The organism is Streptomyces sp. NPDC056883, assembly GCF_042788835.1.
GTDB lineage: Bacteria > Actinomycetota > Actinomycetes > Streptomycetales > Streptomycetaceae > Streptomyces > Streptomyces stoeckheimensis.
Genome location: NZ_JBHUBS010000015.1, coordinates 25,752 through 115,704, shown reverse-complemented (window position 1 = coordinate 115,704; position 89,953 = coordinate 25,752). Strand labels below are relative to the sequence as shown.

At 71.0% G+C, this 89,953-nt stretch carries 80 protein-coding genes; 40 read left to right on the top strand and 40 right to left on the bottom strand.

All coding sequences use genetic code 11. From position 1 onward, the window contains the following. Nucleotides 1-12 precede the first annotated feature (12 nt). The 7 genes from ACFRU2_RS30520 to ACFRU2_RS30490 all read left to right on the top strand — a co-directional run bounded on the left by ACFRU2_RS30520 (nucleotide 13) and on the right by ACFRU2_RS30490 (nucleotide 6,531). Complete coding sequence (locus ACFRU2_RS30520; protein ID WP_308313499.1) at nucleotides 13-114, top strand: daptide-type RiPP; 102 nt, start codon at nucleotides 13-15, stop codon at nucleotides 112-114. Nucleotides 115-169: 55 nt separating this feature from the next. Next, a complete protein-coding gene (locus tag ACFRU2_RS30515; protein ID WP_250744242.1) occupies nucleotides 170-319 on the top strand; it encodes a daptide-type RiPP in 150 nt (49 codons plus the stop codon). A gap of 159 nt (nucleotides 320-478) precedes the next feature. Then, nucleotides 479-1,264 carry an ABC transporter ATP-binding protein gene (locus ACFRU2_RS30510; protein WP_382978087.1) on the top strand — a complete coding sequence of 262 codons (786 nt, stop codon included), beginning with the start codon at nucleotides 479-481 and terminating at the stop codon, nucleotides 1,262-1,264. After that, the gene (locus tag ACFRU2_RS30505) at nucleotides 1,257-1,997 is read left to right on the top strand and encodes an ABC transporter permease (RefSeq protein ID WP_382978085.1); all 741 of its coding nucleotides are present in this window, start codon (nucleotides 1,257-1,259) and stop codon (nucleotides 1,995-1,997) included. The genes ACFRU2_RS30510 and ACFRU2_RS30505 overlap by 8 nt, the downstream gene beginning before the upstream one ends. Before the next feature lie 101 nt (nucleotides 1,998-2,098). Beyond that, nucleotides 2,099-3,742, top strand: a complete 1,644-nt coding sequence (gene mpaP, locus ACFRU2_RS30500) for a daptide biosynthesis intramembrane metalloprotease (protein ID WP_382978082.1) — start codon at nucleotides 2,099-2,101, stop codon at nucleotides 3,740-3,742. A 32-nt stretch (nucleotides 3,743-3,774) separates the two neighbouring features. Further along, on the top strand, nucleotides 3,775-6,252 hold the full coding sequence (gene lanKC, locus ACFRU2_RS30495) for a class III lanthionine synthetase LanKC (RefSeq protein WP_382978079.1): 2,478 nt from the start codon (nucleotides 3,775-3,777) through the stop codon (nucleotides 6,250-6,252). A gap of 30 nt (nucleotides 6,253-6,282) precedes the next feature. Further along, nucleotides 6,283-6,531, top strand: a complete 249-nt coding sequence (locus ACFRU2_RS30490; protein WP_382978076.1) for a hypothetical protein — start codon at nucleotides 6,283-6,285, stop codon at nucleotides 6,529-6,531. Between the two features lie 79 nt (nucleotides 6,532-6,610). Here ACFRU2_RS30490 and ACFRU2_RS30485 read toward each other — a convergent pair whose 3' ends face one another. Further along, complete coding sequence (locus ACFRU2_RS30485; RefSeq protein WP_382978073.1) at nucleotides 6,611-8,467, bottom strand: trypsin-like serine peptidase; 1,857 nt, start codon at nucleotides 8,465-8,467, stop codon at nucleotides 6,611-6,613. A 51-nt stretch (nucleotides 8,468-8,518) separates the two neighbouring features. On the opposite strand from ACFRU2_RS30485, the gene ACFRU2_RS30480 reads away from it, so the two are divergent. Together ACFRU2_RS30480 and ACFRU2_RS30475 are read left to right on the top strand one after the other, a co-directional pair. Beyond that, nucleotides 8,519-9,421 carry a hypothetical protein gene (locus tag ACFRU2_RS30480; RefSeq protein ID WP_382978070.1) on the top strand — a complete coding sequence of 301 codons (903 nt, stop codon included), beginning with the start codon at nucleotides 8,519-8,521 and terminating at the stop codon, nucleotides 9,419-9,421. 73 nt (nucleotides 9,422-9,494) lie between these two features. After that, on the top strand, nucleotides 9,495-10,283 hold the full coding sequence (locus ACFRU2_RS30475; protein WP_382978067.1) for an aminoglycoside N(3)-acetyltransferase: 789 nt from the start codon (nucleotides 9,495-9,497) through the stop codon (nucleotides 10,281-10,283). Nucleotides 10,284-10,291: 8 nt separating this feature from the next. Here ACFRU2_RS30475 and ACFRU2_RS30470 read toward each other — a convergent pair whose 3' ends face one another. Then, on the bottom strand, nucleotides 10,292-11,533 hold the full coding sequence (locus tag ACFRU2_RS30470; RefSeq protein WP_382978065.1) for a serine hydrolase domain-containing protein: 1,242 nt from the start codon (nucleotides 11,531-11,533) through the stop codon (nucleotides 10,292-10,294). 152 nt (nucleotides 11,534-11,685) lie between these two features. Between ACFRU2_RS30470 and ACFRU2_RS30465 the strand changes: the two genes are divergently transcribed. Continuing rightward, nucleotides 11,686-12,462: a MerR family transcriptional regulator gene (locus ACFRU2_RS30465; protein ID WP_382978063.1), complete on the top strand. Its 777-nt coding sequence runs from the start codon at nucleotides 11,686-11,688 to the stop codon at nucleotides 12,460-12,462. Here the strand turns inward: ACFRU2_RS30465 and ACFRU2_RS30460 are convergent. Then, nucleotides 12,456-13,100 (bottom strand): GNAT family N-acetyltransferase, encoded by a 645-nt coding sequence (locus ACFRU2_RS30460; RefSeq protein WP_382978061.1) that lies wholly within the window; start codon nucleotides 13,098-13,100, stop codon nucleotides 12,456-12,458. The two genes, ACFRU2_RS30465 and ACFRU2_RS30460, sit on opposite strands and share 7 nt — an antisense overlap. Nucleotides 13,101-13,250: 150 nt before the next feature. Here ACFRU2_RS30460 and ACFRU2_RS30455 point away from each other — a divergent pair, with 150 nt between their 5' ends. The 5 genes from ACFRU2_RS30455 to fabI all read left to right on the top strand — a co-directional run bounded on the left by ACFRU2_RS30455 (nucleotide 13,251) and on the right by fabI (nucleotide 18,710). Beyond that, the gene (locus ACFRU2_RS30455; RefSeq protein WP_382978060.1) at nucleotides 13,251-14,051 is read left to right on the top strand and encodes an alpha/beta fold hydrolase; all 801 of its coding nucleotides are present in this window, start codon (nucleotides 13,251-13,253) and stop codon (nucleotides 14,049-14,051) included. 152 nt (nucleotides 14,052-14,203) lie between these two features. Further along, nucleotides 14,204-16,459, top strand: a complete 2,256-nt coding sequence (locus tag ACFRU2_RS30450) for a molybdopterin-dependent oxidoreductase (RefSeq protein ID WP_382978302.1) — start codon at nucleotides 14,204-14,206, stop codon at nucleotides 16,457-16,459. 123 nt (nucleotides 16,460-16,582) lie between these two features. Beyond that, complete coding sequence (locus ACFRU2_RS30445) at nucleotides 16,583-17,107, top strand: SgcJ/EcaC family oxidoreductase (protein ID WP_382978058.1); 525 nt, start codon at nucleotides 16,583-16,585, stop codon at nucleotides 17,105-17,107. A 63-nt stretch (nucleotides 17,108-17,170) separates the two neighbouring features. Further along, nucleotides 17,171-17,875, top strand: coding sequence for a 3-oxoacyl-ACP reductase FabG (gene fabG, locus ACFRU2_RS30440; protein ID WP_382978300.1), 705 nt, complete (start codon nucleotides 17,171-17,173; stop codon nucleotides 17,873-17,875). 4 nt (nucleotides 17,876-17,879) lie between these two features. Continuing rightward, nucleotides 17,880-18,710 (top strand): enoyl-ACP reductase FabI, encoded by an 831-nt coding sequence (gene fabI, locus ACFRU2_RS30435; protein ID WP_382978056.1) that lies wholly within the window; start codon nucleotides 17,880-17,882, stop codon nucleotides 18,708-18,710. Between the two features lie 88 nt (nucleotides 18,711-18,798). Here fabI and ACFRU2_RS30430 read toward each other — a convergent pair whose 3' ends face one another. The 13 genes from ACFRU2_RS30430 to ACFRU2_RS30370 all read right to left on the bottom strand — a co-directional run bounded on the left by ACFRU2_RS30430 (nucleotide 18,799) and on the right by ACFRU2_RS30370 (nucleotide 29,304). Next, a complete protein-coding gene (locus ACFRU2_RS30430; RefSeq protein WP_382978054.1) occupies nucleotides 18,799-19,587 on the bottom strand; it encodes an MBL fold metallo-hydrolase in 789 nt (262 codons plus the stop codon). Between the two features lie 65 nt (nucleotides 19,588-19,652). Further along, on the bottom strand, nucleotides 19,653-20,357 hold the full coding sequence (locus ACFRU2_RS30425; protein WP_382978053.1) for a 4'-phosphopantetheinyl transferase family protein: 705 nt from the start codon (nucleotides 20,355-20,357) through the stop codon (nucleotides 19,653-19,655). Further along, a complete protein-coding gene (locus ACFRU2_RS30420) occupies nucleotides 20,354-21,214 on the bottom strand; it encodes an aminoacyl--tRNA ligase-related protein (RefSeq protein WP_382978051.1) in 861 nt (286 codons plus the stop codon). The genes ACFRU2_RS30425 and ACFRU2_RS30420 overlap by 4 nt, the downstream gene beginning before the upstream one ends. Then, the gene (locus tag ACFRU2_RS30415) at nucleotides 21,207-21,446 is read right to left on the bottom strand and encodes an acyl carrier protein (RefSeq protein WP_274553427.1); all 240 of its coding nucleotides are present in this window, start codon (nucleotides 21,444-21,446) and stop codon (nucleotides 21,207-21,209) included. Before ACFRU2_RS30415 ends, ACFRU2_RS30420 begins: the two co-directional genes overlap by 8 nt. Next, a complete protein-coding gene (locus ACFRU2_RS30410) occupies nucleotides 21,443-22,333 on the bottom strand; it encodes a diiron oxygenase (protein ID WP_382978049.1) in 891 nt (296 codons plus the stop codon). The genes ACFRU2_RS30415 and ACFRU2_RS30410 overlap by 4 nt, the downstream gene beginning before the upstream one ends. A gap of 17 nt (nucleotides 22,334-22,350) precedes the next feature. Further along, the gene (locus ACFRU2_RS30405) at nucleotides 22,351-23,442 is read right to left on the bottom strand and encodes a hypothetical protein (RefSeq protein WP_382978047.1); all 1,092 of its coding nucleotides are present in this window, start codon (nucleotides 23,440-23,442) and stop codon (nucleotides 22,351-22,353) included. Further along, nucleotides 23,439-25,067, bottom strand: a complete 1,629-nt coding sequence (locus ACFRU2_RS30400) for an AMP-binding protein (protein ID WP_382978044.1) — start codon at nucleotides 25,065-25,067, stop codon at nucleotides 23,439-23,441. The genes ACFRU2_RS30405 and ACFRU2_RS30400 overlap by 4 nt, the downstream gene beginning before the upstream one ends. After that, on the bottom strand, nucleotides 25,064-25,660 hold the full coding sequence (locus ACFRU2_RS30395) for an L-2-amino-thiazoline-4-carboxylic acid hydrolase (RefSeq protein WP_382978042.1): 597 nt from the start codon (nucleotides 25,658-25,660) through the stop codon (nucleotides 25,064-25,066). The genes ACFRU2_RS30400 and ACFRU2_RS30395 overlap by 4 nt, the downstream gene beginning before the upstream one ends. 81 nt (nucleotides 25,661-25,741) lie before the next feature. Beyond that, nucleotides 25,742-27,007: a beta-ketoacyl-[acyl-carrier-protein] synthase family protein gene (locus ACFRU2_RS30390; RefSeq protein ID WP_382978040.1), complete on the bottom strand. Its 1,266-nt coding sequence runs from the start codon at nucleotides 27,005-27,007 to the stop codon at nucleotides 25,742-25,744. Continuing rightward, a complete protein-coding gene (locus tag ACFRU2_RS30385) occupies nucleotides 27,004-27,621 on the bottom strand; it encodes a hypothetical protein (protein ID WP_382978039.1) in 618 nt (205 codons plus the stop codon). Before ACFRU2_RS30385 ends, ACFRU2_RS30390 begins: the two co-directional genes overlap by 4 nt. Continuing rightward, nucleotides 27,618-28,781 carry a beta-ketoacyl-[acyl-carrier-protein] synthase family protein gene (locus tag ACFRU2_RS30380; RefSeq protein ID WP_382978037.1) on the bottom strand — a complete coding sequence of 388 codons (1,164 nt, stop codon included), beginning with the start codon at nucleotides 28,779-28,781 and terminating at the stop codon, nucleotides 27,618-27,620. The genes ACFRU2_RS30385 and ACFRU2_RS30380 overlap by 4 nt, the downstream gene beginning before the upstream one ends. Continuing rightward, nucleotides 28,778-29,035: an acyl carrier protein gene (locus tag ACFRU2_RS30375; protein ID WP_250745326.1), complete on the bottom strand. Its 258-nt coding sequence runs from the start codon at nucleotides 29,033-29,035 to the stop codon at nucleotides 28,778-28,780. The genes ACFRU2_RS30380 and ACFRU2_RS30375 overlap by 4 nt, the downstream gene beginning before the upstream one ends. Further along, nucleotides 29,032-29,304, bottom strand: coding sequence for an acyl carrier protein (locus ACFRU2_RS30370; protein ID WP_382978035.1), 273 nt, complete (start codon nucleotides 29,302-29,304; stop codon nucleotides 29,032-29,034). The genes ACFRU2_RS30375 and ACFRU2_RS30370 overlap by 4 nt, the downstream gene beginning before the upstream one ends. Before the next feature lie 75 nt (nucleotides 29,305-29,379). Here ACFRU2_RS30370 and ACFRU2_RS30365 point away from each other — a divergent pair, with 75 nt between their 5' ends. After that, complete coding sequence (locus ACFRU2_RS30365) at nucleotides 29,380-30,039, top strand: 4'-phosphopantetheinyl transferase family protein (RefSeq protein WP_382978033.1); 660 nt, start codon at nucleotides 29,380-29,382, stop codon at nucleotides 30,037-30,039. Between the two features lie 44 nt (nucleotides 30,040-30,083). Here the strand turns inward: ACFRU2_RS30365 and ACFRU2_RS30360 are convergent, their stop codons facing one another. Beyond that, nucleotides 30,084-31,535, bottom strand: a complete 1,452-nt coding sequence (locus ACFRU2_RS30360) for a class I adenylate-forming enzyme family protein (protein ID WP_382978031.1) — start codon at nucleotides 31,533-31,535, stop codon at nucleotides 30,084-30,086. 458 nt (nucleotides 31,536-31,993) lie between these two features. On the opposite strand from ACFRU2_RS30360, the gene pabB reads away from it, so the two are divergent. Together pabB and ACFRU2_RS30350 are read left to right on the top strand one after the other, a co-directional pair. Continuing rightward, nucleotides 31,994-34,159 carry an aminodeoxychorismate synthase component I gene (pabB, locus tag ACFRU2_RS30355; protein ID WP_382978029.1) on the top strand — a complete coding sequence of 722 codons (2,166 nt, stop codon included), beginning with the start codon at nucleotides 31,994-31,996 and terminating at the stop codon, nucleotides 34,157-34,159. Beyond that, nucleotides 34,156-35,010 carry an aminotransferase class IV gene (locus ACFRU2_RS30350; RefSeq protein ID WP_382978026.1) on the top strand — a complete coding sequence of 285 codons (855 nt, stop codon included), beginning with the start codon at nucleotides 34,156-34,158 and terminating at the stop codon, nucleotides 35,008-35,010. Before pabB ends, ACFRU2_RS30350 begins: the two co-directional genes overlap by 4 nt. Nucleotides 35,011-35,031: 21 nt before the next feature. Here ACFRU2_RS30350 and ACFRU2_RS30345 read toward each other — a convergent pair whose 3' ends face one another. After that, complete coding sequence (locus ACFRU2_RS30345; protein WP_382978024.1) at nucleotides 35,032-35,793, bottom strand: helix-turn-helix domain-containing protein; 762 nt, start codon at nucleotides 35,791-35,793, stop codon at nucleotides 35,032-35,034. A 222-nt stretch (nucleotides 35,794-36,015) separates the two neighbouring features. On the opposite strand from ACFRU2_RS30345, the gene ACFRU2_RS30340 reads away from it, so the two are divergent. After that, nucleotides 36,016-36,687: a DUF4097 family beta strand repeat-containing protein gene (locus tag ACFRU2_RS30340; RefSeq protein ID WP_382978022.1), complete on the top strand. Its 672-nt coding sequence runs from the start codon at nucleotides 36,016-36,018 to the stop codon at nucleotides 36,685-36,687. Between the two features lie 101 nt (nucleotides 36,688-36,788). Here the strand turns inward: ACFRU2_RS30340 and ACFRU2_RS30335 are convergent, their stop codons facing one another. Beyond that, complete coding sequence (locus ACFRU2_RS30335; RefSeq protein WP_382978021.1) at nucleotides 36,789-37,532, bottom strand: class I SAM-dependent methyltransferase; 744 nt, start codon at nucleotides 37,530-37,532, stop codon at nucleotides 36,789-36,791. A gap of 663 nt (nucleotides 37,533-38,195) precedes the next feature. On the opposite strand from ACFRU2_RS30335, the gene ACFRU2_RS30330 reads away from it, so the two are divergent. The 4 genes from ACFRU2_RS30330 (at nucleotide 38,196) to ACFRU2_RS30315 (ending at nucleotide 42,963) form a co-directional block, all read left to right on the top strand. Then, nucleotides 38,196-39,308 carry a bifunctional DNA primase/polymerase gene (locus tag ACFRU2_RS30330; protein ID WP_382978019.1) on the top strand — a complete coding sequence of 371 codons (1,113 nt, stop codon included), beginning with the start codon at nucleotides 38,196-38,198 and terminating at the stop codon, nucleotides 39,306-39,308. Beyond that, nucleotides 39,305-40,900 carry a phage/plasmid primase, P4 family gene (locus ACFRU2_RS30325; protein ID WP_382978016.1) on the top strand — a complete coding sequence of 532 codons (1,596 nt, stop codon included), beginning with the start codon at nucleotides 39,305-39,307 and terminating at the stop codon, nucleotides 40,898-40,900. Before ACFRU2_RS30330 ends, ACFRU2_RS30325 begins: the two co-directional genes overlap by 4 nt. After that, nucleotides 40,897-41,286 carry a DUF6009 family protein gene (locus ACFRU2_RS30320; protein WP_382978013.1) on the top strand — a complete coding sequence of 130 codons (390 nt, stop codon included), beginning with the start codon at nucleotides 40,897-40,899 and terminating at the stop codon, nucleotides 41,284-41,286. The genes ACFRU2_RS30325 and ACFRU2_RS30320 overlap by 4 nt, the downstream gene beginning before the upstream one ends. 159 nt (nucleotides 41,287-41,445) lie before the next feature. After that, nucleotides 41,446-42,963 carry an FAD-dependent monooxygenase gene (locus ACFRU2_RS30315; protein ID WP_382978011.1) on the top strand — a complete coding sequence of 506 codons (1,518 nt, stop codon included), beginning with the start codon at nucleotides 41,446-41,448 and terminating at the stop codon, nucleotides 42,961-42,963. 8 nt (nucleotides 42,964-42,971) lie between these two features. Here the strand turns inward: ACFRU2_RS30315 and ACFRU2_RS30310 are convergent, their stop codons facing one another. Next, complete coding sequence (locus ACFRU2_RS30310) at nucleotides 42,972-43,643, bottom strand: ScbR family autoregulator-binding transcription factor (protein ID WP_382978008.1); 672 nt, start codon at nucleotides 43,641-43,643, stop codon at nucleotides 42,972-42,974. A gap of 136 nt (nucleotides 43,644-43,779) precedes the next feature. On the opposite strand from ACFRU2_RS30310, the gene ACFRU2_RS30305 reads away from it, so the two are divergent. After that, the gene (locus ACFRU2_RS30305; RefSeq protein ID WP_382978005.1) at nucleotides 43,780-44,625 is read left to right on the top strand and encodes an NAD(P)H-binding protein; all 846 of its coding nucleotides are present in this window, start codon (nucleotides 43,780-43,782) and stop codon (nucleotides 44,623-44,625) included. A 32-nt stretch (nucleotides 44,626-44,657) separates the two neighbouring features. On the opposite strand, the gene ACFRU2_RS30300 is transcribed toward ACFRU2_RS30305, so the two are convergent. Continuing rightward, nucleotides 44,658-45,542: a ScbA/BarX family gamma-butyrolactone biosynthesis protein gene (locus tag ACFRU2_RS30300; protein WP_382978002.1), complete on the bottom strand. Its 885-nt coding sequence runs from the start codon at nucleotides 45,540-45,542 to the stop codon at nucleotides 44,658-44,660. A 409-nt stretch (nucleotides 45,543-45,951) separates the two neighbouring features. Between ACFRU2_RS30300 and ACFRU2_RS30295 the strand changes: the two genes are divergently transcribed. The 4 genes from ACFRU2_RS30295 (at nucleotide 45,952) to ACFRU2_RS30280 (ending at nucleotide 49,735) form a co-directional block, all read left to right on the top strand. Further along, nucleotides 45,952-46,158, top strand: a complete 207-nt coding sequence (locus tag ACFRU2_RS30295) for an acyl-CoA carboxylase subunit epsilon (protein WP_382978000.1) — start codon at nucleotides 45,952-45,954, stop codon at nucleotides 46,156-46,158. Between the two features lie 77 nt (nucleotides 46,159-46,235). Continuing rightward, nucleotides 46,236-47,873, top strand: coding sequence for an acyl-CoA carboxylase subunit beta (locus ACFRU2_RS30290; protein ID WP_382977997.1), 1,638 nt, complete (start codon nucleotides 46,236-46,238; stop codon nucleotides 47,871-47,873). A gap of 32 nt (nucleotides 47,874-47,905) precedes the next feature. Then, nucleotides 47,906-48,499, top strand: coding sequence for a ScbR family autoregulator-binding transcription factor (locus ACFRU2_RS30285; RefSeq protein WP_382977994.1), 594 nt, complete (start codon nucleotides 47,906-47,908; stop codon nucleotides 48,497-48,499). A gap of 399 nt (nucleotides 48,500-48,898) precedes the next feature. Next, nucleotides 48,899-49,735 carry a BTAD domain-containing putative transcriptional regulator gene (locus tag ACFRU2_RS30280; protein ID WP_382977991.1) on the top strand — a complete coding sequence of 279 codons (837 nt, stop codon included), beginning with the start codon at nucleotides 48,899-48,901 and terminating at the stop codon, nucleotides 49,733-49,735. Nucleotides 49,736-49,813: 78 nt separating this feature from the next. Here the strand turns inward: ACFRU2_RS30280 and ACFRU2_RS30275 are convergent, their stop codons facing one another. Continuing rightward, nucleotides 49,814-50,002 carry a hypothetical protein gene (locus tag ACFRU2_RS30275; RefSeq protein WP_382977989.1) on the bottom strand — a complete coding sequence of 63 codons (189 nt, stop codon included), beginning with the start codon at nucleotides 50,000-50,002 and terminating at the stop codon, nucleotides 49,814-49,816. A 277-nt stretch (nucleotides 50,003-50,279) separates the two neighbouring features. Here ACFRU2_RS30275 and ACFRU2_RS30270 point away from each other — a divergent pair, with 277 nt between their 5' ends. Together ACFRU2_RS30270 and ACFRU2_RS30265 are read left to right on the top strand one after the other, a co-directional pair. Beyond that, on the top strand, nucleotides 50,280-51,101 hold the full coding sequence (locus ACFRU2_RS30270; protein WP_382977986.1) for a BTAD domain-containing putative transcriptional regulator: 822 nt from the start codon (nucleotides 50,280-50,282) through the stop codon (nucleotides 51,099-51,101). A gap of 348 nt (nucleotides 51,102-51,449) precedes the next feature. Further along, entirely contained in the window at nucleotides 51,450-53,720 is a 2,271-nt protein-coding gene (locus tag ACFRU2_RS30265) for a (Fe-S)-binding protein (RefSeq protein WP_382977984.1), read from the top strand. 126 nt (nucleotides 53,721-53,846) lie between these two features. On the opposite strand, the gene ACFRU2_RS30260 is transcribed toward ACFRU2_RS30265, so the two are convergent. The 13 genes from ACFRU2_RS30260 to ACFRU2_RS30200 all read right to left on the bottom strand — a co-directional run bounded on the left by ACFRU2_RS30260 (nucleotide 53,847) and on the right by ACFRU2_RS30200 (nucleotide 70,255). After that, a complete protein-coding gene (locus tag ACFRU2_RS30260) occupies nucleotides 53,847-54,791 on the bottom strand; it encodes an RNA polymerase sigma-70 factor (RefSeq protein WP_382977982.1) in 945 nt (314 codons plus the stop codon). An 86-nt stretch (nucleotides 54,792-54,877) separates the two neighbouring features. Next, on the bottom strand, nucleotides 54,878-56,308 hold the full coding sequence (locus ACFRU2_RS30255) for an MFS transporter (RefSeq protein WP_382977979.1): 1,431 nt from the start codon (nucleotides 56,306-56,308) through the stop codon (nucleotides 54,878-54,880). Nucleotides 56,309-56,487: 179 nt separating this feature from the next. Beyond that, complete coding sequence (locus ACFRU2_RS30250; RefSeq protein WP_382978299.1) at nucleotides 56,488-57,795, bottom strand: cation:proton antiporter; 1,308 nt, start codon at nucleotides 57,793-57,795, stop codon at nucleotides 56,488-56,490. Between the two features lie 121 nt (nucleotides 57,796-57,916). Then, the gene (locus tag ACFRU2_RS30245) at nucleotides 57,917-59,197 is read right to left on the bottom strand and encodes an NAD(P)/FAD-dependent oxidoreductase (RefSeq protein ID WP_382977976.1); all 1,281 of its coding nucleotides are present in this window, start codon (nucleotides 59,195-59,197) and stop codon (nucleotides 57,917-57,919) included. Between the two features lie 261 nt (nucleotides 59,198-59,458). Then, nucleotides 59,459-60,892, bottom strand: coding sequence for a DUF6851 domain-containing protein (locus tag ACFRU2_RS30240; protein WP_382977973.1), 1,434 nt, complete (start codon nucleotides 60,890-60,892; stop codon nucleotides 59,459-59,461). A 147-nt stretch (nucleotides 60,893-61,039) separates the two neighbouring features. Further along, nucleotides 61,040-62,569: an MFS transporter gene (locus tag ACFRU2_RS30235; protein ID WP_382977971.1), complete on the bottom strand. Its 1,530-nt coding sequence runs from the start codon at nucleotides 62,567-62,569 to the stop codon at nucleotides 61,040-61,042. Nucleotides 62,570-62,735: 166 nt separating this feature from the next. After that, the gene (locus ACFRU2_RS30230) at nucleotides 62,736-63,653 is read right to left on the bottom strand and encodes an aromatic prenyltransferase (protein WP_382977968.1); all 918 of its coding nucleotides are present in this window, start codon (nucleotides 63,651-63,653) and stop codon (nucleotides 62,736-62,738) included. Between the two features lie 330 nt (nucleotides 63,654-63,983). Continuing rightward, complete coding sequence (locus ACFRU2_RS30225; RefSeq protein WP_382977965.1) at nucleotides 63,984-64,637, bottom strand: undecaprenyl diphosphate synthase family protein; 654 nt, start codon at nucleotides 64,635-64,637, stop codon at nucleotides 63,984-63,986. Between the two features lie 37 nt (nucleotides 64,638-64,674). Further along, complete coding sequence (locus ACFRU2_RS30220; RefSeq protein WP_382977963.1) at nucleotides 64,675-66,261, bottom strand: AMP-binding protein; 1,587 nt, start codon at nucleotides 66,259-66,261, stop codon at nucleotides 64,675-64,677. Nucleotides 66,262-66,365: 104 nt separating this feature from the next. After that, nucleotides 66,366-67,508 (bottom strand): DegT/DnrJ/EryC1/StrS family aminotransferase, encoded by a 1,143-nt coding sequence (locus ACFRU2_RS30215; RefSeq protein ID WP_382977960.1) that lies wholly within the window; start codon nucleotides 67,506-67,508, stop codon nucleotides 66,366-66,368. 13 nt (nucleotides 67,509-67,521) lie between these two features. Next, on the bottom strand, nucleotides 67,522-68,070 hold the full coding sequence (locus tag ACFRU2_RS30210; RefSeq protein ID WP_382977957.1) for a cupin domain-containing protein: 549 nt from the start codon (nucleotides 68,068-68,070) through the stop codon (nucleotides 67,522-67,524). Between the two features lie 63 nt (nucleotides 68,071-68,133). Further along, nucleotides 68,134-69,198: a type III polyketide synthase gene (locus ACFRU2_RS30205; RefSeq protein ID WP_382977954.1), complete on the bottom strand. Its 1,065-nt coding sequence runs from the start codon at nucleotides 69,196-69,198 to the stop codon at nucleotides 68,134-68,136. Nucleotides 69,199-69,490: 292 nt separating this feature from the next. Beyond that, nucleotides 69,491-70,255 carry a helix-turn-helix domain-containing protein gene (locus ACFRU2_RS30200; protein WP_382977951.1) on the bottom strand — a complete coding sequence of 255 codons (765 nt, stop codon included), beginning with the start codon at nucleotides 70,253-70,255 and terminating at the stop codon, nucleotides 69,491-69,493. 555 nt (nucleotides 70,256-70,810) lie between these two features. Here ACFRU2_RS30200 and ACFRU2_RS30195 point away from each other — a divergent pair. Beyond that, a complete protein-coding gene (locus tag ACFRU2_RS30195; RefSeq protein WP_382977949.1) occupies nucleotides 70,811-72,121 on the top strand; it encodes a multidrug effflux MFS transporter in 1,311 nt (436 codons plus the stop codon). A 173-nt stretch (nucleotides 72,122-72,294) separates the two neighbouring features. Here the strand turns inward: ACFRU2_RS30195 and ACFRU2_RS30190 are convergent, their stop codons facing one another. From ACFRU2_RS30190 to ACFRU2_RS30170, 5 genes are all read right to left on the bottom strand, one after another. Then, nucleotides 72,295-72,642: a DUF3099 domain-containing protein gene (locus ACFRU2_RS30190; protein ID WP_382977946.1), complete on the bottom strand. Its 348-nt coding sequence runs from the start codon at nucleotides 72,640-72,642 to the stop codon at nucleotides 72,295-72,297. 250 nt (nucleotides 72,643-72,892) lie between these two features. Further along, on the bottom strand, nucleotides 72,893-74,596 hold the full coding sequence (locus ACFRU2_RS30185; RefSeq protein WP_382977945.1) for a cytochrome bc complex cytochrome b subunit: 1,704 nt from the start codon (nucleotides 74,594-74,596) through the stop codon (nucleotides 72,893-72,895). A gap of 411 nt (nucleotides 74,597-75,007) precedes the next feature. Further along, nucleotides 75,008-76,552, bottom strand: coding sequence for an FAD-dependent oxidoreductase (locus ACFRU2_RS30180; protein ID WP_382977943.1), 1,545 nt, complete (start codon nucleotides 76,550-76,552; stop codon nucleotides 75,008-75,010). Nucleotides 76,553-76,729: 177 nt separating this feature from the next. Next, nucleotides 76,730-78,169, bottom strand: a complete 1,440-nt coding sequence (pcaB, locus tag ACFRU2_RS30175) for a 3-carboxy-cis,cis-muconate cycloisomerase (RefSeq protein ID WP_382977940.1) — start codon at nucleotides 78,167-78,169, stop codon at nucleotides 76,730-76,732. Continuing rightward, nucleotides 78,166-80,136 carry an FAD/NAD(P)-binding protein gene (locus tag ACFRU2_RS30170; RefSeq protein WP_382978296.1) on the bottom strand — a complete coding sequence of 657 codons (1,971 nt, stop codon included), beginning with the start codon at nucleotides 80,134-80,136 and terminating at the stop codon, nucleotides 78,166-78,168. The genes pcaB and ACFRU2_RS30170 overlap by 4 nt, the downstream gene beginning before the upstream one ends. Nucleotides 80,137-80,819: 683 nt before the next feature. Here ACFRU2_RS30170 and ACFRU2_RS30165 point away from each other — a divergent pair. The 9 genes from ACFRU2_RS30165 (at nucleotide 80,820) to ACFRU2_RS30125 (ending at nucleotide 89,810) form a co-directional block, all read left to right on the top strand. Further along, nucleotides 80,820-81,356 (top strand): hypothetical protein, encoded by a 537-nt coding sequence (locus ACFRU2_RS30165; RefSeq protein WP_382977937.1) that lies wholly within the window; start codon nucleotides 80,820-80,822, stop codon nucleotides 81,354-81,356. After that, nucleotides 81,353-81,535: a hypothetical protein gene (locus ACFRU2_RS30160; RefSeq protein WP_382977935.1), complete on the top strand. Its 183-nt coding sequence runs from the start codon at nucleotides 81,353-81,355 to the stop codon at nucleotides 81,533-81,535. The genes ACFRU2_RS30165 and ACFRU2_RS30160 overlap by 4 nt, the downstream gene beginning before the upstream one ends. 646 nt (nucleotides 81,536-82,181) lie before the next feature. Beyond that, on the top strand, nucleotides 82,182-83,216 hold the full coding sequence (gene mvk / locus ACFRU2_RS30155) for a mevalonate kinase (protein ID WP_382977932.1): 1,035 nt from the start codon (nucleotides 82,182-82,184) through the stop codon (nucleotides 83,214-83,216). After that, a complete protein-coding gene (mvaD, locus tag ACFRU2_RS30150; protein ID WP_382977929.1) occupies nucleotides 83,209-84,261 on the top strand; it encodes a diphosphomevalonate decarboxylase in 1,053 nt (350 codons plus the stop codon). Before mvk ends, mvaD begins: the two co-directional genes overlap by 8 nt. Beyond that, entirely contained in the window at nucleotides 84,258-85,373 is a 1,116-nt protein-coding gene (locus ACFRU2_RS30145) for a phosphomevalonate kinase (protein WP_382977926.1), read from the top strand. The genes mvaD and ACFRU2_RS30145 overlap by 4 nt, the downstream gene beginning before the upstream one ends. Continuing rightward, the gene (gene fni / locus ACFRU2_RS30140) at nucleotides 85,370-86,461 is read left to right on the top strand and encodes a type 2 isopentenyl-diphosphate Delta-isomerase (RefSeq protein ID WP_382977924.1); all 1,092 of its coding nucleotides are present in this window, start codon (nucleotides 85,370-85,372) and stop codon (nucleotides 86,459-86,461) included. Before ACFRU2_RS30145 ends, fni begins: the two co-directional genes overlap by 4 nt. After that, nucleotides 86,458-87,519: a hydroxymethylglutaryl-CoA reductase gene (locus ACFRU2_RS30135; RefSeq protein ID WP_382977921.1), complete on the top strand. Its 1,062-nt coding sequence runs from the start codon at nucleotides 86,458-86,460 to the stop codon at nucleotides 87,517-87,519. The genes fni and ACFRU2_RS30135 overlap by 4 nt, the downstream gene beginning before the upstream one ends. Before the next feature lie 2 nt (nucleotides 87,520-87,521). Continuing rightward, nucleotides 87,522-88,700 carry a hydroxymethylglutaryl-CoA synthase gene (locus ACFRU2_RS30130; protein ID WP_382977919.1) on the top strand — a complete coding sequence of 393 codons (1,179 nt, stop codon included), beginning with the start codon at nucleotides 87,522-87,524 and terminating at the stop codon, nucleotides 88,698-88,700. 132 nt (nucleotides 88,701-88,832) lie between these two features. After that, nucleotides 88,833-89,810 carry a 3-oxoacyl-ACP synthase III family protein gene (locus tag ACFRU2_RS30125; RefSeq protein WP_382977916.1) on the top strand — a complete coding sequence of 326 codons (978 nt, stop codon included), beginning with the start codon at nucleotides 88,833-88,835 and terminating at the stop codon, nucleotides 89,808-89,810. Nucleotides 89,811-89,953 lie beyond the last annotated feature (143 nt).

Below are 89,953 nucleotides of genomic sequence, written 5' to 3'. Positions count from 1 at the left end.
GCGCAGGACGGCCTGGAGCTGGGCCTGCAGGAGCTCGAGGTCCTCGAGGCCCCCGGTTTCTGGGAGGGCGTGTCCATCGGCATCGCCATCTCCACGGTCACCATCGCCACCTGATCCACCCTCAGCAGTCACGTACCACCCACTACTCGACACACGAAGGAGAACAGCCATGAGCGAGCAGATTCTCGACAACGCGGCGGTCGTCGCGCAGGACGGCCTGGAGCTGGGCCTGCAGGAGCTCGAGGTCCTCGAGGCCCCCGGTTTCTGGGAGGGCGTGTCCATCGGCATCGCCATCTCCACGGTGACCATCGCCACCTGATCCCGCCCCGGCAAGCCGCACGCAACTGAGCGGCGTCCGAAACGGATCGATGCGGACCGGGCCCGGCCGGGAAACCCCCGGCCGGGGCCCGGCCCTCGGCACCACCGCTCGACCGAACCACCCACACACCCGGCACACCCCGGAAAGGACGCGGCAGCGATGAGCAGCAGCAGCGACCCGGCCGTCTCGCTGAACGGCCTCACCAAGACCTACAAGGGCCTGCGCGCCGTCGACGCACTGACCGTGGACATCCGCGCCGGCCGTGTCACCGGCCTCCTGGGCCGCAACGGCGCCGGCAAGACCACCACCCTGCGGATGCTGCTCGGGCTCGCCACCCCGACCGCCGGCACCGCCACCATCCTCGGCAAGCCCTACGCCGAACTCCCCGACGCGGCCCACCGCATCGGAGTCAGCATGGACGGCATGGGCGGCGTCACCGGCGCCACCGTCCGCGGCGAACTGCGCATCTGGTGCACCGTGTTGGGCCTGCCCGCCGGCCGCGCCGACCAGGTCATGGAGTACACCGGCCTCGACTACGCCGCCGATCGCCCGGTCAAGGGCTGCTCCACCGGCATGCGCCAGCGCCTCGCCCTGGCCACCGCCCTGCTCGCCGACCCGGAGATCCTCATCCTCGACGAGCCGGCCAACGGCCTCGACCCGGACGGCATCCGCTGGCTGCGCGCCACCCTGCGCACCCTGGCCCTCGGCGGGCGCACCGTCATCGTCTCCAGCCACCAGCTCGCCGAGCTGGAGCAGACCGTCGACGACGTCGTGATCATGCAGCACTCCCTGCGCTACGCGGGCACCCTCGACGACCTCACCGGTCACGGCGCCAGCCGCCTGGAGGACCGCTTCTTTGAGCTCGTCGACCCGGCCGCCACCGCCGTCCCGGCCGCCACCGCCGCAGGAACCCGTACCCCGGAAAGGAACTACTCCCGTGCGTAACCTCATCGCCGGCGAAACCCGGAAGGCCCTGACCGGCCGCGCCTGGTGGGCCCTGCCGCTCGCGGGAGCCTGGCTGTGCCTGATCACCACCTTCGGATACGTCTCCGGAGGCGAGAAGGCCATCGCCGACGGGTCCACGTCCCTGGCCGTCGGCCAGGACGTGGCCCGTTCCTGGATGATGATGTTCCTGCTGGCGGCCGTGTTCGGCGCCGTCCACGTCACCCGGGACTACGCCTCCGGCACCATGGTCCGCTCCGCGCTCCTGGCCGGCTCCCGCTCCCGCCTCTTCGGCGCGAAGCTCGCCGTCGCCACCGCCGCCGGGGCCGCCTTCGGCCTGATCGCCGCCGCCCTCGGCGCCGTCAGCGTCTACCTCGGCCCGCTGCCCTTCGGCCTGGAAGCCGCCGCCGACGGCGAGACCGCCCTCATCCTGGTCGGCGTGTTCGCCTGCTGCACCCTGGCCGCCCCCTGGGGCGCCCTCATCGGCTGGATCGTCCGGAACCAGACCGGCGCCGTGGCCACCCTGATCGGCCTCACGCTCCTGGTGGACCCCGGGCTGCAGCGGCTGGTACCCGAAGTCTCCAAGTACCTCCTGACCATCGCGATGAGCTCCGTGTACCGGGACGTGAAGCCCGACCTGCTCTCGCTGCCCTGGGCGTACGCGGTCATCGCCGCCTGGCTCGCCGCCGCCTTCGTCGCCGGCCGCCACCTCGTCCGCACCCGCGACATCGCCTAGAGCGTGCCCAGCACGCCGGGCACCCCAGGCAGAACCGGTCCGTCCGGCCCCGACCCACCGGACACGTCCTCATCGCCCCCTTGATCCGAGGTGCTTCCACCATGTCCGCCAAAACCGCCTTCGCACCCGATCTGGAGCGGCCCCGCACCGCCGACGACGTGGCCGTGCGCGAACCGCTCACCGAAGACGCCCCCTGGGTGATCCAGCGCGGGGAGCACAAGCACTTCCGCACCGGCGAGGACCTCGCCCGCCTGGTCCGCCTCCTCGACGGAAGCCGCGACCACGACCAGCTCGCCGCCGAACTCGGCTCCCCCTGGACCCCCGGCCACATCGACCGCGCGGTCCGCAGCCTCGCCGACTCCGACCTCCTGGAGGACGGACGGCCCGTCAAGAAGCCGGCCAGGGTCCGCTTCGCGGGCCCGCTGACCATCCAGTTCACCCTGGTCAAGCCCGAGCGGATGCTGCGCCGCCTCGCCCCGCTGGTCCGCCCGCTCGGCCACCGCCTCGTCCTCGGCGCGGCCGCAGCCGTCGTCCTGCTGGGCGTCCTGGCCCTCGCCGCCAGCGGCGCCACCCTCGACAGGGCGCTCTCCAGCCCGATGCCCCTGTGGGCGTACGCCTGCGTGATGCTCGGCGTGGTCGCCACCACCGCCGTCCACGAGATGGCCCACGGAGCGGTCCTCACCCATCACGGCGGCACACCCAGCCGGATGGGCTTCATGCTCTTCTACATGTCGCCGGCGTTCTTCTGCGACGTCTCCGACGGCTGGCGGCTGCCCGGCAAGCACCAGCGCGTCCAGGTCGCCCTCGCCGGCATCGCCATCCAGGCCGTCGCCGCCGGGACCGCCGCCCTCGCGGCCCTCGCCGTCCCCGCCGGACCGGCCCGCGAGACCCTGCTGCTGGTGGGCCTCGTCAACTACATGGTCTGCGTGGTGAACCTGCTCCCGCTGGTCAAGCTCGACGGCTACCTCGCCCTCATGAGCCACCTGGACATCTCCCACCTGCGGGAGAAGGCCATGACCGACGCCCGCCGCGCCCTCGCCCGGATCGTCTTCGGAGGCCGCGGCTACCAGCGCGAACTGCCCGGCCGCGGCTGGTCCGTTCCGTACGGCCTCGCCTGCCTGGTCTTCCCCCTGTACCTGATCTCCAGCGCCCTGACCCTCTGGTCCGGCATCCTGCAGCGCCTGGGCATCGCCGGCTCCTGCATGATGGTCTGCGCCCTCGGCTACCTGCTGTGGAGCCTCGGCAAGGGCGCCGCCACCCTGGTCCGCGAAGCCGTGCAGGCCGGAGCCCGCCCCGCCCGCATCGCCGCCGCGGGAGTGCTCGCCACCGCCGGACTGGCCCTGGCCGCCACCCTCGTACAGATCCCCGCCACCGTCTCGGCCGGCTACACCACCGAGCGCGACGGCAGCCTCAGCCTCCTCGTCCCCCGGGGCGGCGGCGGCTTCGACCTCACCGAGGGCACCACCGTCACCCTGCGCCGCTCCGGGCTCTTCTCCCGGCCGCAGACCGGCACCGCCACCCTCGGCGAACCCACCGGCCACGACGTCCTCGCCCCGGTCACCGCCATGCTCCCCGTCGCCAGTGACCGCCCCTGGCTGGAGATGAAGGCGTACCCGCTGCACCGCGTCACCGCCACCCCCGCGCCGAACGGAACGGACCGCACCGGCGTCGCCGAGGTCCAGGCGGGCCACCACCCGCTCTGGAAGTGGTTCGCCGTCTCCTACCTCGGCCCGCTGCTCCCCTGACTTCTCCCGTACGCCGCCCACGGAGGCCCGCCATGTCCCTGCGACACGTTGCCCACTGCCCGCCCGGCACCCCCTTCTACGACCGTCCGGCCGCGATCACCGGCGCCGACGCCTTCCCGGCGGCCACCGCCGAGGCCCCCGCCGGGTGGACCCGTGAGCCGATGGGGGAGTGGACCGTCCTGACCCCTCCGGGACTCGAACTCCCCGGCCAGGGCTGGAAGATCCACGTATCGGCGACCGAGCGCACGGCCCCCGAGGTCCTCGACATCGTGAGCGCGTACTGCACCTCCCGCTCCCTGCTCTTCAAGTTCCTCACCAGCCCCTCGATGCTGATGCTGCGCAACAGCAAGTACGGGGACCGGGGCAGCAGCGGCAAGTTCATCACCCTCTACCCCCGCGACGAGGCGGAGCTGGAGACCGTACTCACCGAGCTCGACGCCCTCCTCGAAGGCCGCCCGGGACCGGCCGTCCTCAGCGACCTGCGCTGGGGCGCGGGCCCCCTGTACCTGCGCTACGGAGGCTTCAAGCTGAAGCTGGGCCCCGGCCCGAACGGCGCCCCCGTGCCCTGCATCGAGGACCCCGACGGCAACCTCGTCCCCGACGTGCGCGGCCCCTCCTTCCGCCCGCCGGCCTGGCTGCAGCTGCCGCCGTGCGTGGTGCAGGCGCTGGCCGAACGCAACCGCGGGGGCTCCCTCGGGGACTTCCCCTTCAAGATCACCCAGGCCCTGCACTTCTCCAACGGCGGCGGCGTCTACCGCGCCACCGACACCCGCGACGGACACGAGGTCCTGGTCAAGGAGGGCCGCCCGCACGCCGGCCTCGACGACGCCGGAGCCGACGCCGTGGAGCGGCTGCGCCGCGAGCACGACGCGATGGCGGCCCTCGACGGACTGCCCTGGTTCCCGAAGGTCCTGGACTGGCGCCGCGGCGCCGAACACTGGTTCCTGACCCGGGAGTTCGTCGACGGCAACGCCCTGACCAAGGAGACCGCCGAGCGCAACCCGATGCTCCACCCGGTCACCGCCCGCGACACCGCCATGCCCGTGGCCGAGTACACCGCCTGGGCCCTGGACGTCCTCGACCGCATCGAGGCCGCCGTCACCGCCATGCATGAACGCGGCCTGGTCTTCGGCGACCTGCACCCCAACAACGTCCTGATCCGCCCCGACGGCACCGTCGCCTTCATCGACCTGGAGACCACCCTCCCCATCGAGGGCCACACCGGCCAGGCCATCGGAGCCCCCGGATTCTGCGCCCCCGCCGGCACCACCGGCACCGCCGTCGACCGCTACGCCCTGGGCTGCCTGCGCCTCAGCCTGTTCCTGCCGCTGACCCCGGTGATGTCCTTCACCCGCCACCGCTCCGAGGACCTCCTCGCGCAGATCGCCGCCTTCTTCCCGGTGCCCGAGGGGTACGCCGACCAGGTCCGCGCCGACCTCGGACACGCCCCGGCGCCCGCCGGCGGCCCGCTGGCCACCCCCGAGCGCATCGCCACCGGCATCCTGACCTGCGCCACCCCCGAGCGCACGGACCGCCTCTTCCCCGGCGACGCCGACCAGTTCCTGCACGCCGACGGCGGCCTCAACATCGCCAACGGAGCCGCCGGGGTCCTGTGGGCCCTGCGCGGAGCCGGGATCACCGTCCCCGAGGCCCACCTCGACTGGCTGGCGGACGCCGCCCGCGCCGTCACCGGTCCGCGGCCGGGCCTCTACGACGGACTGGCCGGCATCGCCTGCGTCCTGCACGACTTCGGGCGCACCGACGAGGCCGCCGCCCTCCTCGACCGGGCCCACGGCCTGCTGTCCACCGCCACCCTGCGCGACGGCAGCCCCGACCGCAGCCTCTTTGGCGGCATCGCGGGCCTCGGCCTGGCCCTGCTGCACCTCGGCGAGGACACGGCCGCCCGCGAACTCGCCGCCGCCCTCGTCAACAGCCCCACCCTGGAGGAACGCCCCGGCCTGCTCCGCGGAGCCAGCGGGGAGGCCCTCTTCCTGCTCGCCGCCGGCCGTGACGACGCCGCGCGCGTGGCCCTCGTACACGACCTCGAACTGTCCCGGCAGCCGCTGCCCACTCCGTGGCACCGGGTCCAGCTCGCCCACGGCGGAGCCGGGCAGGCCATCGCCGTCCACCACTACCTCGCCGCGCACCGGGACCCGTACCTGACGGCCGTCCACGACGCGCTGCTGACCGACCTCACGTCCCAGTTCCACCCGGCCTGCGGCCTGTTCACCGGCCGCGCCGGCGCCCTCGCCGCCCTGAGCTGCACGGACGACGGCTCGGCGGCCACTGCCCGGGCTCTGGCAGAACTCAGGTCCGGCCTGGAATCGTTCGCGGTGGCCCACGAGAACGACCCGTACGCCACCGGCTTCCTCGGCGACCACCTGCTGCGCCTGTCCACGGACCTGGCCACCGGCTCCGCCGGCGTCCTGGCGGCGCTGACCGCGCCCCGCACGGCCGTCCTGCCCTACCTGCCCGCCCCGGCCCAGGCGCCGGTCCCGGCCGCCCGCTGAACCCGACCCCACCCACGTACGGAGCCCCGCATGCCCACCCACCTGACGGTCAGCATCAGCATGACGGAGGACGCCCCGTCCTCGGCGGCCCCCGAGACCACGGCCGTACGCCTCGTGTCCTGCCTCCCCGCGTCGTGGACGGTGGTTCCCCTCGCGATGACCACCCGCTCCGCGACCCTGTCCCTGACCGCCCCGGACGACACCCGCGCCCCGGCGGTCCTGGAAACCCTGGACACCGCGCTGTCGGCCCCCGCCTTCACCGGCTGGATCCGCGGCTGACCCGCCACCCGACCACCCGCGGGCCGCTCGCTCTTCCCCCACAAGCGGCCTGCGGGTGCACGTCCGCTTCCGGGCCCGGTCAGGCCCGCGGTGGGACGAGCATGCGCTCGGGGCCGAGACGGTTGGCGCGGGTGTTCTCGTACATCGAGGTCTCGCCGTCGGTCCAGCGGATGATCAGGTCGTTGGCGAGGCCGTCACCGGTGTAGCGACCGGTGGTCATGAGCACGCTGTGGGTCCAGGTGCGGTCGGGGCCGTGGACGGTCTGCTTGCCGCCCAGGCCCGCGGTGGTGGTGCCGACGTAGCTGTCGAGCGCGCCGGTGGACCAGCGGACCATCAGGTCCCACTTCCGGTGGCCGGAGAACTCCCCGGAGGTGAGCAGGGCGGCGCCCTTCCAGGTGGCGTCGGGCTTCCTGAGCCGGTACTCCCGGCCGAGGGTGCCGGCGCCGACGCCGGTGTGGAGGCCGAGTTCGCCGTCGGACCAGCGGACCATGAGGTCGGTGACGTAGGTGCTCGCGTGGAAACGTCCGGCGGCGATCTGGGTGGCGTACTTCCAGACGGATCCGGAGGGGGCCATCTCGGTGACGGATCCCAGGCCGTTGGAGCCGACGTCTCCGTGCAGGGTCATCCGGCCGTCCTTCCAGCGGACCATCAGGTCGAACTGGTTCGAGCCGGTGAAGTCGCCGGCGGTGAGGGTGGCGACCGCCTTCCAGCCCGCGTTCGGCGCCGCGAGCCGGCGCTCGGGCAGGAAGCCGCCGTTGCCGTCACCCGGGAAGAGGGTCACCTCCCCGTCGGTCCAGACGACGAGCAGGCTGCTGCGGCCGCTGCCGGTGAAGTCGCCGGAGGCGATCTGCCGGGCATGGGTCCACAGGTCACCGGGACCGGGCAGCAGGGAGCCGTCCGCGGAACCCCGGTACGGCGGCCGGGTGAGGGCGCCCGGATCGCGACCGGCGTCGGCGTCGGCGTACAGGTCCTGCGCGTCCTTGCCGTACACCGGCGCGTACGTCACCCAGGAGTCGTTGCCGCCGCCGTGGTGGCCGCCGGTGTTCCCGACGACCTTGCCGGTGCGCTTGGCCGCGTCGTAGTCCTTGATCCAGGGGCCGCCGGACACACCGCCGTAGAAGCCCTTGCACAGCATCCGCATCTGGCGGAAGCCGCCCAGCCGGGTGGTGGGCACGTCACAGCGGATGGCCTTGTGCTTCGGGTTGACGCCGGAGGCGGACGGGTAGCCGACGACGGTGACGCGATGCTCGTAGGTGCTCCCCGGCGTGAAGGTCAGCGCCCCCGTGACCTTCTCGACGCTCCCCTTGGCGTTCGGCTCGACCAGGACGAAGGCCACGTCCAGGTCGGAGACGGCGGCCTTGCCGTTCGACGCGTAGCGGGGGTCCGTGTACACGCCGTTGGTCTTGACCGGGAAGATCCCGAACGGCTGGGCGCGGGCCGCTCTGCCGTGGCGGTACTGCGGCACGAAGACGGCGTGGTTCGCCGGCCCGGCCATGCCGTCCGCGCAGTGCGCCGCCGTGAGCACCATGTTCTTGCGGGCGCTGCGGACCACGCTGCCGGTGCAGGAGGTGTCGGCGTTGCCGACCTTGGATTCCCGGTAGAAGAAGGTCCCCACCATCGGCATGCCGTCGAAGTAGGTGCCGGACGGGGTCCCGGACGGAGCGGCGGACAGGGTCCTGTCCTGCGGGCCGGCCGGCCCGCCGGCCGTCACCCGGCCCCGCGCGTCGTCGACGGGCACGGCGGCGGCCATGCGCTCGGCCGTCCAGTACGCCTCTTCGGCGACGACCCTGGCGGAGGACGGCGGCGGGGGCGGGGTGCTGCCGGGCCTCGCGGTGGCGCTCGGAGGGACGGTCGCGGCCGACGCGGGACCGGTACCCGGTGCGGCCGCCATCACGGCGACGGCGACGGCGACGGCGGTGAACCAGCTGGATCTCAAGGAACCCACTCTCCGTACGACAAGATCGTCGGTAGACAGAAAAGAGATCACATGGGCAGGACGAAGACCGCTGCCGCCGGGGTCGCCGCGCTGACGATGCTCCTGATGCCGTCCGCGGGAACCGCGTTCGCCGCCCGGACGGCGGATCGGCCCACCCCGCGGTCCACCCCGCAGTCCACCCCGCAGTCCACCCCGCCGGACGCCGGGGCCCGGCTGTCCGCGAGCCCCGGGGAGCGGCTCACGTTCACGCTCCCCGCCTGGCTGCCGGGGAAGAACGGCAACCGGGTGGTCTCCGAGATCTTCCTCGAACCCGGGACGCTGAGGATGGACGATCCGGTCATCACCGCCGTGGCCACCGTGGCCTGCGACACCCCTCCGGGGGTCTACCCGGTCCGGCAGACCGGCCCCGGCGGGCCCACCGAAGGGGCCGGGGGCGAGCCCTGGGTGAGCGTCGAGGTCGCCGGCATCGGCGCGGCCGAGCGCGCGGCCTGCCCCGGGAAGGTCGCGGCCCTTCCCCCCGAACAGCCGGAGGAGCACTGGCCCGCCGGCCTCTCCTGGCCGCAGTCGCCCTGGGACGTACGGACGTTCCGGCCCGGCGAGGAGGTGACGCCGACGGCCTCGGACGCGTCGGCGGGGTACGGCGACACCCTCACCTCGCCCGGGTTCACCGGCAAGGCCGTCATGCGCGGGGCCAAGGCGGTCGTCACGGCCGCCGCGACGATCCGCTGCGATGCCGGGCCGGGGCTGTACGAGGTCCGCTGGGCGGGCGGCGACGAGGTCTGGGCCCGCTACCGGGTGGCGGGTTCCGCCGACCCGAATCGCCCCGCATGCCGGGACCGGGCCGCCGGACCGGCCCCGGGGCACACGCCCTGGCTGGTCGGTACGGCCGCCGCCCTGGCCGCCGCGGGCGTGGCGGCCCATGCCGTGGCCCGGCGCCGCCGGCGCCGCCGGTGACGGGATCCGGCCCGGCGTCAGGCAATGCGGTGGCGCGGGGGAGCGGGGCCCCCGACACTGACCCCTTGTGTCCATGAACCTTCAGGCCGGCCCCCTGTGTACGCGCGCTTCGCTCGCCGCCGAGCTGCGCGGGCTCGGTCTGCGCCCCGGTGAAACCCTCCTCGTGCACTCCTCCCTCAGCTCGCTCGGCTGGGTCTGCGGCGGCGCCGCCACGGTGGTCACGGCGCTGCTCGATGCCCTCGGGGACGCGGGGACCCTGGTGGTGCCGACGCATTCGGGCGACAACTCCGATCCGGCGCAGTGGTCGAACCCGCCGGTGCCCGAGGCCTGGTGGGTGGAGATCCGTGCCGCGATGCCGCCCTTCGACGCGCGCACCACGCCCACCCGCGGCATGGGCGCCGTCCCGGAAGCCGTCCGCACCTGGCCGGGCGCCGTCCGCAGCGGCCATCCGCAGACGTCCTTCGCCGCGCTGGGCCCGCGCGCCGCCACGCTCACGGACGGCCACGTGCCGGACTGCCGGCTCGGCGAGCGCAGCCCGCTCGCCCGGCTGGAGGAGGCCGGGGCGCGGATCCTGCTGCTGGGCGCGGGCTTCGACTCCTGCACGGCCTTCCACCTGGCCGAGTACCGGGTTGCGGGGCCGCTGGAGGACAACTCCTTCGCCCTCCTGACCCTGCAGGGCCGCCGCTGGACCACGGTCCGCGACACGGCGGTCTCCTCGGACGACTTCGAGGACCTGGGCGCGGCCTTCGAGAAGGACCGCCCGGTGGCGCGGGGCACGGTGGGCGGCGCGGAGGCCCGCCTGTTCGACCTGCCCGAGGCCGTCGCCTACGCCGAGGGCTGGCTGGCCGTGCACCGGCCGTGAGCTCGTCGTCAGTCGACGGCCTGGTAGAGGGTGGTCCAGAAGTCGCTCATGGCGCGCGCCGAATCCGGGGTGGACAGTCCGACCTGGGTGAGCAGGACTCCGGTGAGCTGATGCGTCCTGTCCGCGTAGGCGGAGGTGCCCGTACCGCCGAACCAGCCGAACTGGCCGGTCGGGGCGTAGTCGCCGCGATGGGTGCGCACCGCCATTCCGAAGCCCCAGCCGCCGTGCGAGCCCTGGCCGGACGACAGGTGGGCGACGTTGCCGAACATGGCTTCCCGGGCGGCCAGTTGCCCCGGCGTCAGACGGTTGGTGGTCATCAGCTCGACGGCGGCGCGGGACAGGATCCGTTCGCTCCCGTGCATCCCGTGGTTCAGCAGCATCCGGAAGTAGGCGTGGTAGTCGTCGGCGGTGGAGACCAGCCCGCCGCCGGCGCCCTGGAACGCGGGAGGCGCGCTCGCCCTTCCGCCCGCCGCCTCGTCCCACACGAGGAACTCGCCGCTCTGCGGGTCGGGTCCGTACAGGGGCGGCAGCCGGTCGATCTTGTGCGCGGGCGTGTGGAAGGCGGTGTCCTTCATGCCCAGCGGATCGAGGACGCGTTCGCGCAGGAACGACTCCAACGACCGGCCCGCGACCCTGGAGACGAGCACACCGACCACCTCGTTGCTGAGGTCGTACTGCCACCTCACCCCGGGCTGGTACTGCAGCGGCAGCTCGCCGAGGCGCCGCATCCACTCGTCCGGCTCGGGCGCCGGCCCGGATGCCACGCTGTAGTCGAGGCGCTCGAAGGTCGCGGCCCGGATCGGGGAAGCCATCGACTCGAAGTCCACTCCGAGCCCGAAGGTGGAGGTCAGCAGGTCCCGTACGGTGATCGGCCGGTGTGCCGGCACGGTGTCGTCCAGCGGTCCGTCGGGCCGCTTCAGCACCTGCCGGTCGGCGAGTTCGGGCAGCCACGGGTCCACCGGGTCGTCCAGCCGCAGCCGGCACTCGTCGAGCAGGACCATCGCCGCCGCCATCGTGACCGGCTTGGACGCGGACGCCATCCGGAAGATCGTGTCCCGGCGCATCGGCGAGCCACCGTCGTGGCGCATCGTCCCGATCGCTTCGACGTGCGTGTGGCCGCCGCGGCCGACCAGGGCGACGAGGCCGGGAATCTTCCGGGACTCGACGTGCCGTGCCAGCACCTCGCGCAGTCGGCGCAGCCCTGCGTCGGAGAAGCCGCCGGTGCTCGTCCCCGTGCTGTTGCTCGTCATGACGGATCCCCTGTTCACAGTGCCGGTTCCCACGGCGGCCCCGATGGCCGCCCGGCCCCTCGGAGGGGCCGTGATGAAAGCCTGCAACCTTGACCCAGGGTCAAGGTCAAGTCGCTGCCGGGCTATCCTCGCTCGGGAGGTGCGCCGAGCTGATGGCAGAGGGACTCACGATCGGCCAGGCGGCGGCGTTCGCCGGCGTCACGATCAAGACCGTGCGGCACTATCACCGGCTCGGTCTGCTCGCCGAGCCGGAACGCGACGGCTCCGGCTACCGCCGCTACCGATCGGGCGAACTGTTCCGGCTGGTCCAGGTCCGGACCCTGGCCGCGGCCGGTGTGCCGCTGGCCGAGATCGGCGACCTGCTCGACACCGATCCCGAGACGTTCGCCGCCACCCTGGACGACGTCCGCCACCAGCTCACCGAACGGATCGACGACCTGACCGCGCGCCGCGACAGGCTGCACCGGCTCACCCACGGCGACCGGGCCCTGCTGCCCGACCGGGCCTGCGCGGTCCTGGAACGACTCGACGCACTCGGCTTCGGCCCCGACTACGTGGCCGGTCAACGGGAAGCCCTGGTACTTGCCAAGGCACTGGTCCCGGAGATCTTCGACAGCTTCCTGACCCGGCTCGAACACGCGCTCCGCGACCCCGAGTCCGTCGAGCTGACCAAGCGCGGTTGGGAGGCGAGGTCCTGGGATCCCGGCGACCCGCGGATCGAGGAGCTGGCCTCCGCCCTGGCCGGCAAACTGCTGGCCGACCGCGCGCTGCTGGCCATGCCGACCGGGTTCGGCGACCGGTCCGACGACGCCTCCCGGTACGCCGTGGTCAATCACCACCGGGAGGACCAGTCACCGTCCATCGCCCGGCTGAACGCACTGGTCGAGGCGAACCTGCGCGCGGCGGGCATAGCCGTCCCGCGTCAGTGACAGGGCGAGGCCCGCCGCACCGACCCCGCGATCCGCGCCTCCAGCTCCGACCGGCAGTCGGGCCACTCCGCCGCGGTGATCGAGTACATCGCCGAGTCGCGGAGCAGGCCGTCCTCGCCCGGGGCCCATGAGCGGGACCAGTTGCGGAGCACGCCCTCGAAGCGTGCGCCGACCCTCTCGATCGCGGCGCGCGAACGGGCGTTGCGGGCATCCGTCTTCAGGTCGAGCCGGGCCACGCCCCAGTTCTCGAAGGCGTGCCGGAACAGCAGGTACTTGGCTTCGGTGTTCACCCCCGAGCCCTGGGCCGAAGCCGCGAGCCAGGTGTAGCCGACCTCGATCGCGTACAAGCCCTCCCCGGTCGTCGGCCGCGGCCGGGGGTCCCAGAAGGCGGTGGCCCCGACCGCCCGCCCCGACGCCCGCTCCACCTGCGCGTACGGGGCCAGTGTGCCCGTGTCGCGGCGGGCGAGCTGGGCGTCGATGTACGCCCCGACCCGGTCTGCGGTGGGCACCCACGTGAACCCGTAGGGGCTGCGGTCCTCTTCGGCCGCCACGGCCAGGTCCGCCGCGTGGCGGTGCTCCAGCGGCTCCAGGCGCACGAGTTCGCCGTCCAGGACCGGTCCATCGAGTACGAAGGTCATGGCCGCAGCGTTCCAGAGCCCTCCCCTCCGTGTCGCGCCAATTCGAAGGATCTATACAAGCGTATTGAACATTCGTCTTAGACGGTTGTATATTTCTGGTGCGGGGTCGGACCGGCACCCGCACCGACACCACAGCCAGGGGGAACCACCATGACGAACGCCACCGCCCAGCCCACCCGTTCCGCCCTGACCATCGACGGCCGTGCCCTGTCCTACCTGGACTTCGGCGGCGCCGGCCGCCCCCTCCTCGCCCTGCACGGCCACCTCTCCGAGGGCTCCTCCTTCGCCGCCCTGGCCGCCGCCCTCGGCCCCGAGTGGCGGGTGATCGCGCCCGACCAGCGCGGCCACGGTGACTCCGACCGCGCCGCGGAGTACACCCGCGCCGGCTACCTCGCCGACCTGGTCGCCCTCCTCGCCCACCTCGGGATCGACCGCACCGTCGTCCTCGGCCACTCCCTCGGCGGGATCAACGGCTACCACCTGGCCGCCGCACACCCGGAGCTGGTCGCGGCCCTCGTCGACGTCGACGCCCCCGCCGAGCTTCCCGACGACGGCACCAGCCCCCTGGGCTTCGTACGGAACTTCCCCTACGCCGCTGCGACCCGCGAGGAGCTCCTCGCCGGCTGCGGTCCGCTCGCCCCCGCCCTCGCCCCGGCGTTGCGCCCGCTGCCCGGGGGAGCCGGCTGGCGGCTGCCGTTCCACCCCCAGGACACCATCGACTCCGAGCACCTGGTCCACGGGGACCACTGGAAGCAGTGGCTCGCGACCGACTGCCCCGCGCTGCTGGTCCACGGCCTGCGCAGCCAGGTCGTGTCCGCCGAACTGGCCCGGGAGATGACCACCCGGCGCCCCGGCACCGTGTCCCGCGCCCTGGACACCGACCACTTCGTGCAGCTGGGCGACCCGGAGGGCTTCGCCGCGGCCGTCCGGGAGTTCCTCGCCGGCCTCTGACCCGCCGCGCCCTCCCGGCGCAGGCCCCTCCCGGCGCCGCGCCCCTCCCCGCGCCGGGCCGTCGGCTTCCACGGGCGATAGAACGCGGGACAGCCCGGGCCCCCGTGACTACACTGCGCGCAGTTGATCAAGTGGTGTGGGAGCGGCCGGTGTTGGAGCGAACAGCGACACGGGTGTGCCCGTTGTGCGAGGCGACGTGCGGATTGAGCATCACCCTGTCGGACGAGGTCGTCACCCGCGTCAAGGGGAACCGGGACGACGTCTTCAGCAAGGGGTACGTCTGCCCGAAGGGCGCCTCCCTGGGCCGCTTCGACAGCGACCCCGACCGGCTGACCGCCCCGCTGGTGCGCCGCCCCGACGGCGGCTTCGACGAGGTGGGCTGGGCCGAGGCCTTCGCCGCCGTCGAGCGCGGTCTGCGGGGGGTGAGCGAGCAGCACGGCAAGGACGCCGTGGCCCTCTACATGGGCAACCCGGTCATCCACACGCTGGCCCTGCCGCTCTACATGCTGGTCCTGCGCGAACGGCTCGGCACGCGGAACATCTACTCCTCCACCACCCTCGACACCATGCCCAAGAGCGTGGCCTGCGGATGGATGTACGGAGACCCGCTCGCCTTCCCGCTGCCGGACATCGACCGCACCGACCACCTGCTGGTCCTGGGCGCCAACCCCATGGAGTCCAACGGCAGCCTGTGGACCGTCGCCGACCTGCCGGGCCGCCTCAAGGCGCTGCGGGCGCGCGGCGGGCGCCTCGTCGTCGTCGACCCGCGCCGCACCCGCACCGCGGACCTCGCGGACGAACACGTCCCGATCCGCCCGGGCACCGACGCCCTGCTCCTGCTCGGCATCGCACACACGCTGTTCGACGAGGGCCTGGCGACCGACCCCGGCTCCGGCTTCGCCGGCTTCGACGAGCTGGCCGTCCAGGTCAAGGGGTTCGCCGCGGAAGACGTCGCGGACGCCTGCGGGGTCCCCCCGGGGACCATCCGCACGCTCGCGCGCGAACTGGCCGCGGCACCGACGGCCGCCGTGTACGGACGACTGGGCACCTGCACCACGGAGTTCGGCACGCTCACCAGCTGGCTGGTGGACGTGGTCAACATCATCACCGGGAACTTCGACCGCCCCGGCGGAGTGCTCTTCGGCGAGGCCCCGCACGCCACCCGCCGCCCCGCCGAGCCGTTCCGCACCGGACGCTGGCACAGCAGGGTCCGCGGACTGCCGGAAGCCAACGGCGAGCTTCCCACCGCGACCCTCGCGGACGAGATCGAGACCCCCGGCGAGGGGCAGGTACGGGCCCTGCTGTGCATCGCCGGGAACCTGGTCCTCGCCTCGCCGCAGGGCGAGCGGCTGGACCGGGCCCTGCCCGGCCTGGACTTCATGGTCTGCGTCGACCCCTACCTGAACGAGACCACCCGCCACGCGTCCGTCATCCTGCCGCCGCCGAGCGCCCTGGAATCACCCCACTACGACGTGGTCCTGGCCGGTCGCTCCGTCCGTCGCAACGCCCGCTTCTCGCCGCCCGTACGGGCCCTTGCGCCCGGGCGCCCCAGCGAGGCGGAGATCCTGGCCCGGCTGGTCCTCATCGCCTCGGGCAAGAGCGCGGACGGGGACCCGGACAGCGTGGACGAGGCGCTGACCGACCTGACCCTGAGGGCCGCCTCCGGCCGCCCGGGGGCGCCCCTGCACGGGCGCGAACCGGCCGCACTCAAGCGGGAACTGACCGGGGACAACGCACTGGAGCGGCGGCTCGACCTGATGCTCCGCCTGGGACCCGCCGGCGACCTGTTCGGCAAGCGCCCCGACGGCCTGAACCTGGCCCTGCTCAAGGAGACCCCGAACGGCATCGACCTCGGGCCGCTGCGGCCCCGCCGCAAGGAGGTCGTGATGACCGCCTCCGGCCTGGTGGAACTGTGCCCGCCCGCCATCACCGGGGACCTGCCGCGGCTCGACGCACGGATGCGGGAGCTGGACGGCGGCGGGTTCGTGCTCATCTCCCGCCGCCAGCTGAAGTCCGTCAACAGCTGGTCGCACAACATCGCGACCCTGTCCGGCGGGACCAACCGCTGCGCCCTGGAGATCAGCACGGGAGACGCCGAGCGCCTGGGCGTCACCGCCGGAGACCTGGTCCGAGTCCGGGGCCGGAGCGGCGAGGTGGTGGTGCCGGTGGAGCCCACCGACCGGCTGCGCGCGGGCGTACTGAGCCTCCCGTACGGCTGGGGGCACGGGCGCAAGGGCAGCCGACTGGCCCACGCGGCCACCCAGCCGGGGGTGAGCATGAACGCGCTCACCGACAGCTCGGTCGTCGACCCGCTCTCCGGCACGGCCGTCTTCAACGGGGTGCCCGTCCGCGTGGAGAAGGCGGAGACGGACGAAGCGGAAACGGGCGAAGCGGAAACGGAAAGGTGAATTCCGGACGATTCACATTCTGCATCATTTGAATTCCTGATCGCGCCGAGGGAAAACTTTTCAGACATCCCGAGCGTCCCTAGACTGGCCAAGAACTTCCGATCGCCAGTCAATGGAGATTTCGTGAGACTTGCCCGTCGCATTGCGATTCCCGCCGTTTCCCTGATGCTGCTCGCCGGAGTGGCCACCGCGGCGAACGCCGTCGAAGAGCCCGCACAGGATTCCCTGTTCGGTCCGGTGTGTTCGCCGACGCAGACCGCCATCACCGATGTCCCGCACCGGCTTTTCGCCGCATGGAACAACGGAGACGCTGCCGGAGTCGCCGCCCAGTTCACGACGGACGGGCACATGATTCCGAGCAACGGCGCCTACCTCACCAGCCGGACCGCGATCCAGTCCTTCTACCAGGGCGCCTTCGCCGGTCCCCTCGCCGGCACCCGGATGATCGGCAAGCCGCTCAGCGTGCGCTGCCTGTCCAGCTCCACGGCCGTGATCGACGGGCTCGGCGGGCTGCTCAAGCCCGGCGACACCTACACCGAGCCGGAGCAGGTGCCGATCGGCCAGCGCATCATCGTCTCCTGGACGGCGGTCCGCGTCGGGAACACCTACTACATGAAGGAATTCCAGAGCACCACCATTCAGGGCTGATCACCGAGCCGGCTGCTTCGATTGACCGACCCGCGAGGAAATCGAGAGGAACGGAGAGTTTCGTTGCCACGCACGGTGCTGGTCACGGGAGGAAACAGGGGAATCGGGTTGGCCATTGCCGAGGAATTCCTCGGACGTGGTGACCGGGTTGCCGTCACCTACCGGAGCGAACCACCGGACGGCAAGTTCCTCGCCGTTCGCTGCGATGTGTCCGACCCGGAACAGGTCGACGCCGCATTCACTGCGGTCGAGGCCGAACTCGGCCCGGTGGAGATTCTCGTATCCAATGCCGGCATCACCGAGGACCGGGCCATGCTGCGGATGCAGGAAGAGCAATTCTCCCGGGTCATCGACACCAATCTCACCGGCGGCTGGCGCTGTGCCCGGCGGGCCCTGCCCAAAATGCTGCGCGGCCGGTGGGGGCGGATCGTCTTCGTGTCCTCCGTCGCCGGACTGCGCGGGAACCAGGGCCAGGTCAACTACGCCGCCAGCAAGGCAGGCATGGTCGGCATGGCGCGCTCGCTCGCCCGCGAGGTCGCGACGTCCGGCATCACCGTGAACGTGGTGGCGCCCGGCCTGATCGAGACCGACATGACCGCCGCCCTGGCCGGAACCCGCAAGAGCACGCACCTGGCGGAGATCCCGGCGGGACGGGCGGGCCGACCCGAGGACGTGGCCGACACCGTGGCCTGGCTCACGGGGGAGCGGGCCGGCTACGTCACGGGCGCGGTCGTGCCCGTGGACGGCGGCTTGGGAATGGGGCACTGATCCCATGACCACGACGCCTCCCGTCACCGCGCCTCCCGTCACCGAGCTGCCCGTCACCGCGCCTCCCGCCACCGGCGGCCTGCTCGCCGGCAAGCGGCTCGTCATCACCGGAGTGATCACCGAACGGTCGATCGCGTTCGCGGCCGCCCGGATCGCCCAGCAACAGGGCGCCCGGATCGTCCTCACCGGATACGGCCGGCTGTCCCTGGTCGAACTGGTCTCCCGCCGGCTGCCCGAGAAGCCGCCGGTCGTGGAACTGGACGTGACCGATCCCGGGCACCTCTCCCGCCTCCCGGAGCTGGTGGGCGAGCACCTCGGCGGGGTCGACGGAGTACTGCACTCCATCGCCTTCGCCCCGCCGAGCTGCCTCGGCGGATTCCTCACCGCTCCCTGGGAGGACGTGTCCACCGCCGTCCACACCTCCGCCTACTCCTACGTCTCCCTCGCCAAGGCGCTGTTCCCGCTCATGGGCAGCGGCGGCTCGGTGGTCGGACTCACCTTCGACGCCACGAAGGCCTGGTCGGGCTACGACTGGATGGGCGTGGCCAAGGCCTCCCTGGAGTCCGCCAACCGCTACCTCGCGAGGGAGGCGGGCCCGCTCGGCATCAGGTCGAACCTGGTGGCGGCCGGCCCCCTGCGGACCACCGCCGGGAAGGCCATCCCGGGCCTGGCCCGCACCCAGGACGACTGGGCGGCGAAGGCACCGCTGGGCTGGAACATCACCGAGACGGAGTCCACGGCACGGGCCTGCGCCGCGCTGCTCTCCGACTGGTTCCCGGCGACCACGGGCGAGATCGTCCACGTCGACGGGGGACACCACGCGATGGGCGCCTGACCGCAGGACCGCAGGACCGCAGTACGAAGGGGTGGCGCCCCGGGCCGCACGCGCGGCCCGGGGCACCACCCCTTCCCCGCCCCGCGGGTCAGAGCGCGAAGCTGCTGCCCGCCTCGGGAACCACCAGGCGCTGGGCCGAACCCGCCTTCTCGAAGGCGGCGCTGACGGTGTCCTGACCCTCCGTGAAGTGCTGCCAGCCGTCCTGGTGCACGGCGAGCACCTTGCGGGCGCCCAGCAGCTCGGCCACCTCCACCGCCTGCTCGGAGGTCAGCGAGAGCAGCGTCGGGCCGAACGGGGCGAGCTGCGCCGCGCCCACGTGCAGCACCGCCAGGTCGACGCCGGCCCCGCCGAGGCGCTCCGCCAGGGCCTGCACCGGCTCCAGGGAGACGTTGTCGCCGCTGACGTACACGGTCGGCAGGCCCTCGCCGCTCAGCAGGAAGCCGGTGACGGCGCCGAGCATCGGCTCGGTCCCGGCCGGACCGTGCTGCGCCGGGACGGCCGTGACCACGAGGCGGCCGCCGTCCGGGCGCTCCAGTACGTGCTCGGCCCACGGCGCCAGCCCGGTGCCGCCGACGCGCTCCGCGGACTGCTCGGTGGTGAGCACCAGCGCGACCTCCTTGAGGAAGGCGCGCCCGGCCCCGTCGAGGTTGTCGGGGTGCTGGTCGTGCGACAGCAGGACGGCCGCGACCGGGCCCAGCTGGTCGGTGGTCAGCGCCGGGTCCGCCACCTTGTGCAGGGCGACCGGTCCGAGCTCGTAGGAGGAACCGGCGGCGTCGAAGGTCGGGTCCGTCACGAACCGCAGCCCGCCCAGGTCGATGACCACGGTGGGGCCGCCCACCGCGGTGACGGCGAGCTGTGCGGCGGTGTTCTCAGTCATGGAACTGCTCCTTGGAAAGTGCGACTCGAACGGTGGGATGGGAAAGAGAGGAGGGAGCGGGCCGGTCAGCCGGGTTCAACAACCACCAGGCCCCCGGTGAATCCCCGCGGCAGCCGCAGCGGTTGCCAGCGGTGGCCGACGTCCTGGTCCGGAGCCCCGGCCAGGGAGCGCACTCCGGTGCCCACGGCCTTCACGTACGCCTCCCGCCTGGTCCAGACGTCCAGCCACAGCAGGTCCCCGGCCAGGCCCGAGGCGAGGCCGAGGCGGGCGCGTTCGGCGGGGGAGAACAGCCGCCGGGCCAGCTCCCCGGCCCGGGGGACCGTACGGACCTCCTCGACGTCCACACCGATCCGGGTCCCGGGCGCGAGCCCGGTGCCCACGGCGACGGCGACCACACCGGCGGCGTGCGCGATGCTCACGTCCACCCCCGGGGCATCCGTCACCCACGGCCGTCCGGCCCGGTCCAGGGCCACGCCTACGCGGGCGGGCGGTCGCCCGAGCATCCGCCCCAGCACGCTGCGCAGCACGTACCGGGCCAGGACGAACTCGGCTCGGCCCAGCGGATCGGAGACGGCCTCGTAGCGGGCGCGTTCGTGCGGGGGCAGCGCGGCAGCCAGCTCCGCCACCGTGTCCGCCGGCAGACCGCGCCCGTCGGCCCACCAGGCGCGTACGCCACCGGGGCCCGCGGCGACCTGCCCGGCCGAGGCGATCCACCCCGCCGGGGCGGCCATGGTCGCCGCCGCCGCACCGTCCGATCCGCTCCGCGTCACGGCCGGCCGGCCGCCAGCACCCGGTCGGCCAGCTCGTCCTCGGTCAGGCCGAAGTGCGAGGTGAGCGCGCTGATCCAGCGCTCCAGGCCGAAGGCCACGCACCCGGTGAAGGCGGGCTCGCCGTCCGCGGTGCGGATCTCGCAGCGCTCGCCGAAGAAGTTGCGGTGGAAGTTGAGCGAGCCGATCGCCAGCGAACCGTCGAAGACGAACTCCTCCTTCACCGGGAAGAGCTGGGCCATCAGCGCGCGTCCCGCACTCGCGTCGAAGAACGGGTCGGAGGCGGCCTCGATCTCCACCGGCAGCCCGAGCTCCGACAGGTAGCCCGTGATCTTCTTCCGGAACAGCTCCAGGTGGGCCAGGACCTCGTCCTTGGTGCCGACGCACACGATCTCCCGCATGCTGAAGCCCAGCAGCCGGCGCAGCGCGTCGTAGTGCGTCTCGCGGCGGAAGCAGGTGGCCACGGTGGTCACCTTGTGGGGACCTTCCGTCAGCGTGCGACCCGCCAGATCGAGGTAGACGTTGTAGCAGGCCGCCGAAGGCAGCGCGTACGAGGCCTCGGTGAGGTGCCCCGCAGGCAGGGATGCCTCTCGCGGGCCGCCCGTCGCGTACTCCGGAGCGGCCTCCTCCGTCAGGGCCGCTCCCAGGATCGCCAGCTGCGGGAAGTTCTGGAAGTAGTCCAGCCGGTGCAGGTCCTCGACCCGCATCAGGGGCGGGTACTGCACCGCGTCGGCGCCGACCTCGGCCGCCCAGCCGGTGAACACGCCTTCCAGCGTGGCCCGGAGCCTCAGCGCACCCGGCCCGAGGGTGGCGAGACCGCCGCGGGTGGAAGGGGTACGGCCTGCCTCCGGACTACTCATTGAAGAACCTCTTTCGAATCGAGTTGATCGTACGAAAATCCGACGGGGTGACGTTCTCCATCAAGATCTCTTCACCCGTCTGCTCCTCCAGCACGTAGAGGAAGTTGACGAAGCCGAGGGAGTCGAGGATCCGGTTCTCGACCAGGTCGAGGTCCGGATCGATCGAGGTCAGGTCCGGCCGCTTGGTCAGCAGGTACTGGATCACGGCGTCGAAGCCGGTCACGGTGCTCATGAGCGCGGCAGAACGTCGTCGGTGAAGATGCCCTCGTTCACGAGGAAGCTCATCGAGCGCTTGAGCATCTTGCGCTCCAGCTCGTGGAAGGCCGGGTCGGCCAGCACCTCGTTGCGCACCTGGTAGGGGTTCGGGATGCCCGCGTCCTTGAAGGCCGCCGGGTTCACCAGCCCGTCCACGGACTTGCGCAGGTACCGCTTGAGGTACAGCTCCAGCTCGGCCAGCTCCTCCGTGCTCAGCTTCTCCCGCAGCTGGCGGTGCAGGTGCGAGACGATCTGCCGGCCGAAGGCGACGTGCCGGGACTCGTCCTGGTGGTGGATCGCGTTGATCTTGCGGATCGTGGGGTGCAGCCGGTCGTCGTCGCCCATCTTCTTGTTGAAGAAGTCGACGACCTCTTCGAAGAGCAGGAGTCGCGCGAAGACGAGGAAGTGGGCGGACTCGCCCTCGGACTTCATCTCCAGCTGGACGCCCTTGTCCGGGTAGACCTTGCCGCCGTAGAGCAGGCAGAACCGGGCGAAGAACCACATGTGCGAGTTCTCCTCGCCGATCATGTGGTGGAAGTACTCGGAGGAGAGGGCGAAGTCCTTCGTGTGGATCCGCGCGATGATCTCGGTGATCAGCTCACGGATGCCGTCGACGTTCAGGCTGTAGAAGTTGACGCTCTCCCACTTGCTGATCGCCCACTTCTGCTCCTCGGTGAACGACTCGGCCACCTTGGTCCCGTGGATGGACAGCAGCTCCGGGGACATCCAGTACTGGTCCTCGGGCAGCGTCTCGGGCCAGTCGAACATCGTGTACGGGTCGTAGTGGTCGCGCTCGGACATCGACACGAGCCGGTCGAGTATGGACTGCAACTGCGCGTCGGCCTGCAGCACGGGCGTGCTCATCGGATCCTTTTCCCCTCTCAGTTGCCGGAGCCGTTGGCGGCCACGGCGCTCTCGCGCGGAGCGGGCTGCTCCGCCGAGAGCTGGATGTCGGTCTGGTGGCGCGGGTGGGCGAACAGGCCGCCGCGGCGGTACCCGTTCACCGGCTCGTCCGCATGGTGTTCGGTGGGCAGCAGCCGGTTCAGCAGGGAGCCGGTGAAGGCTTGCGCGATGTCCGGGTGCGGGGCCTCGGCGTGGTGGTCGGCCAGGATGACGAAGGCCGGGTCCACGTTCTTGACCAGGCCGTCCTCGTCCACGACCTCCAGCCAGGAATGGGCGAGGTCGAGCATCCCCATGATCCAGCCGCGCCGGGTACGGGCCTCGAAGCCGGCCTCCCGGCACCGCTCGGCCAGCTCCAGGCAGACGGAGATGCACGGGGCGTAGCCCTGGGCCAGCACCTCGTCCTTGCGCCACTGGAGTTCCTCGGGCATCCGGCCCCAGCGGAACCGGTCGGGGCCGTACGAGGTCACGATCGCGCGCAGCTTCTCCGAGACGATCTCCCGCCGCTCCCCGGAGGTGACGAGCACCCCGGAGGCGGTGAGCCCGGCCGTGCCGCTCGCGGTGATGTCCTTCTCCCCGAGCGAGGCCCCCTCGGGCCCGATCGACAGGGACTCCGTCCAGCCGCCGCTCAGCTCCGGGTGGGGCGTGGCCAGGTTCCAGTCGGTGCGCTCCGGTTCGCCCTGGCCGTGGGCGGCCGGCGGGGTCAGCGCGACGGAGTAGTTCCAGCGCTGGGGCCGGAACAGCGCCTCGGGATCGGCGTGCATCCAGCGCAGGGCGTAGCGCATCGTCTTCTCGGGCACGGAGGTCCCGGAGCCGGAGTAGAGCGCGAGGTTCACCAGGTCGAAGCGGTCGAAGCGCTCGGCCCCCGGTGTCCCGCCGTGCGGCAGGCCCGCGCGCAGCAGCTCGTCGAGGATCTCCGGCCCGCACTGGAGCAGTTCGAGCGCGGCGTCCCGCTCCACCCACTCGTCGCGCAGCTCCGGCGGGATCACCAGCAGGTCGCGGAGGGATTCGAGCCAGCCCTCCAGGCCCCGCGGCGCGGCGGGGCGGGTCCACGGTTTGGCTTCGATGTTCATCCGTTGCTCCCGGAGGACGTCAGGCTTGTCAGGTTCGGCGGGTCCATGGGCGAGAAGCGGGCCCGCAGCGCCGCCTTGTCGGGCTTTCCGTACGAGGCCGTGGGGATGTCCGTGACGAACTCGAACCGTCCGGGCACGTGCGCCGCGCCCAGGGCGCCGCGCACCGAGGCGCGCAGTTCCTCCACGAGGCCGGGCCGCTCGTCTGTGCCGGCGACGCAGACGGCGACCAGGGCCTCGCCCGTGCGCGGGTCGGGCACCCCTATGACGGCGGCGCGCCGGATGTCCGGATGGGCCGTCAGCACGTTCTCGACGGCCTGCGGATAGCAGTTGGTCCCGTCCACGATGACCAGGTCCTTGGCCCGCCCGGTCAGGTACAGGTAGCCGTCCTCGTCGATCACCCCGAGGTCCCCCGTGCTCAGCCAGCCCTCCCGCAGCACCTCTCCGCTCAGGTCGGGCCGCTGCCAGTAGCCCGCCATCACGGTGGGCCCGGACACCTCGACCGCTCCTTCCGTACGGGGCCCCAGCGCGCGGCCGTCCCCGCCCGTGACCCGGAGGGACACCCCGGGCACCGCGCGGCCGACCGAGCCGAACAGTTCGGGCCGGGACGCGGCGGCCGCCGCGTGGTCCTCGGGACCCAGGCTGGTGATCGCGATGGCCTCGGTCAGGGCGTAGCTCTGCCGCAGCCGGGGTCCGAGGCTGCGCACAGCCTGGGCGAGCCGGTGCGGGGTCACGGGCGCGCTGCCGTAGGTCACGGCCGCGAGCCCCGAGAGGTCGGTGTCCGCCAGACCGGGGTGGTCCAGCAGCCGGTACAGGTACGGCGGGTAGAGGTACGTGGTGACCGGCCGGTGCTCGGCGGAGGCCTCGGCGATGCGCACCAGGAGCGCCTCCGGGTCGAACTCGTCGAACAGCTCGACGCTCACGTGGTGGCGCAGCAGGCCGCAGGCGATCGCACCGGCGGCGTGCGCCATCGGGGTCATGGCCAGGAACCGCAGCCCCGGCGGCGGGGCCGCGCCCGCCCAGGCGCCGGCGGCCGCGGTCAGCGCGCCGAAGGTGTAGACGACGCCCTTGGGCAGGCCGGTGGTGCCGCCGGTGTACAGCACCCGGGCGACGTCGTCCTCCCGGGCCGCCACCGGCAGCGGGGCGTCCGACTCGGCGGCGGCCGCCGCGAGCAGGTCGGTCACGTCCAGGTCCAGGACGGGGCCCAGGCCGAACAGCCGCTTCACCCCGGCGGCGCGGGCGAGTTCGGCCATCCGCGGCCCGGGCAGGATCGGCCCGGCGCAGGCGAGGATCACGGCCGCGGGGGCGGCGTCGCGCAGGATGTGCGCGGCGACCTGCTCGCCGCCGGCCGCGTACACCGGGGTGTAGCTGATGCCGAGCAGGTGCGCGGCCAGGCCCACCGCCGACATCTCGATCGGGTTGGCGGCCAGCAGTACGAGCCGGTCCCCGCGGCCCAGGCCCGCGTCCCGCAGGACCCGGGCCGTCCGGTAGGCCAGGGACAGCAGCTCGGCGAAGGTCATGGACCGCTCGCCGTGGATCAGGGCGATGCCCTCGCCGCGGGCGGCGAACTGCTCGATGGCGCTGGTGACGTACGCGGCGGGGGCGCCGCCGGAGTCGGGCGTGGTCACGGGGTCTCCTTCCCGGGGACGGTGGCGGCAGTGGCAGCGCTGGCAGTGGTGGCGGCATCGGGGGCGGCGGTCGCGCCGGACGCCGTGCTCGTACGGAAGCGGCAGGCGGAGCCGCCGGTGCGCAGGCACTCCACGCGGTGGTCGCTGACCTCCGTCTTCAGCCCCTCGAACCAGCCCGCCCGCATCTGCGGGCACGGACACTCGTAGCCCTCCAGCGTCCCGGCGCGCGCGAGCATCTCCAGGGCGAAGTTGCGGGTGACCGCCGTCTCGAAGGACTCCTCGCCGGTGACCTTGTTGGAGGCCTCCACGGCGTCCCCCGTCATCAGCTCCGAGATGCCGGTCAGCGCGGTGGCCAGCTCGGCGGCGGAGAGCCCCGGGCCCAGCCCCTCATCCCGTGCGTAGGCGGAGGCGATCCGGCGGGTGACGAACTGCATCGCCTCCGCGTTGACCTCGTTCGCCGCGTCCTGGCCGAACCGCCGCGCGACCCCCTGGTACCAGCGGGCGTCGTGCAGCCACCAGAACTGGCGCAGCAGGTCGGCGGAGGGCTCGCCGGGGCCCGCCGGTCCGGGTGCCTGGGAGGCGGAACTGGTCACGGTGTCCTCGTCCTTCGGGTGGGAGCGGGTGGGAGCGGGTGGGGGTGCGGTCGGTCCTGCGGTGCCGGGTCCTGCGCCGGGTCAGACCGCCTCCGGGGCCCTGCCGAGCACGAGGCTCACGTTGTGGCCGCCGAAGGCGAAGGAGTTGGACACCGCGGCCTCGGGCGCCGCCGCGCGGGGCGCGCCGCGGACGTGGTCGAGTGCGCAGGCCGGGTCCGGCCGGTCGAGGTTGGCCGTCGCCGGCAGGCTCCGGTGGTGCAGGGCGAGTACGGTCGCCGCCGCCTCCACCGCGCCCGCCGCGCCCAGGAGGTGGCCGATGGCGCCCTTCACCGAGCTGACCGGCGGCCCGTCCTCGCCGAACACCGAGCGGACGGCCCGCGCCTCGGCCAGGTCGCCCACCTTGGTGCCGGTCCCGTGGGCGTTGACGTAGCCGATGTCCCGGGGGGCCAGCCCCGCGTCCGCCAGCGCACGCCGCATGGCGTCCGCCGCGCCCTCGCCGTCGGGCCGGGGCGAGGTCGGGTGGTGGGCGTCGCTGGTCGCGCCCCAGCCCAGGACCCGCCCGTAGGCGTGCGCCGAGCGGGCGCGGGCGTGGGCGGCCCGCTCCAGGACGAGGATCCCGGCGCCCTCGGCGAGGACGAAACCGCTCCGGTCCAGGTCGAACGGGCGGCTGGCCGCCGCCGGATCGCCCGTCCCGGCGCGGGCCAGCGCGCGGGCGTTGCCGAAGGAGGTGGCCACGGAAGGGGCGAGCGCGGTGTCGGTGCCCCCGCAGATCACCACGTCCGCGGTGCCCTCGCGGATCAGTCGCAGTCCCTCGGCCACCGACATCGCCCCCGCCGCGCAGGCCGTGGCGATGGAGCTGCTGAGCCCGCGGACGCCGTGGCGGATGGCGATGCGGGCCGCCGCCATGTTGGGCAGCATGCCGGGGAGGAGGTACGGGCTGACCGCGGCCCGGCCCCGCGAGGCGCGGGCCACGGCCTGCTCCTCGTACGTCGCGAGCCCGCCGGCGCCGGTGGAGACCACCACCGCCACCCGGTCCGCCGCCACGTCCTGGCCCACCGTCAGCTTGGCGTCGCCGAGCGCCTCGTCGGCGGCGGCCAGCGCCATGAGCACGAACCGGTCGACCGAGCGCGCCTCGGTGCGCGGCAGCAGGTCCAGGGCGGAGATCTCGGGGGCCACCCCGGCCACGTCGGCGCCGGTCGCGGCCCAGGCCTCGCCCTCCAGCCGGCGCAGCCCGGAGCGCTGTGCCGCGAGCCCGTCCACGAAGGCCGGTACGCCGATCCCGAGCGGGGTGACCAGTCCGATCCCGGTGACCCAGACGTCGTACTGCTCCCGGAGCCCGCTCCTCACGACTCCTCCCCGGCGGACGGCGCCGCGGGCCGTACGAGCAGGGCGCGGGCGTTCGCGGGCGCGCCGTCCGGGCCGGCCTGCTCCACGAGCAGCACCAGCGCCTCGTCGGCGTCGCCCCCGTCGACCAGGAAGCGGGTGACGTCCAGGGCCTCGCCCAGCGGATCGGCGGTCGCCGCGTCGGGGCTGAAGCAGATCACCGGGCCGGTCAGCCCCCAGCGCTTGGCGATGTGACCGACCACCGCGTTGGGCACGGACTGGAAGAACAGCAGGGGCGCCGCGGGCCGGCCGGCGTCCACGGCGACCGCGGTCGCCGTGTGCGTCTCCAGGTCGCCGCCCCGGGAGGCCAGCACGACCGCCGTGCGCCCGGCCCGTCGTACGAGCTCTGCCGCGCCGGGACCGGCCGGCTCCGCGCCGGGCTCCGCCGCGCCCGGAGCCCCGTACACCTGCTCCAGGCAGCGGTCGGCGGCGGCCGAGGCCATCGGGCTGAAGGAGGAGACGGCGAAACCGGCCAGCGGAACCGGCAGTTCGGGGTCGCCCGGGGCGGGCCAGACGCCCTCCGCGAGGACCTCCACGGCAGCCGCGTACTCAGGGGAAAGGGTGGGGGACAGGGTCATGGCGCGCTCACCACCAATGCGGTGTTGGCCCCGCCGAAAGCGGCGTTCAGGCTGAGGACGTGCCGGGGGGAGACCCGGCGGGGCGAGCCGAGGACCAGGTCCAGGCGGCAGTCGTCGTCGGGCCCCAAGTGGTTTGCGTTCACGGGGAGTTCCCCGCTGCGCAGGACCAGCAGGGTGACGGCGAGCTCGAGCATTCCGGACGCCTCCAGGGAGTGCCCGTGCAGGGACTTCGTGGAGCTCACCGGGATGCCGTCGACCGCGTCTCTGAGGGCGAGGCGCAGGGCGGCGCTCTCCGAGGAGTCGTTGGCGGGCGTGCCGGTGCCGTGGGCGTTGACGTAGTCGATGTCCGCGGGCGCCAGCCCGGCCCGGTCCAGCGCGGCGCCGATGGCCCGCGCCATCCCCAGGCCCTCGGGGTGCGGCCGGCACACGTGGTGGGCGTCGCCGGCCAGGCCCCAGCCGGACAGCACCGCGAGCGGCCGGGCACCGCGCGCGGCGGCTGCCTGCGCGGATTCCAGGACCACCGCGCCGACGCCGTCACCGAGCAGCAGGCCCTTGCGGCCGGAGCTGAAGGAGCGCAGGACGCCGTCCGGGGAGAGCGCCCGGCCGGCGGAGAACAGCGCGAAGTTGTCCTCGTCCACGAGGTAGCCCGCGGAGACGACCACGCGGTCCTCCCGGCCCGTGCGGATCCGTACGGCCGCCTCCGAGACCGCCGTACTGGCGGCGACACAGGCGTTGGTGTAGGTCCGGGCCGCGCCGAGCAGCCCGCAGGCCCGCGCCAGGGCGGCCGCGGTGTCCGAGATCGCCGACTTGCCCTGGACGGCCAGCGGCCCGCGGGCCACGGCCGGATCGGCGTGCCGGCCCAGCAGGAGCGGAGCCTGCGCCCGCTCCGCCGACGACAGACCGGCCTGCTCGCAGGCCTCCTCCACGACCCGGCGCAGCTCCTCGTCCAGGTCGGGCGAGCCCGGCAGTACGGCGGCGACACCGGTGCGGTACCGGTCCGTGGCGAACCGCCCGACCGGTCCGAACGCGGCCCGGGAGGCGGCCAGTCCCCGCCCGAGGGCCTCTTCGCCGCGGCCGAAGGCGCTGGTGACGCCGAGCCCGGTGATGACGACCGTCCGGTCCGTCCGGTCACCCCGGTCCGCCAGGTCCGCGCCGGTCACGAACCGCTCCCGCCCGGCACGGGGGCGGCCAGGGCGCCGGCCAGCACCGCGACGGCGCCGTCGACCGTGTCCATGGCCTCCAGCTCCTCGTCGAGGTCGATCCGGATGCCGTACCGCTCCTCGACCACGTGCACCAGCCAGGCCAGCTGCAGGGAGTCGATCCGCTCGCCCACGTCGCCCGGGGCGCACTCGTCGTGCTGGGCCAGCAGGGCGATCACCTCCGGACGGCCGGGGGCGGGGGACCGGCCGCTCACGCCGAGCCAGCCTGGGCCGTGACCTGGATCCGGCGCTGCTCGACCTGGGCGACGAACTCGCCGATGGTCAGGGTCTGCAGGCCCTCGACGTCCTCGTCGGAGAACTTGACCCCGTACTCCTCCTCGACCTGCATGACGAGTTCGGCGGTGGTGAGCGACTCCAGCTCCAGGCCGTCGTCGCCGATGGGGGTGGCGTCCGTGACCCCGGCCGTGTCGAGGTTCATGGTTTCGAGGGTGTTCACTACGAAGGCGCGCACAGGGGTGCTCATGAACTGGCTCCTTGTATCAGTGTTCGCATGTGTGTTCAGGACGTGTCTGGGCACCGGGGACGAGTGGGGGTGTCGGTGTCTGTGTTGGTGGACCGGGTAGAGGTGTGGCTCGCGGTCCCGGTCGGTGACCAGCGCAAGCACGCGCACGCGCTGCTGCGGCGGGCCGCGGCGGCGGTGCTGGGCGTCGGGCCCGAGGGCCTGGCCGTGGCCCGGGAGCCGGGCGGACGGCCGTACGTGGTGTCACGGCCCGGCGCCGCGGACCGCGGAGCGCGGCCGCCGGTACGGGTGAACGTGAGCGTGAGCCACACCCGCGGCCTGACCGCGGTCGCGGTGTGCACCGGCGGGGACGTGGGCGTGGACGTGGAGCCGGCCCGCGAGCTCCCGGCGGTGGCCCTCGCCCGGCGCTGGTTCGCCGAGGAGGACGTCCGCTGGATCGAAGGCCATGCACCCGCCCTGCGGGCCCGCGCCCTGCTGTGGGTCTGGACGCACAAGGAGGCGCTGGGCAAGGCGGTCGGCACCGGGCTGGCCGGCGGAGGCCGGCTGCGGCCGGTTCCGCTGCCCGCCTCCGGCCTGCCGCCGGAGCCCGCCGGGCGTCCGGTGACCCTGCGGGAGATCTTCCCGGGCGCGGGCCTGACCAGCGCCGTCCCCGGCGGCCCCGAGGGCTACGTCCTGTGCGTGGCGGGCGGCCCCGGCACCGAGGGCACGCCGGTGTCGGTCACCCAGGTGGACTGCTGAACTCCCTTGCTGCGTAAAGGTGTTGCCGCGCTGGTCCATCGGGCTCACACCCGTTCCACGGCGGCGGCCCGCTGCGCGGCAGACCGCAGCGCGGCCGGATCCCGTACCGGCTTTCCGGTGGTCGTCCGGGGCAGGGCGGGCAGTGCGTGGATGCGGCGCGGCAGCTTGAAGCCGGCCACCCGTTCGGCGAGCAGGCTCTCCACGGCCCGCGCCGTGACCTGCTCGTCGAGGACCGCGTAGGCCTCGATGGCCCCGTCGTGGACCACCACCGCCTCGCGGACGCCGGGCAGTTCGGACAGGGTCCACTCGACCTCGGTGAGGTCGACCTTGAGCCCGCCGACCGACACCTGGGAGTCCAGCCGGCCCACGACGGCGAGCAGCCCGGTCTCCGGGTCGAGCGTCGCGGCATCGCGGGTGCGCAGCCAGCCGTCCGCCCAGCGGTCCGGACCGGCCGGACCGAGGTACGGGCTGACGGGGCGCCGTACGAGGAGCTCCCCGTCCACCACCTTCGCCTCGATGCCCGGAGCGGTGCGCCCCGTGGCCGGCCGGGAGGCCCCGGACAGGTCGGCCGCGATGACGCCCGTCTCCGTCATCCCGTACACCTCGCCCAGCGGTACGGAGTACCGCGCGGCGAAGGCCTCGGCGACCCCGGGCCGCACCGACTCGCCGGCGGATATCGCCCCGACCAGGTGCGGCAGCGGCGGGGGAGCGGAGACCGAGGCCAGCAGCTGCGCGTGGAACGGCACGCCCGTGATCACGGTCGGCGCGGTCCGCGCGGCCACGGCGGCGAGGATGCCGTCGGCGCTCATCCGCTCCGGCAGCACGATCTCGACGCCCGCGTGCAGGCTGTGCAGGACCCCCGCCATCAACCCCATCGCGTGGATCAGGGAGTTGAGGACCACGATGCGGTCGCCCGGCCCGGGCATACCGGGGATCAGGGTGTAGCGGTGGACCTCGGCGACGAGGTCCGCGGCCGTGCGCCCGATCACCTTGGAGGGGCCGGTGGAACCGGAGCTGAGCTGAACGAGCGCGTGCCCGCTCGCGGCCGGCCGCCCCTCGGGGTACGGCTCGGCCACGGCGTCGAGCGTGTGGAATCCGCGGAGCACGCCGAGGCGCACCGGCGCGGCCGGCCGAACGAGGAACTGAGGGGCCGTCCGGTGCAGCGCCCGGTCGCTCTCGTGGGCGGTCAGCCGGTGGTCGAGCAGGATCACCTGGGCCCCGGTCCGCCAGGCGGCCAGCAGGTGGGTGAGCAGCGCGAGCGACGGGGGCAGCTGGAGCGCGACCGATCCGCCGCGGCGCAGTCCGGCCTGTGCCAGTTCGGTGTGGCGGGCCCCGACCTCGCGGCGCAGACCGGCGCGATCCAGCCGTTCGCCGATGTGCACCGCAGGCTCGGCGTCGTCGTGGCCGGCGTGCAGGAGCAGCTCGTCGACCCAGCTTCCGTCGTGCTGTTCCGGATCGGTTGTCCGGGGCCCGGGGCCCCCGAAATCGCTGATCACGAACAAACATCTCCCCGTTGCACTGCCCCATTGTGCTGCTGATTCGCCCTGACTGGCTCAGCAGTTCCGCATAATAGAAACGACCCCTCGGGGACTGTCAAGCGTCATATGCAAAGCGCGACAGCATTCTTGCGGAATCGCGAATTCCTACTGCCGGGTTGCCTTGCGGGGCCCGGTTCGCGGTGCGGAAAATGCTTGACTGAACAGGGACTCCCTGTAGGGTCTGCCCGTGTTGAACGGGGAGATCATTCATTCCCCGATTTCCCTGACGGGGAATCGGGAGCTCAGGGTCGGGTATCCATTGACCGGCTGTAACGCCTGCGCACGGCGCCGGTTTATCCGGGAGGCCATCGAGGCGATCTTTCCCGGGCTGCGTAGTCCGTCCGGAATTCAGTCATCAGATCTTTCTATCGGATCCGGCTGTCGAATCCGTCCCTCCATGACCTCGTGAGGTGAGCATGCGCACTCTCCTGGTGGATAATTACGACTCCTTCACCTTCAATCTGTTCCACCTCCTGGCGGAGGCCAACGGGCAGGAGCCCGTCGTCATCCGCAACGATGAGCCGGGGTGGAGAACCAGCCATCTGGAGGAGTTCGACAACGTCGTCCTGTCTCCCGGACCCGGCACCCCCGAACGCCCGGAGGACTTCGGCGTCTGCACCGAGATCGTCCGCGCGGCGGACCGCCCGGTCCTCGGCGTGTGCCTCGGCCACCAGGGCATAGCCCACCTCGGCGGCGGCTCCGTCCGGCGGGCCCCCGAACCCCGGCACGGACGGGTCTCCCCCGTGGAGCACTCCGGGACGGACCTCTTCGCCGGGATCCCCTCGCCCTTCGACGTCGTGCGCTACCACTCCCTCACCGTGGCCGACCTGCCCGAGGACGTCTTCGAGGCCACCGCGTGGGCGCCGGGCGGCATCCTCATGGGCCTGCGCCACCGCGAACGCCCGCTGTGGGGCGTGCAGTTCCACCCGGAATCCATCAGCAGCGAGCACGGACTGCTGATGATGCGCAACTTCCGCGAGCTCACCACCCGCTGGCAGCAGGAGCACCCCGGCGCGCGGCCCCTCGCACCGGCCGCGCCCGCCGCCGCGCCCGCCCGCCCCGCCCCGAGCCGGCACCTGCGCGTCCTCACCGAGCGGTTGCCCACCGCATGGGACCCCGAGATCGTCTTCGACGAGCTGCTGCGCGGCGGGAACCACGCCTTCTGGCTCGACAGCAGCCGCAGCGACGGCGCCACGGGCCGCTTCTCGATCATGGGCGACGCCTCCGGGGACCTGGCCCGCGTGGCCACGGCCGACGTGGCGGCCGGCACGGTCACCGTCGTGTCCGAGCGGGACGGCGTCCGCAGCGCGCAGGTCGCGCAGCGCCCCTTCTTCGACTGGATCGACGAGGACCTGAAGTCCCTGAAGGTGGACCTGCCCGCCCGGGCCGAGAACCCCTGCAACTTCGCCCTCGGCTGGGTCGGGTACCTCGGGTACGAACTGAAGGCGCAGTGCGGGGCCGGCCCGGTCGTCCACCGCTCGAAGCAGCCCGACGCCACGATGGTGTTCGCCGCCCGGGCCCTGGCCTTCGACCACCTGACCGGCACCACGCACCTGCTCGCCCTGGCCCCCGCGGACCCCGGAGCGGACGCCGAGGCACTCGCCCACGACGCCTCCGCCCGCGCGTGGCTGCGTACCACCACCGAACGGCTGCGCGCCCTCGCCGGCCGGACCGCGGACGCCGACGTGCCCGCGCAGCCCGTGGACGCGGGAGACCTGAGCCTGCGCCACGACCGGGACGCCTACCTGGACCGCATCCGGCGCAGCCAGGAGGACATCGCCGCCGGCGAGACCTACGAGGTCTGCCTCACCAACGAACTGCACAGCGAAGCGAAGGTGGACCCCTGGGAGGGGTACCGGTTCCTGCGCCGCACGAGCCCGGCGCCGTTCGCCTCGCTGCTCCTCTTCGAGGACCTCGCCGTCCTCAGCACCTCGCCGGAACGGTTCCTGCGCGTCACCGCCGAGGGGCTGGCCGAGTCCAAGCCGATCAAGGGCACCCGGCCGCGCGGGGCCACCCCGGAGGAGGACGAGGCGCTGCGCGTGGACCTGCGGACCAACGAGAAGGACCGCTCCGAGAACCTGATGATCGTCGACCTGGTCCGCAACGACCTCGGCCGGTGCGCGGAGATCGGCTCGGTCCACGTGCCCAAGCTGTTCGACGTGGAGACCTTCGCCACGGTGCACCAGCTCGTCAGCACCGTACGGGCCACCATGCGCCCCGGAGTGAGCGCCGTGGAGTGTGTGCGCACCGCGTTCCCGGGCGGTTCGATGACGGGCGCCCCCAAGATCCGCACCATGCAGATCATCGACGAACTGGAGGAGGGCCCGCGCGGCGTGTACTCCGGAGCGATCGGCTACTTCTCCCTGTGCGGCGGCGCCGACCTCAGCATCGTCATCCGCACCGCCGTCGTGACGGACGAGGGCATCCGCTACGGAGTCGGCGGCGCCATCGTCGCCCTCTCCGACCCCGCCGACGAGTACGAGGAGACCATCACCAAGACGACCCCGCTGCTCCGCCTCCTCGGCAGGGGCTTCCCCGGCCGCGATGCGGCGGCATCCGCCGAGCCCCCGGTGTCCCGTTGACCGGGCCGGTCCCGCCCACCGCGGCGGGCCGCGCCGACCGTCTCTTCGCGCTCACCCGGTACGGAGCCCTGCGCGAGGTCCCCGCGACGGAGGCCCCGGGCACGCTCCTCGCCGCGGACTCCTGGCTGGTCGACGACGGCCGGGTCCGCGCCCTGGACCGGCACCGCAGCCGCTTCACCGCCACCTGCACCGGGACCGCCGGCGTGCCCGTCGCGCTCCTGGACACCTTCTGGACCGCGATGGAGGCCCTGCTGCCCCGGGAGGCCGGCCACTGGTTCCCGCGCGTGGAGCTGGAAACGGTGTCCCCGGACGCGTCCCCGGACACGGCCCTGCCCGATGGCCACCGGCTGCTGTACCGGCTGCGCCCCGCGCCCGCGCGCTCCACGACGGCCAGGGTCTGGGGCCTGGCGGTCTGCGACCCGCGCCGGACGCCCCGTCACAAGGGGCCGGACCTGGGCGCCCTGGCCGAAGTCCGCTCCAGGGCCACGGCCGCGGACGCCGACGAGGCGCTCCTGGTCACCGCGGACGGGGTGGTGCTCGAGGCGGCCAACTCCTCGCTCCTGTGGTGGGAGGAGGACGTCCTGTGCCATCCGCCCGCCGAGCTCCCGGTCCTCCCCGGGGTCACCGCCTCGCTGCTGCTCGACCGGGCGGCGCGCACGGGCGTGACCGTACGGCCCGTCCGGCGCAGGCTGTCCGCGCTCGCCGGACGCGAGGTCTGGGTGGCCAACGCCCTCCACGGGCTGCGCCCCGTCACGGCCTGGACGGGCGGCCGCCTCCCGGCCGGCCCTCCGCTGCGCGCCCCCGCGTGGCAGTCCTGGCTGGACGGCCTGCGGACCCCGCTCCCGGAGTGACCGGTAGCCGGTAGCCGGCCCTCAGGCGGAGGGCTTCGGGGCCCGGGTCCCGGGGGCGTCGTCCGAGGGCTGCCCCGCCTTGGTGTGGAGGACTTCGCGGGCCTGCTCCGCGGCGCGGGTTATGCCCTCGCTGACGAAGTCGACGAAGCGGGCGATGTTCTCCAGGCGGGTGGCGGCCGGAGTGCCGGGCCCGAGCACGCCGACACCCTGCCGCGCCGTTTCCACGAGCACGGCGTGGGCGCGGGCGCTGGCGATCATCCCCTGGTACCAGACGTCGTCGTCGACGACGTAGCGCTCGCGGCGCCCTTCGCCGGGTTCCCTGCGGACGAGGCTCTGGCCTTCGAGGAAGGTGATGGCCTTGGAGACGGATGCCGGGCTGACCTGGAGGCGCCGGACGAGCTCGGACGCGGTGAGACTGCCCGCGTCGGTGGTGTAGAGGGCGGCCAGCACCCGGGCCGTCATCTTGGACAGGCCCGACTGCATGAAGATGCCGGCGAACGTCTCCTCGTACGCGCGCACGGCCTCGGCATCGCGCCCGTCGGCCTCCGGGGGCGCCTGCGGCCCCCGGGGCGCGGCCTGCCTGCTCCGGTGGGCGCGGCGCTCGGTGGCGCGATGGGCCACATCGGAACGGTAGGAGGACGGACCGCCGTTGCGCATCACCTCCCGCGTGATCGTCGAGGTCGGCCGGTCGAGACGCCGGGCGATCTCCGCGTAGGCGAGCCCGTCGGCCAGCCCCAGCGCGATCTGCTGGCGCTCCTGCTGCGTGAGTCTGCCTCCCGGCACCGTTCTCTCCCTCTGTAGACGCTCCCCAGCATAGCGTTCACTTCCAGTTCATTGCAACGACAAGCCGCGGAGTCGTTGCATTGAATCGCAGATCATTGCAACGAAAAGAGTCATCTGATCTGCGAGGATGTCAATATCTCGCAACGAGTGTGTTGTGGGGTATTGGAATGCAACGTAGCTTTTCCGTTGTCGGAAACAAGCAGCGAAGCGCAGGAGAGAACAATGCAGAAGTTCGCCACCACCGCCCCGATCGCCACCGTCCTCGACGTCCCCGCCGGCCGTATCCGCCTCATCGCCGCCGACCGGTCCGATGCCACCGTCGAGATCCTGCCCGCGGACGCCTCGAAGAGCCGCGACGTGAAGACGGCGGAGCGGACGACGGTCGCCTACGCCGACGGCGTCCTGCGGATCGAGGTCCCCGAGGCGAAGAACCGGGTCCTCGGCGCGGCCGGATCCATCGAGGTCACCGTCCAGCTCCCCGCCGGCTCCCGCGTCGAGGCCAGGACGGCCGCCGCCGAGTTCCGGGGCGTCGGACGTCTCGGCGACGTCGCCTTCGAGGGCGCGCAGGCCACGGTCAAGCTCGACGAGACCGCGAGCGCCCTCCTCACCCTCCAGTCCGGCGACATCGCGGTCGGCCGCCTGGGCGGCCCCGCGGAGATCAGCACCCAGAAGGGCGACATCACCATCGCCGAGGCGGTGCGCGGCACGGTCGTGCTGCGCACCGAGTCCGGCGAGGTCTCGGTCGGCGCCGCCGCCGGAGTCTCCGCCTCCCTGGACGCGGGCACCGCCTACGGCCGGATCCACAACGCGCTCAACAACACCGAAGGCGCCGCCGCCCAGCTCGACATCCGCGCGACCACCTCCTACGGCGACATCACCGCCCGCAGCCTCTGAGCGGCGGCGACGCGCACATGCCGCGCCTGATTGCGCCGCTCGCACGACCGCCCCGCCCCGCCATGGAACGGCGAAGCGGGGCGGTCGTGCGAGTGCCGTGATCAGGCGCGGCAGCGCAGCATCTCCAGCGGGGGGTTCTCGGCGAGGTTCGCCCAGTGCTCCGCACCGAACTCCTGCAGGCCGGCCTCCGACACCGTCACCGGGATCCAGGTCAGCTCGCTGAATCCGGCCGCCTTCAGGGAGGTCTCGTACACCTCGCGGCGCGGGAAGTTCGCGATGAACGAGACCGGCGGGTCGAGCAGGGCCGTGGTCCGCACCTTGAACCCGGTCTCGACCTCCTCACCGGTGAGTTCGGTGTGGAAGCCGTACTTCTCCGGGGTCGGCCCGTCGAAGCGGTAGTCGGGCGACTGGTTGATGAGGAAGAGCTCGGCGCCCGGCTTCAGGCTCCGGTGGATGTTGCGGCACATCCGCTCCGTGGTGGCGATGTCCGAGGCGTAGTTGAGGAGCTGGACGGCCAGCCCGACGTCGAAGGGCTCCTCGAAGGGCCGGAGCTCGGCCGCGTCGCCCACCTCGTAGCGCACGCCCAGAGGGTCGCGCTCCTCGATCGCCCGTGCCACGGAGACCAGCTCGCCGGAGATGTCGATCCCGAGCACCTCGGCCGCGCCGCGCCGCTTGAGCTCACGACTGTAGAAGCCGGTACCCGAAGCCACGTCGAGCACCGACTTGCCCGTCACGTCCCCGACCAGGGCCAGGAATCCGGGCACGATCGCCCACTGCTCCAGCGGAAGCGCCTTGAACCCCTCGTACGCCTCACCGATCTCGTCGTACTGCTGCTGCGCACTCACAGTGCCGTCCTCCCCGTTGTTCTTCACCGTGCAAAGGGGCCCGGCTCCGCCCACGACCGCGACGGACCAAGCCCGTTGATCGGCAGTCTCTCCCAATCGAGCAGGCCCTCAGCCTTGGCGAAACACACGAAATCCACCCCTTCCTCCCGGCCTCCCACACAGCCACCCGAGGTCCTGCCCGCCGGCCTGCTCACGGCCGGCTGGAGCCCGGACAGAGGACGGCTCAAAGCCCTCCGACGTCGGCCCGCGGGGCGGAGCGACTGAGGAACAGCGACTGAGGGCTGGCCCAGTCGCTGCGATGTGATGACCAAAATGCCTGTTCAGAGGGGTGTGTTTGAGCCAGACAGCGACTGAAGCGACTCAAGGCCCGGGTATATGGGCTGCAACGCATGTGTGCGTGTGCGTGCGTGTGGGCGTCATATATACGGGTCTTGAGTCGCTTCAGTCGCTGTTCTAGCTTGTGCACCTCTGTGACCTGGTGTTTTGTGAGCGTCTCAACGAGCTACCGAAGAAACTTCGGTAGCTGCGTCTTCAGTCGCTTGGTAGCTGGAGCGCTCCGCGGAGGCACGCGCTTGCGCAGGCTCATTTGTCTCTTGCCTCCCGGTGGTTTCGCTAGCCTGATTTCAGGCGTTGAGTCGCTTCAGTCGCTGATGGGGGAAGTGGATGGCAGCTGACCTGCGAGTTTCGCGTAGTGACCCAAGGCAGTCGGGGAGAGCTGCTCGGGGGGAACAGCAGCCTCTGACGACTGCCTTGTGGTGCGCGCGGCGCGGGTGGCCCGTTCACCCACTGGCCCCGGGCCGCAAGACGCCCGTGGGCAACTGCGAGGCGTGCCGTGCCCCTGGCCACCACCGCGGGGCCTGCGACTGCTTCCGGGCGGGCCGTTGGTGCCACGGCTTCCACGCGGCCACCCTCGACCCCGCCAGGATCGAGCAGTGCTGGGGTTCCCGCCCGGACCTGGGCATCGGTGTCGCGTGCGGTCCCGCGGACCTCGTGGTCGTCGACATCGACGCGCACGCCCGCGAACTCCCCGACCGGGACCGGCTGCTGCCCGGCGTCGCCATCTCTCCGGACGTGGACCTGACCGGACTGGCCAACGGCTTCCACACCCTGGGCCTGCTGGCCGCCCTGCGCGGTGCCGTCAGCCCTGCCGACGACGCCTCGACCCTGCGCGTGCGTACCCCTTCCGGGGGACTGCACGTCTGGTACCGGGACCACGGAGGCCACCGCTGGCAGTGCTCCACCGGATCGGGCAACGGCCGCGCCCTCGCCTGGCAGGTCGACCTGCGGGCACACGGCGGCTACATAGTCGCCCCCGGCACCGTGACCCGCGCGGGCGTCTACGAGCCCGTGGGCCCCGCGCGGGAGCCCGCGCCGCTCCCTGCCTGGCTCGCTCGGGAACTGGAGCGCACCGGGCACCTGTCACCGGCGCACGTGGCCGCGCCCCGCTCCGTACCGCCCCGGGCCCGCCAGGCCGTCATCGCGGCGGGCGGCGGCCGCCGCGCCCCGGGCCGGCTCCTGACCGGAGTCCTCGCCGAGGTCGTCGCCTGCGCCGCCGTACCCGAAGGGGCCGCGTTCTCCGAGAAGCTGAACCGCGCCGCCTACACCGCCGGCGGACTGGTCGCCGCCGGGCACCTGACCGAGACCGACGCCGCCGGTCTGCTGCGTGAAGCGGCCGAGCGGGCCCGGCCGGGGCAGGAGCGCCGCAGCGGCGCCGTCATCCGCGGCGGGCTGAGAGCGGGCGCATCGCGCCCGCTCTCGCTGGGAGGCCGAAGGTGAGTCTGGACAACGGCAGTCGGCTGGTCGAGTTCGACGTCCATGCCGCCGCCGCGCAGATCCTCGCGCAGCCCGCTGCGGCGGAGCACGGGGACCTGGACGCCGACGTCATCGGCGTCCCCGCCATCCCGGCTCCCGGACCCGTCACCGTCACCGCGGCCCCCAAGGTCCCCGCCCAGGAGGCCCGTGCCCCGCACTCGGACGGCGAGGCGACGGCGGCCGGACTGCTGCCCGACACGCTCACCGACCGGGGTAACGCCAAACTGTTCGTCAAGCTCTACGCTGACGACTACCGGCACGTTCCTGGCATCGGCTGGTTCCGCTGGGACGGCACCCGCTGGCAGATCGACGAGGACGACACCGTGCTCTGGGCCGCCGGCGACCTCGCGGAGAGCATCGCCACCACCGACTCCCGCGGCGTGTACACCCCTGTCGCGCTGCAGCAGCACCGCCGCCGCGCGCTCAGCACCAGCGGCATGAACGCGATGCTCACCCAGGCCAAGTCCGCCCCGGGCATGGTGCTCAACGCGGCGCTGCTGGACGCTGATCCGTACGCCCTGTGCACCCCCGCGGGCGTCGTCGACCTGCGCACCGGACACATCCGCCCGGCGCAGCCGACGAAGGACTTCCATTCGCGCTCCACGTCGGCCGCGCCGCAGCCGATGGCCACCCCGCGCTGGAACCGCTTCCTGACCGACACCTTCGGCGAAGGCCCCGAGGGCGCGGAGATGATCAGCTTCCTGCAGCTGCTGCTCGGCTACTCCGTCACCGGGGACGTCGGCGCCCAGGTCATGCCGTTCCTGTTCGGCTCCGGCAAGAACGGCAAGTCCGTCCTTCTGGACGTCCTGATGAAACTCCTCGGGGACTACGCGGACGCCGCGCCGCCCGGGTTCCTGATGGCGCGGCCGTACGAGGGCCACCCGACCGACCTCGCCGAACTGCACGGCCGGCGGGTCATCGTGTGCAGCGAGGTCAAGCCGGGCGACCGCTTCGACGAGGCCCGCGTCAAGCTGCTCACCGGCGGCGACCGCATCAAGGCACGCCGGATGCGGCAGGACTTCTTCAGCTTCGAGCCCACGCACAAACTCTGGCTGCTGGGCAACCACCGGCCCGAAGTGGGCACCGGTGGCTTCGCGTTCTGGCGGCGCATACGGATGATCCCGTTCGAGCGGGTGGTCTCCGACGACCGCAAGATCGACAACCTGGCGGACGTCCTGGTCACCCAGGAGGGCCCGGGCATCCTCAACTGGCTCATCGAGGGCGCCCGCCGTTACCTGGGCGGCGACAAGGACCTCTCGGGGCCCGAGCGGGTCCGCATCGCCACCTCGGCGTACGCCGAGACCGAGGACCACACCGGGCGGTTCATCGGTGAGACCTGCCGGTTCGAGCCCGATCTGCGGGCGGAACAAGCACTGCTCTACGCCGCATATCGGAACTGGTGCCACCATGAGGGGGCTCCGGCGATCTCCTCCCGGGCGTTCGCGGCACGCGTCCGCGAGGCGGTGGGTCTGGCATCGCCGAAGGCGATGATCCTGTCGAACCAGCGCAAGTACTACCCGGGCATCGGCCTGCTTGCGCACGAGGAGAGAGCATGAGCGCCCTCATCGCAGAGGAAGAGATCCTTCACGAGGCGGACCTCGTATGGCTCGAGGACATCAGCCGGCTCGATTACGTCCGGCAGAGCCTGGACCGGCTCCCGACCCGCCGCGGCAGGCCCGCCTACCACCGCGACGGCCGGATCGTCGGATACGCGGTCCTGGGGGCGGGGGCCAAGCCGTCCCGCTCCTCCGGCACCTTCAGGCGCCGGGTCTTCTGGCTGCTCCCGCACGACCGGGACACCGACCCCGAGGGGCTGTACGCCAGTGGGGCGCCCGCAGAGGCCGTGGACGCGCGAACCCTGGCGCCGGGCATCAAGGGGTCCAAGACGGAGCGGTCGGAGGGCGGACCGATGTCCTCGGCACGCATCGGCACCATCGGCTGATATCGGGAAGGCTCCGGCCCCGAGCCGGGGTGGGCCTCCGGCATGATGCCAAGGTTTTGCAGTTCCCCCTCGAAAAAAGAACAGCGCAGCCGGTATATTTCTGGCCGTTGAAGTATCGGCTCCGGGGGGAAGGCCAACGCTGTGCAGAGGGCTGTCGTAATGGGGGAAGACAGGATCCGGGCTCAGGTGGTCGTGGTCGGCGGAGGGCCGGTCGGACTGCTCGTCGCGGCCGAACTGGCCGCCCGAGCCGTCGGCACCGTGGTCATCGAAACGGCGTCGGCGGTCGGCGAGCAGCCCAAGGCCACCACCCTGCACGCCCGGGCGGTACAGTGCCTGGCCCGGCGGGGCCACCTGCCGGCCGGGGTGTCCCCGTACGTCGGTGGTGCGACCCCCTTCCGCTTCGGGGGTCTGCCCGGACTGGTCATCACGGCCCCCGAGGGTGAGCCCGAGCCGATCCTCAAGTACCCCCAGGCCGAGCTGGAGCGGTTGTTCGAGGAACGGGCCCGGCGGGCCGGCGCCCGGATCCTGCGCGAGCACCGGGTGACGGGCGTCGTCCAGGGGCCGGACGGGGTACGGATCACGGCCGAGGGACCGCACGGACCGGTCACCTGTGTCTCCGAGTACGTGGTGGGAGCGGACGGTGCGCGTCGCAGCACGGTTCGCGAGCAGGCGGGCATCGAATCCGAGACGTACCTGGCAACGGTCGCGGCCATGGCGGGCACCGTCACGCTCGCGCAGCCGGCTTCCCTGACCCCGGGCTGGCACCGGACCCCCCGGGGATGGATCGTCGCCAAGGCCGTTGCCGGGGGTCGCACCCACCTCCGGACGTTCAACGGCCTGGGCGCGCACGCCGACCGGAACCGCGCGCTCAGCCTGGCGGAACTGCGCCGGGAGGTGTCCTGGATCGCGGGACGCGACATCGCGATGGAGGCTCCGCGCTGGCTCAGCCGGTTCAGCGATTTCACGCGGGTGGCCCGGAGCTTCCGCGCGGGACGGGTCTTCCTCGTCGGGGACGCGGCGCACGTGCACTTCCCGATCGGAGGGCAGGGGCTGAGCTCCGGGGTGCTGGACGCCCTGAACCTGGGCTGGAAGCTGGCCCTCGCAGTGCACGGCGCGGCGGGCCCGGAGCTGCTCGACAGCTACGACCTGGAGCGGAGGCCCGCCGCCTGGCACGTCGTTTCGAACACCCAGGCCCAGCTCGCCATGATGCGGGAGGGGGCCGAAGCCGACGCGCTGCGCGCGGTGTTCACCGGGATCTTGGCGGCCGACCCGACCGGGGTATACCTCGGCGACATGATCAGCGGGCAGGACACGGTGCTCCCGGAGCCCACGGGGTGGACCGCCCCCGGCACGGGAAAGTTCCTGCACAACGTCCCGCTCAGGACCGCGACCGGCGAGACCGATGTGATCGGGCTTCTGCAGGACGGTAGGCCGCTGCTGCTGCTCTTCGGCGAGAAGGGCAGCAGCTACCGCGATGAAGCGCGGAGATGGGAAGGCGCGCTGCACGTGGTGCACGCCGTTCCCACCCCCGATGTCCCGCAGGAGGCCCTGCTGGTGCGGCCCGACGGCTACATCGCATGGGCTCCGGGAGGTGACGGCCTGTCCGTCGCGCTGTCGGCGTACCTGGCCGAAGGCGCCGGTGCGGGACACCGGCGCCGGAGCCGGAGCCGGGTGTGACCCCGGGCTCAGGCGATGGCGGCCGAGACCTCCAGCTCCTGCGCGGCCTTGAGGGCCTCGGCGTAGACCGCGGCTCCCCGGCTCTCGGAGAGGTCGAGCGAGGCGAGGACGGCAGGCATGACGACGCTGGGCAGCAGGTGGCGCATCAGCGCGGACACCCTGGTCACCAGGTCTTGGTAGTCACAGATGGCCTGCGACATGGACTGGATGCCGGCGAACGATCCCACGAGGACGTCCGCCGTCTCGACCGGTACGACGTGGGGCAGCAGTTCGCCCTGGCGCTGCGCCTCCTGGAACAGGGCACATCCGACCTCGCTCCAGCGCATGAACGGGCCGCTGCGGTCCAGGCCCTGGGCCAGCTGGTCCATCGACAGGCGTACACCGGCGCGCACCATGCTGTCGGTCTGCAGGCGGTAGGCGTGCAGCATCACCACGTCCACGGTCTGCTGGACCTTGGAGGCGCGCTCGGGAACGACGAGCTGCTGGTCCTGCCCGGCGAGGACGCCCTGGGCCAGCTCTTCCTTCGACTGGAAGTGGAAGTACAGGGCTCCCTTGGTCACCCCGGCCTCCCTGAGGATCTGGGAGATCGTGGCGGCTTGGTATCCGTTTTCCTCGAAGATCCGGGCCGCCGCGGACAGGATCGTCTTCCGCGTGCGGATGGCTCGTACTTGCTCAGCCACTAAGCGTCCTCCCTCCTCAGGGTTGGTTTCGCATGCTGCGGCGATCAGTAAGAAACCGCCCAGTTTGTATCTTACAGCGGCAATCATCCGCGGCCGATGCCGTGGAGAAGAAATGGTCGAGCCAGAAGGGAAAGTCATGATCCTCGTGACCGGTGCCACGGGAAGGATAGGGCGGGAGGTGCTCCGCCGACTCCCCGCTGACCAGGCGGTTCGTGTCCTGGCGAGGAATCCGGACCGCGTGACGGGGGCGCCTGGGACGGCAGAGATCGTTCAGGGGGATTACGGAGACTCGCAGTCGCTCACCCGCGCACTGCGTGGGGTGCGCGCCGCCTTCCTCGTGACCAGCCGCGTGGGTGACGACGACGTGCGCTTTGTCCGGGCCGCGGTGTCGGCCGGCGTACGGCACGTGGTGAAGCTGTCCGCAGCCGCGGTCGCGGACCCCGGGGCGAATGATGTGATCACCAGGTGGCAGCGGGCGAACGAGGACCTGGTGCGCGGATCCGGAATGGAGTGGACCCTGCTGCGCCCCCGCGCGTTCATGTCCAATGCCTTGGCCTGGGCGGAATCCGTCCGCGCGCAGCACGTGGTGCGCGCCCAGTACGGGTCTTCGCCCAACGCGTGCGTCGATCCGCGCGATGTCGCGGACGTGGCGGTGCGTGCCCTCACGGAGGCGGGGCACGCGGGCCGGACCTACACCCTGACCGGTCCGGAGCCGATCACGGCAGCTCAGCAGACGGCTCAGCTCGCCGAACTGCTGGGCCGTCCGCTGCGTTTCGAGGAACTGGGCGCCGACCAGGCGCGAGCCGCGCTGGGCGCGCGGTACCCCCACGACCTGGTCGAGGCGCTCTTGGCCGGTGCGGAGCGTCAGCGCGCCGGGGCGAAGGCCCGGATGGACGAGGCGGTCCCCGCACTTCTCGGCCGGCCGGCCGCTTGTTTCCGCGTGTGGGCGAGAGATCATCTGGGTTCCTTCTCGTCCCCGTGACGGCGCACCGTCGTTCCCCGCTTCCCGCACGCTCAGAGGCTGTGCGGCCCCGCGATCACGGTGGCATTGAAGACGGGGGCGCCGTCCTGGTGGCCGGTCACCAGGACCGCTTCCTCGTTGCCGGCGTCCCCGGTGGTGAGCCTGACGGCCTCGATCATGCAGGGTGAATCGAGTTCGGCGTACCGCTTGAACTCGGAGGCGATGCCGAGCGGGAGGTAGGAGGACCGCCCCAGTAAAGAGGCCGTGGCCTGCCGGGCCGCCTCGATCAGCACCATGCCCGGTACGTGGTCCACCGCGTGCTCGAACAGAATGGGGTGACGCGTGTCCACCCTCAGCTGCCAGAGGGCGGGCTCGCCGGTGGGTGACAGGACCACGTCCATGGGCGACGTGCGCCCGACGCTCTGCGGCGCCGCCGGCCTGATGAGCGGCAGCTGGTGCCAGTCTCCGCCGAGCGTGTGGTTGCCGCGGACGCGCTCGTACACCTTCGGCGCCATGCAGGAGAGCGAGCCGCCCCCGATCGCGACGGTGTGTCCCTCACGCCGCATCACCACGTCGATGCGCATACCCGCCAGGCTCCCGCCGCGGCGCTTGATCTCCGAACAGGTGACCTCGATGTCGAGGGAGGCGGGCGACCAGCCCACCCGCAGATGCTGCGGGCGTACGGATATGTGGATGTCGCCGACGCTGAACTGGTGTCCCTGGGGTACGTCGAACTCGGCGTGCCCCAGGAGCGTGCCGATCTGACGAATCGTTTCGCAGCCGATGACCGGGTCGTGGTAGCCGTCCGCGACGGACGTGAAGAAGCTGTGCCCCCGGGGCCACTGGGCAGCCACCCGGAAATGCGTGTCGTCGCGGCGCTCCCAGCGGGTGAGCAGGACCTCGGCGACGGCGGACCGGTGCACCAATTCCTTGGGCACGGTCGTGGTCAGAGTGGGCCAGGCGGAAGTGGCGGGCCTGACGGACGGCCGCGCCTCCCTCCGCATCGCCGGTATCGACGGGCGCTCAACTCGGAATGTAGTCGCAGTCATTGTTCCCCCTGAACAAACGGCGCTGGCGAGCTGCGGAAGTACCCTAAGCCCGGGAAAAGATACATACCAACCGGTTTAATTTCCAGGGGAATGCGAGTCTCCGGGGGCGGAAGTTGCGGAGGATCGAATTCCGGCTGATTCCGATTCGGCATCACCCCTGCTCCACCTCGTGCGATTCCCATGTGGACCTCCAGCCGACTCCATACGCCTCCACCGGACTCCATCCGAACTCCTGGTGGATCTCGAGTGGCACTTGAGGTGCGTCGAGGACCGTGACCGGAGACTGAGGAGGAGTGTCATGGGTGTTTCGGGAGGTGCGAAGTTCGCTCTCCGTGTCGAACGAGGGCGGGCCAGTGATGAAGAGCTGGCCGCGGTGACCGTGGTGCTGTGTTCGGTGCTCGCCGGGCGCGGCGAGGAGCGGGGCGAGCGGGAACCGCCCGAAGCCCCGCTGTGGCGGCCCGGACAGGCCGAGGCGGCCTACCGCTCCCCGCACAGCTGGCAGTAGGGCCGGCGGTTGTTGATCAAGGCTGATTTGCGTGCGCGCCATACGGTCGCCCTTATAAACCGCACGAGCGGTTTGTTATGGTGGGGTGTCGATCGGGCCGCACCTTGAGGGAGGGACGTGTCGTGACTGTTCTGGATGACATTTCTCGGGCCTCTGTGGAGGCGGCGGACGCTCACGGGCGTGTGTCCGAACTGCAGGCGATCCGGGAACAGGCCCGGCGTGGGCCGAGCGAGCGTGCGACCGAGGCGCAGCACGCCAAGGGCAAGCTCACCGCCCGCGAGCGGATCGCTTTGCTGCTTGACGAGGGTTCCTTCAAGGAGGTCGAGCAGCTGCGTCGCCACCGGGCGACGGGGTTCGGCCTGGAGGACAAGAAGCCTTACACCGACGGTGTCGTCACCGGCTGGGGCACGGTCGAGGGCCGTACGGTCTTCGTCTACGCGCACGACTTCCGGATCTTCGGCGGGGCGCTGGGCGAGGCCCACGCCACGAAGATCCACAAGGTCATGGACATGGCCATCGCGGCCGGTGCCCCGCTGGTCTCCCTCAACGACGGCGCCGGCGCGCGCATCCAGGAGGGCGTCTCGGCGCTCGCCGGGTACGGCGGCATCTTCCAGCGAAACACCAAGGCCTCGGGCGTCATCCCGCAGATCTCGGTGATGCTGGGCCCCTGTGCCGGCGGCGCGGCGTACTCCCCGGCGCTGACGGACTTCGTGTTCATGGTCCGGGAGACCTCGCAGATGTTCATCACCGGCCCGGACGTGGTCCGCGCGGTGACCGGCGAGGAGATCACCCAGAACGGGCTCGGCGGCGCGGACGTGCACGCCGAGACCTCGGGCGTCGCGCACTTCGCGTACGACGACGAGGAGACCTGCATCTCCGAGGTCCGGTTCCTGCTGTCGATGCTGCCGCAGAACAACCGTCAGCACCCGCCGAGCGTCCCCTGCGCCGACCCCGTCGACATGCGCTCGGACGCGCTGCTGGACCTGGTGCCCATCGACGGCAACCGCCCGTACGACATGCTCAAGGTCATCGAGGAGCTCGTCGACGACGGCGAGTACATGGAGGTCCACGGGCGCTGGGCCCGGAACATCATCTGCGCCCTGGGCCGGTTGAACGGCGAGGTCGTCGGCATCGTCGCCAACCAGCCCGGCCACCTCGCCGGCGTCCTGGACATCCACGCCTCCGAGAAGGCGGCGCGCTTCGTCCAGCTCTGCGACGCCTTCAACATCCCGATCATCACCCTCCTGGACGTCCCCGGCTTCCTGCCGGGCGTCGACCAGGAGCACGGCGGCATCATCCGCCACGGCGCCAAGCTGCTGTACGCGTACTGCAACGCGACCGTGCCGCGGATCTCGCTGGTCCTGCGCAAGGCCTACGGCGGTGCGTACATCGTCATGGACTCCCAGTCCATCGGCGCCGACCTCACCTACGCCTGGCCGACCAACGAGATCGCCGTGATGGGCGCCGAGGGCGCCGCCAACGTCATCTTCCGCAAGCAGATCGCGGAATCCGACGACCCCGAAACCACGCGTGCGCGCATGGTCAAGGAGTACAAGGCCGAGCTGATGCACCCGTACTACGCGGCCGAGCGAGGCCTCGTCGACGACGTCATCGAGCCCGCCGAAACCCGCGAGGTTCTCGTCGCGGCCCTCGCGATGCTCCGCAACAAGCACACCGACGCGCCGTCCCGCAAGCACGGCAATCCACCACAGTAGACGGAGCACTGATGGCCAAACAGGAACGCGCAATGCGGACCCGGGAAACCCTGATCCAGTGTGCGGCCGAGATAATCGACCGCGAGGGTCTCGCGGTCGCGTCGCTCAGCATGATCAGCACTCGGGCCGGGATGAGCAACGGCGCACTGCACTTCCATTTTGGCTCCAAGGCGGCCCTGACGGACGCCGTAGAGGAAGCCGCGCTGCTGCGGCTGCGGGCCGTCACCCAGGAGGCGTCACCGGGCGGTCCGAGCTGCCTGCAGCACCTTGTCGACGTGACCCACGGGCTCGCCAGGGAGTTGAGCGGCGACAAGGTGCTGCGGGCCGGCTTCACGCTGAGCGGCGACGTCGCCCGTCCGCGCCGAACCGACCTGCGCGACCGCTGGCAGCGCTGGGTCGAGGGGCAGGTGGCCCGGGCCGTGGCGGCGGGCGAACTGCGCCCGGGAGTGGAGCCGGAGGGTGCCGTGGCCGCCGTGGTGGGCGCGATCGTCGGGTTCGAGGTGCTGGGCGCCCAGAACGCTGCGTGGATCTCGCACCGCACGGTCACACAGTTCTGGCGACTTCTGCTGCCTTGCCTCGCGTCGCGGGACGTCCTCGCCAAGATCAGGGCTGACGGAACCGGATAGTAACCGACTGCATGGTCTCTTTTCTGTCCGGTCGCCGCCCCGGGTCCGTCCGTGCCCGAGAGCCCGGTTTTCGCGCAGAACCCTTGCATTGCACCGCTACTTCGCGGCTGTGCGCACCGGTGTGCCCTTCGCCTGTGATTCATGGGATGGATTCGGCCATCTCGCGATGTGGTTTCGTCGGCCGATGGCGGCCGTGGTGGAAAACATGCCGTCTGAGCAGGCAATATCCCCACTCCGGGATGATGTTGATGGTGACGGTGGTGGCTGAGAACGTGCTGCCTGTGTTGACAAACCGACTGTGCTGTTTTTTTATTGAGGGGTCCGGTGTTCTGCGCACCAGGCACCGGCGGGCGTAAACGGGCAGGCCGGAACAGATCTTCGGGCGAACTTGGGGGAGAAGTGGACATCGAAGTGCTGGGTGCGCTGTCAGTGCGGGAGAACGGGGTGTCGATCACTCCGACCGCCCCGAAGCCCCGACACGTATTGGCCCTGCTCGCGCTCCACGCCGACCAGGTCGTCTCCGTGAACCTGCTGATCGAAGAGCTGTGGGGGGCGACCCCGCCGCGCAGCGCTCGCACCACGCTGCAGACCTACATCCTGCAGCTCCGCGTGCTGATCGCCAACGCGCTGGAGCACGGCGAGGACGAGCGCTGCACCGCGAAGGACATCCTGACCACCCTCCCCGGCGGCTACCGCCTTGAGACGCGGGGCGGCACCGTCGACTACCGGGAGTTCGAGCGTCGTGCGGGCGCCGGCTACCGGGCGATGGACGCCGAGGACTACGCGGGTGCGGCGCGCCGTCTGGCCGACGCGCTCTCCCTGTGGACCGGGCCCGCCCTCGCCGACGTACAGGGCGGTAGCCGCATCGACACGGACGCCAGGCGTCTGGAGGAGTCCCGGCTGTGCGCGCTCGACCAGCGCATCGAGGCCGACCTGCGGCTGGGGCGCCACCGGGAGCTCCTGTCGGAGCTGACCGTGCTGGTGAACCGGTACCGGATGCACGAGAGCCTGCACGGTCAGTTCATGCTGGCGCTGCACCGTTCGGGCCGCCGCGGCGAGGCCCTCAAGGTCTACCAGCGGCTGCGCACGACGCTCGTCTCGGAGCTGGGCCTGGAGCCTTCGGCGGCCCTCAGCCGGCTCCAGCGCTCCATCCTCATGGCGCACCCCGAGAGCGCGGCGCCCAGCGGGGTCCCGGAGTCTCCCGCCGGAGGACGGCTCGTGGCCCGCGTCGGCTGACCCGGGAGCCCATCGCCCGTACGACACAGTGCACCCCCTCCCGGATTCCGGGAGGGGGTGCACTGTTCGAGTCCGCCGTCAGGGGTGGCGGGAGGTCAGCTCCGGGAAACCGACGTGCACACTGCGCTGGTGCCAGGTGCCCATCAGGGACAGCAGGGACAGCAGGGTGAGCGGGGTCGGGAGCTGGTCGCTGCTCGTGGGGGCGCGCCGCTTCTCGTGGGGCGCCGTCCCCTCTGCCTGCATCGTTTCGCACGTGCTGGCGTCCAATGTGCCACCCCCGGTGTCTCGGGTCGCTGTGAAAGGGCGAGATTGCAGTGCCGGTTTGTTGCTGAAAAGGACTTCCGGAGATTCCTCTCCGTTGCTTCCGTGCTTTTTCGGTTCCCTTTCAGTGATCCTTGGGGATGTTTTACCCGTTCTCCTTGGAAAGTCGCTCAAGGTGTACTCGAGCCTTGCCGACGGGCGGATCGCCGGGAGATATCGTGCCTTCCGTCTGCGGTCCCCCGATGCCGGAAGCGCTGGTGGCCGGCAAGGTGCGGAGGGAATCATGAAGATAAAAGTCCTGGGTGCGTTGAGTGCCGAAGTGAACGGGGTGTCCATCGTCCCGACCGCAGGCAAGCCCCGCCAGATCCTGGCCCTGCTCGCCCTGTACCCCGGCCGGGTCGTGCCCGTGCCCACGCTGATGGAGGAGCTCTGGGGCACCGAACTGCCCCAGAGCGGTCTGACCACCCTCCAGACGTACATCCACCAGTTGCGCCGCCGCCTGGGCACCGCCATGGGGCCGGGGTCTCCGGAGGCCGCCAAGGACGTGCTCGTCACCCGGTACGGCGGCTACCTGCTGCAGGTGCCCGCCGACGCGGTGGACGTCCACGCGTACAAGGGCCTCGTCGAGGCGGGTCGGCAGGCCTTCGACGACGGCGAGGACGCGCAGGCCTCCATGCTCCTGCGGGAGGCGCTCGATCTCTGGGACGGATCGGCGCTCGTCGACGTGCGCGTGGGCCCGATGCTCGACATCGAGGTGATGAGGCTGGAGGAGAGCCGCCTGGTCGCCCGGGAGCGGCGGATCGACGCCGACCTGCGGCTGGGCCGGCACGCCGAAATCCTCGCCGAACTCACCGACATCATCGCCCGCTACCCCGAGCACGAGGGTCTGCACTCACAGGCGATGGTCGCGCTCTACCGCGCCGGGCGGCAGGCCGCCGCCCTCGACGTCTACCGCAGGCTGCGGATCCGGCTGAACGCGGATCTCGGTGTGGAGCCTTCTCCCCAGCTCCAGCGGCTGCACCAGGCGATGCTCGCCGTGGATCCGCGTCTGGACGTGATCGCCGGACCGCAGCGCATCGCGACCTTCGATTTGTACGCGGCCTGACGGCGGAGGCTCGGCCTGCCGGCTCGTTCGCCGGTCCGGCACGGGGCGCGGCGGGTTCCCCAGGCCGCCCACAGGGTGCGGGGGTTGACCGTGTGGGCGGCGGCAGGGGGTGTGGGTCGTCAGCCGCGGACGCACCTGCGAGGAGGCGCCGGCCTTACGACCCACGGGACGAGTGTGGCCGGGTGTTCTGGAGCGCCGCTGGAAGGGGGCCTCGAGGTCCGGCAGCCGCCCAGCGATGTAGATCACCGGCCGCCCGCCTTCAACAGGCTCGTGATCCCCGGTAGTGTATCGAGCAAAGTTACTGCCCGGTAATTGAGTACTTCCGCTCGCAGGTTCGAGGAGCCTCCCATGCAACTCGCGGCGATCATTGTCTCGCTGGCACTTGAAATCGTCGGCTTTGCGTTGTTCTTCCGCGCCGTCGGCCAGTTCGTCCGCTACTTCAGGCTCGGCCAGCCCGTTCCCGCGGGGGCCCGGACGAACAACCCCTACCAGCGCAGTGTGACGCTGGTGAAGGAGTTCCTCGGCCACACCCGGATGAACCGGTGGGGCGTGATGGGCGTGGCGCACTGGACCGTCGCGATCGGCTTCTACGCGCTGCTGATCACGCTCGTCAACGCCACCGGCCAGCTGTTCGACCCCGACTGGGTACTGCCCGTCATCGGGCACTGGCTGCCCTACGAGCTGGTCGTCGAGGTGATCGGCACGCTGACCGTCCTCGGCATCCTCGCCCTCATCGTGATCCGGCAGCTGTCGAAGCCGGGCCGGGCCGGCCGCAAGTCGCGCTTCGCCGGGTCCAAGAGCGGTCAGGCGTACTTCATCGAGACGGTCGTCCTGACCGTCAGCCTGTGCATCATGTCGCTGCGCGGCATCGAGGGCGCCTTCGCGGGCGTCGAGCACTGGGAGCCGGCGTACTTCTTCTCGTACCCGCTGGTGCTCCTCTTCTCCAAGCTCGACGTCCCGACGCTTGAGAACGTGACGTACCTCGTGGCGACGATCAAGATCACGACATCCTTCGTCTGGATGATCGTGGTGTCGCTGAACACCAACATGGGTGTGGCCTGGCACCGCTTCCTCGGCTTCCCGAACATCTGGTTCAAGCGGAACGCCGACGGCGCGGTCGCGCTGGGCGCGCTCCAGCCGATGACCAGCGGTGGGAAGGTCATCGATTTCGAGGACCCGGGCGAGGACGACGTCTTCGGTGTCTCGCAGGTCGAGCAGTTCTCGTGGAAGGGCATCCTGGACTTCTCCACGTGTACCGAGTGCGGTCGCTGCCAGTCGCAGTGCCCGGCCTGGAACACGGGCAAGCCGCTGTCCCCGAAGCTGTTGATCATGTCGCTGCGCGACCACGCGCATGCCAAGGCCCCGTACCTGCTGGCGGGTGGCGGCAAGGACATGGAGGGCAACGAGAAGGCGACGCCCGAGCAGCTCGCCAACGTCCCGGCCGCGGCGCTGGCGGAGGCGGAGCGCCCGCTGATCGGCACGGCCGAGGAGAACGGGGTCATCGACCCCGACGTGCTGTGGTCCTGCACGAGCTGCGGTGCGTGCGTCGAGCAGTGCCCGGTGGACATCGAGCACATCGACCACATCGTCGACATGCGCCGCTACCAGGTGATGATCGAGTCCGCGTTCCCGAGCGAAGCCGGGACGATGCTCAAGAACCTGGAGAAGAAGGGCAACCCCTGGGGCCTGGCGAAGAAGCAGCGCGTGGAGTGGACCAAGGAGGTGGACTTCGAGGTCCCGATCATCGGGAAGGACGCGGAGGACCTCTCCGAGTTCGACTACCTGTACTGGGTCGGCTGCGCCGGCGCGCTGGAGGACCGGGCGAAGAAGACCACGAAGGCCTTCGCGGAGCTGCTGAACATCGCGGGCGTCAAGTTCGCGATCATGGGCGGCGACGAGAAGTGCACGGGTGACTCCCCGCGCCGCCTGGGCAACGAGCCGCTCTTCCAGCAGCTCGCGCAGGAGAACGTCGCGATGCTGAACATGGCGTTCGGCGAGGACGACGAGGACCCGGAGACCAAGAAGCCGAAGTCGGCGAAGCGCATCGTCTCCACCTGCCCGCACTGCTTCAACACCATCGCGAACGAGTACCCGCAGCTCGGCGGCGAGTACGAGGTCATCCACCACACGCAGCTGCTCCAGCACCTGATCGACGAGGGCCGCCTCACGCCGGTGACCCCGGTCGACGGCCTGATCACCTACCACGACCCCTGCTACCTGGGCCGGCACAACAAGGTCTACACGCCGCCGCGCGAGATCATGTCCGCCGTCCCGGGCCTGCGCCAGCAGGAGATGCACCGCCACAAGGAACGCGGCTTCTGCTGCGGCGCCGGCGGCGCGCGGATGTGGATGGAAGAGCGGATCGGCAAGCGCATCAACAACGAGCGCGTCGACGAGGCCCTCTCCCTCAACCCCGACATCGTCTCCACCGCCTGCCCGTTCTGCCTCGTCATGCTCACCGACTCGGTCAACGGCAAGAAGAACGACGGCCAGGCCAAGGAACACGTCACCGTCGTCGACGTCGCACAACTCCTCCTCGACTCCGTCAAAACCCCCGAACCGGTTGTCGAACCCGAACCCGAACCCGAACCCGAACCCGAGCCCGAGCCGGTGAAGTAGCCCGTTCACAGGGCGCGCCGATGCGCCCGCCCGCCGACGGGGGATGACGGCGGGCGGACGCGGTATGGGGGAGGGCGTCACGTGCGTGCCACGGACACACCGAGCGCAGGTGGAGTGCCGTTCGGGCTATGCCGACGGCACCGGGCCCTGGGACTGTGACCGGATGCCCTGGTGTGCCTCGCGTTTGACTGCCCATGCGTCCGCCACCGGACCCACGTGCCCGAGCTTGTCGGGGTTGAGCACCGAGCGGACCGCCTGGATCCGCCCCTCGAGTACGTCGAGCGTCAGCGTCTTGAGCACGTTGCCGTCCCGGTCTCGGAAGATCGCACCCGGCTGGCCGTTCACATCGTGCCGCTCCAGCGCAACCCCGGCCCGGACCAGCATGGGGAAGATCGCGGCGAGCACCCGGGCCACCTGCTCGGCGCCGAAGACGCTCTGAGCCAGCGCCGGGGCCTTGCCTCCGCCGTCACCGACCATCTGGACGTCGGCGGAGAACAGCTCCCGCAGACCGTCGACATCGCCTTCCGTGAGCGCGTCGAAGAACCGCGCCGCAAGTTCGTCGCGCTCCCGACGGTCCGCCTCGAACCGGGGGCGTCCTTCGTGCATGTGGCGCCGGGCCCGCACCGCGAGCTGACGGCATGCGGCCTGCGACCTGCCCACGGCCGAGGCGACCTCGGGGAACCCGAATCCGAACACCTCGCGCAGGACGAAGACCGCCCGCTCGAGCGGACTGAGCCGCTCGAGCAGCAGCAGGGACGCGATCGACACCGAGTCCGCCAACTCCATCGAGCGTGCCGGATCTTCGTAGGGATCGGTGAGCAGTGGCTCGGGGAGCCACTGCCCGGTGTACTGCTCCCGCCGGACGCGGGCGGAACGCAGCACGTCGATCGAGATCCGGGTGACCACGGCCGACAGGAAGGCCTTGGCCGATGTGGGCTGGGTCGGCGAGGCCTCGTAGCGCAGCCAGGTGTCCTGGACCGCGTCCTCTGCCTCGCTCACGCTGCCGAGGATCCGGTAGGCGATCGAGAACAGCAGCGGCCGCAGCTCCTCGAACTCGTCGGTCCGCGTCATGCCGGCTCCTCCTCGGGACGCTTCACCAGCGATCCGGCCCGCGTTCATCGACGCCCCCGCGGGCATCCCGGACTTCTCACCATTGTCTACTGAACCCCGCTCGGAGCCGAAAGGCGGCTGTCCTGCGGTGCGGCAGCGGGCAGCGCAGCACCTTCTTCACCGCCCACGGTGGAGGAGGGCGGCACAGCCTGCTCCCGTCGGTTGCGGGCCTGCAGCAGGAGCGCGGCCAGGATGCCGAGCGCGACGGGCACGACGAGGATGAGAAGGACCGTGTCCAGCGTCCAGCCCGCCTTGATCATCAAGCCACCGGCCAGACCACTGGCCAGGGCGCCCAGCCGTCCCATACCGCTCGCCCAGCTCATTCCCGTGGCGCGCACGTGCGGCGGGTAGGCGACGGCGGCGATCGCCTGAAGCGCGTTGTTGGCCGCCGGAAGGCACAGACCGAGGACGAACGCCGCGGCGAGCAGCGCGGAGTACTGCACGGCCCACAGGGCGGCCGCCCCGAGGGCGAGCACGCTCAGCCCCCACAGGACCGCCACCACCGCGAACCGGTCGAACCGCTTGAGGGCGAAGGACGTGGAGAGCTGGCCCACCAGGCCGCCCCAGCCGAACGCCGCGACGAGCACTCCGGCCTGTGCGGTCGTCAGACCCATCCGCTCGCCCATCAGCGGGAGGTAGCTGAGGAGCAGGCCCACGACTCCCATGCCCACGATGAAGAGCGCCCACAGCAGGACGTTGGTGGCGGCGAACTGACGGGACAGGATGACACGTGTCGCTCGCTGCGGGCGTCGCCGTGCTTCGGCCTGATTGAGGGCCACGCCGGACAGGTCCCGGCCCGGAAGGACGGTGGACAGGGCCTTGAGCAGATCCGCCGCGGGCTGCTCGCGGGTGGCGATCACGCTCACGGACTCCGGGACGAAGCGGATGAACGCCGGGATCAGCAGGAGGGGACCGAGCCCGCACACGACCGTCAGCATGGGCCAGCCGTACGCCGGGATGAAGCCCGCGGAGAGGAGGCCGCCGACGGCGGAGCCGGCCGTGATGCCGGTGAAGGCCAGGGCGACCATCTGGCCCCGGCGCTTGACGGGCGTCCAGTCCGCGACGCTGGCCAGTGTGGTCGGCAGGACCGCACCGAGACCCACGCAGGCCACGATCCGGAACGCGGCGAAGGCGCCGATGCCCTGAGTGAGCCCCATGGCGGCGGTGCTCAGGCCGAAGACGGAGGTGCCTGCGACGATGACGCCCCGGCGGCCGTACCGGTCGGCGAGCGGGGCGGCGGCCACACCGCCGACGGCCATGGCCAGGACGCTCAGCATCACGGTGGCGGTCACCGCGTTGAGCGAGGTCCCCCACTCGTTCACGATCTTGGGGAAGACGAAGCCGGCGATGGTGACGTCGAGCCCTTCGGCCACCATCATGAGCAGGCCCAGCGTCACGATGACCCGCTGACGGCGGCTCAAGGGGTTCTGGTCGATGAACTCTTGCGGACTCAGTCTTGGCGGAGCTTCCGTGCTCATGGCGGACCCTTTCGGCCGAAGGTACGTGGAGGGCGCGCAGGCAGGGGTCGCGTGACGAACGCGTGCGGCTCCTGCGCGGAAGAGAGCGGTGGACGGCGAGTCGGCCACGGGTGGCCGGAAACGACGAAACCGCCCCGCCAGAATCTGGCGGGGCGGTTTCGTCGTGCTGGAGAAGCGCTTTAGACCGACTGGAGAGCGGCCTTACCGTCTAGGTCCCGCTGCTCGCCGTGATCCGGGGCATCGGTCTGGTCCACTGTTTCGGGCTCGCCCGCCCGGCGCCGGATCAGGCTCAGCGCGGGCGAGGTCACGGCCGTGGTGATCAGGGCCATCAGCACGAGCATCGTGAACAGGTTCTGTCCGATGACACCGAGTCCGAGGCCGATGTTCAGTACCACCAGCTCGGTCAGTCCACGGCAGTTCATGAGTGCGCCGATCGACATGGCGTCGGACCACTTCTGCCCGGAAGCCCGGGCAGCAGATGTGCTGCCGCCCCACTTGCCGAGCACCGCCACCACGAGGATGGCGGCCGTCCACAGCCACTGCACGGGGTCTCCGGCCAGCAGCGAGATGTCGGTCTTCAGACCTGTGATGACGAAGAACAGCGGCAGCAGCACGGGCACCGTGAACGCCCGCAGCCGTGCACCGGTCACTTCCACGACACGGCTGCCGCGCGGGGTGGCCACGCCGAACAGGAACGCGCCGAACAGGGCGTGCACCCCGATCTTGTCGGTGGCCAGCGCGCTCAGGCACAGTCCGCTGAACAGCACGACGAGCACGAGGGACTCGCTGTGTGCGCGCCGGATCCAGCGGGCCAGCAGCGGACGGACGGCGTAGTACATGAACAGCGTGAATGCCACGGCGTACAGGGCCGTCGTGAGCGCATCCATGGGCGAGCTGCTCTTGGTCACGGCCACGACGGCAGCCAGCAGGCACCAGGCGGTCACGTCGTCCACCGCGGCGCACGCCATCGCCAGCGCACCGATCTTGGTCCGGTACAGCCCGCGGTCCGTGAGGATGCGGGCCAGCACCGGGAACGCAGTGATGCTCATCGACACCGCGATGAACAGGACGAACGGCAGCTTGTCGACGCCGGCGGGCGCGAAGGACCCGTACATGCCGAGCGCGAGGAGGGTGCCGAGGGCGAGCGGCAGGGCGATGCTCGCCTGAGAGACCATGATGGCGGTCTTGCTGTGCCCGCGCAGTGCGCCCAGATCCAGTTCCAGCCCCACCAGGAACATGAAGGCGAGCAGGCCGAGGTTGCCCAGTGCGCCGATGAACGGCATGACGGACGTGGGGAAGAGCCAGTTCTGCGCGTCGGGCCAGAGCCAGCCCAGCAGCGAGGGGCCGAGCAGGATGCCCACCGTGATTTCGCCGACCACTGGTGGCTGCCCGAGCCGGCGGACGAACTGGGCGCCCGCCTTGCAGGCGAGGATCACCACGGGAATGGCTATCAACAAGTCGGGCAGGGGATCGTGTGCAGCTGCCATCATGTCTCCTGAGAGTGGCGGAGTGAGGGGCTCATGCGGGCCGCCGTGCGGCAGTCAGACCGTTTGCGGTGACTGCCGCACCCTCGGTTCCGTCCGCTCCGGATCGTTCCGGAACCCGGACTCAGTTCTCGGAGATGGCCGGACTCGTGGCGGCGTCCGCGATGAGGTCGTCGAAGTCGAGGTTGAACATGCGGTGCTGTCCGCTGAGTCCGGAGACCAGCTTGACGAAGTCCACGCTCGCGTCGTTCTCGTGGTCGGGGTCGGTGATTTCCTGGGCCAGGCTGAAGTAGAAGCCCTTGGTCTTGGAGCGGTCGTAGAACTGCTCCACGAACTTGCGGATGTCGTGGAAGAAGTCCTGGTACGCCGTGGCGTAGCGGTCGAGGGCCTTCTCCTCGATCTCCGGGTGCTGGATGATCTTGTCGACGATGCCCGCCAGCGCGCTGCCGGCCATGGTCGCGAGGGCGACACCAGTGGAGAACAGCGGGTCGACGAAGGCGGCGGAGTCGCCGACGAGCACCCAGCCGTCACCGTGGAAGCGGTCGTTGGTGTAGGACCAGTCGCGCGCGGTGCGGTAGCCCGCGGACATGCGCGCGTCGCTGAGCAGGTCCTTGAGCTTGGTGGTCTTCGCCAGCTCGGAGACGAAGAGCTCTTCCAGGGACTTGTCGGTCGCGCCGGCCGTCGCCGAACGGGTCACGTAGCCGACACTGGTCGTGCCCTTGTCGATCGGAATGGCCCAGAACCAGCCGTGCTCGAGGCCCTCGATGAGGATGTTGCTGAACTCGTCGCCCGGGAGGCGGTGGCAGTTGTCGAAGTACGTCCAGACCGCGACGTTCTGCAGCTGCTCGTGCCAGTTGACCTCCGCGTACTTGCGGGCGAGCACGCGGGCCTGGCCGGAGGCGTCGATGACCAGGGAGGCGCGGGCCTCACGGATGCCCTCGAGGCCGCGCAGGGCGTAACGGACGCCGACGACGCGGCCGTCCTCCTCGATCGGGTCCTTGACCGTCGCGTCCTCGACGACGTAGGCACCCAGTTCGCGCGCCCGGTCGAGGATCATTGCGTCCAGGTCGGCACGGCGCGTGTGGTAGGCGTACTTGTACGGGCCGCCCTCGCCGAAGGAGAAGTTCCACGGGATCTGGTTGTTGCCCCAGACCAGGGTGCCGCCGTACTTGCGCTCGAAGCCGCGGGCCTCCATGCGCTCGGTCAGGCCGAGCTCTTCCATGGGCTTCATGAATGCGGGAATGAGGGATTCCCCGACGTGGTACCGGGGGAACCGCTCACGGTCGAGTACGAGAACACTGTGACCGCGCTTGGCGAGAAGCCCCGCGGTGGTGGCACCAGCGGGTCCACCGCCGATGACGATGACGTCGAATTTTTCAGGAAACCCATAGAGCGTGGATGACATGCGAGACCTTCCCCAGTTTCTGATCCGGCCGCGCTCGCGAATCGAGTGAAGTCTTCTTCCGCTCCCGCAGAACGCGTTCACGAAACAGAGTGCAGGGGGTAATCCGGTGGTGTCATCGCTCAGATTGCTCAAGTGTGGAAATGCGTGGACCGGCCCATGAATCCAGAAGGATTTCAGCGAGACTCCGGTCCGCCGCAAGTGCCGCCGGACCGGCGCCGTCGCCCGCACGAGCGGGCGACGGCGTGCCGGGCCGCTGCGGGATCAGTCCTTGACGTCGCCCTTGACGTCGCCCTTGATGTACTGCTGCACGTAATCGAAGGCCCGGTCGCCGAATTGCGTGCCGAACTCGAGGGACCTCTTGGCCGTCGCCTTGAAGTGAGTGCCGGACCACACACGGCTGCTCGCGCAGTCGTTTTCGAACTCGGTCCAGGTGGAGAAACGCAGCTCGACGTCCTGGGCGGGGGTGGTGCCCGGCTCCGTCAGACCCGAGCCGGCGGGGACGGGATGCGTCCACTCCAGGACGTCGTCGCCGAGGAAGCGCCGCGCGGCCTGCGCCTCGGCGGCGGCGAGCGTGGTGACGCCGCACGGGTAGTCGGGGCTGTCCCCGGCGGGCAGGTAGGCGGCCCACTGGTCGGCCGGGATGTCCTCGACGGTCCCCTTGCCGGGACCGCCCCAGGCGGTGACCGGGTTGCTGCCGTAGACGTGCTTGACGGCGCTGAACGGGCGCACGGCGTCGTACTCGTGCTTGTGGTGCCAGGCGGCGATGAGGCTGTCGAGCTGAGCCACCGAGGTCGTGAAGAGCAGGTGGACCCAGCCGTCCAGGTCCAGATCGTGGGCGATGGCCGCGGCCTTCGTCGACTGGAGGAGGCCCAGGTAGGAGTTGTCGAAGAACTCCGTCTTCACCTTCTGCTCGTCGGTGAGTCCGGCCGACGCCGCCAGGATCTCGTCCACCGAGCGCTTGTATGCCTCGGCGTTGGTGTGGTCCAGGTGATCCGGGGCGAGCTTGAACTCGCTCGGGTCCTTGTAGGTGAAGGCCTGGGTCAGCCGCAGCTGCGGGGTGGTGAACTGCTGGATGACGTTGACGGCCTTGTCGCCCGGCCCGCCGCCGACGCGACGGGTGTGCGGGACCGTGGCCGGCTGCCAGCGCGACGGGTTGACCAGTTCGTAGGCGGTGTTCACGGGCTGGTAGCCGGTGTAGTCCTCGTACTGGCGGCCGTTGTACTTGCGGGCCTCGTCGCCGAGGAAGTTCATGCCGTCCTTGGCACGGGCCTTGAGGGCGGCCTTGCCGGCGATGTTGCCGATGCCGGCCGCGGTGGTCGGGTCGTCACCGTCGTAGTCGGCGTCCAGACCGACGAAGCTCAGCAGCCCCCGCATGACGTGCTCGCGCTCCGGATACGTGGCCTTGACCACCTGGTAGGAGGCGTACAGGGCGGCGGTGTTCTTGTTCCGGTTGGTGGCGGACTCACTGGCCGGGCGGCGCTCGATCCGGGAGTGCACGCCGACCGCGGTCGGGTGGTACGGCGCCAGGGCGTCGAACCACGCCGTCTGCAGGATGGCCTGGATCCAGATGATGATGGACGAGTCCTTGGGGGCGATGTCCTGCGTGTGCCCGGTCGTGTCGCCCGCCGCGCCGATCAGGTCGCGGAAGAAGTTGCCGTTGTCGAAGTCGAAGGCGACGGGGGGATGTCCGGCCATGATCGTGTTCCTTATCCCTTAAGAGCTGTGGCGGTTGTGGATTGGTCTGTGGGTGGGCTGTCGGCCCCGAAACGGAAACGGCCAGCGACGCGCGGGTCACCCCGGCATCGCTGGCCGCCGTACCCTGAGGTCCGGGTCTGCCGAGCGTCAGGACTGCGTTGCTTCGGCCGGCTCGGCCGACTCGGCCGGCTTCGCGGCGGGGGGCGCCGCGGGGGTGGGCAGCGGGCCGCTGCGCAGCAGCAGGAAGGCGGCGGCGGCGCCGACCACGAAGATGGCGGTGCACCACCAGAACACCGTGGTGTAGCCGTCGATCGCCGCGAGGTGGAGCTGGTCCGGCGTCGGCTGTCCCTGCGTGTGGCTGGTCAGCCAGCCGGTGGTGGCGGTGGCTGCGATCGTGTTGAGCAGTGCGGTGCCGATGGCGCCGCCGAGCTGCTGGCCGGTGCTGACGCAGGCCGAGGCGATGCCCGTGTCCTGGAGGGCCACGCCGGCGGTGCCCGTGCGAAGCGCCGCGCCGAAGATGAGGCCCATGCCGGCGCCGATCGCGATGAGCGGCCCGAGCAGGTCCAGGGCGTAGTTGGAGTCCACCTCGATCCCGGTCAGCCACACCATGCCGGCCGCGCTGAGCAGCAGACCGCCGGTGATCAACGGCCGGGGGCCGGTGCGCGGCATCAGCTTGATGGCGCTGACGTTGGCGCCCACGCCGGTGGACACGATCATCGGCAGCAGTGCGACACCCGAGATGATGGCCGAGTAGCCCAGGTCGTTCTGCATGTAGTAGACGAGGAACAGCATCACGCCGAACATGCCGGTACCGACGAGCAGCATGATGAAGTACGCGCCGCCGCGGTTGCGGTCGAGGACGATGCGGGGCGGCAGCAGCGGGTGCGCGGCGCGCGTCTGCCAGACCGTGAAACCGATCAGCAGGGCAGCACCGAGTGCGAGGACACCCCAGGTCGAGACCGAGCTCCAGCTGTCCTCGGCGGCGTTGGAGAAGCCGAAGACCACGCTGAACATGCCGCCCGAAGCCAGCAGGACACCCGGGATGTCGATCCGGGCACCCGTCTTGGGCTGCTTCTTCAGGAGCAGGAAGCTTCCGAGGATCGCGGCTCCGGCGAAGAACAGGTTGACGTACATGCACCAACGCCAGTCCAGAGCGGAGGTCAGCGCACCACCGACGATCAGCCCCAGGCCCGTGCCGCCGGCCGCGACCGCACTGAAGATGCCGAAGGCCTTCGCCTTCTCCTTCGGGTCGATGAACGTGGTGGCCAGCAGGGCCAGGGCAGCCGGAGCGATCATCGCGGCGAAGGCGCCCTGGGCGGCGCGGGCCGCCACCAGCGTCTCGAAGTTGCCCGCGGCGCCACCGATGGCGGAGGCGGACGCAAAGCCGATGAGACCGGTGAGGAAGGTCTGCTTACGGCCGATGAGGTCGGACAGCCGTCCCATGAACAGCAGCAGGCTGCCGAACGGCAGCGCGTACGCGGTCACGATCCACTGCCTGTCGGCGTCCGAGAACCCCAGGGTTTCCTGAGCCGAAGGAATCGCGAGGTTCACGACGGTCAGGTCGAGACCGATCATGAGGTAGGCGGTACAGATCGTCGCGAGGATCAGCCACCGCCTCGAGTCCCCGGCCGCCCCAGAGCTCGGTGCGGCCGCGGGGGCTGCGCTCCGTGCTTCCATGATCATCTCCTTGTTCCATGTTCCATCGAACGGACTTGGGTGTCACCCACGTGACGAGAACGCCGGCCGTTCTGTGACATGACGGCCGATCGCACCGGCCGGGCGAGCCGGGACTCACGGGAGCGGGGCTGGGTTGCAGACTCAGGCGCTGACAACCGGGATGGAGCTACGGCTGCTCGCCATCGGCCGTCACCAGCCGGTAGGGCTCGTACCACGTCGAGGTGCGGTAGTAGGAACAGACGTCGATGTATTCGCCGTCTGGGAACCACTTGACGCCGAAGAGGGCCATGCGCTCGCCGTCGTAGGAGACCGGAGCAGTGGTCACGAACCGCGCGATATTGGGCTCGATCGGAGCGGGAACGTCCGACGGAACCAAGCCGAGGCCCGGCGGCGGGGCAAAGGCGACCCGCACGATCTTCGGAGAATCCCAGCTGAGGGTGATATTGGCCCTCATCGACTTGTGGGCGAAGTCCAGCATCGCCTGGTCCGCCTCGTGCAGTCCGATTTCGCGGAGCAGCGAGAGGATCGCGCTGGGCCCGGGCCTGCCTTCGTCGGTGAACTGGAAATACAGGTTCATCGTCTTGCGCTTGTAGTCGACACCGATCATCGCGACTTCGTCCAGCCCGTAGCGGGCGAAGAGGTCCGCGTTGTCGGCCACTGCCTGGGGCAGCGACGGGATGGCGGCCAGCGTCGACACCTTCTGCGGCGCCTCGGGGAAGTGCGCGTAGAGCTTCTTGAAGCCGCCCGCGACTCCGCAGTCCACGAAGTGCTCCCTGATGGGCCACTGTCCCTGGATGTCGGAGAGCACGGAGTTGACGGGGTGGTCCGACTCCTCGATGAAGCCGGCAGCCACTGCGTGGGGATACGGGTCACCGAGCCCCGGAGGGGCCATGAAGCTGTAGTCGAGCTCTCCCGAATGCCGCCCGCCGGTCTGGACGCTGAAAACAATCACGCCGTCCGCGAGTGCATCACCGAATGTGGCCAGGATGGGCGAGATCTTATCGCGCGAAAAGGGCGCGCCCACCAATCGAGCCGATTCCTCAAGGGCCGAATACAGCTTCTCGGCCTCGGTGCCTCCGGACATCTACCCTCCAAGTAGTCAATGATTTGAATTGTTCCACAGGGAATGCTGTACGGTCCGCTCACATCTCGGCCGTCAGCAGGTGCGAGTCCGGCGGCGACAACGTTAAAAACAGCATGAGCGGTCCGTCAGTGTCAAGCCGAAGTAGCTGTGCTCGTTACGCCCGGAATCACAGACTCCGAGGTCACGCCGTATCGGCAGACTTTGCATTCCAGTAAAGTTCAAGGGGTTCTCGAGCGGCCCTCGAGGAAACCACGGAACCAGGGCCGGCTATCGAAAGTGATAACTCGCCCTGGTCGTGGAGTGCCACCGAGGATTCGCTTCGGGGCCGGCTCAGGCCGGGTAGCCGCCGAAGCGGCGGTCCCGGTCCCGGAGATCCTTCAGAGCAGCGTCGAAGTCCGCTCGCGTGAGGTCCGGGAACAGGAGGTTGGAGAAGTACAGCTCCGCGTACGGGGACGTCAGCGGGAAGAAGGACGACATGCGGACCGCACCGCCGGTGCGGATGAGGAAGTCGACCTGTTCCGGGACGTACGCGTTGCTGGACAGGATCTCCTCGGTCAGGACCGGGATCTTCCCGTTGAGCTTGTTGAAGATGCCGATCACCTCGTTGGTGAGGGACATCCCCAAGATGTAGTGCAGGGTGAATCCCGAGTCCTTGGCCGAGTTGTCGCGGAGCTCCGCGAGCTCTTCGAGGTGGCGGTCGGGAACGAGGTCGAGCGACCCCGAGAAGTCGAAGGCGTACTGCTTGTGGATCCGCCGCGCCACGTCGTTGAACGCGTCCATGAACGTGATCACCGCAGCCTCGGGACGACTGTGGTTCGCGGCGGAAGAGGCCGTGACGTAGAGGGTGGTGATGCCCTCCTCCTTGGCCCACTCCATGAACTCGATCAGCTTGTCGGCCATGGCCGCGTAACCGCCGTCGAGGTCGACGCCGTTCGCCTGGGACCAGCGGCGCATTCCGTCCGGCAGCAGCATCAAGTTGGTCACGTGATCTCCTTTGGTTGAGTGATCTGTTGATCACGGATCAGGCTTGAGCCGCTGGCTGCTTCTCGAAGCGGCGGGCCAGTGCGAGGCGCTGCACCTTGAGCGTCGCGGTCCGCGGCAGCTCGGCCTGCGGGATCTGGACGGGGTCGGCGAGCTGGGGGAAGTCCTTGACCGCCGCGCGCCAGCGCTCCCGGTCCAGCGGCTTGTCGTCGGTGGTGCAGATCACCGGAATCGCCTCGGCGTTCGGGCCCTGGACCACGACCAGCTCGCTCAGCTCGTGCAGCGTGCCGAGCACGGCGTCCTCGACCGCCAGGGAGCTGGTCAGGCCGGGGATCATGTCGACCTCGCGGTCGAGCATGTGGAGGCAGCCGAACTTGGTGCGGTAACCGACGTCCCCGGTCCCCCACCAGTCGCCCTGCCGGTTGCTGTCGTAACGGTCCTGCTCACCGAAGTAGGTCTTCGCCAGACCGTCCCACGCGACCTCGATGCGGCCGGGGTTCGCCTCGGACGGGACCTTTCCGTCGCGGCTCACCACACGGACCCTCGCGGCGCCGTTCGGCATGGCCCAGCCGACGCAGCGGCCGTTCGCCTTGTGGGCGGAGTTGCGGAAGTAGGCGCGGCCGACGGCCGGACCGACCTCGCTCTGCCCGTAGATCTGGAAGAACAGGGCTCCCCGTCGGTACGAAGCCTTGAGCAGCTTGCTCATCGTTCCGGGGTGGATGGCGTCGAACGTGCTGCTGAACACCTTCACCGACCCGAACGGTGCGCGCGGGTCGTCGGCGAGCCCCTCCCACTCCATGAAGGAGTTGGGGAGCGCCTCGATGAAGGCCGGCCGGTGCTTGATGAACTGCTCGGCGATGTCGGCGGGGTCCGATTCCCGCATGAGCAGGACCGGGTACTCCTTGAGGAGCGCCAGGGACATCGCCGCGACCATCCGCGAGTGCACGAAGGGCACGTGGATGGCGACGGTCTCCTTCTTGCGCATCAGGGAGAGGAGTCGCCACTGCGGTACGAGGCGGATGCCCTGGGTGCGGGGGGTGTGCACCACGAGCTTGGGGATGCCGGTGGTGCCCGAGGTGTGGGTGATCACGGCGGCCTCGTCGATCGGCCGGACCACCGGCTTGACCCGGGGCGATCCGGCGAGCTCGGCGAGCGAGACGGTCCCCGGACGGTCGCCGGCCGAGGTGATCACCCGCCGGGTGAGGGTCGCCAGCGGCAGCTCGGCGAGGACGTCGTACTTGACTCCGTCGGTGAGCAGGGTCGGCTTGCCGACCCGCTCGAGCAGGACGCCCACGGTCGCGGGGTCCAGGGCCGGCGACAGGTTCACGACGACCGCTCCGATGCGCGACACCGCGGCGGCGAGCATCCAGTGATCGGCGTTGGCCGTCTTGTAGAGCACGACGCGCTCGTCGGGCCGGACGCCGGCCGCCCACAGGCGGCCCGCCAGGTCGTCCACGTGCCCGGCGTACTCGGCCACCGTCAGATGCCGTCCCACCTCGGGCAGGATGTCCAGATCGTGATCCAGACTGATCGGCGTCGACGGGTTCACCGCTGCGGCCATCTCCGGCAGGAGGCCGATGTGAAGGCCGCGCTTCTGTATTGATCTGTAGGCCGTTGAGCCCTTCATGGGAACTGTCTCCTTAGGGACACGCCGCGAGTTCGACGACGCACTGTGCGGAATCCTGGAGCGAGACGGATACGTCCAGCAGGCCGGGGGCCCGCGACGTGTCCCTACGCGAGCCGGGTCTTCTGGTTGTTCCGGAGCGCCTTGCGGACGGCTTCTCCGACGCGCTCGACCTGGCTCGCGGTCAGCTCGGCGTGCATGGGGATCCCCAGACCGTGGTCGAAGAGATCGGCCGAGACCGGGCACACCTGCTTGGCGTCGAACGCGGGCTGGACGTGGCTCGCGAACGTGCCGTGCAGCGAGCCGATGCCCTGGGCGCGCAGTTCGGTGGCGACCCCCGCGCGGTCCACGGTCGGGTCCAGCTGCACGATGTACGACTGCCAGGCGTGGGTGCGGTCCGCCGGCACGGTCGGCACCCGCAGGAGCTCCTCCTCGGCGAAGAGCTCGGCGTAGCGCGTGGCGACGGTGGCCCGCCGCGCGAGGAGCTCCTCGATCCGGCCCAGCTGCACGTGAAGGATCGCCGCCGCGATGTCGGACATCTTGAAGTTGTAGCCGATCTCCGTGAACTGGGGGATCGGCAGGCCGATCACCTCGCCCTGGTCGAAGATGCTGCCGATGCCGAAGGACGCACGCTGCCGGGCGTCCAGACCGATCGCCGGGTCGGTGGCGATCAGGGCGCCGCCCTCACCGCTGGTGGCACCCTTGCGCCCGTGGAAGGACAGGACGGCCACCTCGGCCAGCGAACCGGCCTCGCGCCCCTTGTACTTGGCACCCACCGCACAGGCGGCGTCCTCGACGATCCACAGTCCGTGGCGGTCGGCTATCGCCTGCAGTTCGTCGTAGTCCGCGGGAAGGCCCACGGTGTCGACGGCGATGATCCCCACGGTCCGCGGGGTGACCAGGGCCGCCACCGCCTGCGGGTCCACGGTGCCGGTGTCGCGGTGGACGTCGGCGAAGACCGGGGTCGCGCCCACGTAGCGCACCGCGTGGGCCGGAGCCGGGAACGTGTAGTCGGCGACGATGACCTCATCGCCCGGCTGGACGCGCAGCGCGAGCATCGCCAGGTGCAGCGCGGCCCCGGCGTTGCTCACCGCGACCGCGTCACCGGCCCCGTACCGCTCCTTGAGGAGCACCTCCAGGGCCTTGCCCTTCGGGCCCTGCCCGGCCGGCCAGCCGGAGGCGAAGACCTCTGCGACCGCTGCCAGTTCCTGCTCACCCAGACTGGCGTGAACGAGGGGAATCTTTTCCACGGTGGTCATCCTTCTAGGCGGGCTGTGCTGCCGGCTGGGGGTCTCGGAGCACGGGCGGTTCGAAGCGCATCGGCGTCAGCTGGTGGACGTCGTAGCGCTTGCGCATCTCCTCCACGGCCGCGGGGTCCACGGTCCGGCCGGTCGACCAGATCTCCGTGATCTCCTCGAAGTAGTGCTCGTGCTCGGGGGAGGGGTAGCTCTGGAAGAGCATGGTCGTCGGCTTGTCCGACGGGTTCCTGAACGCGTGCGGGGTGCCCGGCGGGACGAACATGCAGCTGCCCGCGCCCACGCGGACGACCCGGTCACCGGCGGCGGACTCCCAGTGGTGCCAGGTGTCGTGCGTACGCTCGGTCGGCTCGAAGCACAGGAGCTCCAGCTCGCCTTCCAGGACGTAGAAGAACTCCTGGGATTCGGTGTGCACGTGTGCACCGACGTCGAAGCCCGGCGGGACCACCACCTCGAAGATCGAGATGATCGAGCCCTCCTCCGCGGTGGCCTTGAAGGTGACTTCCTGCGCCTTTGTGACCAGCTTCCGCCCCTGGCCGGCGGGGACGATACTCATGCGTTTTCGCTTCCTTTCTACGTACGGGATCCCCGTCACGGGGGGATGTGCTCGTCGGGGGGCTCAGTCGTGGAGCGGAGCGTCCACGGACCAGCGACCGAGCGCCATCTCGGCGGTGATGCCGGGACCGAAGCCGGCGATCAGGCCCTTGGCGTCGTGCGCCGGGGCGTCCTCCTCGAAGAGGCGGCGAGCCGCGTCGAAGACGACGGCGCTGGCGATGTTCCCGTACTCGCTCAGGGTCGCCCAGCTGTGGCGGAACACCTTGCGGTCGACGTTGAGGAACTTGGCGAGGTCGTCCAGGATGCGCGGGCCGCCCGCGTGGACGATGTAGAAGTCGAGGTTGCCGGCGTCCCAGGTGTGCTTCTGGGCGAACTCGCGCAGCACCGGCGCCAGCGGCTCCATCGTGCCGGGGACACGGCGGTCGAGCTGGAAGTGGAAGCCGGTGTCGCGGACGGCGTAGGAGATCCAGTCCTCGGTGTTCGGGATGACGTAGGAGGCGTTGCGCTCCAGGTCGATGCCGACACCACCTTCGGCGCGCACCACGGCGGCCGCGACGGCGTCGCCGAACAGTCCGTCCGACAGCAGCGAACCGATGTCGTCCATGTCCGGCTGGTAGCACAGCGAGCAGAACTCGCAGGCCACGATCAGGACGTTGCTGCCCGGGTGGGCCAGGATGAAGTCGTGGGCGCGGTTGACCGCCGCGCCGCCCGCCGCGCAGCCGAGCTGGGCGATCGGGATCTGGACGGTGTCGGGACGGAACCCGAGCTTGTTGATCAGCCAGGCCGTCAGCGACGGCATGAGGAAGCCGGTGCAGGACACGTAGATGATCGCGTCGACCTCACGGGCCGACAGGTCGGCGTTCTTCAGGGCCTCTTCGATGGCCGCGGGGGTCCGCTTCTTCGATTCGACCTCGTAAATGCGGTTGCGTTCCGTGAGACCCGGGTGGCTGAGCGTCTGCTCGATGGGCTGAACGAGGTGCCGCTTCTTGACTCCCGTGTTCCGGATCAGTCGAAGCGCCAGGGGCAGCTGCGGCTTTCCGGCGTGGGCCTTCTCGGCGAACTCGAGGGTTTCTTCCACCGTGATGATGTTTTCCGGCGCGTGTACGGCGGGCTTGCAAAGCCTGGGCATATCTGGCTCAACTTTCTCTAGAGTCTGCCTTTTGTAGGTGAAGGTCTTTCACGCACTCCCGGTGTTGCCCATGCGGGCGATACCGAGGTCGGCTGCACGCCGTGAGTACGGCGCCTTGCGCCCGGCGTCCGATGCCACTCGCGACCGTCTTCGAAGCTCGGTGCGGTGGCGCGGAGCGGGCGCGCGTCTGGGGGTGGCACCACCCGCCGCCGGCATCCGTCCGCTGACGACCGGCATCCCGGTGGGGAGCCCGGCGGTCAGCGGAGGGATGCCGGCGGACCCTGCCGGGGGGTCACGCCGCGATCGGCTGCGCGCCGATGTCCATCAGGGCGGAGAGGATCGGCGGCTTGGTCCAGTCCAGGGGGGACAGGGTGATGTCGAGGCGGTGTGCCGTGTCGCCCTTCACCGGCACCGGGCCCACGGTGGCCATCAGCCGCGTGGGACCGGGATCGGCGGTGTTGTCGGGGTGGCTGCCCTGGGCCACGGCGTGGATGTACCAGGTGCCGGTGGGTATGCGCGCCAGCGTGAAATCGCCCGCCTCGGACGCGTTGCTCCAGGAGACGGGGGCCCCCTGGAGTATCGGGCTGTCGAACACGCCGACATGGATGGGCGACAGGACGGAGCCCGCGGTGCGCAGGACTCCCGTCACGGATCCGGTCGGCAGGCTCTGCGGTGCGGGCAGCGGCGCGGCCGCCACCGGCTCGGGCGATCCGGGCTCCAGCGTCTCGTCGCGGGCCGAGAGCGACAGCTTCCGGTACTGGGTGGGGGAGAGCCCGACCGACTCGGTGAACCGGCGGGTGAAGCTGCCCGCGCTGTTGTAGCCGACCTGCACCGAGACGTCGGCGACGTTCAGCGAGGTGCTCAGCAGCAGCCGCTTCGCCTCCTGGAGCCGCACGGCACTGAGGAACCGGCCCGGAGTGACACCGGTGACCCGGGTGAACATCCGCAGGAAGTGGTACTTGCTGACCATCGCGCTTCGCGCCAGCTCATCGAGGCTCAGCGGTTCACCGAAGCGTTCGCGGATCGTGCTGACGGCATGCTGAACTAGGTGCTCCATGAAGGGCTCCTGATTACGGTCACTGGGCCGGTACTGCAGCCGGAGGTCCTGAGCGGGGACGGGCTGGTGGCGGAACCCGGACGGAGCCGGGGCCGGGAGCCCATCGCTCGGTGGACCGACGCGAAGGCCACGCACACGGGATGATCCCCGAGTGTGCCGCGAAGCAGCGGAATGTGACCGTGGCGTTAGCCGAATTCAACCGGCCCTCAAGTGAAGGCGTATATGCCCTGCGGGCGGCTGCGAGCGTGGGGATTACCGACTCGAACGCAAGGGGCCCGGTCTCGCCGGCACCTGCCGACGGATGCTGCTCAATCCACCACCGTGCGGCGGGATTTGGGCAGGGGAGGCGTGCTGAAATAGTGACACGCTTGAGAGTTCACGCCAAGGCCGCTTCAAAGTGACGTGGGTCACGTCAATTGATTCCGCCGTTTGTTTCGTCCGCGAGCGCCCGTATGCCGGAGGCGCGGACAACGCACGAGTAATTCACCACTCGTTCTGAAGGGGCCTGCGGCACCATCGGCGGGAAACTCATACGACTTAGATGTGGAGGGGCGAATGTCTCAGCGCACCGGGGGTCCCACCGCCGGGAGTCAGCAGATCCGAGGGGCACCGCACGGCAGCCGTACTCCGATCGACGAGGGTGGGGCGCGGCGCCGGACCGGGCTCCTCGTCACCTTCATGCTCGGCGCCCTCGCCGCGGTACCGCCGCTGTCGATGGACATGTACCTTCCAGCCCTCCCGGAGGTCTCCCGCGGTCTCGACGCGTCCTCCACCACCGTCCAGCTGACCCTCACCGCGTGCCTCACCGGCATGGCGCTCGGGCAGCTCATCGTCGGTCCGATGAGCGACAAGTGGGGGCGTCGCAGGCCTCTGCTGATCGGGCTGCTCGTCTACATAGTGGCCACTGCGGTCTGCGCCTTCGCGCCCACCGCCGAGGTGCTGGTCGGCTTCCGGCTGCTGCAGGGTCTGGCGGGTGCGGCCGGGATCGTCATCGCCCGCGCAGTCGTACGCGATATGTACGACGGCCTGCAGATGGCCAAGTTCTTCTCCACCATGCTGATGGTGTCGAGCCTCGCCCCGATCCTCGCGCCGATCATCGGCGGGCAGATGCTGCGGGCCACCGACTGGCGGGGCATCTTCATGGTCCTCGCTGCGATCGGCATCGCCCTCACGGTGCTGGTCTGGCGCCGGCTGCCCGAGACCCTCCCCGTCGAGAAGCGGAACTCCGGCGGGGTGCGCGCCACGCTGTGGATCATGCGCGGGCTCCTCGCCGACCGGATCTTCACCGGGTACGTGCTCACGAACGGCTTCGCGTACGCCGCGCTGTTCTCGTACATCGCCGCCTCGCCGTTCGTGATCCAGGAGATCTACGGGGCGTCGCCGACGACCTTCTCGCTGCTCTTCGGCCTCAACTCGCTCGGCCTGATGATCGTGAGCCAGGTCAACGGAAGGGTCCTGTTCGGCCGGGTACGGCTGGACAAGGCCCTCGGGATGGGCCTCGGCATCATGGTTCTCGCCGGAATCGGCCTGCTGTCGGTGGCGGCGGGCGTCTTCGGTCACGCGGGCACCATTCCGATCGCGGTGGGACTCTTCGCCATGATCTCCGCACTCGGTCTGGTCCTGCCCAACACCCAGGCGCTCGCCCTGATGCGCACCCCCCACGCCGCGGGTTCCGCCTCCGCGCTGGTCGGCACCTCCTGCTTCATCATGGGCGCCATCGCCTCGCTGTTCGTCGGCATCGCGGGCAAGACGACCCCGGTGCCCATGGCCGCGGTCCAGCTGGGCAGCGCACTGGCGGCGATCACCTGCTTCCTCGCCGTGTGCCGTCCCTGGCGCAACAGCCCGGCGGAGCCGGCGAAGGGCTGATTCCACGACGGCCGGGCGCCCGCTCCGAACGGAGCCGGTGCCCGGCCGTCGTCGTACCGCAGCCGTTCGTCTTCGCTCCGCTCCTCCCACGCCGATCGGCCCCGCCCCCCACTGCTCGGGGGGCGGGGCCGATCGGCGTGGGAGGAGCGGAGCGGCGTGCGGGGGAAGTCCGGTCAGCCCGCCGCGTTCCGTTCGGGCGGCAGGATCAGGGTGGGTTCCAGGAGGACGCGGGTGAGGGGCTCCTCGCGGACCAGCTTCAACGCCGGGCGGGCCCCCCGCTGCTGGGTCCAGCCGGCCTGGGCGGCCACCACGGCCAGGTACGGGATGACGACCCCGCCGGCCAGGGCGCACAGGGCGAGGACGGGCCAGCGGTTCCAGGTGGCGGCCATCACGACGACGCACGCGGTGCGCACCCCCATGGCGGCGATGTACCGGCGCTGGCGGCCGCGCACGTCCTGCGTCAGACCGGTGCGGGCCCGGGTGATGGACTCGGGCTCCCGGTTCCATGGGCTTCTGCTCATCGGGCCTCCGTGGACGGTCCGGCGCGGGCGCCGGATTGCCGGAAAGGGATCGGGTCCTGCTGAGCTGGGCAAGGGTCCCGCTGCGTTCGGACATTCGCCATGCTGTGGCGGTGCGCTCCTGAACGGCTGGAGTCTGCGTCGGGCGGCCGTGCCCGCACCGCCCGACGGAACGACGACGGCGCGGGTGACCGTCTCCTGATCACCCGCGCCGTCGTCTACCAGGCCCGGTCTCCCGGGCCGTGCCGCCGGATCAGTGCAATACCTGATCCGGCTCCCGCCCCTCGACGGGGGTCTTGTGGCCGGCTTCCCCATGCCCGCCGGCGGAGTGGCCGAGGTGCTCCAGCGCCTCCTGCATCTCCTGCGCGGTCGGTGCCGGGACCTGCCCGCCGTAGAGCCAGCGGCTGAGCCGGTAGCGCAGCGCCTCCTTGCGGCTCTGGGGATTGGGCACGCCGTCGTGCTCCGGCTCCGGAGCCTCCAGCGGCTTGTAGGGCTCCTTGGTGAGCAGGGCGTACTCCCGGCCGCGGTCGAGGCGCTCGTGCACCTCCACGAACTCGCCGTGCGGCAGCCGCCGGATCTTTCCGGTCTCGCGGCCGTGCAGGAGCTTGTCGCGGTCGCGCAGCTGCAGCGCCAGACAGATGCGCCTGGTGACGATGTACGTCAGAGCCGGGACGACGAAGACTCCGATGCGGACGCCCCACGTGATCGAGTTCAGGGACAGGTTGAAGCGCTCGGCCAGGATGTCGTTGGCGCCGCCGAAGAACAGCACCATGTACAGAGAGACGAAGGCGATGACGAACGAGGTCCGCGTGGGGTGGTCGCGCGGCCGGTCGAGGAGGTGGTGCTCGCGCTTGTCCCCGGTGACCCAGGCCTCCAGGAAGGGCCACAGTGCGATCACGGCCATCATCACCGTCGGCAGGACGACGGCCGGGAGCAGGACGCCCATGTTGATGGTGTAGCCGCCGGGGATGACGAACTCCCAGGCCGGCATGGCGCGCAGCGCCCCTTCGAGGAAGCCCATGTACCAGTCGGGCTGTGAGCCCTGGGAGATCTGGTCCGGCCGGTAGGGGCCGAACACCCACACGGGGTTGATCTGGGCGATGCCCGCCATCAGCGCGAGCACTCCGGTGACCAGGAAGAAGAAGCCGCCGGCCTTGGCCGTGTACTGCGGCATCAGCGGCTGGCCGACCACGTTCTGCTCGGTGCGGCCAGGACCCCGGAACTGGGTGTGCTTGTGGTAGAAGACCAGGATCAGGTGGACCGTGAGCAAGGCCGCGACGATCGCCGGGATCAGCAGGATGTGGATGCTGTAGAACCGGGGGATCACGTCGAAGCTCGGGAACTCGCCGCCGAACAGGAACAGCGTCAAGTACGTGCCGACCACCGGAATGGCGAGCGTGACGCCCTCGGCGATGCGCAGGCCGGTGCCGGACAGCAGGTCGTCGGGGAGCGAGTACCCGACGAAGCCCTCCAGGGTGACCAGCACGAGCATGCTGAAGCCGATCAGCCAGTTGGCCTCGCGCGGCTTGCGGAACGATCCGGTGAGGAGGTGGCGCAGCGTGTGGATGCAGAGCGCGCCGATCATGACCAGGGCCGACCAGTGGTGCAGCTGCCGGATGAACAGGCCGCCGCGGATCTCGAAGCTGATCTTGAGGGTGGAGGCGTAGGCCTCCGACATCCGCATGCCCTGCATCGCTGTCTGCGGGCCGTCGTAGACGACTTCGCCCATGCTCGGGTTGAAGAACAGGGAGAGCCAGACGCCGGTGAGGATCAGCATGATGAAGCTGTAGAGGGCTATCTCACCGAACATGAACGACCAGTGGTCTGGGAAGACCTTGCGGATCATGAACTTGAAGTGGTAAATCCCGAGCCGTGAGTCCGCCCAGTCGGCTATGCGCTCACCCTTGGGGGGCGCAGTGGTGCGCGTGCTCTGCGGTGCTGTGTCGGTCGTGCTCATACCCGCGCACCCTTCCCTCGCCGCTCGGTCATCACGGGCGTAACCGGTCCGGCCTGTGCGAGGCCGACGGTGGAAGGGGCCTGCCGCGGCGCAAGCCGACCCGTGCCCTGGAGCGGTTGGAACGCTATCCACCTGCGGTGGGGCCGGACAACCGGACTTGAGCCGAACTCCTGCCCGGACTCGACTGGTTCTCGAGCGAGTTGCGAGTCGTACGGCTCGACAACCGACTCCTTCGTGCCTACCCGGCGAGATCGCCCGGCCGGGCTGGTCGTGCTCACCGGACACTGGTCAATCAGGGCTAACCCCATACCGGTTAATTGCTCCACTCTCGTCATACGGGAAGCGTATGACTGGGCTACGCACGGTGCGCGGCCGGGGCCAGCTTGCGGCGTGGCGCCGCGACCGGACGGCTCACGGCCGCTGCCGCTCAACGGCCGGCGCCGCGGCCGGCCACTGCGCCGACGAGCCAGTGGGGTGCACCCGTGCGGAGCCGACGGAGACGCCGATGGCGGGGATGCCCGTGGCGGGGGAGCGGCGCTGTCGCGCGTTCGCGCCGTGGGTGGTGCTGGGCGGCGTCTCGGACGCCGCGCCGCGGCGGCCCCGGAGCGCGGTCAGGAGCACGCGCGGCCGCAGCGCCGCGCCGGGCGGGGCTTCCGCCGCGAGCAGCTCCAGGAGCAGCGCCGCCGCATGCGGGCCGGTGGTCGCGGCGGCCGCGATCCGGTCCGCGTACCACCTGCCGATCCGGGCGCGCAGTCCGGCCGGTGCCTCCTGGCCGTCCGTCGCCGCGCGCAGGCCGCGGGTGCTCGACTGCCAGGCGGGGGCCAGTCGGTGGGCCAGGGCCTGGCGTAGCCGGAAGCCGATGCCGACGGCGGTGCCGTGGCTGCTCAGCATCTGGTCGAGGACGAGGGCGGACTGTATGGCGAGGGTCATGCCGTGGCCGTGGGCCGGGTCGAGTGCCGCGAGGGCGTCGCCGACGACGACGAACTGGTCGGGCCAGCGGCGCAGGCTCTCGTAGTGGCGCCAGCGGTTCTCGGCGCGGCCGCCGCTGTAGACGGGGCCGAGCGGTGTTGCGGCCCCGATGACGTCGCGCAGGAGCGGGTGGCGCAGGGCGCCCGCGGCACGCAGCAGTGCCTCGTGGTCGCCGGGCGGTGCCTCGCCGTCGCTCGAGGCCAGCGACACCGACCAGCGGCCGCCTTCGATGGGGTTGAGCATGCCCTGGTGGGGGTTGCCGGCCGAGGCCGTGAGTAACAGGCCCTTCCAGTCGGCCACATGGCCTATGGGCGGGGCGAACACGGCGGTGGTGTACGAGGTCCGGGCGTCGGCGACGGTCTCCCTGGGGCTCTCGTAGCCGAGCTCCGCCAGCCAGCGCGGGGCGCGGGAGCCGCGTCCGGAGGCGTCCACCACGAAGTCGGCTGATATCAGGCGCAGCGCGGCCCAGCCGTCGGTTGCCTTGCGGTCCCTGCCACGTGCCCACACGCCGCTGACGGTGTCGTTGGGGCCGGGCTCCAGGGAGACGACCTCGTGCTCCTGCAGGAAGGTCACCTTGGGGTCGGCGCGCAGCCGGTCGCGTATCACCGCGTCGATCAGATCGCGGCTGGCGCTCAGTATCGACAGGTCCGAAGCGAACCGGGGCAGCCAGCCGCCCGGGCCGAGCACCAGCATGTCCTCGGCCATGCGCACGCGGACGGCCCCGGCGGCGGTCAGCTCCCTGCCGATGCCGGGGAACAGCTGCTCCAGGCCCCGCTGGGCGGCGCTCGTCAGGCTGTGGGTGTGCCGGGCCTGGGGAACGCCCCTGCGCCGTCCGGGTCCGCGCGGCACCCAGTCGCGCTCGATCACGGTGACCCGGTCCATGAAGTTGGCCAGGGCCCGCCCGGCCGTCAGCCCGGCCAGGCTGGAGCCGATCACCACGGCGTGGCCGTGGCCGCCCCCGCCGACAACACGCGCGTCAAGACTCAACTCGGCTGCCCCTCCCGATCATCGTGGTTGCATCATGCTGCGCGCGGCCGGACCGGGGGGCGCGGCTCGGCCGCAGGCAGAGCCGGATTCGAACGGGTCTCGAGCCGGTCTCGAGCGGATGCGGAGCGGACGGACCGCCACGCGCGGGCCGGGACCGCCCGCGCCGGCCGCCTCCGGTCAGGGCGCCGGGTTGCGCCCCTGCCCCGGTACGGTGAGGGCCCGGTCGACCAGAGCGCCGGCGGCGCCCGTGTAGCCGGCCGGGTCCAGCAGGGCGGCCGCCTCCTGCGGGCTCAGCACGCCCGCGAGCTCCGGCAGTTCGCCCAGTACGTCGGCCAGCGGCCGGCCGGACCCGGAGGCGAGCAGTGAGGCGCGGGTCAGTAGATCCTTGGCGGCCACCTTGCCCAGATGCGGTGCGAGAATGGCCGAAACCCTCTCGGACACCAGCTGCCCGCCGGTCGCCTCGAGGTTGGCCTGCATCTGCTCCGTGTGGACGGTGAGTCCCCGCACGAGTTCGAGGGCCGTGTGCGCGGCGCCGCCGGTGAGGCGCAGGCATTCGCGCAGCGGCTGCCACTCGGCGTGCCACACCCCGGCCGATCGCTCGTCCTCGGTCGACAGGCACTGGACGAGTACGGTGGCCAGCGCGGGCACTTGCAGCGCCGCGGAGCGGATCAGGGTCGCGAGCACGGGGTTGCGCTTGTGCGGCATCGCCGACGAGGCGCCCCGCCCGGCGACCGCCGCTTCCGCCACTTCGCCGACCTCGGTGCGGGCGAGCACCAGCACGTCGGCGGCGATCTTGCCGAGGGCCGCGGCGGTGTGGGCGAGCGCGGCCCCCAGGTCGGCGATGGGGGTGCGCAGGGCGTGCCAGGGCAGTACGGGGACGGCCAGGCCCGTCTCTGCGGCGAAGGCGGCGACGAGTCGGTCGACTACGACCGCGGGGTCGGCCTCTTCCCCCGCGTACTGCAGATAGCCGGCCAGTGTTCCGGCCGCTCCGCCGAGTGCCACGGGAAGCCCGCCGTGAGCCACCCGTTCGAGGCGTTCGGCCGCGTCCAGGACCAGCTGGCGCCACCCGGCCGCCTTGAGCCCGAAGGTGGTGGGCACGGCGTGCAGGGTCAGGGTGCGGCCCGCCATGACCGTGTCCCGGTGCGCCGCCGCCAGGCCGCCCAGAGCGTCGGCCACGGCCCGCAGGTCGGCGACGATCAGACCCAGCGCACGCGCCGCCACCAGCATCGCCCCGGTGTCGAAGACGTCCTGGCTGGTGGAGCCGCGGTGCACGTACTCCGCGGCCTCCGGCGACTGCTTCGCGACCACGGCGGTGAAGGCCTTGACCAGCCCCACCACCGGGTTCGCGGTCTCGCGCGCGGCGAGCGCGAGCTCCCGTACGTCCAGCAGTTCCGCACGGGCGGCGGCCGTGATGGCCTCCGCCGCCCGTGCGGGTACCGTGCCGCAGCGCGCCTGTGCGCGGGCCAGGCCCGCCTCCGCGTCGAGCATGGCCTGCAGCCAGGCGGTGTCGCTCACGGCCGCCTCGACGGGGGTGCCCGCCCGGACCGGCGAGAGCAGCCCGACGTCCAGTCGGGCGGCGGGTGCTCCCGCCCGACCGGACTCGTGGGAGGAGGTCATGCGCCCGCCCGCACGCTCGGGGCCGGCACGGTGGCGCGGACCCCGGCGTCCGTGACGGCGAGGACCGCCGCCGCGATGGCGTCGGAATCCTCGAGGGTCACCGACCCGACACCGGGCCGGATGCCCGCGGCGGTCACCCAGTGCACGGACTCGGTGGGCACCCCGTAGGCGAAGCGCCGCGGATGCGGCACGCCCCGTACGTCGATCAGGTGGTAGGGCCGTTCGGACACGGCGAGACCACCGGTCTCGTAGTCCGCGCCGTTCTCGCCGGGAATGCGGTACGGACGGCACTGTCCGGTACGCAGCAGCTGGCTCATCAGCGGGTCCGCGGTGCGCCGCAGGTCGATCTCCGGCAGACGGGCCTCGATGAGCACCGTGGCCCGCACGCGCACGTCCGGGATCTCGCTCGACGTGACGGTGAAACAGGGACCGGACGGGTCCTGGGCGTCGGCGCTGACGCGCAGTCCGGGGCCGGTCACGTCGAGGATGCCCGCGTCCATGAGCGCGGCCATCTCCTCGATGCGGGACGCCGGGGGACCGATCGACAGATAGGCGTTGAGCGGTGTGTACCAGCGGTCGAGGCCGTCGCGGTGGGACTCCGCGGTCAGGCCCGCGTGGTCGACGGCGAGCCGCAGCTCGTTGCGCAGGTCCCGCAGGACGTCGAGCGCGGCCTTGACCGGCCCGCTGACGTTGCCCTGGCGGGCCAGGCGGACGTCCTCGTCGAGGTGGCTGCGCAGCCAACCGCGGAAGCTGGCCAGATCGCGGCATTCGGCGGCGCCGTAGGGGCGGGCGACGCGCTGCCAGTCCCAGCGCTCGGCCGCGCCGATCCCGACCTCGTCGAGAAGCCGGTCCTCTTCCTCCCCGGGCTCGACGTGCAGATACCGGTCGGTGAACTCCGCCCTGTGGGAGGGAAGTTCACCTCGCTCTGCGAGCAGCGCCGTGTAGTAGACGCCGCACACCTCCTTGGAGACCAGCGGCCACAGGTCGGCGGCGAAGTCGATGGACCCGCGACGGGCGTCCCGGGCTCGCAGCTCTGAGATGTACCCGGCGGTCAGGAGCCGGGGGTAGTAGCGGCCGTGGGCGCCCTTCTCGTTCTCGCCGCGTGCCTGATAGGGCACGCCGCGCCGGGAGCCGGCGTACAGGCGCGGCTCGAGGCCCGAGGGCCGGTAGACCAGACGGCCGTCGACACGGGTGAAGACGCCGCCCCGGCCGTGGGTGAACAGGGCCATGTAGTCGAAGAAGTTCAGCCCGAGTCCGCGGAGCAGTACGTTCTGGCCGGGCTGGATGCCCGACAGGTCCACGTCGGCCGGATTGGCGGGCGTGAGGTAGGTCAGTCCGTGCCGGGCGGCGAAGCCGGTCAGCTCGCGCTCGGTGTCCGTGAGCAGGACCGGTACGTGGCCCTGGGCGAGGACGACGGCGGACAGGCCGGAAAGCCGGGTGCCGTCTTCGAGTATGACGGTCTGCGGCCCGGTGTGCCCCGTCTCGGATTCCTCCAGGGCGACGGCGCGCAGCGGGTGCGTCCGTACGGTCACGTGCTGGGCGGCGTTCGCGACGACCTGCTGGAACGCCCAGGTCAGGTAGCAGCCGTAGAGGGCGCGTGTGGGATAGGTGTCGGGGCCCAGCCGGCCCACCTCGGAGAGGATCTCCTCGTCGTAGCCGCCGTCGCGAGCCGTCTCGAGCGAACCCGCCTCCAGCGACTTGGCCCACTCGTACAGGCTCGGCCCCTCGTCCAGCGGACCGTCGATGCGGACGCTGGCGTCGGTGTAGACCGTCACCTGCGAGGAGACCGTGTTCATCAGCAGGTGCCGGGACTGCGAGGGCCGCCACACGCGTCCCGAGCCCGGCGGATCCGGGTCGACGACGTGCACGGTGACCGAGTCCCAGCGGGGCGACTTGCCCTCCTGCGCACAGAGCCGCTCCAGTACGGAGAGCCCTCGGGGCCCGGCACCGATGAGGCCTATCTCCACGTGCGCCGCCCCGCTGTCCCCGGGGTGCGGGAGGGGATCCCAGGCGGCCGGGTGGTCTGAGGGGAACAGGTTCCCCGGGGAAAACTGAACGGCCGCCGTCACCGGCGGCCCTGCGGTGAGTTCGGCGATTAGTGCGCCTGCGTCTCCGTGTGTTCCGTTCACAGCGCCTCCTTCCTCCGTCACCGTCGGCGCACGCGCTCCACTAAGGCTCGGGTCCAGGTGGAAGGGGGCTTGAGGGCGGTGCCGCGGACGGCCGGCGCCGGTGCCCGCCCAGGCGGACGACCCCGTCCGCGCGTCTGCGGAACCACCCGAGTCGCGCGCGGCCGGGGCTACATCGGGCCTCTACCGCAGGTCGTTACTTTCAGTGGCGGGCCTATCCCCGGGGATAAGGAATTTCGGCGAACCGGGGAACTGCACCTAGGTCTACAAGGGACGCTCGAGAGTCCGGAGTTCTCTCAGACCAGGGTCGGCTGCGAAAAGGAAAATCTCCACGCTCCTGAATCGCTGCCAATCATGATTCAAGTGCCGCGGTCGGCATGGTGACCCCACGCACCGCCAACGATCGCGGGGGCGAGCCACCTCGTGAAGGAGATTCGATGAAGGTTCACCCGTGCCCCAGAAGGCACGCCCAGGAGACCCTCGCCGCCGACGGGTCTGTGCTCTGCGTCCCTTGCATCAGGCAGGTGGCCCGCAGCCTGCGCACGCTGCCCGTCCTCCATCAGGAAACCCTCCACCACGTGTCGCCGACGCCCAGGCGGACGAACCCGACGAAGGTTTCGGGAAGTCGGAACCGGGACCACCTGAACATCTCCGTGCTCGACACCCGGCACAACATTCTCGCCGTCCTCGAATCCTGGTCGGGGACGGTCGTGGAAAAGCTGGGCAGTGTCGCCCCGGACCGCTCCGTCCTCCAGATGGGCCGCTTCCTGATGGCGAACCTGGAATGGATAACTGCGCAGCCCATGGCCCCCGACTTCGCGGACGAAATCGAAAGCATCAGCGCCGAATTGCGCCGCACCATCGACCCCGACCCCGTTGACGTCCATTCGCTGATCAGGAAGTGCGTCGTGGACAACTGCGGAGGGACGATCACCCCCTCTCCGCAGCGGGACGCGGGCGAAAGCAGCATCAAGTGCTCGTCGGGGCACTCGTGGGAGATGCGGGAATGGCTCACTCTGCGAAAGCTCATCGAGCGGCAGCGGGAGAGTGTCAGCGCATGACCAAACCGCCGCGTCACCGGCTCGTCCCGACGAATGTGGCCGCCCTCGCCGTGGGTGTGACCGAAGCGACCATCCGGAAATGGGTGAGCCGGGGGAAGATAACCCGCTACGGTGCGCCGGGCCGATCGGAGTTCGACATCGAGGAGCTCACGACGATCGCCCAGCGCCGCCACCACTGACCGGCGGCTCCCTGCTCGCCCGTCGGTGCACGAGGGATTCCGGGCCGGCCGCCGAGCCGGCCCGGACCCATGCCCGGACCCATGCGCTGACCTCGCATCAGCACCCGCCCCGGACCCGTCAAGGGTCCGGGGCTTTCTTGTGCCCCGACTTCCCGGAAGTGACCCACGTCACTTTTGGGGGTCTTGGCGTGAGGGTTCCGCCCGTGTCACTATTTACGGACGTCTTCCCTGCCCAAAAATGGTTATGGACACGGGAGTTCGGTATCAACGACCGGTCCGCGAAGACGGACCGAGTCCCTGCAGGATGCCTGGTTCGGCGTCCGTGCTCCTCTGCCTCCCGCGTGATCGTGCCCCTGCCGCACGCGAGGAGTGCACCGTCCCCGTCGTCCGGCTGCAAGCGTAGCCGGACGCGTGGCCAATACAGCTGACTGCTTGTCACGTCATGCCCGCAAGGGGCTCGAGGCGCGCGAATTTCGCTGTCGCGGACGTGAACGGCACGGATCCGGGCGGCCGGCTCGATCTCTCTGGAGACCGTCGGGAAAACATCCCCGGCCCGTGAATTCCCCTAGGTGACCACACTCTTGGGGATACCTGGATCTGATTTCCTGGTTCATTCCTTCCTAGGATTCTGGATGATGCGATCTCAATGCAAATACGACAAGGGGAGCTGAGTGCGTTGACTGTACCGACCTCGGCGGTGGGGATTCCAGAAAGCCACTGGGTTCGCTCAGTCGGTACCGGCCGCGCCCACGCCAAGTCCATTTTGCTGGGGGAGCACGCGGTCGTTTACGGAGCTCCGGCGATCGCCGTGCCGGTTCCGCAACTGCCGGTGACGGCAAGCGCCGGATGGTCCTCCCACAGCCGTGGCGAGCCGGGCGGCGTGTCCTTCACGATGACCGGTTCCGCCGTTCGGCGGGTCGGGACGCAGGGTTCGGAGGGGCTGCACCGGCTCACCGCCGAATTCAGGGCGGTCATGGGCATGGAGGACAGCCCGCACCTCGATGTGATCATCGACGGTTCGGTCCCGCCCGGCCGGGGGCTCGGATCCAGCGCGGCGTGCGCGCGCGCCGTGGTCCTCGCCCTTGCCGACCTCTCCGGCCGCGAGGTGTCGGAGAGGACCGTGTTCGACCTGGTGCAGACCGCCGAGAACGTGGCGCACGGCCGGGCCAGCGGCGTCGACGCCATGGCGGTCGGCGCGTCCGCCCCGCTGCTGTTCCGAGAGGGCGATGCCCGGGAACTGAGCGTCGGCTGCGACGGATTGTTCATCGTCGCGGACAGTGGCGTCATCGGCAGCACCAAGGAAGCGGTCGGTCTGCTGCGCGAGGGATTCCAGCGCCATGCCGGGGCCCAGGAGCGGTTCGTGGGCCGCGCCACGGAGCTGACCTACGAGGCCGTGCTCGCCCTCGCCGACGGCAAGCCGGAGGAGCTCGGCTCGAAGCTCACCGAGTACCACGGCCTGCTCCGTGCGGGCGGTCTCAGCACCGACCGGATCGAGGCCATGGTGGGCGCCGCGCTCGAGGCGGGCAGCCTCGGCGCCAAGATCACCGGAGGCGGTCTGGGCGGCTGCGTGATCGCACTGACCCAGCCGGAACAGGCCCGGGAGGTCACCCGGCAGCTGCACGAAGCCGGGGCCGTACAGACGTGGGTCGTGCCGCTGAGGAGGGACGGCAGCCATGTCTGAGCAGCAGAGCACTCTGATCCTGCCCCGCGAACGGGCCGGTGCCGCAGAGGCCACCGCCGTCGCGCACCCGAACATCGCGCTGATCAAGTACTGGGGCAAGCGCGACGAGCAGCTGTTCCTGCCCTGGACCAGCAGCCTGTCACTGACCCTGGACATCTTCCCCACGACCACCCGGGTCCGGCTCGACGCCGATGCGGGTCACGACGAAGTGACCTTCAACGGCGTGCCCGCGACGGGCGAGGCGGAGCGGCGCATCACCGCCTTCCTCGACCTGGTACGGGAGAGGGCCGGTCACCCCCACCGGGCCGTCGTGGACACCCGGAACACCGTCCCCACCGGAGCGGGCCTGGCCTCCTCCGCCAGTGGCTTCGCCGCCCTCGCCGTCGCGGCCGCCGCCGCGTACGGGCTCGGCCTCGACGCCACCGCGCTGTCCCGCCTGGCCCGGCGCGGATCCGGGTCGGCCTCGCGGTCGATCTTCGGTGGCTTCGCCGCCTGGAACGCGGGCACCCACACGGCTCCGGCCGCCGAAGCCGACCTCAGCTCCTACGCCGAGCCGGTCGCCACGGCGGAACTCGACCCCGCACTGGTCATCGCGGTGGTCAACGCCGGCCCCAAGGACGTGTCCAGCCGTGTCGCCATGCGCCGCACGGTCGACACGTCACCGCTGTTCGAGCCGTGGGCCGAATCGAGCAAGGACGACCTGGTCGAAATGCGGGCGGCGCTGCTGCGCGGCGACCTCGACGCGGTGGGCGAGATCGCGGAGCGCAACGCGCTCGGCATGCACGCCACCATGCTGGGGGCGCGCCCGGCGGTGCGCTACATGTCGCCCGCCTCCCTCACCGTGCTCGACAGCGTTCTGCAGCTCAGGCGGGACGGAGTGTCCGCCTACGCGACCATGGACGCCGGGCCGAACGTCAAGGTGCTGTGCCACCGGGCCGACGCCGAGCGGGTCGCCGAGGTCGTGCGCAGCGCCGCCGCGGGCGGCTCGGTGCACATCGCCGGTTCCGGTCCGGGAGCCGGTCTGCTGGAAGAAGGCGGGCGATGACCGCCGAGCGAACGGTTGTCCGCAGTGCGCCGGGCAAGTTGTTCGTCGCGGGCGAGTACGCGGTGGTGGAACCCGGGACTCCGGCGATCCTGGTGGCGGTGGACCGGGAGATCACGGTCACCGTGTCGGGCTCCGGAGAAGCCGACGTGGTGATTTCCTCCGACCTCGGTCCGCTGGCGGTGCGCTGGCAATGGCGGGACGGCCGGCTCCACGTGGACGGCGAAGAGGACGAGCAGGGCGCGCGGAACGCACTGGCACACGTGGTGTCGGCGATCGAGACCGTGACCCGGCTGCTGGCCGAACGCGGTCTGCCCGTTCCCGCACTGAGCGTCTCCGTCAGCAGCCGGCTGCACGACAACGGTCGGAAGTTCGGCCTGGGATCGAGCGGCGCGGTCACCGTGGCCACCGTGGACGCCGTCGCCTCCTTCTGCGGGCTGGAGCTGTCGCGCGACGCCCGGTTCCGGCTGTCCCTGCTCGCCACCGCCGCCATCGACCCCAAGGGATCCGGCGGCGACCTCGCCGCCAGTACGTGGGGCGGCTGGATCGCGTACCAGGCACCCGACCGGGAGTTCGTGCTCGACCTCGCCCGCCGCCAGGGCGTCCAGGAAGCGCTGCGCGCACCCTGGCCGGGTTTCGCCGTACGCCGGCTCCCGCCGCCGAGCGGCCTCTGCCTGGAGGTCGGCTGGACCGGAAAACCGGCCTCCACCACCTCGCTCGTGGCCGGCCTGCACCGGCGGACCTGGCGGGGCACCGAACCGCACCGCAAGTTCGTGGAGACCAGCACCGACTTCGTACACGCCTCGATCGCCGCACTCGAAGCCGGTGACGGCCCGGGGCTGCTGCACCAGATGCGCCGGGCCCGGCAGGAACTGGCCCGCCTGGACGAAGAGGTCGGCCTCGGCATCTTCACGACCGAGCTGACCGCGCTGTGCGAAGCCGCCGAAGGCGTCGGCGGCGCGGCCAAGCCCTCGGGGGCGGGAGGCGGCGACTGCGGCATCGCCCTGCTGGACACGGAAGCTCCGCACGACATCTCACAAGTACGCGAACGGTGGATCGCTGCCGGGGTGCTTCCCCTGCTCGTCCGTCCCACCATCGAAGGGAACGAGGAATGAGCGCTCAGCGCAAGGACGATCACGTCCGGCTCGCCATCGAGCAGCAGGACACACGCAGCGGGATCAACCAGTTCGACGAGGTGTCGTTCGTCCACCACGCGCTGGCCGGCATCGACCGGCCGGACGTCTCCCTGGCCACGACCTTCGCCGGGATCTCCTGGCAGGTGCCGCTCTACATCAACGCGATGACCGGCGGCACCGTCAAGACCGGCGCCATCAACCGGGACCTGGCGATCGCCGCCCGCGAGACCGGCGTGGCCATCGCGTCGGGCTCCGTGCACGCGTACTTCAAGGACCCGTCGTGCGTGGACACCTTCCGCGTACTGCGCCAGGAGAATCCGGACGGATTCGTCATGGCGAACGTCAACGCGACGGCCAGCGTCGAGAACGCCCGGCGCGGCATCGACCTGCTCGAGGCCAACGCCCTGCAGATCCACATCAACACGGCTCAGGAAACGGCCATGCCGGAGGGCGACCGGTCCTTCGGGTCCTGGATCTCGCAGATCGAGAAGATCGTCTCCGCCGTAGACGTCCCCGTGATCGTCAAGGAGGTCGGCAACGGCCTGAGCCGCGAGACCGTCCTGACGCTCCAGCAGCTGGGCGTACGCGTGGCGGACCTGGGCGGCCGCGGCGGCACCGACTTCGCCCGCATCGAGAACGGCCGCCGGGAACTGGGCGACTACGCGTTCCTCGACAACTGGGGACAGTCCACCGCCGCCTGCCTCCTGGACGCGCGGGGCGCCGGCCTCCCCGTCCTCGCCTCCGGAGGCGTCCGCAACCCGCTCGACGTCGCCCGCGCGCTGGCGCTCGGTGCCTCCGGCGTCGGAGCGTCCGGAGTCTTCCTGCGCACCCTGCTCGACGGCGGTGTCGAGGCACTGATCGCACAGCTCACGAACTGGCTCGACCAGCTCGCGGCCCTTCAGACCATGCTCGGCGCGCGCACCCCCGCGGACCTCGCGCACTGCGACGTCCTGATCCAGGGCACCCTCCGCTCCTTCTGCGCCGACCGCGGCATCGACACGCGGCACCTCGCGCAGCGCTCCAGCTCGATCGACGCCCTCCACGAGATGACGGGAACCACACGATGACCGACACGCACGCGATAGCCGGCGTCCCGATGAAGTGGGTCGGGCCCGTCCGCATCTCGGGCAACGTCGCCGAGACCGAGACCCACGTCCCCCTCGCCACCTACGAGACCCCGCTGTGGCCCTCCGTGGGCCGCGGGGCCAAGGTGTCCAGGCTGGCCGAGAAGGGCATCGTCGCCACCCTCGTCGACGAGCGGATGACCCGTTCGGTGCTCGTCGAGGCCACGGACGCGCAGACCGCGTACACCGCGGCCCGCGCCATCGAGGCGCGGATCGACGAGCTCCGCGACGTGGTGCGCGCCGGCAGCCGGTTCGCCCAGCTGCTCGCCATCCGGCACGAGATCAACGCCAACCTGCTGTTCCTGCGCTTCGAGTTCTCCACCGGCGACGCCTCCGGCCACAACATGGCCACGCTCGCGTCCGAAGCACTCCTGACGCACCTGCTGCAGACCATTCCGGGTATTTCCTACGGCTCGATCTCCGGCAACTACTGCTCGGACAAGAAGGCCACCGCGATCAATGGCATCCTCGGCCGCGGCAAGAACGTGGTCACCGAGATCCTCATCCCGCGCGACGTGGTGACCGGCACCCTGCACACGACGGCCGCCAAGGTCGTCGAGCTGAACATCCGCAAGAACCTCCTGGGCACCCTGCTCGCCGGCGGCCTCCGCTCGGCGAACGCCCACTACGCGAACATGCTGCTCGCCTTCTACCTCGCGACGGGCCAGGACGCGGCCAACATCGTCGAGGGCTCCCAGGGCGTCACGATGGCCGAGGACCGGGACGGCGACCTGTACTTCGCCTGCACCCTGCCGAACCTGATCGTCGGCACGGTGGGCAACGGCAAGGGCCTCGGGTTCGTGGAGACGAACCTGACCCGCCTCGGCTGCAAGGCCGACCGCGAGCCCGGCGAGAACGCGCGTCGGCTCGCCGTCATCGGAGCGGCAACGGTGCTGTGCGGGGAGCTCTCGCTGCTCGCGGCACAGACGAACCCCGGCGAACTCATGCGATCGCACATCCAACTGGAACGCGACAACAAGACAGCAAAGGTTGGTGTCTAGGCATGTCCAACAATTCTTCCATCGGAATTCACGATCTGTCGTTCGCGACGACCGAATTCGTCCTGCCCCACAAGGTGCTCGCCGAACACAACGGCACCGAGATAGGCAAGTACCACATCGGCATCGGCCAGAAGTCGATGAGCGTGCCCGCCGCGGACGAGGACATCGTCACGCTGGGCGCCGCCGCCGCCGCGCCCATCATCGCCAAGCACGGCAGCGACAGGATCCGTACGGTCGTGTTCGCGACGGAATCCTCGATCGACCAGGCCAAGGCCGCCGGCATCTACGTCCACTCCCTGCTCGGACTCCAGTCGGCCTGCCGCGTCGTCGAACTGAAGCAGGCCTGCTACGGGGCGACCGCGGCCCTCCAGTTCGCCATCGGCCTCGTCCAGCGCGACCCCGACCAGCAGGTCCTCGTGATCGCGAGCGACGTCTCCAAGTACGACCTGGACAGCCCGGGCGAGGCCACCCAGGGCGCGGCCGCGGTGGCCATGCTGGTCAGTGCGGATCCCGCCCTGGTGCGCATCGAGAACGCCTCGGGGCTGTTCACCGCCGACGTCATGGACTTCTGGCGGCCGAACTACCGCACCACCGCGCTGGTCGACGGACAGGAGTCCGTTCAGGCCTACCTGCAGGCCGTGGAAGGCAGCTGGAAGGACTACGGGCAGCAGGGCGGCCGCTCCCTCGAGGAGTTCGCCGCGTTCTGCTACCACCAGCCGTTCACGAAGATGGCGTACAAGGCCCACCGCCACCTGCTCAACCACGTCGGCCTCGTCGACACCGACAAGGAAGACGTCGAGCGCGTCATCGGCCAGACCGTGGCCTACAACGCCGTCATCGGCAACAGCTACACCGCGTCGGTCTACCTCGGCCTCGCCGCGCTGCTCGACCAGGCCGAGGACCTGACCGACCGGGCCATCGGCTTCCTCAGCTACGGCTCGGGCAGCGTCGCCGAGTTCTTCGCGGGGACCGTCGTTCCGGGCTACCAGGACCACCTGCGGTCCGAGGCGAACCTCGACGCGATCGCCCGGCGCAAGCCGATCGAGTACGCCGACTACCGGGAGCTGCACGAGCAGTCCTTCCCGACCGACGGCGGCGACTACTCCACCCCGTCGCAGACCCACGGGCGCTACCGGCTGGCCGGCATCAGCGGTCACAAGCGCATCTACCAGGCGCGCTAGGGCTTCCTTTTGAGGGCCCGCAGGTACGTGGGCAGCCCATGGGGGCTGCCCACGTACGGGCCCGCCACGGCCGCGCGCCAGGCGGCCATTTCACACACCGGTCTCCACACCATTTGAGGGGAGGGCAGCCGCATGACCGACGTCAGGATCCTCGGTACGGGTGCCTATGTGCCTGATCGAGTCGTTTCCAACGACGAGGCCGCTGCGGCAGCCGGGGTCGACGACGCATGGATCACCCAGAAGACCGCGATCCGGGAACGGCGCTGGGCCGCCGATGACCAGGCCACCTCGGACCTGGCCACGGCCGCGGCACGGGCCGCGCTGGAGTCGGCGGGCATCACCGCCGAACAGCTGTCCGTGATCGTGGTCGCCACCTCCACGCCCGACCGGCCCCAGCCGCCCACGGCCGCCTACGTGCAGCAGAACCTCGGCGCGGTCGGCGCGGCGGCCTTCGACGTCAACGCGGTCTGTTCCGGCATGGTGTTCGGGCTCTCCGCGGCCGAAGGCGTGCTCGCACGGCGCGGAGGCCACGCCCTGGTCATCGGTGCCGACCTGTACTCGCGCATCCTGAACCGGGCCGACCGCAAGACGGTCATCCTCTTCGGAGACGGCGCCGGCGCACTGGTCCTCGGGCCGGCCGACCGGGGCCCGCGCGTCCGCAACGTCGCCCTGCACTCGTTCGGTGAACTGTCGGGCCTGATCGAGGTGCCCGCCGGCGGCAGCCGGACACCCCTGGACCACGACGCGCTCGAGGCGGGTCTGCAGTACTTCACCATGGACGGGCGGGGCGTACGCAACTTCGTCGAGGACAGCCTGCCGCAGCTGGTCAAGGAGTTCCTCCACGAGTCCGGTGTCGTCCCCGACGACATCAGCCACTTCGTGCCCCACCAGGCCAACGGCGTCATGCTCGACAGCGTGTTCGCGGGCTTGGACCTGCCCCGTGCCACCATGCACTGGACGCTCACCCGCTACGCCAATACGGGAGCCGCGTCCCTCCCGATCACTTTGGACTCGGCCGCCCGTTCCGGTGCCTTCCGCCCCAACGACCTGATCCTCATGGCCGGCTTCGGCGGGGGGATGTCGGTGGGGTTCGCGCTCGTCGAGTGGTGAACGCGCCACACCCTTCGAAACCGCGCGCCCGAGGGGCCGCGGTTTCGAAGGGTGTGGCGACGGGGCTTTGCCCAGGAGCAGGAGAGGGACGTCGCGTGGGGCGGATGCCGCCCCCGTCTCTTCTCCCCCCCTGACGCTGCCGA

Coding starts and splice junctions, on each gene's coding strand:
- ACFRU2_RS30320 (WP_382978013.1), top strand. CDS start 40,897: ATGAGCGCCCTCATCGCAGAGGAAGAGATCCTTCACGAGGCGGACCTC.
- ACFRU2_RS30260 (WP_382977982.1), bottom strand. CDS start 54,791: ATGACGCGGACCGACGAGTTCGAGGAGCTGCGGCCGCTGCTGTTCTCG.
- ACFRU2_RS30205 (WP_382977954.1), bottom strand. CDS start 69,198: ATGCCCAGGCTTTGCAAGCCCGCCGTACACGCGCCGGAAAACATCATC.
- ACFRU2_RS30420 (WP_382978051.1), bottom strand. CDS start 21,214: ATGAGTAGTCCGGAGGCAGGCCGTACCCCTTCCACCCGCGGCGGTCTC.
- ACFRU2_RS30470 (WP_382978065.1), bottom strand. CDS start 11,533: ATGACGAGCAACAGCACGGGGACGAGCACCGGCGGCTTCTCCGACGCA.
- ACFRU2_RS30370 (WP_382978035.1), bottom strand. CDS start 29,304: ATGAGCACCCCTGTGCGCGCCTTCGTAGTGAACACCCTCGAAACCATG.
- ACFRU2_RS30290 (WP_382977997.1), top strand. CDS start 46,236: ATGGTGGGGTGTCGATCGGGCCGCACCTTGAGGGAGGGACGTGTCGTG.
- ACFRU2_RS30200 (WP_382977951.1), bottom strand. CDS start 70,255: ATGGAGCACCTAGTTCAGCATGCCGTCAGCACGATCCGCGAACGCTTC.
- ACFRU2_RS30465 (WP_382978063.1), top strand. CDS start 11,686: ATGGCAGAGGGACTCACGATCGGCCAGGCGGCGGCGTTCGCCGGCGTC.
- ACFRU2_RS30250 (WP_382978299.1), bottom strand. CDS start 57,795: ATGGCAGCTGCACACGATCCCCTGCCCGACTTGTTGATAGCCATTCCC.
- ACFRU2_RS30295 (WP_382978000.1), top strand. CDS start 45,952: ATGGGTGTTTCGGGAGGTGCGAAGTTCGCTCTCCGTGTCGAACGAGGG.
- ACFRU2_RS30145 (WP_382977926.1), top strand. CDS start 84,258: ATGACCGCCGAGCGAACGGTTGTCCGCAGTGCGCCGGGCAAGTTGTTC.
- ACFRU2_RS30455 (WP_382978060.1), top strand. CDS start 13,251: ATGACGAACGCCACCGCCCAGCCCACCCGTTCCGCCCTGACCATCGAC.
- ACFRU2_RS30160 (WP_382977935.1), top strand. CDS start 81,353: ATGACCAAACCGCCGCGTCACCGGCTCGTCCCGACGAATGTGGCCGCC.
- ACFRU2_RS30305 (WP_382978005.1), top strand. CDS start 43,780: ATGATCCTCGTGACCGGTGCCACGGGAAGGATAGGGCGGGAGGTGCTC.
- ACFRU2_RS30195 (WP_382977949.1), top strand. CDS start 70,811: ATGTCTCAGCGCACCGGGGGTCCCACCGCCGGGAGTCAGCAGATCCGA.
- mvk (WP_382977932.1), top strand. CDS start 82,182: ATGCAAATACGACAAGGGGAGCTGAGTGCGTTGACTGTACCGACCTCG.
- ACFRU2_RS30265 (WP_382977984.1), top strand. CDS start 51,450: ATGCAACTCGCGGCGATCATTGTCTCGCTGGCACTTGAAATCGTCGGC.
- ACFRU2_RS30475 (WP_382978067.1), top strand. CDS start 9,495: ATGAACCTTCAGGCCGGCCCCCTGTGTACGCGCGCTTCGCTCGCCGCC.
- ACFRU2_RS30430 (WP_382978054.1), bottom strand. CDS start 19,587: ATGACTGAGAACACCGCCGCACAGCTCGCCGTCACCGCGGTGGGCGGC.
- ACFRU2_RS30245 (WP_382977976.1), bottom strand. CDS start 59,197: ATGTCATCCACGCTCTATGGGTTTCCTGAAAAATTCGACGTCATCGTC.
- ACFRU2_RS30125 (WP_382977916.1), top strand. CDS start 88,833: ATGACCGACGTCAGGATCCTCGGTACGGGTGCCTATGTGCCTGATCGA.
- ACFRU2_RS30130 (WP_382977919.1), top strand. CDS start 87,522: ATGTCCAACAATTCTTCCATCGGAATTCACGATCTGTCGTTCGCGACG.
- ACFRU2_RS30285 (WP_382977994.1), top strand. CDS start 47,906: ATGCGGACCCGGGAAACCCTGATCCAGTGTGCGGCCGAGATAATCGAC.
- ACFRU2_RS30405 (WP_382978047.1), bottom strand. CDS start 23,442: ATGAACATCGAAGCCAAACCGTGGACCCGCCCCGCCGCGCCGCGGGGC.
- fni (WP_382977924.1), top strand. CDS start 85,370: ATGAGCGCTCAGCGCAAGGACGATCACGTCCGGCTCGCCATCGAGCAG.
- ACFRU2_RS30330 (WP_382978019.1), top strand. CDS start 38,196: ATGGCAGCTGACCTGCGAGTTTCGCGTAGTGACCCAAGGCAGTCGGGG.
- pabB (WP_382978029.1), top strand. CDS start 31,994: ATGCGCACTCTCCTGGTGGATAATTACGACTCCTTCACCTTCAATCTG.
- ACFRU2_RS30185 (WP_382977945.1), bottom strand. CDS start 74,596: ATGAGCACGACCGACACAGCACCGCAGAGCACGCGCACCACTGCGCCC.
- ACFRU2_RS30230 (WP_382977968.1), bottom strand. CDS start 63,653: ATGTCCGGAGGCACCGAGGCCGAGAAGCTGTATTCGGCCCTTGAGGAA.
- ACFRU2_RS30220 (WP_382977963.1), bottom strand. CDS start 66,261: ATGAAGGGCTCAACGGCCTACAGATCAATACAGAAGCGCGGCCTTCAC.
- ACFRU2_RS30460 (WP_382978061.1), bottom strand. CDS start 13,100: ATGACCTTCGTACTCGATGGACCGGTCCTGGACGGCGAACTCGTGCGC.
- ACFRU2_RS30510 (WP_382978087.1), top strand. CDS start 479: ATGAGCAGCAGCAGCGACCCGGCCGTCTCGCTGAACGGCCTCACCAAG.
- ACFRU2_RS30135 (WP_382977921.1), top strand. CDS start 86,458: ATGACCGACACGCACGCGATAGCCGGCGTCCCGATGAAGTGGGTCGGG.
- ACFRU2_RS30490 (WP_382978076.1), top strand. CDS start 6,283: ATGCCCACCCACCTGACGGTCAGCATCAGCATGACGGAGGACGCCCCG.
- pcaB (WP_382977940.1), bottom strand. CDS start 78,169: ATGACCTCCTCCCACGAGTCCGGTCGGGCGGGAGCACCCGCCGCCCGA.
- ACFRU2_RS30480 (WP_382978070.1), top strand. CDS start 8,519: ATGGGCAGGACGAAGACCGCTGCCGCCGGGGTCGCCGCGCTGACGATG.
- ACFRU2_RS30340 (WP_382978022.1), top strand. CDS start 36,016: ATGCAGAAGTTCGCCACCACCGCCCCGATCGCCACCGTCCTCGACGTC.
- ACFRU2_RS30515 (WP_250744242.1), top strand. CDS start 170: ATGAGCGAGCAGATTCTCGACAACGCGGCGGTCGTCGCGCAGGACGGC.
- ACFRU2_RS30415 (WP_274553427.1), bottom strand. CDS start 21,446: ATGAGCACCGTGACCGGCTTCGACGCCGTGATCCAGTACCTGCTGACC.
- ACFRU2_RS30255 (WP_382977979.1), bottom strand. CDS start 56,308: ATGAGCACGGAAGCTCCGCCAAGACTGAGTCCGCAAGAGTTCATCGAC.
- fabI (WP_382978056.1), top strand. CDS start 17,880: ATGACCACGACGCCTCCCGTCACCGCGCCTCCCGTCACCGAGCTGCCC.
- ACFRU2_RS30410 (WP_382978049.1), bottom strand. CDS start 22,333: ATGAGCACGCCCGTGCTGCAGGCCGACGCGCAGTTGCAGTCCATACTC.
- ACFRU2_RS30235 (WP_382977971.1), bottom strand. CDS start 62,569: ATGGAAGCACGGAGCGCAGCCCCCGCGGCCGCACCGAGCTCTGGGGCG.
- lanKC (WP_382978079.1), top strand. CDS start 3,775: ATGTCCCTGCGACACGTTGCCCACTGCCCGCCCGGCACCCCCTTCTAC.
- mvaD (WP_382977929.1), top strand. CDS start 83,209: ATGTCTGAGCAGCAGAGCACTCTGATCCTGCCCCGCGAACGGGCCGGT.
- ACFRU2_RS30385 (WP_382978039.1), bottom strand. CDS start 27,621: ATGACCCTGTCCCCCACCCTTTCCCCTGAGTACGCGGCTGCCGTGGAG.
- mpaP (WP_382978082.1), top strand. CDS start 2,099: ATGTCCGCCAAAACCGCCTTCGCACCCGATCTGGAGCGGCCCCGCACC.
- ACFRU2_RS30210 (WP_382977957.1), bottom strand. CDS start 68,070: ATGAGTATCGTCCCCGCCGGCCAGGGGCGGAAGCTGGTCACAAAGGCG.
- ACFRU2_RS30240 (WP_382977973.1), bottom strand. CDS start 60,892: ATGGCCGGACATCCCCCCGTCGCCTTCGACTTCGACAACGGCAACTTC.
- ACFRU2_RS30270 (WP_382977986.1), top strand. CDS start 50,280: ATGAAGATAAAAGTCCTGGGTGCGTTGAGTGCCGAAGTGAACGGGGTG.
- ACFRU2_RS30190 (WP_382977946.1), bottom strand. CDS start 72,642: ATGAGCAGAAGCCCATGGAACCGGGAGCCCGAGTCCATCACCCGGGCC.
- ACFRU2_RS30315 (WP_382978011.1), top strand. CDS start 41,446: ATGGGGGAAGACAGGATCCGGGCTCAGGTGGTCGTGGTCGGCGGAGGG.